This is a genomic window from Neobacillus sp. Fa239 (genome assembly GCF_055395235.1).
This window is the reverse complement of record NZ_AP041611.1, coordinates 3,012,504-3,127,846: the sequence shown is the minus strand read 5'-3', so window position 1 is coordinate 3,127,846 and position 115,343 is coordinate 3,012,504. Positions and strand designations below refer to the sequence as shown.

At 37.7% G+C, this 115,343-nt stretch carries 115 protein-coding genes, 1 tRNA gene, 5 pseudogenes and 1 riboswitch (2 of these 122 cut by a window edge); of the genes and pseudogenes, 90 read left to right on the top strand and 31 right to left on the bottom strand.

The features are described 5' to 3' along the window. Both pdxR and ACZ5XR_RS15160 read left to right on the top strand, forming a co-directional pair. Positions 1-593 carry the end of a MocR-like pyridoxine biosynthesis transcription factor PdxR gene (gene pdxR, locus ACZ5XR_RS15165; protein WP_464497119.1) on the top strand. 823 nt of this gene lie to the left of the window's left edge, so 593 of the gene's 1,416 nt are visible here — the last part of the coding sequence; its start codon lies off the left edge, out of view; its stop codon occupies positions 591-593. An 82-nt stretch (positions 594-675) separates the two neighbouring features. Then, positions 676-894, top strand: a complete 219-nt coding sequence (locus ACZ5XR_RS15160; protein ID WP_464497118.1) for a spore germination protein — start codon at positions 676-678, stop codon at positions 892-894. A gap of 61 nt (positions 895-955) precedes the next feature. Here the strand turns inward: ACZ5XR_RS15160 and ACZ5XR_RS15155 are convergent, their stop codons facing one another. The 3 genes from ACZ5XR_RS15155 to ACZ5XR_RS15145 form a co-directional block, all read right to left on the bottom strand. After that, positions 956-1,234, bottom strand: coding sequence for a hydrolase (locus ACZ5XR_RS15155; protein WP_464497117.1), 279 nt, complete (start codon positions 1,232-1,234; stop codon positions 956-958). Positions 1,235-1,444: 210 nt separating this feature from the next. Further along, on the bottom strand, positions 1,445-2,755 hold the full coding sequence (locus ACZ5XR_RS15150) for a nucleobase:cation symporter-2 family protein (RefSeq protein WP_464497116.1): 1,311 nt from the start codon (positions 2,753-2,755) through the stop codon (positions 1,445-1,447). Further along, positions 2,755-3,348 carry a xanthine phosphoribosyltransferase gene (locus ACZ5XR_RS15145; protein WP_464497115.1) on the bottom strand — a complete coding sequence of 198 codons (594 nt, stop codon included), beginning with the start codon at positions 3,346-3,348 and terminating at the stop codon, positions 2,755-2,757. The genes ACZ5XR_RS15150 and ACZ5XR_RS15145 overlap by 1 nt, the downstream gene beginning before the upstream one ends. A gap of 128 nt (positions 3,349-3,476) precedes the next feature. Next, positions 3,477-3,578: riboswitch (purine riboswitch) on the bottom strand. 212 nt (positions 3,579-3,790) lie between these two features. Here ACZ5XR_RS15145 and ACZ5XR_RS15140 point away from each other — a divergent pair. Further along, positions 3,791-4,786 carry an NAD(P)H-dependent flavin oxidoreductase gene (locus tag ACZ5XR_RS15140; protein ID WP_464497113.1) on the top strand — a complete coding sequence of 332 codons (996 nt, stop codon included), beginning with the start codon at positions 3,791-3,793 and terminating at the stop codon, positions 4,784-4,786. A 25-nt stretch (positions 4,787-4,811) separates the two neighbouring features. On the opposite strand, the gene ACZ5XR_RS15135 is transcribed toward ACZ5XR_RS15140, so the two are convergent. Then, positions 4,812-5,099 (bottom strand): hypothetical protein, encoded by a 288-nt coding sequence (locus ACZ5XR_RS15135; RefSeq protein ID WP_464497112.1) that lies wholly within the window; start codon positions 5,097-5,099, stop codon positions 4,812-4,814. A 306-nt stretch (positions 5,100-5,405) separates the two neighbouring features. Between ACZ5XR_RS15135 and ACZ5XR_RS15130 the strand changes: the two genes are divergently transcribed. Further along, positions 5,406-6,599, top strand: a complete 1,194-nt coding sequence (locus ACZ5XR_RS15130) for a glycine C-acetyltransferase (protein WP_464497111.1) — start codon at positions 5,406-5,408, stop codon at positions 6,597-6,599. Between the two features lie 38 nt (positions 6,600-6,637). Next, positions 6,638-7,594 carry an L-threonine 3-dehydrogenase gene (locus ACZ5XR_RS15125; RefSeq protein WP_464497109.1) on the top strand — a complete coding sequence of 319 codons (957 nt, stop codon included), beginning with the start codon at positions 6,638-6,640 and terminating at the stop codon, positions 7,592-7,594. 34 nt (positions 7,595-7,628) lie between these two features. Here the strand turns inward: ACZ5XR_RS15125 and selD are convergent, their stop codons facing one another. After that, positions 7,629-8,681: a selenide, water dikinase SelD gene (selD, locus tag ACZ5XR_RS15120; protein WP_464502333.1), complete on the bottom strand. Its 1,053-nt coding sequence runs from the start codon at positions 8,679-8,681 to the stop codon at positions 7,629-7,631. Between the two features lie 188 nt (positions 8,682-8,869). Here selD and ACZ5XR_RS15115 point away from each other — a divergent pair. Next, a pseudogene (locus tag ACZ5XR_RS15115) lies at positions 8,870-9,055 on the top strand (Rdx family protein); the annotation flags it as partial. 231 nt (positions 9,056-9,286) lie between these two features. On the opposite strand, the gene ACZ5XR_RS15110 reads toward ACZ5XR_RS15115, so the two are convergent. Further along, positions 9,287-9,682 carry an Hsp20/alpha crystallin family protein gene (locus ACZ5XR_RS15110; RefSeq protein WP_464497108.1) on the bottom strand — a complete coding sequence of 132 codons (396 nt, stop codon included), beginning with the start codon at positions 9,680-9,682 and terminating at the stop codon, positions 9,287-9,289. A gap of 99 nt (positions 9,683-9,781) precedes the next feature. Between ACZ5XR_RS15110 and selA the strand changes: the two genes are divergently transcribed. Next, a complete protein-coding gene (gene selA / locus ACZ5XR_RS15105) occupies positions 9,782-11,197 on the top strand; it encodes an L-seryl-tRNA(Sec) selenium transferase (protein WP_464497106.1) in 1,416 nt (471 codons plus the stop codon). 188 nt (positions 11,198-11,385) lie between these two features. Here selA and ACZ5XR_RS15100 read toward each other — a convergent pair whose 3' ends face one another. Beyond that, positions 11,386-11,526 (bottom strand): small acid-soluble spore protein P, encoded by a 141-nt coding sequence (locus tag ACZ5XR_RS15100; protein ID WP_198313209.1) that lies wholly within the window; start codon positions 11,524-11,526, stop codon positions 11,386-11,388. 111 nt (positions 11,527-11,637) lie between these two features. Between ACZ5XR_RS15100 and ACZ5XR_RS15095 the strand changes: the two genes are divergently transcribed. Further along, positions 11,638-11,907: a hypothetical protein gene (locus ACZ5XR_RS15095; protein ID WP_464497105.1), complete on the top strand. Its 270-nt coding sequence runs from the start codon at positions 11,638-11,640 to the stop codon at positions 11,905-11,907. Between the two features lie 26 nt (positions 11,908-11,933). On the opposite strand, the gene sspO is transcribed toward ACZ5XR_RS15095, so the two are convergent. Continuing rightward, positions 11,934-12,083 carry a small acid-soluble spore protein O gene (sspO, locus tag ACZ5XR_RS15090; RefSeq protein ID WP_464497104.1) on the bottom strand — a complete coding sequence of 50 codons (150 nt, stop codon included), beginning with the start codon at positions 12,081-12,083 and terminating at the stop codon, positions 11,934-11,936. A gap of 325 nt (positions 12,084-12,408) precedes the next feature. Here sspO and acnA point away from each other — a divergent pair, with 325 nt between their 5' ends. The 11 genes from acnA (at position 12,409) to ACZ5XR_RS15035 (ending at position 24,563) form a co-directional block, all read left to right on the top strand. Further along, on the top strand, positions 12,409-15,120 hold the full coding sequence (acnA, locus tag ACZ5XR_RS15085; protein ID WP_464497102.1) for an aconitate hydratase AcnA: 2,712 nt from the start codon (positions 12,409-12,411) through the stop codon (positions 15,118-15,120). Between the two features lie 738 nt (positions 15,121-15,858). Then, the gene (gene abc-f, locus ACZ5XR_RS15080) at positions 15,859-17,565 is read left to right on the top strand and encodes a ribosomal protection-like ABC-F family protein (RefSeq protein WP_464497101.1); all 1,707 of its coding nucleotides are present in this window, start codon (positions 15,859-15,861) and stop codon (positions 17,563-17,565) included. Between the two features lie 393 nt (positions 17,566-17,958). Continuing rightward, positions 17,959-19,005 (top strand): S-methyl-5-thioribose-1-phosphate isomerase, encoded by a 1,047-nt coding sequence (gene mtnA / locus ACZ5XR_RS15075; RefSeq protein WP_464497100.1) that lies wholly within the window; start codon positions 17,959-17,961, stop codon positions 19,003-19,005. 21 nt (positions 19,006-19,026) lie between these two features. Continuing rightward, positions 19,027-19,803: a class II aldolase/adducin family protein gene (locus tag ACZ5XR_RS15070; RefSeq protein WP_464497099.1), complete on the top strand. Its 777-nt coding sequence runs from the start codon at positions 19,027-19,029 to the stop codon at positions 19,801-19,803. 147 nt (positions 19,804-19,950) lie between these two features. Next, positions 19,951-20,493, top strand: a complete 543-nt coding sequence (locus ACZ5XR_RS15065; RefSeq protein WP_464497098.1) for a redoxin domain-containing protein — start codon at positions 19,951-19,953, stop codon at positions 20,491-20,493. Between the two features lie 149 nt (positions 20,494-20,642). Beyond that, a complete protein-coding gene (locus tag ACZ5XR_RS15060) occupies positions 20,643-20,774 on the top strand; it encodes an FbpB family small basic protein (protein WP_464497097.1) in 132 nt (43 codons plus the stop codon). 68 nt (positions 20,775-20,842) lie between these two features. Then, a complete protein-coding gene (locus ACZ5XR_RS15055) occupies positions 20,843-20,986 on the top strand; it encodes an acid-soluble spore protein N (RefSeq protein WP_464497096.1) in 144 nt (47 codons plus the stop codon). 129 nt (positions 20,987-21,115) lie between these two features. Further along, positions 21,116-21,331: a small acid-soluble spore protein Tlp gene (tlp, locus tag ACZ5XR_RS15050; RefSeq protein ID WP_464497095.1), complete on the top strand. Its 216-nt coding sequence runs from the start codon at positions 21,116-21,118 to the stop codon at positions 21,329-21,331. Positions 21,332-21,445: 114 nt separating this feature from the next. Then, on the top strand, positions 21,446-23,755 hold the full coding sequence (locus ACZ5XR_RS15045; protein WP_464497094.1) for an AAA family ATPase: 2,310 nt from the start codon (positions 21,446-21,448) through the stop codon (positions 23,753-23,755). Between the two features lie 18 nt (positions 23,756-23,773). Beyond that, positions 23,774-24,202 carry an acyl-CoA thioesterase gene (locus ACZ5XR_RS15040; RefSeq protein WP_464497093.1) on the top strand — a complete coding sequence of 143 codons (429 nt, stop codon included), beginning with the start codon at positions 23,774-23,776 and terminating at the stop codon, positions 24,200-24,202. Between the two features lie 25 nt (positions 24,203-24,227). Beyond that, a complete protein-coding gene (locus ACZ5XR_RS15035) occupies positions 24,228-24,563 on the top strand; it encodes a hypothetical protein (RefSeq protein WP_464497092.1) in 336 nt (111 codons plus the stop codon). A gap of 49 nt (positions 24,564-24,612) precedes the next feature. Here ACZ5XR_RS15035 and ACZ5XR_RS15030 read toward each other — a convergent pair whose 3' ends face one another. From ACZ5XR_RS15030 to plsY, 5 genes are all read right to left on the bottom strand, one after another. Continuing rightward, entirely contained in the window at positions 24,613-25,674 is a 1,062-nt protein-coding gene (locus ACZ5XR_RS15030; RefSeq protein WP_464497091.1) for a GGDEF domain-containing protein, read from the bottom strand. Positions 25,675-25,752: 78 nt separating this feature from the next. Then, a complete protein-coding gene (locus ACZ5XR_RS15025) occupies positions 25,753-26,046 on the bottom strand; it encodes a HesB/YadR/YfhF family protein (protein ID WP_464497090.1) in 294 nt (97 codons plus the stop codon). Between the two features lie 107 nt (positions 26,047-26,153). Continuing rightward, complete coding sequence (locus ACZ5XR_RS15020) at positions 26,154-27,329, bottom strand: CapA family protein (RefSeq protein ID WP_464497089.1); 1,176 nt, start codon at positions 27,327-27,329, stop codon at positions 26,154-26,156. Between the two features lie 453 nt (positions 27,330-27,782). Then, positions 27,783-27,953: a hypothetical protein gene (locus ACZ5XR_RS15015; protein ID WP_464497088.1), complete on the bottom strand. Its 171-nt coding sequence runs from the start codon at positions 27,951-27,953 to the stop codon at positions 27,783-27,785. A gap of 266 nt (positions 27,954-28,219) precedes the next feature. Then, positions 28,220-28,810 (bottom strand): glycerol-3-phosphate 1-O-acyltransferase PlsY, encoded by a 591-nt coding sequence (gene plsY, locus ACZ5XR_RS15010; protein ID WP_464497087.1) that lies wholly within the window; start codon positions 28,808-28,810, stop codon positions 28,220-28,222. A 128-nt stretch (positions 28,811-28,938) separates the two neighbouring features. Between plsY and ACZ5XR_RS15005 the strand changes: the two genes are divergently transcribed. The 11 genes and pseudogenes from ACZ5XR_RS15005 to ACZ5XR_RS14955 all read left to right on the top strand — a co-directional run bounded on the left by ACZ5XR_RS15005 (position 28,939) and on the right by ACZ5XR_RS14955 (position 42,896). Then, entirely contained in the window at positions 28,939-30,678 is a 1,740-nt protein-coding gene (locus tag ACZ5XR_RS15005; protein ID WP_464497086.1) for a glycosyl hydrolase family 18 protein, read from the top strand. Between the two features lie 296 nt (positions 30,679-30,974). Then, positions 30,975-31,796 (top strand): sensor histidine kinase, encoded by an 822-nt coding sequence (locus ACZ5XR_RS15000; protein WP_464497085.1) that lies wholly within the window; start codon positions 30,975-30,977, stop codon positions 31,794-31,796. Between the two features lie 76 nt (positions 31,797-31,872). Beyond that, on the top strand, positions 31,873-32,286 hold the full coding sequence (locus tag ACZ5XR_RS14995) for a CoA-binding protein (protein ID WP_464497084.1): 414 nt from the start codon (positions 31,873-31,875) through the stop codon (positions 32,284-32,286). Between the two features lie 298 nt (positions 32,287-32,584). Further along, positions 32,585-34,564 carry a DNA topoisomerase IV subunit B gene (gene parE, locus ACZ5XR_RS14990; RefSeq protein ID WP_464497082.1) on the top strand — a complete coding sequence of 660 codons (1,980 nt, stop codon included), beginning with the start codon at positions 32,585-32,587 and terminating at the stop codon, positions 34,562-34,564. Beyond that, on the top strand, positions 34,561-36,999 hold the full coding sequence (gene parC / locus ACZ5XR_RS14985) for a DNA topoisomerase IV subunit A (protein WP_464497081.1): 2,439 nt from the start codon (positions 34,561-34,563) through the stop codon (positions 36,997-36,999). The genes parE and parC overlap by 4 nt, the downstream gene beginning before the upstream one ends. Positions 37,000-37,202: 203 nt before the next feature. Next, positions 37,203-37,655, top strand: a complete 453-nt coding sequence (locus ACZ5XR_RS14980) for a MarR family winged helix-turn-helix transcriptional regulator (protein WP_464497080.1) — start codon at positions 37,203-37,205, stop codon at positions 37,653-37,655. 17 nt (positions 37,656-37,672) lie between these two features. Further along, the gene (locus ACZ5XR_RS14975; RefSeq protein ID WP_464497079.1) at positions 37,673-39,400 is read left to right on the top strand and encodes an ABC transporter ATP-binding protein; all 1,728 of its coding nucleotides are present in this window, start codon (positions 37,673-37,675) and stop codon (positions 39,398-39,400) included. Further along, positions 39,397-41,268: an ABC transporter ATP-binding protein gene (locus tag ACZ5XR_RS14970; protein ID WP_464497078.1), complete on the top strand. Its 1,872-nt coding sequence runs from the start codon at positions 39,397-39,399 to the stop codon at positions 41,266-41,268. The genes ACZ5XR_RS14975 and ACZ5XR_RS14970 overlap by 4 nt, the downstream gene beginning before the upstream one ends. Before the next feature lie 16 nt (positions 41,269-41,284). Then, a pseudogene (locus tag ACZ5XR_RS14965) lies at positions 41,285-41,411 on the top strand (cold-shock protein); the annotation flags it as partial. 217 nt (positions 41,412-41,628) lie between these two features. After that, positions 41,629-42,048, top strand: a complete 420-nt coding sequence (locus ACZ5XR_RS14960; RefSeq protein ID WP_464497077.1) for a BlaI/MecI/CopY family transcriptional regulator — start codon at positions 41,629-41,631, stop codon at positions 42,046-42,048. Beyond that, a complete protein-coding gene (locus tag ACZ5XR_RS14955; protein WP_464497076.1) occupies positions 42,045-42,896 on the top strand; it encodes a M56 family metallopeptidase in 852 nt (283 codons plus the stop codon). The genes ACZ5XR_RS14960 and ACZ5XR_RS14955 overlap by 4 nt, the downstream gene beginning before the upstream one ends. A 54-nt stretch (positions 42,897-42,950) precedes the next feature. Here ACZ5XR_RS14955 and lspA read toward each other — a convergent pair whose 3' ends face one another. Next, positions 42,951-43,415: a signal peptidase II gene (gene lspA / locus ACZ5XR_RS14950; RefSeq protein ID WP_464502332.1), complete on the bottom strand. Its 465-nt coding sequence runs from the start codon at positions 43,413-43,415 to the stop codon at positions 42,951-42,953. A 209-nt stretch (positions 43,416-43,624) separates the two neighbouring features. Here lspA and ACZ5XR_RS14945 point away from each other — a divergent pair, with 209 nt between their 5' ends. From ACZ5XR_RS14945 to ACZ5XR_RS14835, 23 genes and pseudogenes are all read left to right on the top strand, one after another. Beyond that, the gene (locus ACZ5XR_RS14945) at positions 43,625-44,050 is read left to right on the top strand and encodes a DoxX family protein (RefSeq protein WP_464497075.1); all 426 of its coding nucleotides are present in this window, start codon (positions 43,625-43,627) and stop codon (positions 44,048-44,050) included. Positions 44,051-44,074: 24 nt separating this feature from the next. Next, complete coding sequence (locus ACZ5XR_RS14940) at positions 44,075-44,782, top strand: DsbA family protein (protein ID WP_464497074.1); 708 nt, start codon at positions 44,075-44,077, stop codon at positions 44,780-44,782. 153 nt (positions 44,783-44,935) lie between these two features. Next, positions 44,936-45,253, top strand: coding sequence for an ArsR/SmtB family transcription factor (locus ACZ5XR_RS14935; protein ID WP_464497073.1), 318 nt, complete (start codon positions 44,936-44,938; stop codon positions 45,251-45,253). A gap of 26 nt (positions 45,254-45,279) precedes the next feature. After that, positions 45,280-46,233, top strand: coding sequence for a cation diffusion facilitator family transporter (locus tag ACZ5XR_RS14930; RefSeq protein ID WP_464497072.1), 954 nt, complete (start codon positions 45,280-45,282; stop codon positions 46,231-46,233). Between the two features lie 20 nt (positions 46,234-46,253). Next, the gene (locus ACZ5XR_RS14925) at positions 46,254-47,129 is read left to right on the top strand and encodes an MATE family efflux transporter (protein ID WP_464497071.1); all 876 of its coding nucleotides are present in this window, start codon (positions 46,254-46,256) and stop codon (positions 47,127-47,129) included. A 22-nt stretch (positions 47,130-47,151) separates the two neighbouring features. Continuing rightward, positions 47,152-47,520 carry an alpha/beta hydrolase family protein gene (locus ACZ5XR_RS14920; protein ID WP_464497070.1) on the top strand — a complete coding sequence of 123 codons (369 nt, stop codon included), beginning with the start codon at positions 47,152-47,154 and terminating at the stop codon, positions 47,518-47,520. A 451-nt stretch (positions 47,521-47,971) separates the two neighbouring features. After that, complete coding sequence (locus tag ACZ5XR_RS14915) at positions 47,972-49,903, top strand: fructose-1,6-bisphosphatase (protein WP_464497069.1); 1,932 nt, start codon at positions 47,972-47,974, stop codon at positions 49,901-49,903. 817 nt (positions 49,904-50,720) lie between these two features. Further along, complete coding sequence (trhA, locus tag ACZ5XR_RS14910) at positions 50,721-51,362, top strand: PAQR family membrane homeostasis protein TrhA (RefSeq protein ID WP_464497067.1); 642 nt, start codon at positions 50,721-50,723, stop codon at positions 51,360-51,362. Between the two features lie 79 nt (positions 51,363-51,441). After that, complete coding sequence (locus ACZ5XR_RS14905) at positions 51,442-51,711, top strand: HU family DNA-binding protein (protein ID WP_464497066.1); 270 nt, start codon at positions 51,442-51,444, stop codon at positions 51,709-51,711. Positions 51,712-52,345: 634 nt separating this feature from the next. Continuing rightward, positions 52,346-52,438, top strand: a tRNA-Sec gene (locus ACZ5XR_RS14900). Positions 52,439-52,939: 501 nt separating this feature from the next. Beyond that, positions 52,940-53,854: a ketose-bisphosphate aldolase gene (locus tag ACZ5XR_RS14895; protein ID WP_464497065.1), complete on the top strand. Its 915-nt coding sequence runs from the start codon at positions 52,940-52,942 to the stop codon at positions 53,852-53,854. Positions 53,855-54,001: 147 nt separating this feature from the next. After that, positions 54,002-54,523 carry a D-lyxose/D-mannose family sugar isomerase gene (locus ACZ5XR_RS14890; protein ID WP_464502331.1) on the top strand — a complete coding sequence of 174 codons (522 nt, stop codon included), beginning with the start codon at positions 54,002-54,004 and terminating at the stop codon, positions 54,521-54,523. A gap of 225 nt (positions 54,524-54,748) precedes the next feature. Next, complete coding sequence (locus ACZ5XR_RS14885; RefSeq protein WP_464497064.1) at positions 54,749-56,041, top strand: ABC transporter substrate-binding protein; 1,293 nt, start codon at positions 54,749-54,751, stop codon at positions 56,039-56,041. Between the two features lie 61 nt (positions 56,042-56,102). Further along, positions 56,103-57,071 carry a carbohydrate ABC transporter permease gene (locus ACZ5XR_RS14880; protein WP_464497062.1) on the top strand — a complete coding sequence of 323 codons (969 nt, stop codon included), beginning with the start codon at positions 56,103-56,105 and terminating at the stop codon, positions 57,069-57,071. 1 nt (position 57,072) lies between these two features. Then, complete coding sequence (locus ACZ5XR_RS14875) at positions 57,073-57,897, top strand: carbohydrate ABC transporter permease (RefSeq protein WP_464497061.1); 825 nt, start codon at positions 57,073-57,075, stop codon at positions 57,895-57,897. Further along, complete coding sequence (locus ACZ5XR_RS14870; RefSeq protein WP_464497060.1) at positions 57,894-59,072, top strand: ADP-dependent glucokinase/phosphofructokinase; 1,179 nt, start codon at positions 57,894-57,896, stop codon at positions 59,070-59,072. Before ACZ5XR_RS14875 ends, ACZ5XR_RS14870 begins: the two co-directional genes overlap by 4 nt. Positions 59,073-59,365: 293 nt before the next feature. Then, on the top strand, positions 59,366-60,907 hold the full coding sequence (locus ACZ5XR_RS14865) for a BglG family transcription antiterminator (protein WP_464497059.1): 1,542 nt from the start codon (positions 59,366-59,368) through the stop codon (positions 60,905-60,907). Next, positions 60,903-61,376, top strand: a complete 474-nt coding sequence (locus ACZ5XR_RS14860) for a PTS sugar transporter subunit IIA (protein ID WP_464502330.1) — start codon at positions 60,903-60,905, stop codon at positions 61,374-61,376. The genes ACZ5XR_RS14865 and ACZ5XR_RS14860 overlap by 5 nt, the downstream gene beginning before the upstream one ends. A 12-nt stretch (positions 61,377-61,388) precedes the next feature. Continuing rightward, entirely contained in the window at positions 61,389-61,706 is a 318-nt protein-coding gene (locus ACZ5XR_RS14855; RefSeq protein WP_464497058.1) for a PTS fructose transporter subunit IIB, read from the top strand. A gap of 11 nt (positions 61,707-61,717) precedes the next feature. Next, positions 61,718-62,809, top strand: coding sequence for a PTS fructose transporter subunit IIC (locus tag ACZ5XR_RS14850; protein ID WP_464497057.1), 1,092 nt, complete (start codon positions 61,718-61,720; stop codon positions 62,807-62,809). A gap of 49 nt (positions 62,810-62,858) precedes the next feature. Continuing rightward, positions 62,859-63,080: pseudogene (locus tag ACZ5XR_RS14845) on the top strand (ROK family protein); the annotation flags it as partial. A 267-nt stretch (positions 63,081-63,347) separates the two neighbouring features. Continuing rightward, entirely contained in the window at positions 63,348-63,872 is a 525-nt protein-coding gene (locus ACZ5XR_RS14840; protein ID WP_464497056.1) for a type 1 glutamine amidotransferase domain-containing protein, read from the top strand. 614 nt (positions 63,873-64,486) lie between these two features. Further along, positions 64,487-64,711, top strand: coding sequence for a hypothetical protein (locus tag ACZ5XR_RS14835; RefSeq protein WP_464497055.1), 225 nt, complete (start codon positions 64,487-64,489; stop codon positions 64,709-64,711). Positions 64,712-64,745: 34 nt separating this feature from the next. Here ACZ5XR_RS14835 and ACZ5XR_RS14830 read toward each other — a convergent pair whose 3' ends face one another. Beyond that, positions 64,746-65,933: an aminotransferase-like domain-containing protein gene (locus ACZ5XR_RS14830; protein ID WP_464497054.1), complete on the bottom strand. Its 1,188-nt coding sequence runs from the start codon at positions 65,931-65,933 to the stop codon at positions 64,746-64,748. 242 nt (positions 65,934-66,175) lie between these two features. Beyond that, positions 66,176-67,189 carry a phosphotransferase gene (locus tag ACZ5XR_RS14825; protein ID WP_464497053.1) on the bottom strand — a complete coding sequence of 338 codons (1,014 nt, stop codon included), beginning with the start codon at positions 67,187-67,189 and terminating at the stop codon, positions 66,176-66,178. Between the two features lie 144 nt (positions 67,190-67,333). Between ACZ5XR_RS14825 and ACZ5XR_RS14820 the strand changes: the two genes are divergently transcribed. Further along, entirely contained in the window at positions 67,334-68,089 is a 756-nt protein-coding gene (locus ACZ5XR_RS14820; protein ID WP_464497052.1) for a class I SAM-dependent methyltransferase, read from the top strand. A 149-nt stretch (positions 68,090-68,238) separates the two neighbouring features. On the opposite strand, the gene ACZ5XR_RS14815 is transcribed toward ACZ5XR_RS14820, so the two are convergent. Further along, positions 68,239-70,290 carry a S9 family peptidase gene (locus ACZ5XR_RS14815; RefSeq protein ID WP_464497051.1) on the bottom strand — a complete coding sequence of 684 codons (2,052 nt, stop codon included), beginning with the start codon at positions 70,288-70,290 and terminating at the stop codon, positions 68,239-68,241. A gap of 224 nt (positions 70,291-70,514) precedes the next feature. Here ACZ5XR_RS14815 and ACZ5XR_RS14810 point away from each other — a divergent pair, with 224 nt between their 5' ends. Continuing rightward, positions 70,515-70,838, top strand: a complete 324-nt coding sequence (locus ACZ5XR_RS14810; protein ID WP_464497050.1) for a hypothetical protein — start codon at positions 70,515-70,517, stop codon at positions 70,836-70,838. A 75-nt stretch (positions 70,839-70,913) separates the two neighbouring features. Here the strand turns inward: ACZ5XR_RS14810 and ACZ5XR_RS14805 are convergent, their stop codons facing one another. Beyond that, complete coding sequence (locus tag ACZ5XR_RS14805) at positions 70,914-71,513, bottom strand: Pycsar system effector family protein (RefSeq protein WP_464497049.1); 600 nt, start codon at positions 71,511-71,513, stop codon at positions 70,914-70,916. Positions 71,514-72,027: 514 nt separating this feature from the next. Here ACZ5XR_RS14805 and ACZ5XR_RS14800 point away from each other — a divergent pair. From ACZ5XR_RS14800 to ACZ5XR_RS14770, 7 genes are all read left to right on the top strand, one after another. Further along, positions 72,028-72,933, top strand: coding sequence for an NAD(P)/FAD-dependent oxidoreductase (locus ACZ5XR_RS14800; RefSeq protein ID WP_464497048.1), 906 nt, complete (start codon positions 72,028-72,030; stop codon positions 72,931-72,933). A gap of 473 nt (positions 72,934-73,406) precedes the next feature. Then, entirely contained in the window at positions 73,407-73,742 is a 336-nt protein-coding gene (locus ACZ5XR_RS14795; protein WP_464497047.1) for a hypothetical protein, read from the top strand. A gap of 312 nt (positions 73,743-74,054) precedes the next feature. Beyond that, positions 74,055-74,834, top strand: coding sequence for an aliphatic sulfonate ABC transporter permease SsuC (gene ssuC, locus ACZ5XR_RS14790; protein ID WP_464497046.1), 780 nt, complete (start codon positions 74,055-74,057; stop codon positions 74,832-74,834). Positions 74,835-74,867: 33 nt separating this feature from the next. After that, entirely contained in the window at positions 74,868-75,632 is a 765-nt protein-coding gene (locus tag ACZ5XR_RS14785) for an ATP-binding cassette domain-containing protein (protein WP_464497045.1), read from the top strand. Between the two features lie 30 nt (positions 75,633-75,662). Continuing rightward, positions 75,663-77,279 (top strand): FAD-dependent oxidoreductase, encoded by a 1,617-nt coding sequence (locus ACZ5XR_RS14780; RefSeq protein ID WP_464497044.1) that lies wholly within the window; start codon positions 75,663-75,665, stop codon positions 77,277-77,279. A 2-nt stretch (positions 77,280-77,281) separates the two neighbouring features. Then, complete coding sequence (locus ACZ5XR_RS14775; RefSeq protein ID WP_464497043.1) at positions 77,282-77,623, top strand: 4Fe-4S dicluster domain-containing protein; 342 nt, start codon at positions 77,282-77,284, stop codon at positions 77,621-77,623. Between the two features lie 21 nt (positions 77,624-77,644). After that, positions 77,645-78,658: an ABC transporter substrate-binding protein gene (locus ACZ5XR_RS14770; protein WP_464497042.1), complete on the top strand. Its 1,014-nt coding sequence runs from the start codon at positions 77,645-77,647 to the stop codon at positions 78,656-78,658. A gap of 408 nt (positions 78,659-79,066) precedes the next feature. Here the strand turns inward: ACZ5XR_RS14770 and ACZ5XR_RS14765 are convergent, their stop codons facing one another. Next, entirely contained in the window at positions 79,067-79,516 is a 450-nt protein-coding gene (locus ACZ5XR_RS14765) for a S1 domain-containing RNA-binding protein (RefSeq protein WP_464497041.1), read from the bottom strand. A 323-nt stretch (positions 79,517-79,839) separates the two neighbouring features. On the opposite strand from ACZ5XR_RS14765, the gene ACZ5XR_RS14760 reads away from it, so the two are divergent. From ACZ5XR_RS14760 to ACZ5XR_RS14745, 4 genes are all read left to right on the top strand, one after another. Further along, entirely contained in the window at positions 79,840-81,051 is a 1,212-nt protein-coding gene (locus ACZ5XR_RS14760; protein WP_464497040.1) for a class I SAM-dependent rRNA methyltransferase, read from the top strand. Between the two features lie 103 nt (positions 81,052-81,154). Further along, positions 81,155-81,427 (top strand): HU family DNA-binding protein, encoded by a 273-nt coding sequence (locus ACZ5XR_RS14755; RefSeq protein ID WP_464497039.1) that lies wholly within the window; start codon positions 81,155-81,157, stop codon positions 81,425-81,427. 598 nt (positions 81,428-82,025) lie between these two features. Continuing rightward, the gene (desA, locus tag ACZ5XR_RS14750; RefSeq protein WP_464502329.1) at positions 82,026-83,057 is read left to right on the top strand and encodes a Delta(5) desaturase DesA; all 1,032 of its coding nucleotides are present in this window, start codon (positions 82,026-82,028) and stop codon (positions 83,055-83,057) included. A gap of 81 nt (positions 83,058-83,138) precedes the next feature. Then, on the top strand, positions 83,139-83,684 hold the full coding sequence (locus tag ACZ5XR_RS14745; RefSeq protein WP_464497038.1) for a response regulator: 546 nt from the start codon (positions 83,139-83,141) through the stop codon (positions 83,682-83,684). 442 nt (positions 83,685-84,126) lie between these two features. Here ACZ5XR_RS14745 and ACZ5XR_RS14740 read toward each other — a convergent pair whose 3' ends face one another. Continuing rightward, positions 84,127-84,294, bottom strand: coding sequence for a hypothetical protein (locus ACZ5XR_RS14740; RefSeq protein ID WP_464497037.1), 168 nt, complete (start codon positions 84,292-84,294; stop codon positions 84,127-84,129). Between the two features lie 411 nt (positions 84,295-84,705). Here ACZ5XR_RS14740 and ACZ5XR_RS14735 point away from each other — a divergent pair, with 411 nt between their 5' ends. Next, positions 84,706-84,858, top strand: coding sequence for a hypothetical protein (locus ACZ5XR_RS14735; protein ID WP_464497036.1), 153 nt, complete (start codon positions 84,706-84,708; stop codon positions 84,856-84,858). A 307-nt stretch (positions 84,859-85,165) separates the two neighbouring features. Then, positions 85,166-86,197 (top strand): 3-deoxy-7-phosphoheptulonate synthase, encoded by a 1,032-nt coding sequence (locus ACZ5XR_RS14730; RefSeq protein WP_464497035.1) that lies wholly within the window; start codon positions 85,166-85,168, stop codon positions 86,195-86,197. Positions 86,198-86,583: 386 nt separating this feature from the next. Here ACZ5XR_RS14730 and ACZ5XR_RS14725 read toward each other — a convergent pair whose 3' ends face one another. Next, positions 86,584-87,792, bottom strand: a complete 1,209-nt coding sequence (locus ACZ5XR_RS14725) for a multidrug efflux MFS transporter (protein WP_464497034.1) — start codon at positions 87,790-87,792, stop codon at positions 86,584-86,586. A gap of 143 nt (positions 87,793-87,935) precedes the next feature. Here ACZ5XR_RS14725 and ACZ5XR_RS14720 point away from each other — a divergent pair, with 143 nt between their 5' ends. The 8 genes from ACZ5XR_RS14720 to ACZ5XR_RS14685 all read left to right on the top strand — a co-directional run bounded on the left by ACZ5XR_RS14720 (position 87,936) and on the right by ACZ5XR_RS14685 (position 94,412). After that, positions 87,936-88,820 carry a LysR family transcriptional regulator gene (locus ACZ5XR_RS14720; RefSeq protein ID WP_464497033.1) on the top strand — a complete coding sequence of 295 codons (885 nt, stop codon included), beginning with the start codon at positions 87,936-87,938 and terminating at the stop codon, positions 88,818-88,820. Between the two features lie 337 nt (positions 88,821-89,157). Continuing rightward, positions 89,158-89,661 (top strand): DinB family protein, encoded by a 504-nt coding sequence (locus ACZ5XR_RS14715; RefSeq protein WP_464497031.1) that lies wholly within the window; start codon positions 89,158-89,160, stop codon positions 89,659-89,661. A gap of 311 nt (positions 89,662-89,972) precedes the next feature. Continuing rightward, a complete protein-coding gene (locus tag ACZ5XR_RS14710) occupies positions 89,973-90,422 on the top strand; it encodes a DUF1835 domain-containing protein (RefSeq protein ID WP_464497030.1) in 450 nt (149 codons plus the stop codon). A 744-nt stretch (positions 90,423-91,166) separates the two neighbouring features. Continuing rightward, positions 91,167-91,388, top strand: a complete 222-nt coding sequence (locus ACZ5XR_RS14705; RefSeq protein WP_464497029.1) for a hypothetical protein — start codon at positions 91,167-91,169, stop codon at positions 91,386-91,388. 626 nt (positions 91,389-92,014) lie between these two features. Next, positions 92,015-92,257 carry a hypothetical protein gene (locus ACZ5XR_RS14700; RefSeq protein WP_464497028.1) on the top strand — a complete coding sequence of 81 codons (243 nt, stop codon included), beginning with the start codon at positions 92,015-92,017 and terminating at the stop codon, positions 92,255-92,257. 439 nt (positions 92,258-92,696) lie between these two features. Then, the gene (locus ACZ5XR_RS14695) at positions 92,697-92,972 is read left to right on the top strand and encodes a hypothetical protein (protein ID WP_464497027.1); all 276 of its coding nucleotides are present in this window, start codon (positions 92,697-92,699) and stop codon (positions 92,970-92,972) included. Between the two features lie 237 nt (positions 92,973-93,209). Then, positions 93,210-93,770: a CBO0543 family protein gene (locus ACZ5XR_RS14690; protein WP_464497026.1), complete on the top strand. Its 561-nt coding sequence runs from the start codon at positions 93,210-93,212 to the stop codon at positions 93,768-93,770. Positions 93,771-93,893: 123 nt separating this feature from the next. After that, entirely contained in the window at positions 93,894-94,412 is a 519-nt protein-coding gene (locus ACZ5XR_RS14685) for an N-acetyltransferase family protein (RefSeq protein ID WP_464497025.1), read from the top strand. A 428-nt stretch (positions 94,413-94,840) separates the two neighbouring features. Here ACZ5XR_RS14685 and ACZ5XR_RS14680 read toward each other — a convergent pair whose 3' ends face one another. Next, positions 94,841-95,470, bottom strand: a complete 630-nt coding sequence (locus tag ACZ5XR_RS14680; RefSeq protein ID WP_464497024.1) for a cysteine hydrolase family protein — start codon at positions 95,468-95,470, stop codon at positions 94,841-94,843. Between the two features lie 855 nt (positions 95,471-96,325). On the opposite strand from ACZ5XR_RS14680, the gene ACZ5XR_RS14675 reads away from it, so the two are divergent. The 7 genes and pseudogenes from ACZ5XR_RS14675 (at position 96,326) to ACZ5XR_RS14645 (ending at position 102,605) form a co-directional block, all read left to right on the top strand. Beyond that, positions 96,326-96,682: a hypothetical protein gene (locus tag ACZ5XR_RS14675; RefSeq protein WP_464497022.1), complete on the top strand. Its 357-nt coding sequence runs from the start codon at positions 96,326-96,328 to the stop codon at positions 96,680-96,682. Positions 96,683-97,495: 813 nt separating this feature from the next. Beyond that, complete coding sequence (locus tag ACZ5XR_RS14670) at positions 97,496-97,996, top strand: hypothetical protein (protein ID WP_464497021.1); 501 nt, start codon at positions 97,496-97,498, stop codon at positions 97,994-97,996. Between the two features lie 301 nt (positions 97,997-98,297). After that, positions 98,298-98,471 (top strand): hypothetical protein, encoded by a 174-nt coding sequence (locus ACZ5XR_RS14665; RefSeq protein WP_464497020.1) that lies wholly within the window; start codon positions 98,298-98,300, stop codon positions 98,469-98,471. A 212-nt stretch (positions 98,472-98,683) separates the two neighbouring features. Then, positions 98,684-99,968 (top strand): annotated as a pseudogene (locus ACZ5XR_RS14660) (IS110 family RNA-guided transposase). Positions 99,969-100,456: 488 nt separating this feature from the next. After that, entirely contained in the window at positions 100,457-101,050 is a 594-nt protein-coding gene (locus ACZ5XR_RS14655; RefSeq protein WP_464497019.1) for a dienelactone hydrolase family protein, read from the top strand. A 68-nt stretch (positions 101,051-101,118) separates the two neighbouring features. Further along, the gene (locus ACZ5XR_RS14650) at positions 101,119-101,817 is read left to right on the top strand and encodes a hypothetical protein (protein ID WP_464497017.1); all 699 of its coding nucleotides are present in this window, start codon (positions 101,119-101,121) and stop codon (positions 101,815-101,817) included. Positions 101,818-102,071: 254 nt separating this feature from the next. Further along, positions 102,072-102,605 carry a dihydrofolate reductase family protein gene (locus ACZ5XR_RS14645; protein ID WP_464497016.1) on the top strand — a complete coding sequence of 178 codons (534 nt, stop codon included), beginning with the start codon at positions 102,072-102,074 and terminating at the stop codon, positions 102,603-102,605. 212 nt (positions 102,606-102,817) lie between these two features. On the opposite strand, the gene ACZ5XR_RS14640 is transcribed toward ACZ5XR_RS14645, so the two are convergent. The 3 genes from ACZ5XR_RS14640 to ACZ5XR_RS14630 form a co-directional block, all read right to left on the bottom strand. After that, positions 102,818-103,306, bottom strand: coding sequence for a hypothetical protein (locus ACZ5XR_RS14640; protein ID WP_464497015.1), 489 nt, complete (start codon positions 103,304-103,306; stop codon positions 102,818-102,820). Positions 103,307-104,111: 805 nt separating this feature from the next. Beyond that, positions 104,112-104,576 (bottom strand): hypothetical protein, encoded by a 465-nt coding sequence (locus ACZ5XR_RS14635; protein ID WP_464497014.1) that lies wholly within the window; start codon positions 104,574-104,576, stop codon positions 104,112-104,114. A 16-nt stretch (positions 104,577-104,592) separates the two neighbouring features. Next, positions 104,593-105,303 carry a S8/S53 family peptidase gene (locus ACZ5XR_RS14630; RefSeq protein ID WP_464497013.1) on the bottom strand — a complete coding sequence of 237 codons (711 nt, stop codon included), beginning with the start codon at positions 105,301-105,303 and terminating at the stop codon, positions 104,593-104,595. A 376-nt stretch (positions 105,304-105,679) separates the two neighbouring features. Here ACZ5XR_RS14630 and ACZ5XR_RS14625 point away from each other — a divergent pair, with 376 nt between their 5' ends. The 4 genes from ACZ5XR_RS14625 (at position 105,680) to ACZ5XR_RS14610 (ending at position 107,750) form a co-directional block, all read left to right on the top strand. Continuing rightward, positions 105,680-106,216 (top strand): hypothetical protein, encoded by a 537-nt coding sequence (locus tag ACZ5XR_RS14625; protein ID WP_464497012.1) that lies wholly within the window; start codon positions 105,680-105,682, stop codon positions 106,214-106,216. A gap of 280 nt (positions 106,217-106,496) precedes the next feature. Beyond that, positions 106,497-106,691, top strand: a complete 195-nt coding sequence (locus tag ACZ5XR_RS14620) for a DUF6980 family protein (RefSeq protein WP_464497011.1) — start codon at positions 106,497-106,499, stop codon at positions 106,689-106,691. 198 nt (positions 106,692-106,889) lie between these two features. After that, a complete protein-coding gene (locus ACZ5XR_RS14615; RefSeq protein ID WP_464497009.1) occupies positions 106,890-107,228 on the top strand; it encodes a hypothetical protein in 339 nt (112 codons plus the stop codon). A 108-nt stretch (positions 107,229-107,336) separates the two neighbouring features. Beyond that, positions 107,337-107,750 carry a hypothetical protein gene (locus ACZ5XR_RS14610; RefSeq protein WP_464497008.1) on the top strand — a complete coding sequence of 138 codons (414 nt, stop codon included), beginning with the start codon at positions 107,337-107,339 and terminating at the stop codon, positions 107,748-107,750. A gap of 518 nt (positions 107,751-108,268) precedes the next feature. Here ACZ5XR_RS14610 and ACZ5XR_RS14605 read toward each other — a convergent pair. From ACZ5XR_RS14605 to ACZ5XR_RS14580, 6 genes are all read right to left on the bottom strand, one after another. After that, positions 108,269-109,546 (bottom strand): ATP-binding protein, encoded by a 1,278-nt coding sequence (locus ACZ5XR_RS14605; protein ID WP_464497007.1) that lies wholly within the window; start codon positions 109,544-109,546, stop codon positions 108,269-108,271. 682 nt (positions 109,547-110,228) lie between these two features. Then, complete coding sequence (locus ACZ5XR_RS14600) at positions 110,229-110,420, bottom strand: MerR family transcriptional regulator (RefSeq protein WP_464497005.1); 192 nt, start codon at positions 110,418-110,420, stop codon at positions 110,229-110,231. A 108-nt stretch (positions 110,421-110,528) separates the two neighbouring features. Beyond that, on the bottom strand, positions 110,529-111,047 hold the full coding sequence (locus ACZ5XR_RS14595; protein ID WP_464497004.1) for an NAD(P)H-dependent oxidoreductase: 519 nt from the start codon (positions 111,045-111,047) through the stop codon (positions 110,529-110,531). A gap of 143 nt (positions 111,048-111,190) precedes the next feature. Further along, a complete protein-coding gene (locus ACZ5XR_RS14590; RefSeq protein WP_464497003.1) occupies positions 111,191-111,727 on the bottom strand; it encodes an NAD(P)H-dependent oxidoreductase in 537 nt (178 codons plus the stop codon). A gap of 105 nt (positions 111,728-111,832) precedes the next feature. After that, positions 111,833-112,483 carry an SDR family NAD(P)-dependent oxidoreductase gene (locus tag ACZ5XR_RS14585; protein ID WP_464497002.1) on the bottom strand — a complete coding sequence of 217 codons (651 nt, stop codon included), beginning with the start codon at positions 112,481-112,483 and terminating at the stop codon, positions 111,833-111,835. Positions 112,484-112,530: 47 nt separating this feature from the next. Further along, positions 112,531-112,965, bottom strand: coding sequence for a MarR family winged helix-turn-helix transcriptional regulator (locus ACZ5XR_RS14580; protein WP_464497000.1), 435 nt, complete (start codon positions 112,963-112,965; stop codon positions 112,531-112,533). Between the two features lie 299 nt (positions 112,966-113,264). Between ACZ5XR_RS14580 and ACZ5XR_RS14575 the strand changes: the two are divergent. From ACZ5XR_RS14575 to ACZ5XR_RS14565, 3 genes and pseudogenes are all read left to right on the top strand, one after another. Further along, positions 113,265-113,573: pseudogene (locus ACZ5XR_RS14575) on the top strand (alcohol dehydrogenase catalytic domain-containing protein); the annotation flags it as partial. 548 nt (positions 113,574-114,121) lie between these two features. After that, positions 114,122-114,280 (top strand): sporulation histidine kinase inhibitor Sda, encoded by a 159-nt coding sequence (gene sda / locus ACZ5XR_RS14570; protein ID WP_464496999.1) that lies wholly within the window; start codon positions 114,122-114,124, stop codon positions 114,278-114,280. A 231-nt stretch (positions 114,281-114,511) separates the two neighbouring features. Further along, positions 114,512-115,343 carry the 5' portion of a DUF3231 family protein gene (locus ACZ5XR_RS14565; RefSeq protein ID WP_464496997.1) on the top strand. Its footprint extends 209 nt past the window's final position, so 832 of the gene's 1,041 nt are visible here — the first part of the coding sequence; its start codon is at positions 114,512-114,514; its stop codon lies beyond the right edge, outside the window.

Here is a 115,343-nt window from a genome sequence, read left to right as displayed (position 1 = left end):
ACATTATTGAAGATGATTATGATGGGGAATTTCGTTATCAAGGTCAGCCGATTCCGTCTTTAAAATCATTAGACACCAATGGAAAAGTCATTTATTTAGGCACGTTTTCAAAAGCATTTCTTCCAGCTGCAAGAGTCAGTTACCTTGTCCTGCCGATGGAGCTTATGGAACGATTTCAAACAAAATTATTTTTTTATAATCAAACCGTTTCTCCTCTCATTCAGGAAGCGCTTTATCAGTTTATGAAGAATGGACATTTCAGCAGGCATATTCGAAAAATGAGAAAGATTTATCAATCCAAACAAAAAGCGCTTTTAGAAGCCATTGAAAATTATTTAGGTAACCGGGTAAAGGTAATTGGGCAAAAGGCCGGACTCCATCTCCTCCTGGAATGGACCGGGGGCGATTCAAGAGAATTAGTAAAAAAAGGGGAAGAAGCAGGAGTTAAAATCTATCTGACAGAAAAGTATTGGTTCAACGATTCTCCAAAGGGCAAACAGCCTATTATAATTGGATATGGCGGATTAACAGAGGAGCAAATACATTTAGGGATCCAAAGATTGGCAAATGTTTTAAATGCTTGTCATAAATAAAGTTATAACCTCTAAGTTAATAGTTTAAACAAGAAAAATGCTTGTACATATACTATTCAAAACTAGTTGAGGAGGTGTTTGTTTGTCTCATAAACAGGAATGTGTTAATATTGGTACCATTTCTGGCGGAATTGTAAACTTTGGTGGCGCTAAAATTATTTCACCCATAACCATATCAAAAACCACAACTGGATCCGGATCAGAAAATACAGGAGAGAATATTATCACCAAATCAGGTCGAAGCACTACAGATCAAGCGATCGTTTCTGATATTTTAAACAAAATAAAAACGATGCTTTAATTAGCATCGTTTTTTTCTATGAAAAAAGGACTCTACTTATAGTAGAATCCCCCGTAATATTTTAGTTATTTGCTGCTTCAAAGCGGATAGCTTGGATGTTTTTGCAACTTACAACAATTACGGATCCTGGTTCAGTTTCTGAATCACAGAAGTAAGCACAGCAAGTTTTTTTGTTGAAGTTAACGAATGTTACATCTTCAAGAACTGTGCCACCTTTTAGAAATACATCTAGAACTGTACCTGTTTGAATTTTTTTGAGTTGTCTGCAAGAACACCCGCTGCATCTATTGCTGCAAGAGCTGCTAGATTTATTATTGTTGTTATTATTATTGTTTGCCATTAACCGACACTCCTTTGAGTTGTTTAATTATTATTTACAATTACAAGATATGTCGGTAATAAAAAAGTGTTTGGACAATCAGTCTATTTTTAAAAAATTTTTAAAAAATCTTCTTTTCCTTTGGAAAAAAGAAATAGACCGCTGTTTAATAAGCGGTCTAAAGGGTATTCGCTGTGTAGCGTAAATTCATGATATTAATCTAGTAATTCTCTATACTGCACTTTGCCTATTACTCTTTGAAACTTGATTTTGTTTCGTAGGCGTTAATATATTAAGGACAATATTTAGGATAATCGCCGTTAGACTTCCGGAGACAATTCCGCTGTTGGTAAGAATTTTAATGCTTTCGGGCAGATGGGCAAAAAGGTTAGGCACAGTGGTTACACCTAATCCCATCGCGATAGAACAGGCAATGATTAATAAATTTTCCTGAGAGGCAAAATCAACTTTACTTAGCATTTTAATCCCAGCTGAAATAACCATTCCAAACATGGCAATCATCGCTCCGCCAAGAACAGATGTTGGGATTACCGTTGTCATAGCGGCAATTTTCGGTACAAAACCAAGGAAAATAAGGATCCCGCCCATTGTATAGATTACATTTTTACTTTTCACACCGGAGAAATGTACAAGTCCAACATTTTGAGAGTAGGTTGTATAGGGAAAAGAATTAAACAACGCTCCAAGAATGCTGGCTAAGCCTTCTGCACGATATCCTTTTACTAAATCATCTTGTGTCAGTTTTCTTCCTGTGATATCACTAAGAGCAAAATAGACTCCCGTTGATTCAACAAGGCTGACAATGGCGACAAGCGTCATCGTAATGATTGGAGCAAGCTCAAATGACGGTGTGGCAAAATGTAAGGGGTTGACCATATGAAACCAGGAAGCTTGACCAACTGCGGAAAAATTCACTTTTCCCATCAAAGCTGCTGCAATTGTTCCAGCTATTAAACCAAGTAAAATAGAAATGGAGCGTACAAATCCTTTTGAGAACCGGTAAAGGATAATAATAAAAAGCAAGGTTCCAAAGGCAAGCGAGATATTGGATACGGATCCAAAGTCAGGACTTCCTTGTCCACCAGCGACATTGTTCATGGCAACGGGAATGAGGGTTAATCCAATAATCGTCACAACGGATCCAGTGACTACTGGGGGAAAGAATTGAATAAGTTTACCGAAAAATTTTGCAATTAGAATAACGATAAGTCCGGAAATCAGAATGGACCCATAGATCGTAGAAAGTCCATACTGGCCGCCAATGGCAATGATGGGGCCGACGGCTGTAAAGGTACATCCAAGGACGATCGGAAGGCCGATTCCAAAATAGCGATTTTGCCAGACTTGCAAGAGTGTCGCAATTCCACTCGTAAGAATATCGAGGGATACTAAATAGGTTAATTGCTGACCGGAAAAGTGAAGAGCCCCGCCAATGATGAGAGGGACAATCACAGCTCCCGCATACATGGCTAGCACATGCTGAATACCAAGAGAAGCAATTTTAAAAGGATTTTGTTTCATTAGACTAACTCCTCCGTTTTTTCATTGATAAATGACACCATTCCATTTGACAGTGAAGCAATCCTTGCCAGTGACTCCACTCTGTATCCAAGATTTCTCAATTGCTTGCCTCCAGGCTGAAACGACTTTTCGATGACGATGCCAATACCAGCAACCTCCGCATTAGCTTGATGTACCAATTCTACTAACGCAATTGCCGCTTGACCGTTAGCAAGAAAGTCGTCAATGATTAAAACACGATCATGTTCGTTTACATATTTATTAGAAATGGAAATTTCATTTGTTTCTTTTTTTGTAAAGGAATGAACACTTGCCGTTAATAAATCATCAACCAATGTTAATGATTTTCGCTTTCTAGCAAAAATGACTGGGACATTCATTTGTAAACCAGCCATAACAGCAGGAGCAATTCCTGAGGATTCGATGGTTACGATTTTGGTAATTCCAGCTTCCGCAAAACGGGCGGCAAATTCTTTCCCGATTTCAAGCATTAAGGCCGGGTCCACTTGATGGTTCAAAAAAGAATCCACTTTTAAAATTTGGTCTGAAATGACTTTTCCGTCAGCGATAATCTTTTCTTGTAGTAATTTCATTTCAATATTCCCCCTTGAAAAAAATAAAAGCCCAAACGCCATAGCCCACATCAAACTTTTGAGTGAGGTAATGGCCTTTGGGCTTTTTGTCCGAAAGGAATAAGAAGAATTAACTTAAATATATAGAGTCATTCTTATTACCCACTCATAGTCAGATTGTTAACGGCAATCTGGTAGAAACTTGCAGGCCATATTCCTGCGATTATATGAGTGAAACCTTATTAATTTATTCACATTATAACGACTGAATTGGAGGAAAATCAATTCTTTTTTTGTTAAAAACGAATATTTAATTAATTTTGACTTTCATTGTTCGTTTCTTGAAAGCGATTTAAAGATTGTCATGGCACGATGAAACCATGATTGAATAATCATTCAGTTTCTTGTACGATATTATAAAGTGATTTTATTCTGAAAATTCCAAATTTGGGAGTGAAGAAAAATGATGAATTCAATTCCTGAAGCCTGGTGGAGTCAACTACGATTACCCGTCATCTCAGCACCAATGTTTTTAGTCTCTGGTCCGGAATTAGTGAAAAATTGCTGTTTAAACGGGGTCATCGGATCTTTTCCTGCGCCAAATGCTAGACCCATCGAAGTGCTCGATCAATGGATGGGAGAGCTGAACAAAGAATTGGCGGCCGAAAAAGGAAAGAATCCAAATCGAAAAATTGCTCCTTGGGCGATGAATATGGTGGTGCATAGCTCCTACAGCCGTCTGCAGGATGAACTTCAATTAATTACCAAGCACAAACCTCAGCTCGTGATCACGTCATTAGGCAGTCCAAAACGAGTCGTGGAGATTGTTCATGAATACGGCGGGCTGGTTTTCTCGGATGTTAGTGATGTAAAATTTGCGCGAAAAGCTGTGGAAGCAGGTGTCGATGGACTTATTTTAGTGGCCAGTGGGGCAGGCGGTCATGCAGGACAAATCAATGGCTTTGCGTTTATTGATATGGTGCGGTCATTTTGGGATGGAATTGTGGTCCTCGCTGGTGCCATTTCAACAGGAAAAGGAATCCTGGCCGCACAGGCTGCAGGCGCAGATCTTGCTTATATCGGCACAAGGTTTATTGTGGCGACTGAAAGTATGGCTCAAGATGAGTACAGGCAAATGCTTGTTGAATCCACACAGGAGGATATCATTTTAACGGATGCCTTTTCTGGGGTAAAAGCCAATATGCTGATTCCGAGCATAAAGAAAGCGGGTCTTGACCCGGACCTATTGGCGAAAAAAACTCAAGTGGACTTCAATGATCTGCAACAAGAAACAAATACAAAAGTTTGGCGGGATATCTGGTCCGCCGGTCATGGCGTCGGAGCCATCGACCGAATTGAATCCGCGTCGGAAATTATTGACCGTTTAGAGACAGAATACAAGCACTCGCTTAACATACTTAATAACAATGCAGCGAGATTAAGGAAAGTAAATATATAAACAAGAAAGGATGACCCTTAGGGAGTCATCCTTTTTGGTTCTTCTTATTCACCATTCTTACCACTTTGTAGCCAGGCTTTAATTTAATTTTTTGCGTTCCTTTATCGGTTACCACTTGGTACATGGTAAATTTCCTCGGTACATGCTCCAAGAGATCAATTTTTTTAATAGGATCATGACGAAAATATTTGTGAATCTTTCTTGTTTGTTTTTCATGTTTTTCACCAAAAAGCAAATCATATACAAATATAAACAGGTAGACAAACACACCGCCAATAAGGACTGTATAAATTAAGGAATAGACAAAAGACATGTAAGACATCCTTTCGAAAGGGACTGGGATTATTTATTCATTATACCTTTTTTCTATCCGGAAGAAAGTTAATCCATTTTTTGAAAAATTAACATTAAAAGATCCTATAAGGCATTGGACATTCTAAAAAATAAGTATAAAAATATTTTTAAAATTTGTCCTCTAGATATGAACAAATCCAAAAAAATATGTTAAAGTATTAAACGGGAATGCTTTTATATCAGCGTTAATCAGCTGAAATAATGTCCATATACGACGGACAGTTGTATTCCGGATAACGACATGATGAATGAAGGGGGACTCGAAATGTCCAGTCATATTTTGGAGCAATTTTTACATGAAAACCTTGAAGATTTAAAAGGAAAAGGCCTTTATAATGTGATAGATCCGTTAGAAAGCCCGAATGGTCCAATGATTACGATCAACGGCAAGCAATTAGTGAACCTTTCTTCAAACAATTATTTGGGTCTCGCAACCGATGAACGCTTGAAAAAAGCAGCAAGCGAAGCGATTGAACAATATGGCGTGGGGGCAGGGGCAGTTCGGACCATTAACGGTACTTTAAAGCTCCATGTCGAATTAGAAGAAAAGCTGGCAGAATTTAAACATACTGAAGCGGCCATTGCCTACCAATCCGGTTTCAATTGTAACATGGCGGCGATTTCAGCTGTTATGGATAAAAACGATGCGATCTTATCGGATGAATTAAACCATGCTTCTATTATTGATGGCTGCCGTTTATCAAAAGCAAAAATTATCCGTGTCAACCATTCTGATATGGAAGATTTACGGGCAAAAGCAAAGGAAGCAAAGGAATCAGGACTTTACAATAAAATCATGGTTATTACAGACGGTGTATTTTCCATGGATGGAGACGTTGCGCTGTTACCTGAAATCGTCAAAATCGCCGAAGAATTTGATTTGATTACATATGTCGACGATGCGCATGGCTCAGGCGTTCTAGGTGATGGTGCCGGAACCGTTAAACATTTCGGACTTTCCGATAAAATTGATTTCCAAATTGGAACACTTTCAAAGGCAATCGGCGTTGTCGGCGGCTATGTTGCAGGAAGGAAAAATCTGATTGATTGGTTGAAGGTCCGCAGCCGTCCGTTCTTATTTTCAACATCCTTAACTCCTGCTGATGTGGCGGCAAGTAAGAAGTCCATTGAAATTTTGATGGAAAGCACAGAACTTAACCAAAAGCTTTGGGAAAACGGCAACTATTTGAAAAAAGGATTAAAGGAATTAGGTTTCAATATTGGAAACAGTGAAACACCGATTACGCCTTGTATCATTGGGGAAGAAACGACCGCTCAACAATTTAGTAAACGCTTAAATGAAGAGGGAGTTTATGCGAAAGCAATTGTATTCCCAACCGTTCCAAAAGGTACTGGCCGAGTACGGAATATGCCAACAGCTGCCCATACAAAGGAAATGCTTGATCAAGCCATTGCCATTTATGAAAAAGTCGGTAAGGAAATGGGAATTATTTCATAACATATAAAATCTACAAACATGAAGAGGACGGAGAAGAAATGAAACGCATTTTAATCACAGGTGCCTTAGGGCAAATTGGTTCAGAGCTTACGATGAAGTTAAGAGAAACTTATGGTACTGATAATGTCATCGCAACCGATATTAAAAAGACATCAGGTGCTGCGGTCGAAAGCGGACCATTTGAACTATTGGATGTAACCGATGGCAAAAGAATGGTTGAAATCGCCAAAAAATATAAAGTAGATACCGTGATGCATTTAGCTGCTCTGTTATCCGCTACAGCTGAAGCAAAACCTGTTTTTGCCTGGAATTTAAATATGGGCGGTCTATTAAATGCGCTGGAAACGGCTAGAGAAGTCAATGGCCAATTTTTCACGCCTAGCTCGATTGGTGCCTTTGGACCAACTACACCAAAGGATCAAACACCACAGGATACGATTATGCGCCCAACAACCATGTACGGGGTAAACAAAGTAGCCGGGGAATTATTAGCTGATTACTATTTCCACAAGTTTGGTGTTGATACACGCGGAGTAAGATTCCCAGGGTTAATTTCCTATGTGACCTTACCAGGCGGCGGAACCACAGACTATGCCGTTGAAATTTACTATGAAGCCGTTAAAAATGGCCGATATACTTCTTATATTGGTAAAGGCACTTACATGGATATGATGTATATGCCGGATGCTCTTAATGCCATCATCGATTTAATGGAAGCAGACGCAAGCAAATTGATTCACCGGAATGCTTTCAACATTACGGCAATGAGCTTTGAGCCTGATCAAATTGCTCGAGAAATTGCCAAACATATCCCGAATTTTAAAATGAGCTATGATGTGGACCCTGTTCGCCAAGAAATTGCTGAAAGCTGGCCAAACTCCATAGATGCAACAGCGGCAAAAGAAGAATGGGGCTTTAAATACGATTACGATTTAGCAAAAATGACGACAGATATGTTAGAAAAATTACGTCAGCAAATTTTAAAAATTTCATAAGCAAAAAACAGCGAAGCATTACGATGCTTCGCTGTTATTTTTTCACATAAATTAGTTTCTCTTTTTTCTCTTTGACACGGCCGATGATGGAAGCAATGGATAACCCCTGTGCATGAAGTTTTTCTATGTAGGTTATGGCTTCTTCCTCGCTCATGGATACGAAAAGCCCGCCGGAAGTAATGGCATCACATAGGACGAGCTGTTCTTCAGGCAGAATCTCCTGATATTCAACATCATCACTCAACCATTTATGATTCGATTTCGAACCACCTGGAACGATTCCATCTCTGGCTAATTCCACTGCTCCTTCCAAAATCGGGACTTGAGAGAAGGAAATTTCGAAACTAACCTCGCTGCCGCGAGCCATTTCACTGCCATGGCCCAGCAAGCCAAATCCGGTTATATCTGTGACAGCATGAGGATGAAACTCTGTTAAAACTTTAGCCGCTGTTTTATTCAGCATGGCCATCGTTTCGGTCACAGTTTGCTCTTGCAGAGGGGATACGGCACTTCTTTTGATCCCGGTAGTTAGAATTCCGACACCAATCGGTTTTGTTATGACAAGTACATCACCAGGTTCGGCTCCAACATTTCTCCACACTTTATCCGGATGAACGATTCCTGTAACGGAAAGACCAAATTTTGGCTCTTGATCATCTATGGAATGTCCTCCTACTGTTAAGGCACCTGCTTCTTTAACCTTATCTGCAGCGCCGCGTAAAATATCAGAGAGCATATCAGGTCCCAGCTTCTTGATCGGGTAGCCGACAATATTCAGAGCAGTTTTTGGCTCACCACCCATGGCATAAACATCGCTAAGGGCATTGGCCGCAGCAATTTGTCCAAACATATACGGGTCATCCACGATCGGCGTAAAATAATCTATTGTTTGAATAAGGGCAATACTATCTGTTAAGCGATACACGCCCGCATCATCTGATGTTTCATGTCCCACCAGCAATTCGGGAACAGGGTCTTGTTTTGGTAAATGACGCAAAACTTGCGCCAGGTCCTCAGGACCGATTTTACAGCCTCAACCAGCTTTTGTTGATAAAGAAGTCAGGCGAATTTTCTCTTGATCACTCATCATGTCCACCTCCACTTTTATAGTATAACTCTTTTAAAAAAAATGCACATGAATCGAGCTAAATATTTGCGGTAGTTTATATGATGGGGTAGAATATTTTTACTATCTTGATGTAACAAAATAGGAGGGTCAAAATGAAAAATTACCAGGTAATCGTTGAATTTTGCATGCAATGAAACTATGCACCAAAAGCCGCGAGTTTCGCGGAAGAGCTATTTACACATTTTAATCGCTATATAACCAAAATGGAGCTAATCCCTGCATCCGGCGGTGTTTTTGAAGTAACCGTAAATGGGCAAAAAATCTACTCCAAAGATGAAACCGGTCTTTTTCCAGATACAGATGAAGTAATCAAACAAATGGAAGCGCTTTAAAAAAGAGGATTGAAAACCCTCTTTTTTTATTTACCGTATTAATATTATGTAAACTGATATTAAAAAAGAAGGCGAATGCTGATTTTTCACAACTGTTGATAGGAGCGGAGGGCGCTCGACTCCTGCGGGATGAAGAGGTCACGGGAGACCCCGCAGGCGCCTAAAGCGCTGAGGAGGCTCCCGGACCTCCCCGCGGAAAGCGAGCGCCCGGAGCGGAAATCAACCACTCTTCTAGGGCAGAGTAATAAAGCGATTTTTACCTAAGCCTTTATCTGTTTTAGAAATAAATACCTCTACAATTCCATTTGAAAAAAAAGCTGTTATTTTTTGTCTAATAATTGAAAAGGGGAAGTCAATCGTTCGAACTCTTTTTTGGCAGGGTACATTCCTCAGCTGTTTTTGGGCAGTAATAATCAGCTTTTTGTCCTCAGCTTTCACGGTAATATCCGCTGAATGGTAATCTTCTAGCACGGCTTCAACAATCCAGTCCTTTTCCGTTTCATATAGATCTATTCGAAATTGTGTTACATCGCAATACGATGTAAGCGGATCAAGGAAATAGTTCTCCAACCATTTATCCACTTGATTCACATCAACGGACGACTCCTCATCCTTTTTTCGGTTCATGTCAATTCCCCCTTGCACGGTTCATTTTATTCACCTCAACGTGAAATGTGAAACATGTTATAATAGGTATTAAGTAGTAAGAATGAAGGAGTTTTTTATGTGAAAGACAATTTGCGCGCCATTCCTGCTGTCCATGAGTTGCAAAAACATGAACAGTTTCTCACTCTGCTTGAAAAGAATCATATAGACTCTCTTCAAGTAACAAAATCATTAAAAGACGTCCTAGAACAGATTAGGGAGAAAATTAAACAAGACACCTGGCCAGGTGCCAGACCCGGCACAACAGAGTTTATTGAAGATATCTTTACGATGCTTTCAGGAAAAATTGAAAAGCAATTTTCATATACCTTAAAACAAGTCATCAACGCAACAGGTACCATTTTACATACAAATCTCGGAAGAGCAAGATTAAGTGACAGCGCGATAAAGCATGTGGTCGAAACGGTCCGGTACTACTCTAATTTAGAGTATAGACTGGAAGAAGGAGAACGGGGGTCCAGACACAGTCATGTTGAAGCCCTTTTACAGGAAATCACCGGTGCAGAAGCGGCGATGGTCGTCAATAATAATGCTGCGGCAGTCTATCTTGTTTTGCGAACGCTCGCTGAAAATAAAGAAGTCATTGTCTCACGAGGGCAGCTAGTTGAAATCGGTGGATCGTTTCGGATTTCATCGATAATGGAAGAGAGTGGAGCGAAACTTGTGGAGGTCGGCACAACGAACAAGACTCATCTTCATGATTATGAGAATGCCGTAACGCCCGAAACCGCCATTATGATGAAAGTTCACACAAGCAATTTTAAAGTGATAGGGTTTACTAAATCAGTCGAAACAGAGGACCTAGTTGCATTAACCAGAAAACTTGATCAAGTTATTTATTATGAAGACCTGGGAAGCGGAGCACTTTTCGATTTCCGGAGCCATGGAATTGGTGAAGAACCCGTTGTAAAAGAAGTCATCGAAAGGGGTGCTGATCTAGTTAGCTTTAGTGGAGACAAGCTTCTCGGCGGGCCGCAAGCCGGAATTATTGCCGGCAAAAAAGCGATCATTGACCAGTTGAAAAGGCACCAGCTAGCCAGGGTGGTGCGGGTCGATAAAATGACTCTTGCGGCACTGGAGGGTACGTTGATTGATTATGTTCGAGGAGAAAATGGACTTCAAGGTATTCCTGCCATTCGAGATCTTTTAGTTTCTGATACTCAATTAGACGAACGGGCAAAGAATTTTGTTTCCCGACTTCTTAGGGAGACAAGCAAATTTTCTGCAAAAATTTTTCCTGGAACCAGTCAGGTTGGCGGAGGAACGATGCCGGATGTGGAGCTCCCAACAATGGTCATTTCATTAAGGCACCGTTGTTTAACAGCTGAACAGCTTGCTAAAAAGCTGCGAATCGAAGCAAAGCCTGCAGTGGTCGGGCGGATTCAAAAGGACGAATTCATCCTTGACCTAAGGACGGTCACTCCCGAAGAAGAAGTTCAGTTAATGGAGGCATTGATAAAAGTTGACCCCTCTTAATAGAAGAGGGGCTTTTTTTTATGTTTATATCCCTTAATCTGCGGAATTATTTGCGAAACCCGCGGAATTACTATCCAAATTTGCGGAATTATTTCAAAATCCTGCGGAATTATCATTATGATTCGAGGAATTATTTCAAAATCCCACTGAATCATCATCCAATCCGAAAGAATGACCCGAATTCCAGTTTACATATCATGATGCGAATTATGTTTTGCCCGGGTATGGTTGCGATTTTTTACTTTATGGGAGCCGCTCATCGGTTCCGGCTGACCAGATTGCTTCGTGGCATTTTTACGCATATCTTTACCATCATTTTTGTTGACCATTTTCATCCCTCCTCATTAGTTAGGATGCAGTGCCGGCGACTTTTTATGCTGAATATTTTTTCGTGTTCTGTGCAATTTAACGGTATACAAAATGAAGGAGTGAGACTATTCATGCAAAAAAATCCTTACCATAAGAATAAACAGCAAGCATTCCAAGCAGCACAGCAAGGATATGAAAATGCCCAAGGGCTTTTTTATGATATTGTAAATGATAGCGCCAGTTACGGCCATCAGCTTAAACATTTAAAAGATGAGGTCAACGAAGCGTATCAGCAAATCGAAAACGCCTTAGAAGTCGCTTCAGAGCATCAGCGCACGCAACTGGAACGATTCCAGCAGGATCTTCAAAATATGGTGACAGAAGTAAATCAAACGGAATAGAAAAAGCAGGGGTAAATCTCCTGCTTTTACTGATTTTTCTTCCGTTTCTTATTATTCATTCTTTCTTTTTCTGTCATTGGTTCATTTGCAATTTCTTCACTAAATCCGCCGCCGAGGCCCTGGGATTTAGCAGCATTGGCGCCAGGTATGACATGAGTTGATTTTCGTTTGGCCATTCCATTCACCTCCTAATAAAGTTAATATTTCCTGTAAGCCGGAAAACATGACAACGAAAAGTTTTTTTGACATAATAATAGTGGTTATAAAATAAAACTCCCCAAAAAACGCAGTGGAGTTTTATCAAGATTTTCAAAATATTTTGAACTTAAATAGTAAAAAATATAAGAAAAACTTATCAACCGCAATAACTTTCTTGTTATTTACTTATGAAAATGGTTGTATTAAAATTGAAATTGTGAGAAAAGTAGGGTTGGATGGGAAAATTCAAACTTTTGGACTTTTCGCTGAATTTGGGATTTCGATTAAGGGGGTATTTTACACATGGTAAAAAATGACGTATTTAACGCACATGCTTCTTTTGAAGCAAACGGTAAAAGCTACCAGTATTTTCGTTTAAGTGCACTTGAAGAGGCAGGCATTGGGAAAGTATCCAAATTGCCTTATTCCGTGAAAGTTTTACTTGAATCTGTACTTCGCCAATACGATGGCCGTGTTATTACGAAAGAGCATGTTGAAAACTTAGCAAAATGGGGAACAGATGAACTGAAGGAAGTGGATGTTCCATTTAAGCCAGCTCGTGTTATCCTTCAAGACTTCACGGGGGTCCCAGCAGTCGTAGACCTTGCTTCCTTAAGAAAAGCAATGGCAGACCTTGGCGGCGACCCAGACAAAATCAATCCTGAAAAAACAGTGGATCTTGTTATCGACCACTCCGTACAGGTTGATGCCTATGGCAGTGATGACGCATTAAAGATTAACATGGATTTTGAATTTGAACGTAATGCTGAGCGCTATCAGTTCCTTAGCTGGGCTCAAAAATCATTTAACAACTATCGTGCGGTTCCACCAGCAACTGGTATCGTTCACCAAGTTAACCTTGAATATTTGGCCGATGTTGTTCATGTTGGGAAAAATGCGGACGGTGAATTAGAAGCATACCCTGATACATTAGTAGGAACTGACTCTCACACTACGATGATTAATGGACTTGGCGTTCTTGGATGGGGCGTTGGCGGTATTGAAGCGGAAGCTGGAATGCTTGGTCAGCCTTCATACTTCCCAGTTCCAGAGGTAGTGGGGGTTAAATTAGTTGGCGAGCTTCCAAACGGTGCTACAGCGACAGACCTTGCGTTAAAAGTTACACAAGTACTTCGTAAACACGGTGTAGTTGGAAAATTTGTTGAATATTTCGGACCTGGTGTTTCAACTCTTCCACTTGCAGACCGTGCAACCATTGCAAACATGGCTCCTGAATATGGTGCGACTTGCGGTTTCTTCCCAATCGATGGGGAATCACTTGACTACATGCGCCTAACTGGCCGCGAAGAAGAACAAGTGAACGTCGTTGAACAATACTGCAAGGCAAACGGACTTTTCTTTGATCCATCTGTTGAGCCTGTTTATACAGATGTAATTGAAATTGACCTTACTGCGATTGAAGCAAATCTTTCTGGTCCTAAGCGTCCACAGGATTTGATTCCACTTTCAAAAATGAAACAGGAATTTGTCAAAGCAGTATCTGCACCACAAGGAAACCAAGGGTTCGGCTTACAGGCTGATGAACTTGAAAAATCCGCTCCAGTTAAATTTAATAATGGTGACGAAACAACTATTAAAACAGGTGCTGTTGCTATTGCTTCTATCACTAGCTGTACCAACACTTCTAACCCATATGTTTTAGTTGGCGCAGGTTTAGTAGCGAAAAAAGCAGTGGAATTAGGAATGGAAGTACCTAAGTTTGTTAAAACTTCTTTGGCACCAGGATCTAAAGTTGTTACTGGATACCTTCGTGATTCCGGCTTGCTTCCATACTTAGAACAAATCGGCTTCAACCTTGTTGGTTACGGCTGTACGACTTGTATCGGAAACTCCGGTCCATTAAAAGAAGAAATCGAAAAAACAATCGCAGAAAACGACCTATTAGTTACATCAGTACTTTCTGGTAACCGTAACTTTGAAGGACGTATCCATCCGCTTGTCAAAGCAAACTATCTTGCTTCACCACCACTTGTCGTGGCTTATGCCCTTGCAGGTACTGTGAACATTGATTTTGCTAATGAAGCAATCGGAAAAGATAAAGATGGCAATGATGTATTCTTTAAGGATATCTGGCCATCCACTGCAGAAGTAAATGATGTTGTGAAACGTACGGTTACACCAGAATTATTCCGCAGTGAATATGCTAATGTGTTCGGCGACAACGAGCGTTGGAACGCAATCAAAACAAGCAATGAGCCGCTATATACTTGGGATGAAGAATCCACTTACATTGCGAACCCGCCATTCTTTGAAGGTTTATCAAAAGAACCAGGCAAGGTTGAGCCATTATCTGGACTTCGCATCGTTGGTAAATTCGGTGACTCTGTGACTACTGACCATATTTCACCTGCAGGAGCCATTGGTAAAAATACTCCAGCTGGTAAGTATCTATTAGAAAAAGGCGTTCAGCCTCGTGACTTTAACTCTTACGGCTCCCGCCGCGGTAACCACGAAGTCATGATGCGTGGAACATTCGCAAACATCCGGATCCGTAACCAAATCGCACCTGGCACAGAAGGTGGCTTCACTACTTACTGGCCAACAGGCGAAGTTACTTCTATTTATGATGCTTGCATGAAGTACAAAGAAAACGGCACAGGCTTGATGGTTCTTGCCGGTAAGGATTACGGAATGGGCTCTTCACGTGACTGGGCTGCGAAAGGTACAAACCTTTTAGGCATCAAAACCGTACTTGCCGAAAGCTTTGAGCGTATTCACCGTTCAAACCTTGTGTTAATGGGTGTTCTTCCACTTCAATTTAAAGATGGCGAAAACTCTGAAACACTTGGCTTAACTGGTAAAGAAACATTCGAAGTTCAAGTAGACGAAAACGTAAAACCACGTGATCTTCTAAAAGTTACAGCTACAGACGAAGCTGGAAACAAAAAAGAATTCGAAGTCGTTGTTCGTTTCGACTCTGAAGTTGAAATCGACTACTACCGTCACGGCGGAATCCTGCAAATGGTTCTTCGTGAAAAATTACAAGAAGCTTAATCCAGAGAAAGACACCATGCATTATTTGCATGGTGTTTTTGTTATATAAAGTGCACATCCGGTTAAAATAATGAAGTCGCATTGCCCGGCGGCCAGTTGAAAGAGCTTCCACAGGTATTAGAGGAGGGCTGCTTTGACCGTAAGCCTGTAAAATGAGCTTCAACGGGTAATGCAACGTGGCTGCTTTGACCGTAAGCCTGTAAAAAGAGTTTAAACGGGCAATGCAACGTGGCTGCTTTGACCGTAAGCCTGTAAAAAGAGTTTAAACGGGCAATGCAACGTGGCTGCTTTGACCGTAAGCCTGTAAAATGAGCTTCAACGGGTAATGCAACGTGGCTGCTTTGACCATAAGCCTGTAAAATGAGCTTCAACGGGCAATGCAACGTGGCTGCTTTGACCGAATACGAGCAAAAAGATTTAGTACGGGAAATGGAAGAGCTCTGCATAGTCTGAAGCATATCCAAAATGTGATTTATAGGAAATCATTGACAAAGTTAAATTTAATCCCATAAAATAGAAGCATCAAACGAAAAGGAATGGTAAAAGAGGAATGAAGTTTTAATCTTATTTTTCAGCGCATTGATTCGAATAACGAAAAAATGTTGAACCTGAAGAATGGGATTAGTCTGTCCTTTTTTATGTCCTAATCGTTTTTTACCATAAGGTTTATTTGCTGACCTTTTTTGGCACGATTATGATGACATAACTCTCTTCAGGTTCATTGAAGGGAGTTTTTTTATGTTCATTTTAAAAGTTACTGGCTTGGAAAAAAGCTTTGAATTAAGAAAAATATTCGAAAATGTTAACTTTGATATAAAAAATGGTGAACGGATTGGTTTAGTTGGTTATAACGGTACAGGTAAGACAACGCTTGCGAATATTCTTTTTGGAAAAATAAAACCTGATAAAGGAGTAATCGAAAAGTCAAAAGACTTGAAAATTGGTTATTTGACGCAATCGATTGATTACCAGGTAGGTCAAATAAAAGTTCACGAGAAAGAAATTTTACAATATACGAGTGAGCTTGGTTTAAAAAAGGTAAATGAATGGGAAGATGAGCGTTTGAGGCATTTAAGCGGAGGTGAAAAGCTGAAGCTGGCGCTTTCGATGGTTTGGTCGACAAAGCCTGATTTCTTAATCCTTGATGAACCGACCAATCATTTGGATTTTCAAGGAATCAACTGGCTAATTGCTGAACTGAAAAATTTTCATGGACCAGTGCTGATCATCTCACATGACCGATATTTCTTAGATCAAACGGCTACCCGAATATTTGAATTGGAGAATGGCAAAATTCATTTTTATCACGGTAATTATAGTGAGTATCAGAAAGAAAAGCAGCTTCGTGTGGAGAATCAGCTTCATCAATATACGGTTCAACAGCGAAAAAAGGAAAGAATCGAGCAGCAAGTCGAACAGCTTAAAAATTGGTCCGAAAAGGCACATCGGGATTCAACCAAAGGTGGATCTCCATCGGAAAGAAGGCAAATTGGCTTTAAAGAATTTCACAGAGTGAAAGCGAAAAAGGTTGATAAACAAGTGAAGTCAAAAATGAAACGGCTCCATGCCGAGTTAGACAAACATCAGGTCGAGAAACCATTAGAGGATGTGCAGATAAATTTTCAATTTGATTCTTCGGGGAAAAGAGGAAAACGTTTAATCGAAGCGAAAAATCTTACTAAATCATTCGAGAGCAGGAGCCTTCTTAAGGATTCTCATTTCTATATTAATCATGGTGAACGAATCGGTTTGCTTGGAGAAAATGGCTGCGGTAAAACGACGTTAATTCGAATGATTCTTGGAGAAGAGGCTCAATCAAATGGAGAGTTGTGGAAAAGTGATTCATTAAAGATTGCCTACCTCAGTCAGGATGTTCATGATCTGCCAGAGGAAAAATCTGCGATTGATGCGTTAGGATTAAGTGAGAGGACTGACCTTTTCCGTGCGCGAACCTTGTTAGCCAATCTTGGCTTGAAGGAGGATAAGATTTCAATGCCGATTGGGTTCCTTAGCTTAGGTGAAAGGACAAGAGTAAAGCTAGTTGACATGTTAATGAAGGATTATGAAGTTCTTATTTTAGATGAACCGACCAATCACCTTGATTTGCCGAGCAGAGAGCAATTAGAAAAAACATTGAGCGAGTTTACTGGAACCATTATAACGGTTTCCCATGACTTTTATTTCTTAAATAAACTTTGTGACCGGTTACTAGTTTTTAAAAATCAAACCATAAAACGAGTGGAAATGAGTCCGGAGGAATATGTCAATCAGAGCAGGGATAAAACCGATAAAACGAGCAAGAAAGAGGCCCTAATGGTTCTTGAAAATAGACTTGCAATGGTACTTGGCGAATTATCTCTACTTGACCAAAAAGATGCGAAATATGCGGAATTGGATCAGGAATTTAAGGAGCTATTGAGGCAAAAAAAGGAGTTAATAAGTTAAGTTTATATGTGAGAAGTGAATTTGTTCAAATAGGAGATTTATACGTGCCCGATTTCTAGGTTGGCGAGCCGTTGCGGTCACGTAGACCCGTTCTACGTGGCCGTTTTCTTGTTCGGCAAGGCATTATGGTCACGTAGACCCTTTCTACGTGACTGCTTTCTTGGTCAGCCAAACATTTCGGGAACGTAGACTCTTTCTATGTAACCGTTTCTTTGGTCGGAGAGACGATTCGGTCACGTAGACCCGTTCTACGCGCCCTTTTTCCTTATAGGCAAGACGGTTCGGGCACGTAGAACTTTATTCCATAGATAAATACCCTAAAATTATTGCATATATCCTGCCAATTGTTAAAATAACTATGGTAGACCATACATAGCTAGAGGAGATGACAGCGTGTCAAATGACTTTTTACAATCCGTTTCCTATGATAACGGAGTTTTAAAAATATTAGATCAAACCAAGATACCTAATATAACCGAATTTCTTGAAATCACAAAAATCGAGGATGCCTGGGATGCGATCAAACAATTAAAGGTTCGCGGGGCTCCTGCCATAGGAATTGCTGCAGCATATGGCTTATTACTTGGAATAAAGGACGCGCCTGAACAATCATTCGAAGATTTTTATGTTGCTTTTAAAAAGCAATCCAACTACCTTGCCACCTCAAGACCGACCGCCGTTAACCTATTTTGGGCGCTAAAGCGGATGAATGAACGAGTTCAAAAAGAAAAAAACCAGCAGGTAGCTGAAATTAAAAAAGCCCTTGAACAAGAAGCCCACCAAATTCGTCATGAAGATGAAGAAGTTTGCCGCACCATTGGTGAGCATTCTTTAACACTTTTAAAAGATGGGATGGGAATCTTAACCCATTGTAATGCTGGCGGAATTGCAACAGCACGATATGGAACTGCCTTAGCACCGCTTTATTTGGCGAAAGAAAAAGGATGGGATATTAAAGTATTTGCCGATGAAACGCGGCCGCTCCTGCAGGGTGCTCGTTTGACGGCATGGGAGCTTATGCAGGCGGGAATTGATGTTACACTTATCACCGATAATATGGCAGCAATGGTCATGCAAAAAGGATGGGTTCAAGCTGTCATCGTGGGATGTGACCGAGTGGCCGCCAATGGCGACGTAGCGAATAAAATCGGTACCTACGGTGTTGCGCTCCTCGCAAAAGCACATAATATACCTTTTTATGTTGCTGCTCCAATATCCACGATTGATTTAGAAACAAAAACAGGGGCAGACATTCCTATTGAAGAGCGAGAGGCTGCAGAGATCACCGAAGGGTTTGGAAAAAGGACAGCACCTGAAGGCGTAAAAGTATTCAATCCGGCCTTTGATGTTACACCGAATGAACTTATTACAGCGATCATTACCGAAAAGGGCATACTAACTGGAAACTATCAAGAACAGCTGCCAAAACTTTTTCAATGATCGTATGAAAGTAGGTTGTGTATGGTAACGGATTTAAAAAAGCAAATTTGTGAAATTGGCAAACGAACTTACGATAAAGGCTTTGTCGCCGCCAATGATGGCAATATTTCAGTTCGAATCAATAAAAACGAATTTCTTATTACCCCGACTGGTGTGAGCAAAGGGTTTATGACCCCAGAAATGATTTTGAAAGTAGATGGGCAAGGAAATGTCATGGAAGGTAATTACAAACCAACCTCGGAAATGAAAATGCACCTTCTCGTTTACCAGGAGCGGCCGGATGTTCAAGCGGTTGTCCATGTTCATCCACCCTATGCAACGGCGTTTGCGATTGCCGGTATCCCATTGGATCAAGCAATCATGCCCGAATCCGTCGTTTTCCTTGGGACGATACCTGTTGCTGAATACGGGACACCTTCGACAGAGGAAGTACCGAACGCCGTTAAAAATTATGTCCATAACCATCAAGGTGTATTATTAGAAAATCATGGTGCATTGACCTGGGGAAACAGCCTTGAACATGCCTATTATTTAATGGAATCGTTGGAATTTACTGCTAAAATCAACTGGATTGCCAAACAAATCAATGGGGATCGCGAGCTTTCCACCCGAAATGTTGAACGGCTGGTTGAGATCAAAACCAAAATGGGGATCAAAGGAAATTCTCCTCGTGGAATTGAAACGCCTGATGGCATTCATGCCATGAGAAAAGGCACAGTCAGTCAAGGGGCGATAACAGATCAAGATATAAATCGTATCGTCGAAAAAGTGATCGAAGCAATCAAACAACAACGTTAAAGCAAGCAGTTATGCTTGCTTTTTTTCAATTTTCAGAAAAAATGTTATTAAAATGTTCACAAGTTTGGCATAGGCAAGCTTTATTTCAACTTCGTTAATAGTGTAAAATCTAAATAGCATAACATTCATGAAGGAGGGTTCGGGAATATGGTAAAAAAGGTGATTGCGGCAGTCGTACTTATAACCTTGCTTACAGTTGCGATTGTTCAGGCAATGGATAAAAAAACAGAACCCGGAATCACAAATACAGATGCAAGTCAGGCAGTTACTTCGGAAGGATTAAAAGTTGGTGAGAAGGCTCCTGATTTTGAATTAAAAACACTAACAGGTGAAACAGTTAAACTGTCAGACTTAAAAGGAAAAAAGGTCATGTTAAACTTTTGGGCAACCTGGTGCCCGCCATGTAAAGCGGAAATGCCTGAAATGGAAAAATTTTATAAGCAGAAAGATAAAAACCTGACCCTGCTTGCCGTCAATATTGATCCGCAATTAGATGTCAAAGGCTTTGTGAATAAAAATGGAATCACTTTTCCAATCCTGCTCGATACGAATGACAAGGTAAATGAAACCTACCAAATCTTATCTATTCCAACGACTTATTTCATCAATAGTCAGGGAATCATTGAAAATAAATTTACTGGTGCAATGAATCTAGACTCAATGAGACAATTTACAAAGGGCCTTAAGTAATCAAAAAGCCATTGGAAGAAATCCAATGGCTTTAATTATTTTGCGCTTTAAATCAATAAAAAAGAATATAATTTTCAAAAAGTTGTAATAATTGAAATCGTTTCAGGACATAATAACTGTTAGAATTGGTTGTAAGGAAGGTGATTGTAATGAGAAAACCACGAAAACGTTCTTTTGCAGAACTTGTTTCTGAAAATAAAAATCAATTAATGAAAGATCATGCTGCAATGGAGAAAATCGAACAACGATTAGAACAAAAACGCTTAGGAAAAGCTGAGTAATCTCTCATTGATTACCATTCATTGAAATCCTCCTATCTGGTTAAAATGTAACAGAGGAGGGATATAAAATGACGAATGGAAATGGAAAACCTGAACACTTTAATCCGAATCATATTGGCACGCAACCTCGTGCCTTTGGAGGAAACAAAGGGAAAAAAATGCAGGATACATCAGGTAAACATGCACAAGTAATCCAAACTAAAGGTGAATAAACTTGAATTTAGAGGATGGCTAAGAATCATCCTCTTTTTGTTTTTATTAAAAATTTTTTTGTGATATTTTTTTCGGTTCGTTACAAACTATATCTGTACCATGAACAATTTCAAGGAGGAATTTGCAAGATGGACTATAATACTAAACCGAATCCAGATGATCGTAGTGATAATGTAGAAAAATTGCAAGAAATGATCTCTAATACCGAAGAAAATATTCATCAAGCAAAAGCATCACTCGAATTTACTGACAGCGAAACACAGCGCCAGCAAATTGAAGCGAAAAATCAACGTCGTGAAGAAAGCATTCAATCCTTTAAATCCGAAATTCAAGACGAACTTTAAATAATACGGGGCCTGTCTAAATTGACAGGTCCTTTATTTTTGCAGGGTTAATTTTAGTGTCTGGCAGGAAGGTATGATAAGATAGAAGGGAAATTTTTATGAAGAAGTGATATTATGTACAAGCATCAGCCGGCCCAGCTAAAAAAATGGGAAGATGAATTTAAGGAAAAAGGCTTTATAACCGATGAAAGTCAATTAATTGATGATATTCGACATGAACCAAATATTCTCATCCAATCAAAGCTGTTATCCATTGCAGCTCTTTCACGCGTACAGCAAAATAGCCATGATTCTCTTGCCGCTGTTTGGATGGAGAATGCGCTTAAATTGGATCCAGGCAATGTCAGGGCGAAAGAATTTTTCATTCAATCTGAATGGAAGAAGAATGAAAATTTACTTGACCGGCTTACGTTTCCTTCCATTCGTGAAACGGATAACCGTACGGCTAAAAAGAAAATTGCCGAAGAATACATACAAATTTGCCAGGAATTTTTAACCGAGACGGAAGAAGAATTTTTTCGTCTAAAAGAAAACGTGGATCTATCCTCCCGTTTGAACAACACGGAGATTCAGCAAAAATATAGCACACTTTACCATTTGCTGGCTGAGGTGATCGAGGAATCCCGAAATCTATTAAAAGCAGCCATCGAGTATGATCAATCGATTACGGGTGTTTTTCATACTTCTACCTATTTTGATGACTTAAAAATCCATCTTTCTCGTATAGGAGAAATGAAACAAGCGTGGGCAGCTCTGTTTAAAGTGGAAGATACCGCAGCAAAATCCGACCAAAATGCCTTGGAGCAGCTTCATGATATGATTGGCTTGGAAATGGTGAAAAATCGGGTGAATCTTTTTTACCGATTTTTAAAATATCAAAAACACCGAAAGGAATTGGGCTTTCAGATTAAAGACGAGCTAAGTCTGAATATGGTTTTAACAGGAAATCCGGGAACTGGAAAAACCACTTTAGCTCGACTTTTGGCTAAAATCTATTTCGAACTTGGTGTGCTTCCAAGGGAGGATGTCATTGAGGCAGACAGGTCACAATTAGTAGGGGCATTTGTTGGGCAAACCGAAGAAAATGTCCGGGCTGTAGTCGAACGCTCCATCGGCGGTGTCTTGTTTATTGATGAGGCCTACAGTCTGAAGCGAGAAGGGCAGACTGGGAACGATTATGGGCAGACCGTGATTGATACGCTGGTTTCACTCATGACGGGAAAGGAATACGGTGGAAAATTCGCTGTTATTTTAGCTGGATATCCTGAGGAAATGCGCTCCTTTTTAGATGCCAATCCGGGATTACGGAGCCGTTTTCCCCAGTCTAACTTGATTCACTTGCCGAATTATTCTAATGAGGAATTAATCGAAATAGCAGAACAAATTGCGGCTGACAATGATTACATCGTAACGGATCAAGCGAAAATCGAATTGACACACCGCCTTGAGAAGGAACGGGTGGATGATACATTCGGGAATGCTAGAACGGTAAGGAATATCGTTTTAGATGCCATTTTTAAAAAAGGATCGGTGCTGCCGATAGAGGAGCAGGATCTTTTTCAATTAACATTATTAAATAAGGAAGACTTTATTTTAGAAAAAACAGAAGTAAGTGAATCCGCTTCGGAAAAATTAGAACGCTTAATTGGGCTCGATTCTATAAAAAAAGAAGTCAATATGCTTATTTCCTTTGTGAAAATGCAGCAATTTCGCCGAGAAAAAGAGCTGCCGGTCGTCCCGATTCAACTTCATTCGGTGTTTACGGGGAACCCTGGAACCGGGAAAACAACGGTGGCAAAAATATATGCCGAGCTGCTAAGGGAATGCGGCATTTTAAAACGAGGGCATTTAATCGTGGCAAGCCGGGCTGATTTTGTGGCAGGCTATGTAGGGCAAACAGCTTCTAAGACGAAGAAAAAGATTCGCGAAGCACTTGGCGGAGTTTTATTCATTGATGAAGCCTATTCCTTGCTAAGTAAAACGAGCGCTGATTATGGAAAAGAAGTCATCGATACACTTGTGGAGGAAATGACCATTCAAAACGAAAATCTTGTCATCATTCTCGCAGGGTACCCAAATGAAATGGACCATCTGCTCGAGAGCAATCCGGGACTGCGTTCACGATTTAAGAAATTTTTTCCGTTTCCGGATTATTCAGTAGAGGAGCTCCTTGCGATTATGGAAGCATATGCCGAACACTTCCTATATGAAATGACTCAAGACGCAAAAGCTTTAGTAAAGAAAACGATTGAATCAAATCCGGTAAATGGAAATGGGCGATTTGCTACAAATTTAGTTGATGAAATGATACAAGCCCAAGCGATGAGACTGATGAATCATGTATCTGATGAAGAATTAACGGAAAAAGCGGTTTATATTGAGGCTGAGGACGTCAAAAGGGCCTTGGAGAAGCTTTCTATCTAGAAAAAAAGGATGGTTATTGTGGATAATTATTTTGTTTCAACAAGGGAGATTCAGCTTTATTATGCCGATACAGATATGATGGGGGTTATTTACCACGCCAATTATTTAAAGTTTTTTGAATTGGGGCGGACAGGTCTGATTGAGGACATCGGTTATAGTTATGTATCAATGGAGGAGGCTGGTTATTTTGCCCCTGTATACGATGTTCAAGCCACCTATAAAAAACCATTAAGGTATGGAGATAAAGGATTCGTTAAAACGTGGGTTGAATACAATGATGGTATCAAATCCATTTATGGTTATACCGTAATCAACGGAAATGATGAAATTTGTGTTGAAGGAAAAACGACTCATATCATTGTAAGGAAAGATGATTTTAAACCGGCAGCATTTCGGAAGGCTTTCCCGGATTGGCATTTAAAATATGAGGAAATCAAGAAGAAATAACTCTTTACACTCGAGGTGACCTACGTTGGCGTTTGGACTTAAAAGGCAGGAAGTGAAAGAATGGAAAAGAAAAATTGATGAGGGCGAAATTGCCTTTTTGACCCATTATTGGCTTGATGACCGTTTTCCGGATTCGAAAACGGTCACCAAGGTTGGCTGTCATGACCTGAATAAATTGGCGGAATGGGGAAAGAAATACGGTTTAAAACGAGACTGGATTCATCATCGCCGGGATGGATATTCCCATTTTGACCTTATAGGCGGCAGGCAGAAGGAAATTTTACGGAAGGAAGGCCTTCTTGAACATATTTGGGACGACCAAAATAGGTCTCATAACAAAGGGTCAGACCCCACAGCATAAATTGGCTATAGATTGAGTGGGGGTCTGACCCAATTGAAACAGTCGCTTGCTATTCTGCAGCTTGAACCAGATTTCTGCCTTTTTCCTTGGCTCGATATAAGGCGATATCGGCGCGTTTTAATAGTTCTTCTTTTGATTCTCCAGGCTGCCATTCCGCTACGCCAAAGCTTGCGGTCACTGTGGTAACTTCAAAAAAGGTATGGGTTGAAAATACACTCTTTAACCTTTCGGCCAAAGCCATAGCTTGTTCGAGGGTCTGATGAGTGGCAATAATTAAAAACTCTTCTCCGCCCCAGCGGCCAAACAAATCTGTTTCCCTCGTATTTTTTCTTACTAGATCGGTAAATTCCTTTAGAACAAAATCACCAATATCATGACCAAATGTATCATTGATTTCTTTAAACAAATCGATATCAAACAGGATCACAGAAAAGGTTGGGAGAGGTGCCAAACGGTTGTCATCGACCATTTTTTCAAGCATTCTTCGATTTGGCAAGCCTGTTAAAAAGTCTGTATTGGCCGCCTGATTCATGGTTTCCTGTTGAATATAGGCTTCCTTTAAATGTTGCAGAAAATATAAGGCTAAAATATAGGCAGCTGTTGATGCATAAAACTGTGCGAGCGTATTTAGAGCTTGGAGTTTATCCACGTTATTTCCAGGATAAGCTGCGATTCCAATGATAACAGAAAGAAGATACAAAGATATGGAAATAATAAGCGCTTTTTTTCGATTAAAAATTAAAAAAAGATAAATAAAAAATAAAGGGGTCCAATTTGAAAAATTTCCCAATCCCCCGCCACTCATAAAGGTTGTGCTCGAATTCAGCCATACCAGGTCGGCAAACCAGCTTAATAAAATGATCGATAAGAGGACAAAGGAAATCAATTCAATAGCTCGTAATAAGTCCTCTTTAATGATAAGCAAAATCAATACAATCAAAAACCAGATATTTAACAGCGGGAAAATGGTATGAACAACAAAATCATGTTTTTCATGCATCCCATCCAAAAACCAGCTTAGCATTAAGGCAATAATGACTAATGGCAAAATAAAAATATATATGCGTTTTTTTAAACGCTGCAAATAAGATGATTGAAAATCTACTTCCATAAGGAAATCACCTAAGCTTATATTAATATGATTGGATTGAAAAAAAAAGACGCGAGAAGCGTCAAAATCAAAATAATGCTATTGTTTTTTATAATGAAAGGCTGGTTCACCGTGTTCGGCTTGAAAGTCAATTACTAGATCATGATCATCAAAATACCAAACATCTTTTTCTTCAATATAAAAGGTAATACCGTCATTTTCCGTTTTAACGGCCATATCTACTGGCTCCTCATTGGAAACGCCCAGGGAAAAACCACTTTGGACGGTACTGCATCCACCATAGCGGACATAAAAGCGAACAAAATCACCAGTTGATAAATCGAGTTCCCGCTTATACCATGCAGCAGCCTCGCTATTAATTTGAATGTTCATATGTAACACCTTTCTAATACTTGATAATATTATTATACTACATAAATTGAGAAAATTCGTCAAAAGTCAGTTGATTCCACCGAATAGACCCTCTTGGGGCATCCATATTAATGGAGCCATTGCTTCATATGCTTTTGAATTTCTTGATATTTCACTTTTGCATTAGCTAAGCCGAATGTTCCAGCTTTTTCTAAAGGGACAACCCTGAAATGTTTAGAATCATGACTAGACACAAAGGTAGGATAAAATACCGGATTCGATAGGATAATGTTATTTCCGTTTTCGGAAACATTTTTGGTGATATCAATGGTTGCCATTCCGCCGATCGTCTTATATTCACCGTCTTGGCCAGAAAGAAAATTTCCTAACGAGTAAATCACAAAGGTTTTTTTACCGTCCTTTCGGGTAATCCAGTCCATTGGCTGCAATACATGCGGGTGTGAACCAAAAATCACATCTACCCCTTCATTCGCAAGAAAGCTGGCTAACTCTTTTTGCTCCTCGTTCGGGACCCTCTGGTATTCAATGCCCCAGTGGATGCTCATCACGACCACATCTGCTGCTTTTTTAGCCCGCTGGATTTCTTTATGCATAATATTGCGATTAATTAGATTGACCAAGAAATCCTTGTGATCTGGAATTGGGATTCCATTTGTTCCATAGGAATAGGCAAGAAAGGCAATTTTAATCCCATTTTTGTCGAGGATTCGTAATTTTTCGCGATCCTGTTCATTCATGAAGCTGCCGACATGCGGCAAACCAATGCTATTCAAATAATGCATTTCGGAATCGATTCCTTTTTCACCCTTGTCTAATGAATGGTTATTAGCCGTTGACACAATATCAACACCTGTATGTACCAGAGCATTAGCCACCTCATGGGGGCTATTGAAGGTCGGATAAGTGGAAAGTCCCAGCTCGATTCCGCCTAACGTGCTTTCTTGATTGGCTGTTAATACATCTGGTTTTTGCAAGAGACTTTTTACATTTGCAAACATCGGGTCAAAATTATAGTGATGTCCATCGAACGCGTCCTTATAAACCGCTTCATGCACGAGGATATCCCCAATTGCTCCAATCGTTATTTTCTCCTGGAGTTTTTTATTAATTACAGTCTCCTTTCGCAAACTAAGAGGTTTCGGTTCCACGACTTTTACTTGTGCTTTTGGTTGGACCTTTGAGCTTGCAACTTGATTTTTCTGCTGTTGCATAAAAAGGGCGATAGCAAGAAAACTACAAACAATGATGATAAAAATGGATGTTATGATGGCTTTTTTCTTCATAATTTCTCCTCAATTATTAAGTGATAAGCAAAATCGTTTACAAACTAAACCAATGCTATATGATATTTATGTATATTTTACGATTATTTCTAAATTATTGATATAAAAAATTAGGAGCTGGGGAAATGTTTGCCATATCAGAAAGTGCAAAACAATATTTATTAAAAACCATTGAAGCGGAAAGACAAGTACCTGATGAGGTGCTTTATCTGCGGTTAAGTATGGGAATCGGCTGAGGGGAACCCACGTTAAATCTGTCTCTGGAAGAGCGGAAAATACAAGGGGACCTCACCTTCGAGTTTGATGGAGTCATCATCATTATCCATGAAAAGGATTTTCATTATTTCGATCACACAAAGCTTGATTATGCGAGAGATGAACGCGGGAACAATCGTTTCCGATTAATCCAAATAGAAAAGCGGAGCAGCTTGTAGGCTGCCCCGCTTTTCTTTGTTAATCTTCGATTTGCTCAAGAAAATCAAGAAATTCATCAAAATTCTTTGTTATGATCACCGGATTGTTTTTCACGCAGTCATCGCTGGAAAATTCGATAATAAATTCATTCACATCTGTGCTATCAGAAACAGTGGTAGAAAAATGATAGAGAGCCTTGAGACTTTGCATAAAATCTCCTCCATTTAAAACTTGTTGTCTTTGCTTCTATTTTACTCCTATAATTACTATTCTCTTGATGGCTATATGAAGGTTTTATGAAGATTTTATGCCATCATCTGTCACAGAATTGAAAGAAAAACGTAATATTCCATCCGAAACGTTAAGTTGATGGGCAAAAAAAATATTGGGAGATTTTCCTTTCCAACATAGTCACTTATTTATGGTACAATCTCCATGTGTTTAAATAAAAAAACGAGAGTATTTCACTCTCGCTTTTATAACCATTTAATTTTCGGTTCAGTTTTGTTGATAATTCGTTTAATATTCGCTCGATGTCTGTATATAACAAAGGAAGCTATTAATGCGACAACAATGATTAACGGAATGTCACTACCTCTTAAAATGATTGCATAAAGGATGGCACAAATGCCAGCAATCATGGAGGAGAGGGAGACATATTTCGTAATGTACAGACTGATAAAAAAGATAACCAAGACAGTTAAAAACAGGATTGGTGCATAGGCCAATAATACGCCTCCAGAGGTAGCAACCGCTTTTCCACCGCGGAATCCGGCAAAGATGGGATAGGTATGTCCAAGAATGGCGAAAACCCCAACCAATAATGGATGTAAATCGAGATGAATAAGATGTGGCAAAGAAGCAGCTAATGTACCTTTAAGAATATCCATAAGTGTAACGGTTAATCCGGCTTTGACGCCCAAGGTCCGAAAGGTATTGGTTCCGCCTAAATTTCCGCTCCCATGCTGGCGGATATCCGTTTTATAAAATAATTTACCGATGATGAGTCCAGATGGGATTGAGCCAAGCAAGTAGGCGGCAATCACACAAAAAATAATTTGAATCATTACAATATCTCCTTCTAATTAAAGATCCAGTTCTTATATTTTATCACGGATTTTAGAAAACACCATCATTGCTTTTGTTTAATAGAAAAAAGAGAGACCTTTCCAGACGTAAGGGGGAAAACAGAAACATGGCACGAATTGAATACCAAAATAATCAAAAACTATCAACTAAGTGGATCGTTGGCGGGATAGCAGGAGCTGTCATCTTGATTGTTTCTTCGATTCTCATATTTTTATATCCATTTGCATCCAACGAGCAAAAAAACTATTTTCAAGGGAAAAATCCAATCCTTTTTAACGGACATCAGGCGGGTAACGCGATATTCGAAGGTAATACCTTGTTTGTTCCGGTATCCTTTTTACAAAAAAATATCGACAAAGGCATTATTTACGATGAAAAATCACACTCGATTATCATCACTACAGCCGATAAAGTCGTACAAATGCCAACCGATTCGTTAACCTATTTTGTGAACCAAAAACCAGTAAATCTGCATATCACACCATTTAAATCAGAAAATGGAGAAATGTATGTCGCACTTGACCCTATTCTTTCCTATTATCCGATCCAATATAAAAGGTTAGCACAAAGCGGCGCCATCTGGATTCAAAAGAACGGCGAAAAGCTTGTGGCCGGTAAACTAACCTCAAATGATGTTAATCAGGAAAAGCTGAGATTGCGTACAAAACCATCATGGCAATCACCATATACAGCAGAAATGAAGAAAAGCGAGCCTGTATGGATTGAAGGAGAGAAAGCAGAATTTTACCTTGTTCGTAAAATGAACGGGATTAGCGGTTATATCAAAAAAGAATATGTTCAAAAACAAGAGACCGAAACGATCAAGATTAGCCATGTGAGCAAACCAGCTCCTATAAAAAAATTAAACGGACCCATCCAGTTAACATGGGAAACCGTATATAACCATAATCCAGACACTTCAAAAATAAAAAAAATGGCCGGTATTAATGTTGTTTCACCTACATGGTTTACCCTTGCAGGGAATGATGGAACCATCAGCAACCTGGCTTCATTAGATTATAGTAAATGGGCTAAATCAAAAGGCTATCAGGTTTGGGGATTGTTTTCTAACGCCTTTAACCCTGAACTAACCCATGAAGCATTAAAAGACTATCAATCTCGTCAAAAAATCATTCGTCAATTATTACTTTATAGTAAAATGTATCAATTACAGGGGATTAATTTTGATATCGAAAATGTAGAACCTGGGGATGGCGCGCTTGTGACTCAATTATTAAGGGAAGCGACTCCTTACTTCCATCAGGCGGGGTTAGTGGTTTCCATGGACATCACGTTCTCATTCGGTGAAGGCAACAATTGGTCATCCTTTTATCAAAGAAATGATCTGGCTAAGATTACCGACTACCTGATGGTCATGGCCTATGATGAACATTGGGGCCCTGATTCTGGGTCTGGCAGTGTAGCCAGTTTGCCGTGGGTGGAGACCAATCTTCAAAAATTACTGAAGGAAGTTCCACATAATCATCTCATCCTGGGCGTGCCATTGTATTCTAGGCTCTGGAAGGAGCAAGTAAATAAGGCTGGTTCATTAGAGGTTTCGGCGAAGGCACTTTCCATGGACAAAGTGAATGAATGGTTGAAAGAGAAAAAAGTAAAACCAGTCTATGATCCAAAAACCGGTCAGCATTTTGCCCAATACGTTGATAAAAAGCAAAAGGCCACGTATAAAATCTGGATAGAAGACCAACTGTCATTAACCAAACGGAAAAACCTGGCAGAAACCTATCAATTAGCAGGGGTAGGCACGTGGGCGAGATTATTTGGAGATCAGAAAGCATTTGCTGCCTTAGACTTAAATTCCAATAAAGCTTTGACAAAAAAATAAGGAAATGCGAAACCGGCCTTGCCGGTTTTTTTTAGTCAAAAGTAAGAACAATTAAAGGCTAATTTATTACAAAAATATGGAGAATTTTCAAATCATTTGTTAATCGATTGATACGATTGTTATAGCCAAATATAATTTAATTAAACAAATATATACGAATGTGAGCCGGCCGATTCGACAATAACGAGTGGTCGGTTTTATTGCATATTTCCATGAAGCAAAAGAAAGTGGCTAAGTTACATCTGATATTTAGGAATTTTTTAAACTTAAAATATATTTTTAAGGGTTGAGAGCGAATGACAAATCAAAGAGTAAGCGAAGAAGGATACCGGAACCTCACGGAAAAGCTTGAAAAACGAATTCAAGAGGAAGTAGCTAAAAATCGGCAAAAAGATCATATTTTGATCCAGCAATCAAGAATGGCAGCTATGGGGGAGATGATGGCAAGTATCGGTCATCAATGGCGGTCGCCGCTGAATAGCCTTTCGCTTTTAATTCAGGATGTAAGTGAAGCCATGGAATTTGGGGAAATCGATGCCCAATATATTGACCGCTTTACAAAAGAAAGCATGAATCAAATAAAACATATGTCACGGACGATTAATGATTTCCGAAAATTTTATCGGCCTAATAAAGTAAAGAGCTCTTTTTCCGTTGCAGAAGCCATTGAGGACGCCTTGTCCATTTTCTCTTATAGTCTAAAAAACCATGATATTCATGTGGAATTTGAATACAGAGGGCAACAAAAAGCCTACGGGTTCCAAAATGAATACAGTCAGGCTGCCCTTAATATTCTTACCAATTCTCGAGATGCCTTTGTATCAAATGATATAAAAAATCGAACGATTCTAGTTAAAATAAAGGAAACAGAAGAATATTTAGCGGCTGAATTCACCGATAATGCCGGTGAAATCGAGCCGGCTATTCTCCCTAAGGTGTTTGACCCTTATTTCACAACGAAGCCTCATGGTACAGGTCTAGGCCTTTATATGGCCAGAATGATTCTTGAGAATATGAATGGAACGGTAGAGGTTGAAAATACGGGAGAGGGGGCACGTTTCCGGCTTTTTGTGCCAAAGGTGACGGCCGATGTCATATCACGCTCCGTTGTAGTGTAAAAGAGTAGCAGCCGCTTATTTTGTATTCCATGGAAAAACAGGTAAAATATAAATATAAGCAAAAGGGAGTGATTTTATGACATTTGAAAATCCAAGCCTCGCTGAAATAGGGGCTATTTTAAAAAAGGCAAAAAGAATTGCCGTTGTCGGTTTAAGCAATAAACCGGACCGGACCTCTTACATGGTTTCTGAGGCGATGAAAAAGGCAGGTTATGAAATTATTCCGGTAAATCCAACCATTGAGGAAGCTTTAGGTGTCAAGGCAGTCGCCTCCCTCAAAGACATTGAAGGACATGTTGACATCGTGAACGTCTTTCGGCGCTCAGAGGAATTATTTGATGTAGCCAGGGAATTTGTTGAAATCGATGCAGATATCTTTTGGGCACAACAGGGCCTTTATAATGAAGAAGCCTATGAATATCTAAAAAATAAGGGTTATACGGTAATTATGGACCGTTGTATCAAAGTCGACCATGCCCTGACAAAATAAAAAAGGAGAAAAAACTGCTAAATATTGGCAGTTTTTTTATTTTCCTATCCCGAAGAAATGAGGGAATTTTATATTACAAAATGATGATGTTTCAATAAACGTATTTGCCAAATCGAAATAAATCGCTACAATTAAGCATAGACGCCGCAAGAACATGTGTTAAAATAAAAGACGGCAAACATAGGTTCTAAATATTTTTTAGAGGATTATCGAATCTCTTAACAAATGATGTAATAACCAATTATAGAATCAATCAAAAGAATGTTTTCTTTTTGTAAGGGATGAAAGGGGTATTTTAGTGGCAAGAAATCAGCAAGCAATTGAATACAACGATGATGCCATACAGGTGCTCGAAGGCCTTGAAGCTGTTAGGAAACGGCCAGGCATGTACATTGGCAGCACTGATGCACGCGGTCTTCACCATCTGGTGTATGAAATAGTGGATAATTCCGTCGATGAAGCACTCGGCGGTTTTGGTGACCATATCATTGTTAAAATACACAAAGACAACTCAATCAGCGTTGTTGATAAAGGACGCGGGATGCCCACCGGCATGCACAAAATGGGGAAGCCAACACCTGAAATCATTCTCACTGTCCTACATGCAGGAGGAAAATTTGGCCAGGGTGGTTATAAAACAAGCGGTGGTTTACATGGAGTCGGCGCCTCAGTTGTAAATGCGCTCTCGGAATGGCTGATTGTTACGATTAAACGTGATGGGTTTGTTTACGAACAGCGTTTTGAAAATGGCGGCAAGCCTGTGACAACTCTTGAAAAAATCGGTAAAACCAACCAGACAGGAACCACAATCCACTTTAAACCGGATCCTGTCATTTTTTCTACCACCACTTATAATTTTGAAACCTTATGTGAAAGGTTACGAGAATCAGCCTTTCTCTTAAAAGGGCTTAAAATTGAAATCTACGATGACCGTCATGATCTTAATGAAGTCTTTCATTATGAAAATGGAATTGAAGCCTTTGTTGAATATTTAAACGAAGAGAAGGATGTTCTCCATCCGGTTGTCAGCTTTGATGGTTCTCAAAATGGGATTGAAGTAGAATTTGCCTTTCAATTTAACGATGGCTATTCCGAAAATGTCCTTTCTTTCGTAAATAACGTGAGGACAAAAGACGGCGGTACCCATGAAGCCGGATCGAAAACGGCGATGACAAGAGTCTTTAACGACTATGCGCGAAAAATCTCGCTATTAAAAGAAAAAGATAAAAATCTTGATGGATCGGATATCCGTGAAGGACTATCAGCGATTATATCCGTAAGAATTCCTGAAGAGCTGCTGCAATTTGAAGGACAGACAAAAGGAAAATTAGGTACAAGTGAAGCAAGGTCGGCCGTAGACAGTGTAGTCTCTGAGCACCTTTCGTATTTCCTCGAAGAGAACCCTGACATCAGCTCATTGCTAATTAAGAAATCAATTAAAGCCTATCAAGCTCGGGAAGCGGCACGAAAAGCCCGTGAAGACGCAAGAAGCGGGAAAAAGAAAAAGCGCTCAGAGGCCGTTCTTTCCGGAAAACTGACACCTGCCCAATCACGGAACCCGCAAAAAAATGAACTTTATCTTGTTGAGGGTGATTCTGCAGGCGGCTCTGCCAAACAAGGTCGTGACCGCCGCTTCCAAGCGGTCCTGCCGCTTAGAGGTAAAGTCATCAATACCGAAAAGGCAAAGCTGGCTGATATTTTTAAAAACGAAGAAATCAACACGATCATCCATGCGATTGGCGGCGGGGTTGGGGCTGATTTTAATGTGGAAGATATTAACTATGATAAAATTGTGATTATGACGGATGCGGATACAGATGGTGCCCATATCCAAGTATTGCTGCTAACCTTCTTTTACCGCTATATGAAGCCGCTGCTTGAAGCGGGTAAGGTGTTTATTGCCCTTCCGCCTTTATATAAAGTAAGTAGAGGGACGGGGAAAAAAGAGGTCATTGAATATGCGTGGAATGAGGATGAGCTTCAAACGGCAATAAAAAAAGTCGGCCGGGGCTATATGATTCAGCGCTATAAAGGTCTTGGTGAAATGAATGCCGACCAGCTCTGGGAGACAACGATGGATCCAGAGACAAGAACATTGATCCGCGTGAAGATCGATGACGCGGCCCGGGCCGAGCGACGTGTGACCACGCTTATGGGCGACAAAGTGGAACCGCGCCGAAAATGGATTGAAAGCAATGTCGCCTTTACTCTGGATGAGCAGGACACAATCCTGGAAAATGAAAATATCATGGTCACGGAGGAGGATTCTGAAGAATGAGCACTAATGAAAAATTCCGTGACTTACCTTTAGAGGATGTACTTGGTGACCGTTTTGGCCGCTATAGTAAGTACATTATTCAAGAACGTGCCCTGCCGGATGCACGAGATGGTTTAAAACCGGTACAGCGAAGAATTCTTTATGCGATGCATGTGGAAGGCAACACCCATGATAAAGGATTCCGTAAATCTGCGAAAACCGTCGGGAATGTAATCGGTAACTACCATCCACACGGTGATACATCTGTTTATGAAGCGATGGTACGGATGAGCCAGGATTGGAAGGTCAGAAATGTCCTGGTTGAAATGCATGGAAATAATGGGAGTGTCGACGGTGACCCTCCTGCCGCGATGCGTTATACAGAAGCACGATTGTCAGCCATTTCGGCAGAACTTTTGCGCGATATTGAAAAACAAACCGTTGAATTTATCCCAAACTTTGATGACACTTCAAAAGAACCAACTGTTTTACCGGCGATGTTTCCGAACCTGCTGGTCAATGGCTCAACCGGTATTTCTGCGGGTTATGCAACAGAAATTCCCCCGCACCATCTAGGTGAGGTCATTGATGGCGTCATCATGAGAATGGATCAGCCGGATGCTTCTGTTGATGAATTAATGAACGTCGTCAAAGGACCTGATTTCCCTACCGGCGGGATCATTCAAGGGCTTGACGGCATTAAAAAAGCCTATGAAACTGGTAAAGGAAAAATCATTATCCGCGGAAAAGCAGAAATTGAAGAGATCCGCGGCGGCAAGCAGCAAATTGTTGTGACGGAGATTCCCTTTGAAGTCAATAAAGCGAACCTTGTTAAAAAAATCGATGAGCTAAGGCTTGACCGTAAAGTGGAAGGTATTTCAGAGGTTCGTGACGAAACCGACCGCACTGGCCTTCGCATTGTCATTGAATTAAAGAAAGAAGCAGATGCAGAAGGCGTATTAACATTTTTATATAAAAATAGTGACCTTCAAGTTCCCTATAATTTTAATATGGTCGCCATTCACAATAAGCGGCCAAAATTAATGGGACTTCGTGATTTATTAGATGCTTATATCGGGCATCAAAAGGAAGTCGTCACAAGACGAACGCAATTTGAGCTCAATAAAGCGAAGGAACGCCAGCATATTGTCGAAGGATTAATGAAAGCACTATCCATCCTCGACGAGGTCATTGCGACGATCCGCGCTTCCAAAGATAAACGCGATGCCAAGGATAATTTAATCGCAAAATATGGGTTTACGGAAGCACAGTCTGAAGCGATTGTTTCCTTACAGCTCTACCGTTTAACGAATACAGACATTACTGCCCTTCAAATCGAGGCACAAGAATTAGCGGCCAAGATTGAAGAATGGACTGCGATTTTAGCGAGTGAGAAAAAACTCTTATCGGTTATTAAGAAAGAACTGAGAGACGTGAAAAAACGCTTTGCAGATGAGCGCCGCTCCAAAATCGAGGCCGAAATTGAAGAATTAAAAATTAATCTTGAAGTCGTAGTGGCTAGTGAAGATGTCATTGTGACCGTAACCAAACAAGGCTATATCAAACGGACAAGCCAGCGCTCTTTTGCTGCATCAAACGGTCAGGATTTGGCAATGAAGGATTCAGACCGCTTACTTGCACAATTTGATATGAACACAAAAGATGTATTATTGTTATTCACCAACAAAGGGAATTACTTGTTCTGCCCTGTTCACGAGCTGCCGGATATCAGGTGGAAGGATCTTGGCCAGCATGTGGCGAATATCATCCCGATCGAGCGGGATGAGGAAATCATTCAAGCCATTCCAATTAAGGATTTTGAAGCGAATGCCTTCTTAGTCTTTATCACCAAAAACGGCCTGGTAAAGAAAACGGAACTGAAAGCCTACAAGGCGCAGCGTTACTCGAAGCCATTGGTAGGCATTAATCTGAAGGATGATGATCAAGTCATTGATGTTCATTTAACGGACGGCACAAAGGATGTATTCCTCATTACGCAATTTGGATATGCCCTTTGGTTCGCAGAAGAAGAGATTAGCATTGTTGGTGTGCGGGCTGCCGGTGTCAAAGGAATCAATTTAAAAGACGGCGACCATGTCGTCGGCGGAAAAATTCTGATGCAGGATAGCGTTGAAACCATCGTGGTAGTGACGCAGCGCGGTTCGATCAAAAGGATGAAACTAAAAGAATTTGATAAAGCCACCCGGGCGAAACGCGGTGTGGTGATTTTACGAGAATTAAAATCAAATCCACACCGTGTGGTTGGCTTTGTAAACGCCAATGAGCAAGACACTATTTTCCTGCAGACGGAAAAAGGCTTCACTGAAACGTGCAAAGTGGAGGATCTTCGCTTTAGTGACCGTTATTCAAATGGCTCCTTTATCTTAGATGAAGGGGAAAATGGCAAAGTCACAACGATTTGGAAAGTGGATGCTCCAGACGCTTCAAATGTATAATAGTTAACAGGTCTCCTAGAAATAGGGGCCTTTTTTTCTTAAAAGGAATCGTTTTCATATTTATATCTTAAAGCACAGGAGGTTCTGTGTTTTTTTCTATTGAAAAAAATTGACGTCGGACTTCTAACGGAATATACTTAGGTATACAAATAGATTAGTTACCTAACTATTAGTATTAGAAACAAATATAGGAGGTGTAAAGGATGGCGGATCTACAAAGCCCCACAGCTCAAAAATTATTAAAAGCCTTTATGCAATTTAGAAAAAAAGGATGGCATGAGAAAAAGATTGCTGGACATAATCCAAGTGAATTCAAGGTTCTTGCGGCTATTGAGCAGGGATTAAAAGAAAACAAGGATGATATGAAGGTATCTGAAATAAGTCAGAAATTACAGGTTACCCCTCCAACTGTCACCCAAATCATCAATACTCTTGAAAAGGAGGGATTGGTCGAGCGAACCTTCGATCCAGAGGATCGGCGGGCCGTAAAAATTAAACTTACCCAAAAAGGAATGGAAGCAACCACACAAGCAAGAAACGCATTTTACAAAAGATTTAACGGGCTCATTGACTTTCTTGGAGAGGAAGAAAGTGAGCAGCTCGCTGAATTATTAATGAAGGTCAGTGATTACTTCAATCACCAAAGTCGCCCATAGAATGGAGATGAACCTGTTTGCTCAAATTAACTAAATTTTTAAAACCATTTGGTCTATTCATATTCTTAGTTTTAGGCCTTATTCTTTTGCAGTCATTATCAGAGCTTTATTTACCAACATTAATGTCCGATATTGTCGATAAAGGAGTTGTAACCGGCGATACTCATTATATCTGGAAAATTGGCGGATATATGCTGCTTGTTGCCGCTAGCGGCATGGTTTGTTCAGTTTCAGCCAGCTTTTTCGCAGCCAAAGCGGCATCAGGCTTTGGAAAAAATCTACGCAGAAGATTATTTTCCCATGTAGGCGATTTTTCGCTGCAGGAGTTTGATAAAATCGGAACAGCATCGCTCATAACACGTACGACAAATGATATCACCCAGGTACAGCAGGTATTGGTCATGATGCTGCGGATGATGGTAATGGCACCGATGATGTGTATCGGCGGAATCATCATGGCGTTATCAAAGGATGCAAAATTAACGCTGGTCCTTGCTGTTTCACTGCCGATACTCGTTCTGGCGATCGTGATTATTGCCAGAAAGGGAATTCCGTTATTTAAAGCCATGCAGGTAAAACTCGATACGCTGAACCGGGTTTTACGTGAAAATTTAACGGGTATTCGGGTAATTCGTTCATTTAACCGGGTGGAGCATGAGAAAAAACGCTTTGATACGGCGAATCTAGATTTAACCGAAACCGCCATTAAAGTCAATAAAATCATGGCGTGGATGATGCCGATCATGATGGTCGTCTTAAACCTCACAAGTGTTGCAATCGTTTGGTTCGGAGGGATCCGTATCAGCAATGGTCATATGCAAGTCGGAGATATGATGGCCTTTATCCAATACGCCATGCAAATTATGTTCTCTTTCATCATGCTATCGATGATGTTTGTCATGGTCCCAAGAGCGTCCGTATCTGCGGTTAGAATTAACGAAGTTTTAGAAATATCAGCAGATATTAAAGACCCGGCAAATATCAAGACAACTGAAGCAAAACGAGGGTTGGTTGAATTTCAGCATGTTTCATTTAGCTATCCTGGAGCGGAAATGCCTGCGATTTCGAATATTTCTTTTTCGGCAAAGCCGGGAGAAGTGACGGCTATTATTGGCGGTACCGGTTCTGGAAAATCAACACTGATCAATTTAATCCCGCGTTTTTATGATGTAAACGACGGAAGCATCCTCGTAGACGGTGTCGATGTTCGGGAGATGACACAGGAAAATTTACGAGAAAAAATAGGCTTTGTCCCACAAATGGCTGTACTGTTTACCGGAACCATTTCTGAAAATATCCGTTTTGGAAAAGAAAATGCAACAGATGAAGAAGTCTCGCATGCAGCCGAAATTGCTCAGGCTTCGGAGTTTATTACCAACATGCCGGATGGATACAATGCGGTTATTGCCCAGGGGGGAACGAACGTTTCAGGTGGTCAAAAGCAGCGGTTATCGATCGCGAGAGCCCTTGTAAGAAAACCAGAGATTTATATATTTGATGACAGCTTTTCCGCTTTGGATTTTAAAACAGATGCAAAGCTACGGGCAGCATTAAAGAATGAAACCGTTGAATCGACTGTCCTAATCGTTGCCCAGCGGGTAAGTACGATTATGGATGCCGATCAGATTATCGTCTTAGACAACGGAGAAATTGCTGGAATCGGAAAGCATCGGGAGCTTTTAGAAACTAGTGCGGTTTACCGCGAAATTGTCATGTCACAGCTTTCTGAGGAGGAAATTGCATGAGCAAAGAGACCAGCAACCAAAGGCCAAGTGGACCAGTCGGCGGGGGATTCGGTTTTCGCGGAGGTATGATGCCTGTCCAAAAAGCGAAGGATTTTAAAGGGACCTTAAAAAGATTGATCAGTTATTTAAAACCTCATAAATTCAACCTTTTAGCGGTTTTGATAACGGCGATCATCAGTACAATCTTTTCGATTGTCAGCCCGAAAATCATGGGGAAAGCCACAACAAAGCTTTTTGAAGGAATAATATTGAAGCTGCGCGGGGTGCCGGGGGCAAAAATTGATTTTCATTACATCGGTAACATCATTCTGCTTTTAATCGGATTATATATTTTGAGTGCTGTTTTTGCTTATCTCCAGCAATATATCATGGCGGGGGTCGCACAAAAAACCGTTTATAATCTTCGCAAAGAAGTAGAAGAAAAGCTTAATCGGTTACCGCTGAAGTATTTTGATTCCAGGACACATGGTGAAATCCTTAGCCGGGCCGTCAATGACGTCGATAACATATCCTCAACCCTGCAGCAAAGTTTAACACAGCTGATTACATCGGTGGTTACCATTATTGGAATCATTGTTATGATGCTGTCAATCAGCCCATTAATGACCTTGATTGTGGTCGTGACACTGCCAGTAAGCTTTGCGGCTACTGCCGGCATTGCAAAAAAATCACAAAAGTTTTTTAAAGGACAACAAGCTGCATTGGGCAGACTGAATGGGCATGTGGAAGAAATGTATACAGGACATAAGGTCGTGAAAGTGTTTGGCCGTGAGAAAGAATCACTTGAGAAATTTGATGAAATCAATGAAACGCTTTATCAATCAGGCTGGAAAGCTCAATTCGTTTCCGGGATGATTATGCCATTAATGTCTTTTGTGAGTAATATTGGCTATGTCCTCGTATCCGTTGCTGGAGGTATATTGGTCACGAAGAAGGCCATAGAAATTGGCGATATCCAAGCCTTTATTCAATATTCAAGACAATTTTCCCAGCCGATCACGCAAACTGCGATGATCGCAAACGTTATTCAGTCTACAATCGCCAGTGCCGAACGGGTATTTGAGATTTTAGATGAATTAGAGGAAGTACCGGAAGCGATTCATCCAAAAGAGCTTAAGGCGCCAAAAGGTGAAGTATGCTTTGATCATGTTTCGTTTGGCTATAAGGAAAATGAACTGTTAATGGAAGATCTGAACATCGATGTAAAACCGGGTCAGACCGTTGCTATTGTCGGACCTACCGGCGCTGGGAAAACCACGTTAATTAATTTATTAATGCGTTTTTATGAAATTAACGCCGGCCGTATTTTAATCGATGGAATTGATATTCGTGATTTAAAACGAGACCAATTGCGAGGTATGTTCGGTATGGTGCTTCAGGATACGTGGCTTTTTAACAGTACCATACGTGATAATATTGCCTATGGGAGAGAAGGGGCAACGGAAGCAGAAATCATTGCTGCGTCCGAGGCTGCCTTTGCGGACCATTTTATCCGGACGCTGCCGGAAGGCTATAATACGATTCTAAATGAAGAAGCCTCCAATATTTCTCAGGGACAAAAGCAATTATTAACGATTGCTCGTGCGATATTGGCGGATCCGGCCATTCTGATTCTTGATGAGGCAACGAGCAGTGTTGATACAAGGACCGAGGTCCATATTCAGCAAGCTATGAACCATTTGATGCAGGGACGCACAAGCTTTATCATTGCCCACCGTTTATCCACGATTCGGGATGCGGACATTATCTTGGTTATGAATAATGGCAGCGTAATAGAAAAAGGAAATCATCTGGAATTGCTTGAAAAAGGCGGATTTTATGCAGACTTGTATAACAGTCAGTTTTCGGGAATGAAGACTGCAGGATAAATGTTGTTTGATAAAAAACGTATTCGTTCATTTCTAAGCTTTCCATGGCGAAGGGGACAAAACATTAGAAGAAGATCAAGACGTGACTTTTGATGTTGAGCAAGGTCAACGTGGAGGCACAAGCAGTTAACGTACGTATGGCAAAATTATATTGCCAAACATGGACAGACTCTTTTTTAGAGTCTGTTATTTTTTTATAAGAAAAACAATTAAACCCTAATCAAAAATGAGCAGGGTACTTAGCATAAAAAACTTATAAAAGTCTTATACCAAAATGTGTTTAAAAATATAATAAATTTGTTATACACCTATTTTAAGTCATTACATTTTGCACTACAATATGTAATGGAGGCGAAAAATATGAGTGTAAATAACTTCCGTTACGATAAAGTTGGTTTGGACCGCTTTTTTGGTCCGTTAGAAGCAAAAATTATGGAAATTTTGTGGAATGGGAAGGAAAAAAGTATCAAAGAGGTTCAACAGTTCATCGAAAAAGAAAGAACAATTAATTTTAATACGGTTATGACTGTAATGAATCGATTGGTAGAAAAAAATATCCTTGAAAAGAGAATAGAAGGAAGAACATCACTGTACAAGCCAATTAAGACAAAATTGGAATTTATTGATGAACAATCAAAGAAACTTACTGAAAACCTTTTAGATGAGTTTGGAGGGATGGTCGTCAATCACATGCTTGATTCATTGGAAGAGGTGGATCAAAATTTACTTAATAAACTTGAGCAAAAACTTAAACAATTAAAAAAGGGCAGTAAGCAATGATGTGGAGAGATAAATCGTTCTTTGTCTTTGGTATTGGTCTTTGTTGTGGTGTGATTATATGTGTACAGATGGGGTTATATCTGGCAAATGTTTTTTTGGGTCCATCATTTTATGATAATATCTTTCAGTTTTGTATTAGGATCTTTCAACAGGGTACAGTTGAATATTACGGTGTTTTATTAGCTGTAAATACCTATGTGGTCTTCACAATCTTCGTTTTGGGTAAAAAAATCGTACAGCAAGTATCAAACAACATCAGATTGAAGAAAAAAATTGTACGCTTAACCAATTGGGAAAAAACCAATGAACTAAATCAAAGATACAAGAAGAACAGAAAGGAAATTGTCGTCATTAATAGTAATGAACTGGTAGCTCTTACTTTTGGGCTCCGAAATCCATGCATCCTTCTATCTACCACTTTAATAGAGATGTTAGACAGAGTGGAGCTAGAGGCTGTCATACAGCATGAATCCGCCCACCAAAAATTTCATCATACCTTAAAAATCTTTCTTTTAAAGACAATCTCTGAAGTCATGTGGTATATCCCGCTTACCAAATGGGCGTATAAAAACTATAAAATTATGATTGAATTAGTTGCGGATGAGTATGCAATTAAGCTTATGGGCACTGAACTGGGCTTAGGCAGTGCCTTATTAAAGTTAGTAAAGACTCACTTAGAAACTAAAACTCATTCACTAATGGTTCCTTTTGCTGATGGAACAATTGATTACAGGCTTAAGCATCTGATTGAACCATATTATACTTTACCATTTCAATTAAAAACAAAATCGATTATTATTTCAGTTAATGTCATGATTCTGTTGATCATTTTAATGATGATTGTGTAACGAATAGATGAAGGTGAATATAGAAAGGCGGGATGTCGAATAAAAGACAACCCGCTAAGATTTCTTATAAGCTTTTCTGTTTAATAAATGGTTAAATATCAAGTCAATTAATAAAATAATCATCCCATATTGAATGAAATAATCTGCGAAGTTTAGGACCCCATGATTGGAATGAAAGGATATGAAATCCGTAACCTGATTATATAATATGCGATCTAAAGCATTTCCGATTCCGCCTCCAATTAAAAAACCAGTACCTAAATCCACTAAAAGTCTCCTATTTTTAACCTCGCTGCGATATTTAAGCATTATTATAACAATTAATAGTGCAACAGGAACAAAGAAGCGTCCATACCCCTGAAAGGAACTAAATGCTGCTCCACTATTTTCAATGTGGCTAAGATTTAAAACACCTTTCCAGATTTCAATAGAACTTCCTACTTTTAAATGAGTACGAATCCAATATTTTGATAGTTGATCAATAAAAATTACTATAGTTATAAAAAAATAATACAAGATTAGGACTTCCTTCCCGAGTTTTAGTGTTTTACTTGACGGATAAAAAACTAGTCACTACAATGTGTAGTGTAATTGAATAATTAGTCCAAGTCAAAATCTAATGCTCTATATTAAATTAATAAAAAATACTAGAAATCCCATATCTAGATTTTTTTTATTAATTTTTACACTACAGTTAGTAGTGTTTTGGTGATGAAAGGAGAATGAATATGAGAAACAGCCAAGAAATTGGTTCATTATTATTGAGGGTAGTGTTAGGTATTACATTCTTTGTTCATGGTTTATCGAAATTCCAAGGGGGTATTGATAATATTGGAGTTTGGTTCCATAGTATGGGGATTCCTAGTTTCATGGCTTATGTAGTTGCAACCATTGAATTAGTGGGGGGGATCTCGATTATTTTAGGACTGGGTACCAGAATCATTGCAGCCTTTAATGTATTCATAATGGCTGGAGCTATTTTATTTGTAAAATTACCAGCTGGTCTTACAGGGAACGGGAAGATGCCTGGTTATGAACTAGAACTGTCATTAATGATGATCGCCCTTTACCTTGTTTTGAATGGAAGCCGTTTGATCTCAATCGATTCGCTATTATCAAAGACCAAGGGAACTGTAAAGGCATTACATAATTAAAGTAAAGTTGAATGAGGTGAATAGATGGCTAAAAAGAAAAAATCCAAAACGGGCAATTCATCTGCCCGGCTGTTCTTTTTCGGAGTTTTCGGACTAACGATTATTTGTTTCATATCGATTATCATGTTTAGCAATTTCCAAAAAACAAATGCTTCAAGCACTTCTGATGCTACGTTCGATTTTCAAAATCAGCCATACTTGGGCCAAAAAAATGCCCCCGTAAAAATGGTAGAGTTTGGTGATTACAAATGCCCAATCTGCAAAAATTTTAATGATACTGTATTTCCAGCTATTAATAAGGATCTTATCAAGACTGGAAAGGTCATCTATTATTTCATGAATGACCCATTTATTAATACTGATTCAACAAGGTCTGCTCTTTTTGCAGAGACGGTATATCATGAATTAGGTAATAACGTATTTTGGAAGTTTCATGACCAATTGTATTCTGAACAACCAGCAGATTCTAAATATGAAAAAAAAGATTTTTATTCGGCAAGTTTTCTGGAAAAGACATTAAACAAAGTAGTTAGCCAAACAGATAGTAAGAAAGTGGCCCAAGCATTTAAAACAAAAAAATATCAAAGTGCTTTAGATAAGGACACTTCTTACGTTAATCAATTAGGAATCACAGGGACACCGACATTCTTTGTAAATGGTAAACCATTTAAGGGAAGTACTTATCAGGACCTTATTGATATGGTGAATAAAGAAGCTCAAAAGAAACAATAAGTTTTACTAAATGTAATTTTATTTACCACCCCCTTATCAAACAAATGTGTTTAGGGGGTTTTTTAATGGCCATTTATTGACAATATGCGCATATGGTCATATATTAAAATTAACATATTCGTTAATAGTATTTTTCTTAAGGAAGGGAATTAAATGAAGCAGGAAGAAGAGGGAAAAATTAAATCTTTAAACGAAGAAACACTATTTATTGTATCTCAAACCTTTAAAGCATTATCAGATAACACAAGAATTAAAATTTTAAATTTACTTTCTCAAAAGGAATGCTCAGTAAATGAAATTGCTGAGGTTTTGGAACTTCATCAATCAACCGTTTCCCATCAACTAAGCTTTTTAAAGAATCTTCGCCTTGTAAAGTTTAGAAGGGAAGGAACAACAGTTTTTTATTCAAATGACGACCAGCATATCATTAACCTTTTACAACAAGCAATTGATCATGCTTGTCACGATTAAGGTTTTTGTTAAAAGGAGAGTTTAACATGTCACATAATCATAATCACAGTCATGGTCATGATCACGACCATGGGGATGTTTTTCATTCTCATGCTCCCATTGGAAAAATGAAATTAGCTTTTTTTCTAACTTTAATCATTCTTGTAGTTGAATTAATTGGCGGATTTATTTCGCACAGTTTAGCACTACTTTCAGATGCAGGGCACGTTCTTACAGACATCGCAGCCATAGGATTATCTTGGTTTGCCATGCATCAATCCCAAAAACCAGCATCCGAGAAATACACTTTCGGGTATCATCGTTCAGGAATATTGGCTGCGTTTATTAATGCGATGACGTTAATCGTTATTGCTGTGGTAATTCTTTACGAAGCAATCGACCGTCTTAAAAATCCACAACCAGTAGGAAGTACATGGATGTTCATTAGTGCCTCTGTTGGCTTAATCATGAACCTCTATTTAGGTCTTGGATTAAGTAAGGAAGACAATATTAACGTTAAAAGTGCTGTACTTCATATGATTGGGGACGCTATAGCTTCTGCTGGAGTTATTGTCGGCGGAATCATCATTTTATTTACTGGTTGGGATATTGTTGACCCTATCCTTAGTGTACTCATCGCTTTCTTAATTGCTTTTGGTGCATGGAAAATTGTAAAGCAAACGGTTGGCATTTTAATGGAAGGAACACCAAATGGAGTCTCTTTGGAAGAAGTTATTGAAAAAATACGTTCCGTTAAAGGGGTCTTAAATGTTCACGATCTACATGTTTGGAGCATTACCAGCGGTAAAAATGCCTTATCATGCCACGTTGTGTTAAATAACCAAATCACGTTCCAAGATAGCCAAGTCATCTTAAGGGAAGTTGAACATAAATTACAGCATATAGGAATTGGTCACGCTACAATCCAAATGGAAAACGAGGAACATCCTCATGATGAATCAGTAGTTTGTTCAACAACCGAGCATGTACACAACCATTAACATGGACAAGGAGATTTACCGTGCAATTTCCAAGCAAAGCCAAAAAGGTTTTTGATATTGCTCTACCAGCTATTGGGGAATCATATCTTCAAAGTATACTCGGAGTTATTGACTCCTTTTTCATAGCAAAGTTAGGTCTTTTGGCCATTAATTCAGTAGGTGTAACCAATATCTACAGTATGACGTATATTGGGGTTTTTACTACCGTTTCTGCCTCACTATCCGTATTTTTATCAAGGGCTTTTGGTGGAAAGGATCAGGAGAGAAGCAAGTCCGTTATTTTTCATGGCCTTTTTATTTCAGTTCTTATTGGATTGCTTTTCTCCGTAATTTCTGTAGTTTTTGCTCAAACTTTGTTAGATTGGACTGGTGCAAATGAAAAATTAAAAGAGACAGCTGCCATCTATTTTAAAGTTATTCTAGGTCTAACACCATTCATCGCCTTATTTACAGCTCAATCGGCCTCTTTCCGTGCAATAGGGGATACCAGGACACCTTTAAAGGTTGGAATGGAAATGAATGTTGTCCATGTAATCCTAGATTACATTTTAATTTTTGGGATTGGCTCATTTTCTGGATTAGGATTAACTGGGGCGGCCATAGCCATGATTTTAGCAAGAATATATGGTTTTATTAGATTAGTAATAAAATCACAACGAATCCCGTCGATCGCTTTAAAATCAAGTGATTTCACACTCGTATGGAGTTTAGCTGGGAGCATGATAAAGTTTGCTCTACCTGCTTCTTTAGAAAGGCTAATGGGGATTTGGCCAGTCATAAGAAAGTTAATTTCATATAAATTTATATCCACAGTCTTCAAAACTGATAGTGACCTGCGTGCCAGGATAGGTGGGTTCAATTCCCACGCGAGAACGTTTCTTTTAACCTCCAAATAATTATTTATTGGAGGTTAATTTTATGCAAACAAAAGTTATGCCAAAAAAGGTTAAGCCGAAACCAGGAAAGATTAGAGAGGGCAGCAAAAAGAAACCCAGAACTGATTCAAATATCCTAACACCTGTATATTTTTTCAATAGTCTAGTTAAGTATTCTTCATTTGTATGGACAACTGCGACCGATGAACTTGTCCCAGCTTCAAGTTCAATGAAATATGTTCAAGCTATGCTTGAACATGGTAGAAATGTTAAATTTCATTTGTTCGCAAAAGGATCGCATGGACTTTCACTCGCAACAGATTTAACAGCGGGCTCTTCAGAATTTATTAATAAAGAGGTTTCAGCATGGTTTGATATGGCTCATGCTTGGCTTGCAAAAACTTTTGGTTGATTTTAAAACCGTCATTTTAAATCCATTTTCCGTTGGAATCTTAAAGTGTTCTGCATCTAACTTATAACAAACTGCAGTAGGTAATTATTTTTAGAAAATGGAGAGGAAAGCATGGCGGAAACCCAACTGGCTCCGCCCTATTCTTTTTAACAATCAATAAGTTTGTGAAATGTTTAACTTAAAGTAAACAGGTGCTTTAGTGCAAAATGCATCAATTATAAATAAGGAGATTATATACAATATTTTATACATTAATTAAGCTCACTAACATCTCATGTGTTGCCACATACACTCTGCGCACGTGGAGTGTGTGTCACAGATAGTTTAACTAGTTGACAGAGGGATTCTAAATAGTAAAATAACTTTTAATTAAGTTTTTAGATAATATAAAATTATACTCAATCTACAAGGTAGTAAATAAATGGTGAATTTTGAAAGGGGATACATAAATTTGAACTCAACATATTTAGATTTACTTTTCCAAAAATATGATTGTGAAGAAAAAGTGATAACTGAAATTATTAATCTGGAAGCGATTCTTAATCTACCAAAGGGAACAGAACATTTTGTCAGTGATTTACATGGGGAGTATCAAGCTTTTCAACATGTGTTAAGAAATGGTTCAGGGAATGTAAAAAAGAGAATCAGAGACTTGTTTCAAGATGTTTTATTTGAAAAAGAAATAAATGATTTTTCGACATTAGTTTATTATCCTGAAGAAAAATTAAAATTAATGAAAAGTCATTTTAGCAATGAACAAGAATTAAACCAATGGTATATCGTAATCATCGAGCGGATGATTAGGCTTATTTCTCATGCATCCTCGAAATATACTCGTTCGAAATTACGAAAAGCATTACCTAGTCAATTTGTGTTTATTATAGAGGAGTTGCTATATAAAACGAATCAATCTGCAAATAAGGAGCAATATTATAAAGAAATTGTCGAGCAAATCATCTCCTTAGGTCAGGCTGATAAACTTATTACAGGGCTTGCCTATACCACTCAAAGATTGGTTGTTGATCATCTTCATGTAGTGGGGGATATTTATGATCGTGGACCGGAACCTGATAAAATCATCGATACTCTGATCAATTATCATTCCGTTGATATTCAGTGGGGAAACCATGATGTACTATGGATAGGTGCTTTTGCTGGTTCAATGGTTTGTCTCGCTAATATCATTCGTATCTGCGCAAGATATGACAATCTGGATATCATTGAAGATGTTTATGGAATCAATCTTAGACCTTTGCTGAATCTTGCGGAGAAATACTATGAAGACAATCCAGCATTCAGACCTAAGGTACATTCAGATAAGAAACTATCTGATCATGAAACATTACAAATAACAAAAATTCATCAAGCCATTGCGATTATTCAGTTCAAACTCGAAATTCCTATTATAAAGAGACGCCCGTATTTTAATATGTCAGAGAGGCTTTTGCTGGAGAAAATCGATTATGACGAAAACGAAATAACGATTTGTGGGAAAACCTATCCACTAGAAAATCCCTGCTTTGCAACGGTAAATCCTGAGCAGCCTGAACAATTATTAAAAGAAGAAAAGCAGGTAATGGAAAGATTATTATTTTCAGTCCAGCATTCAGAAAAACTGGCCAGACATATGAATTTCCTTATGAAGAAAGGGAGTCTTTATTTAAAATATAATGGGAACCTATTAATACATGGTTGTATTCCTTTAGATGAAGAAGGGAATATGGAAAAAATGGTTATTGAAAATAATACCTATTCAGGTCGTGAATTACTTGATGTTTTTGAACGGTATTTACTGCATGCTTTTGCACACCCTGATGTGACAGATGATCTTGCTACTGATATGGTCTGGTATTTATGGACAGGAGAATATTCATCACTCTTTGGAAAAAGAGAAATGACCACTTTTGAGAGGTACTTTATTAAGGACAAGGCATCCCATAAGGAGAGAAAGAACCCATACTACTATCTACGGGAGAATGAAGAAATTTGCAGGAAAATCCTAACAGAATTTGATCTAAATCCTGATAACGGACACATTATCAATGGGCATACACCAGTTAAAGAAATAGAGGGAGAAAATCCAATTAAAGCAAATGGTAAGATGATCGTAATCGATGGAGGTTTCTCCAAAGCTTACCAATCAACAACAGGTATAGCAGGATATACGTTACTATATAATTCCTTTGGTATGCAACTGGTCGCACATAAGCATTTTAATTCAAAAGAAGATGTTTTACTTAAAGGGACAGACGTTTTATCAATTAAAAGAGTGGTGGATGAAGAGTTAAAGAGAAAAAAGGTTAGAGAAACGAATGTTGGAGAGAAATTATTACAGGAAATCTCTATTTTGAATAGTCTGAGAGAATATCGCTATATGAATTGATACCAATTAGGACATAGTAGCTGGGTTCGATTCCCAGACAGTCCCGCCAAATTACCTTATTTAATTAGAACCTAATAATGTTTGTACTTATTAAGGATTTCGATCATTCTGACGAAAGACGGTGTTAGGCTGTTAAAGAAAACCGTTTTAGACTGATACATAAAACAGTTCAACCTCCTTCGTAATGATTATTATGGAAGAGGTTTTTTATTTTACTTCAAGGGCAATTGAGATTGAAATTTCAAACCATGAAGCGAAATCAGTCAGTGTTGAAGGTTATGTTTATTCAAAAATTCAGAGATTTTTGTGCAACTTATGTTAATCAAAAAAGGTGAGTGAAGCATATTGGGAAAAAATCATTGACATAAAACAAAGACTAATGATATTATAATTATTTTGATAAATAAGACAGAGTGTGGTATCCTTAAAAAGGTAAAGAATATTGAATGATTATTTTCTTAAGTTTTTCCATCATTATCCGGTTCTTTCAACTCATATTTTTAATGCACCTCTTTATCTCCTCATAATCGATTGTTTCTTATTTTCTCCGCACAAATCGATATTTTTCGAATGAGTTTATTAAAGTAATTTTTTGAGTTTACAATCCTGATTCACACTGGCAAGGTCAAGGAGCCGTAAGGATGAAAGAGAGGCAGGGCTTTCATTGTTTTAGGCATATAATGGTTAATTTATAATGGAAAAACTTCTGGTTAATCCTATGGTTGATTTTTCAAAACGATTTTAAACAACAGGTGGAGGTGTTTGCTTATGATCTTAAAATCGTCAAAAGCTTGATTTTGTTGGGAGGACTGAGCATTTGGCAAACACTCATGTATTTTCTAAGGGAGAAGAAATCGCTAATTCCATCACCCATGGGATAGCAGCCTTGTTGAGTATTGGGGCATTGGTACTTTTAATTACCTTTTCATCTATTCACGGAAACATATGGCAAGTAATTAGTTTTACGACTTTTGGAACAACCATGCTACTTCTATATATTTGTTCTACATTTGTCCATGCACTCCCACCTGGTAAAGCAAAAGATATTTTTGAGATTCTTGATCATTCAGCTATATACTTTTTTATAGCAGGAACGTATACGCCATATTTGCTCATTGTCGTAAAAGGATGGGAAGGATGGACATTATTTGGGGTTATTTGGGGAATAGCGGTAATTGGTACAGTTTTTAAGTGCTTTTTTGTAAAGAAGTATTTGTTAACTTCCACCTTGCTATATGTAATCATGGGATGGCTAATTGTAGGAGTCTGGGATCAAATTACACAGGCTGTAAACATAAATGGAATAATCCTTTTAGTAGTAGGTGGTGTATTTTATACGTTAGGATCCATTTTTTATGTTTGGAGAGGTTTTAAATATCACCATGCTATATGGCACGTTTTTGTGATTGCCGGATCTGCGTCTCACTTTTTTTCAATATATTGGTTCTTGATTAAGTAAGGGGTGTATTGCTCTTTATTTTAAGCATTTAATACTTTTGTCAGGAAAGCAAGTTTTTGACAAATTGGAGGGGTAATTTTTGAACAAAACAAAATTAATAAATGCAGTATCAACGAAGTCAGATCTATCTAGGAAAGATGCAGAATCAGCTGTAGAGGCTGTATTCGATATAATTACACAATCACTTGTTAGCGGAGATTCTTTTGCACTTTTAGGGTTTGGTAAATTTGAAGTCTGTCAACGTGAAGCTCGAACTCGTATTGACCCAAAAACGGGGGAAGAATTAATCATTCAAGCCGGCAAAGTTCCTGTTTTCCGGGCAAGTAAGTCATTAATACAGCAAATATAGGTTTAAGGGTTATCCCAATTTAGGATGTGCCATGTGTTCGAAAATCAGCATCTCCTTAAACATCCCTTCTTGGATGGCTTTGTATTAAATAATATACTGAATAAACTTTCATCTATACTTTTGACGTAGAGAAAGGTCAACGTGGACCACAAGCTTCAAACGTTCACAAAGCTTAATGATAAGAAGATCGAATAAATAACAGACCCTTTATTAAGAGTCTGTTATTTATTTTTTAAAGTAAAAACCCCACTCACGAATGAGCAGGGTACATGTAACGATAAATCAAATGGTAAACTCAGTGTAGCATACTATTATGAGATTACCTAATTTGAAATAGGATGATGAAAAGTTGGCTCTTTTTTATTTACCTTTTATCGAACCAAGCAAATGTCATTTGATAAAGGGAACCTTACAAAATCAGGATACCTCAATTTCCCGTACACCCGAGGGAGCATTCCTTAACCTTCCTAATTAGCTTGTAAAAATCCAACACGCCGTGAAAGTGGATACGAACAAAAAATATGTTCAGGCGATTGCAATCGCACCGACAAGGGAATTGGCTATTCAGGTGACACTTTCTTAATAGTACTAATTCGAATTCGAGTTTGAAAGGGATTAAACTGTTCTAGCAAAAGGGAATAAAATCGTAAAGGTACGTCCAGTTTTCAAAACTGCTTGAGAGGCGCGTGTCGTCTCTGGTAGATTCGATTCCTTGGCAGTCCCGCCAAATTAATAACGTAAAGGATTACTTATACAAAATGGCCAAGCAAATGCTTGGTCTTTTTACATTGTAGGAATAATGTTACTGCATATCGATACAACAAAGACTTATAAAACAAATAGCAGTATAGTACTGACCATGGAATCCTAACTCGACAACATAGAAGGGAATACTTTATTTGTGGCCCCCTTTAATAAGGACATGGAAATTAAATGAAAATTGTAATGGTGTAGGCGTTTTCATGTCGCTATTATTAAGTTATAGAAAAGAGGTGAATAGTAAAAATGCCAAAAACACTGATATCGAAAAATGACCGGAATGGGCGCCAAAACAAGATTCTTAAAATATTCTAAATAATAGAGTTTATGTTATGGCTTCTGAATACCCTTTCACGAAAACAATTTATCGGGAATTATAAACAATATGACTATTATTCTTTGACTATTAGGAAAGCGTATACTCCATAGAATTAACATTTTTATTTTAATTAAAAAGGAGCGTATTCTCATGTTACTGACTATGAAAGAATTACTGACTGTTGCGAAGAAAAATGATTTTGCGGTAGGAGCATTTAATGTTGCTGATAGTTCATTTTTACGGGCAGTGGTCGAAGAGGCAGAAAATGCTAATTCTCCCGCAATTATTGCAATCCATCCTTCAGAATTGGAGTTCTTAACTGACGAATTTTTCTCTTATGTAAAGCATCGTGTATATGAGAGTCCTGTACCTTTTGTGATTCATTTGGATCATGGTGGCTCAATTGAGGAAATTCTAAGGGCCATCCGCTGCGGTTTTACTTCAGTAATGATTGACGGTTCGTTGCTCCCTTATGAAGAAAATGTAGCAGTGACGAAGAAGGCAGCTGAAATAGCCCATGCAGTAGGCATTTCGATAGAAGGCGAGTTAGGAACGATTGGGAGTACTGGAAACTCGGTCGAAGGAGGAGTGACAAAGGTTACATATACCAACCCTGATGAAGCAAAGGATTTTGTTGAACGAACAGGTGTTGATACATTGGCGGTGGCAATTGGTACAGCTCACGGAATTTATCCAAAAAATATAAAACCGCAGTTGCAAATGGACATTCTGAAGGAGATCAATGAGCTTGTCAACATACCATTAGTTCTACATGGCGGCTCTTCAAACCCGGATAGTGAAATTACTCAATCGGTAAAGTTGGGCGTTTGTAAAATAAACATATCAAGTGATATGAAATATGCCTATTTTAATAAAGCCCGTGAAATTCTAAGTACTACCGAATATTGGGATCCAAATGTCATTTATCCTGATTGTATTGAGGAAGCTCGAAAAGTGATAAACAATAAAATGAACCTTTTTAATTCGGTAGGAAAAGCAAGTTTATATAAACAAACAACTACTAGTAAACAAACAGAGAAAGTCACTGCAAACAGTTTATATTAATTAAACTTCTAATATTCCTTTTTATCATCACACGACCTACTTACAATATGTTAAGTTACCTCTAAAAAAAACACACCTATAGAAATCCATCAATAAGCAAAAATGTTAATAATCAATTGTAAAGGAAAGGAATTACTTTATATGCCTATGCCTCAATTGAAAAATTATCAGTCTATCGTTGCAAACATACTTTCAGATGCCGGTATAGTTTTGAGAGAAGCAGAAAAGAAAATGGTTGAAATCGCAGATTTTGGTCTAAATGATTTGGAAACCATTGGCTTACAACTGTTCACCTACGTAAATAATGAACGATATTGTTCAAAGGAATTGGTCCTGTTCCCTCATCAAACATGTCCGGAGCATCGGCATCCACCTCGGGATGACGGAAGTCAGGGGAAGCTGGAAACGTTCCGCTGCCGGAAAGGGACTGTTTATTTATACGTTGAAGGAGAAGCCAAAAGAAATCCCCAAGTTTCTCCTCCGGCAAAGGATCAAAACTATTATACTGCTTTTCATGAAGTGATTCTGCGTGAAGGCGAACAATACACCATACCTGAAAATACAAAGCATTGGTTTCAGGCCGGTGAAGAAGGAGCGATTGTTTCAGAGTTTTCTTCGAACAGTGATGATGCATCAGATATCTTTACAGACCCTAGAATTGTTCGTTAACAAAACAAGTAAGGTTTTGCTAAAGAGGAGGGAGAACTACTCTTTAATTCTTCCATTGATAAGATGGTTCATTTCTCCTCTTTATAAAAAGGATGGGTATAACTTGAAGCTATAAATCAGTATATTACTTTGGTAATAAAAGTAATGAGAAGAACATTTCAACGATATGAAAGCGTATTCAATGGAGTAATGAAAACTTATTTTAATTTTGATGGAGGGGGAAATATGAAAAAGTATTACATTCTTTTCATAGTATGTATGATGGTGATGCTAACTGCATGTTCATCCAATCAATCATCCACTAGTAGCACGAAAGATAGTAAGAGTAGTAGTAATGTAACAACAATAAATTTTGCTGCTATTAAGACATTTGGTGTTGATTCATGGACACCCTTGATTAAAAAGTTTGAGGCACAGAACCCTAATATTAAAGTTAATTTAACACAGATGCCGGCACCAGCAAAAAGTACGGAAATACACCAATATCTTGTTACATCTTTCCAATCAGGACAAAGTAATATCGATGTATTTACAGGTGATGTCGTTTGGGTTCCTGAATTCGCAGCAGCGGGATGGACAGAACCGATGGACAATTATGTAAATAAAAACGAATATTATTCAGGTGTAATTAAAGCGCTTACTTATAACGGACATTTAGCAGCTATGCCATGGTATGTAGATGGTGGGATGCTCTATTTCCGAAAAGATTTATTAGACAAATACAATCTCCCTGTGCCAAAAACATGGGATGAGTTAAAAAAAGAAGCAGCAGAAATCAAAAGCAAAGAAAACAACCCTCAACTTCAAGATTTTGTTTGGCAGGGCAAACAGGCAGAAGTCCTTGTATGTGACTTTGTTGAATTTTTGGGAAGTGCAGGCGGATCTATTTTAGATAAAAATGGAAACTCAAATGTAAATACTCCACAATTTGAGAAGACTTTAAATTTTATGAAGAGTCTAACAGCTGAGAAAGTCTCACCAACTTCTGTATTAACTTTTGACGAAGAACCGAGCCGAACTGTCTTTACGGATGGAAATGCTATTTTTCTTCGAAATTGGTCATATGTTTGGAATGTTGCACAAGACCCAAGCCAATCAAAAGTTGCCGGTAAGGTAGGAGTTGCTCCGCTTCCTTCATTTGATGGTAAAAGTAGCTCTTCTACAATGGGCGGCTATCAATTCATGGTTTCAAAACAGTCCAAAAACAAAGCAGCAGCAACTAAATTTGCACAGTTTTTATCAAGTGAAGAAAGCCAGCTATACTTTGCCGAACAGCTTGGCTTCAGTCCGACAAGACCTAGTGTACTAAAAAATACTGATCTTCAAAAGAAAGATCCATTCTTAACAAGTTTGGATCAAGTATTCCAGGGGACTATAGCGCGTCCTGTCAGTCCAGATTATCCAAAACTATCACTTGTTCTTCAATCAAATATTTCTGGTGTGCTTTCCGGTAGTATTTCACCTCAAGATGCGACTAAACAGATAGATACCCAAGTGAAACAGATTACTAAACAATAAATTTAACTGGAGGCACAAACAATGTATCGTTTGTGTCTCCACATATAAGAGGTGAACAAGTTTGGAAAAAGTAGAGGAGCAAATCATTAGTAGCAATGATGCGAACCTTTTTCTAGCTAAGCAAACGAATGTAAAGAAATTACACCATAAACCCATGATTATCGGTTATTTATTTTTATTACCATCTCTATTAATTCTAGGAATAGTCGGGTTATATCCCTTGATTAAAACTATTTATCTAAGCTTTTTTGATGTCTCCTTAACAAAGCCTGGGGCGAACTTTATTGGATTGGCAAATTACAAAAATCTATTAAGTGATATCTGGTTTAGAGTTGCTTATAAAAATACGTGGGAGTTTACAGTCATTTCTGTTTTGGCGGAGACACTCGTAGGTCTCTTCATTGCTTTAGTGCTTAATAAGAAGTTCATCGGAAGAGGTTGGGTAAGAGCATGTGTCTTAATTCCTTGGGCAATTCCCACAGTAATATCGGCACAGATGTGGGAGTGGATTTTTAATGCAGATTATGGGATTTTGAATTTTCTGCTAGTGAAATTGGGAATTGTTCAAACAAATATCAATTGGCTTGGGCAAACTAAAACCGCCATGTTTGCGGCAATTTTTTCAGATGTTTGGAAAACAACGCCATTTATGGCATTAATTATACTTGCCGGCTTACAGGGGATTCCGTCAAGCCTATATGAAGCAGCAAACATTGATGGGGCAAATAAATGGAAGCAATTCTTGTATATTACCTTTCCACTATCAATTCCTTCTATTATGATTGCGATATTGTTAAGGGCATTGGATGCATTCCGTGTCTTTGACCTAATATATGTATTAACCGGAGGGGGGCCAGCTAATTCAACGGAAGTTCTTTCTTCTTATGCTTATAAGACTACCTTCTCAGCCGGTTCAGTAAGCAATGGAGCTGCAATGTCAACCTTGATGGCCGTTTCTGTACTAATTTTAGCACTGGTGCTTTTGATTGCGATGAATAAATCTTCAGAAAAAATTCAAGGAGGAAAATAAAATGATAAGGGCAATCAAAAGATCTCCTGTTTATATATTTGCCTTACTTATTGTCATGCTTCAAATTGCTCCTTTTATATGGCAAATTCTTACTTCACTAAAGTTAGATAGGGATTTATCATCATTACCTCCAATTTTGCCAAGTAAAGTAACCTGGATACATTATCAAAATATTTTTCAAAATACTCAATTTTATCGTTATATTTTGAATAGCACTGTCATTGCCATTTGTGTGACTTTACTTTGTTTGTTTCTTGGAAGTTTGGCTGCCTACTCTCTAGCTAGACTTCCGGTAAAAGGTAAAGGGATTATATTATTATTGTTTCTCTCGACCTCAATGTTTCCGCAAATTTCCGTAATTACGCCTCTTTATAATCTGATAAAACAATTAGGATTATATAACACCTATATGGGATTAATTTTGTCATATATGTTATTTGGTCTTCCATTAAGTGTTTTGTTACTATTCGGATTCTTTCGAAATATACCTACTGAAATAGAAGAAGCTGCCTATATGGATGGTTGTGGGTACTTCCGTACATATTGGCAGGTATGTCTGCCTTTAATGGCACCCGGGCTGGTTACTGCAGGATTATTAGTGTTTATTTCATCTTGGAATGAATTTTTATTTGCCATTACATTTACAAATAGTATTAGTGCTCAAACCATCCCAGTAGGAATTGCAATGATGCCGCAAATGTTTTTTGTTCCTTGGGGAGATACAGCTGCTACCTCCATCCTTGTTACACTTCCTTTAATATTGCTTGTTTTGATTTTTGAGAAGAGACTTACAAAAGGAATCATGGGAGGAGCAATCAAAGGATGACAACCATTGCATGTGGATTTACAGCCAATATTGACTTAATGTCAAGACTGAATCAGGAGTTTTATCAAGAGATAAAGAAGAATACAGGAGGTGCGCCAAAGTCTGTCATACATACTTGGGAAGAATTTTGCACAGCCGTAGACTTAAATGTCCAAAAAGGCAGCGGGGCTGAGTATATCGTTGCAAATCTTGACATTCTAAAACGCTTGGAAAAAATGCTAAAGTGGAAAAAAGCTATAGGTGGAACAGGCCTGCAAGCTGGTTGTGCTGCAAGTTGTGCGGGATATCATGCCTTAGTCAATATTCCGATACTATCTGAGGAGCTAGAAACTGTTGTTTCAAAACATGTAGGGCTGGTCCTTCTTTCAGATAAGGAGGGTGAGGTTCCAAAACATTATATTTTAGAATATGATGTAGGTTATTCAACCAATCGAATTATTTTTCGAAAAAGTGATGAATTCTCTTCCGATATGATTGCAACAAGGTTTGTTGAAGAAATTAGCAGGAATCGGGTTGGATGGCTTCTGATATCAGGATTTAATGCTTTTGATCGAAGTGAAGAAATTGACCTTTTTTTAAGGGATTCTATTAAAATTCTTGAATCCTTAGGGAGAGAAAAACCAAAAGTCCACCTCGAACTAGCCTCAATCTGGTCTCTTGATGAACAGTGGAAAATTATTCACAAACTTGGAAGATATGTGGATAGTTTAGGGCTAAATGAAGATGAATTTCAAGAATTAATGGGATTAGAGGAATCTCTATTGAGTTGTAAAGATAGTGATTTATTGAAATTTATGGAGGGGGCTTGTCAAAATTTTGGTGTGGCTCATTTCATTCTGCATACAAAGCAATTTTCATTAATCCAATCGAACCAATATGATACAACTTTTTGGAATAATTCGCTCGAAAATGGTAATAAATTTGCATTTGCCCGTGCAGTAAAGGGGGAAGTTTGTAATCAGGAGATGATTCATCAATTATCTTCTAATTCTAGTTTTCATCCAAGGGGTGAAAAGCTTCGTGAATTAACTAAGGAGCGGAAGGATATAACCATTGTCCCAGCCTATAATGGAGAAACCTCAAGTGCTATCGGATTAGGTGATACCTTTACAGCTGGATTATTAGTAGAAGCACCAGTAGAATTTCTTCAGTTGGGAAAAATTTCATCCAAGTAATTTGGTGTAAGATCAGGAAAATGGGATAGCGTTGAAAATCAGGCTTTTCCCGACGCTACTTCATTGTTTGGCCTGTTCCATTTTAGATGAGAGTGAATTAGGAAAAGCTTTTGAAATTGATCCATAACAAGAAGCAATTGATAGGTTACCATTAGAAGACTTTTAAAACAGGGGGTAGCTACCAGGATGGGCCCCCCTTTAATAAGGACAAGGAAATAAATTGAAAATTGTAATTGTTTATACACTTTCATATCGATATTATTAGTATATATAGAAAAGAGGTGATTGGTAGAATGCCAATGACTAATGACTTGAGCGAGCGCCAAAACAAAATTCTTAAAATATTGCTAGAAAACAGTGATTATGTTACGGCTTCAGATTTATCTGCCCAATTGTCTGTTTCCACGAAGACGATTTATCGGGATATGCAAACAATAACTTATAATTTGAAACACTACACACTCACAAAGAAAGAAAACTTAGGATACTTACTTATACAAAATGAGGACTTTGGAAATGAAGAAGAGTCAATTATTAGCAGTCCTAAAGAAAGGCGTCTGAATTTATTACTGTTTCTTCTAGCTATTGCTCCTAAGAAGACTTCTATCCAGAAGTTATCAGAAAGATATTTTGTAAGCCAAAGTTCTATCATTAACGATTTCAAATTTATTGAGGAAAAAATAAGACCATATAAACTAAGATTATTAAGATTTAATGATGGGACGTTTATTGATGGACATCAGCTTTCAATAAATAGGTTAATGTCAGTTATCATAGAAAGTTTTCTGAAACAATCAGGCGATTCATTTAGCCAATATCATATCCCAAAATTTATTGAAGAAGTAAGAAATAATTATAAAAGGCAATATGAAATCAAAAAGTTTCTTCATGAAATACAGGAAGAACATGAAATCCTTTTAGACCAGCCCTTCTATTTAACTTTATTTTGCAGCCTTCTTTCGATTATTGAGAAACACATTAATTATTCTCAAAATAATTATAGAGAAGAGTCATTTGAATCCTGGGATAAGGAATCTAATACATATCTAATTACATTTGATTTGGTAAGAAAAGTGGAGTTATTTTACTCAGTTAGATTGGAAGATTATGAATTTAATAAGCTGTACTATATTTTAAACGCTTATAAGCTAAATTCTAGATTTCTGCTAGATCATGTTACAGAAGATATTTTGAACAAGAAAGTGAAATTACTCTCAAATCATTTGGTAAAGAAAGTATCTGAAAAAATCGGGTATAATCTAGAAGAAGAAGAATTATTAAAGGATCAATTAACAATACATCTATACTCTATGGTTTACCGCTTGGACCACGATATTTATATGGTGAATCCTATTTTAGAATCTATACAAACTAATTTTCGTGATACTTTTAACATGGTTAAACAATGTATCTATGAGGTAAATAATAAGTGGGAATTTGTAAAAAGTTTAACTGATGAAGAAATTGGATATATCACCTTGTACTTCCAAATTTCAATTGAAGATCGACTTTCAAATAAGATTCCTATTTTAATTGAGTGCACAAGCGGAATAGGAACTTCCCATTTATTGAGCGAAAAAATCAAAAAAATGTACCCAAACATTGAAATAAAAAGAATTGTTGCTCAGCATCGAATCAAAAAAAGTGATTATGATGATATTGAACTTATAATATCAACTGTGAAGACCCATAGCTTAATTGATAAACCAACGATTTTAGTTAGTCCCATTTTAAATGATGAAGATAAGCAGAAAATTGATAGGTTTATTGGTGAGTTCTATAAGAAACAAAAAACAGAAACGATTTTGAAAGTGAGATTTGACAATGGATATTAAATTGAAGGAATTAGACATTAACAAAATAATTACTGTGGATTTAATTGATTTAAACTTGCAGTCCACTACCAAATTGGGAGTAATTAAGGAATTAACGCATTTATTATATATGCATCATTGTATTGATAATGAAGAACGCTTTATTAAGGACGTCCTGTACCGTGAGGATGAAGGGGTGACAGGGCTTGAAAAAGGAATAGCCATTCCACACGGAAAATCAGAAAGCGTTACCAAAACTTCTTTGGCCTTTGGTCGAACGAAACAACCTGTGGAATGGGAATCCATGGATGGTAATCCGATTGAATTTATTTTCTTATTTGCTGTGAAAACTTCTGATTCAACTACGGTGCATATTAGATTACTGCAAAAGGTAGCCACTTTATTAGCGGATGATGAAATCCTTCAGAGCTTTCAAACGGTCAAAACGAGACAAGAAGTTATTGATCTATTGTCAAAAAATAATGATTAGGAGGAATTTATTATGAATATTGTTGGAATTGCAGCTTGTACGTCAGGTATTGCCCATACTTATATTGCAAAAGAAAAGTTAATCAGGGCAGGGCGAGAACTAGGACATACCGTGCGTATTGAAACACAAGGAACAGTTGGAATAGATAATAAACTAAAGAAGCAAGAAATTGACGAAGCAGATTTAGTTATTATTGCTGCAGATATTAAGGTAAGCGGTATGGATAGATTTAAAGGAAAAAGAATTGTGGAAATCCCAACCAATATTGCCATTAAAGCACCGAAACAGTTATTTAAGAAAATTGAAATGGAGCTAAATGATAACAAGTAGAGGAGGCTATTATGTTAAAACAGTTGCAAGTTAAAAAACATGCATTAACTGCTATTTCATATATGTTACCTTTAGTTGTTGCTTCAGGACTGTTGATTGCAATCGGAAATTTAACAGGCGGATCGATTATTCAAAACTATCAACAAAGTTTTTCAATACCGTCTGCAATCCTTTCCCTTGGCGTTTTAGGAATGGGCTTGTTAGCACCTGTCATTTCTGCAGCGATTGCTTACTCAATTGCTGACCGTCCAGGTATCGCACCGGGCCTTTTAATGGGTTTAATTGCAAATGCTATAGGCGCAGGTTTTCTTGGCGGTATGTTGGGTGGTTTTGTAGTAGGATACTGTGTTGCATTTCTCAAAAATAATTTGAAGGTGTCAAAATGGGCTCAAGGTTTAATGCCCATGATGATAATCCCGTTAATTTCTAGTTTGGTTGTTGGTTTGTTAATGTTTTTTGTCATAGGACGTCCGATTGTTTGGGCAACTGATTGGTTGACTTCTTTCTTAAAAAGTATGCAAGGATCTATGAGATTCATCTTTGGAGCAATTTTAGGTGGAATGGCTGCTTTTGACTTCGGTGGGCCAGTAAACAAAGTGGCGTCAATATTTGCAGATGGTTTATTACTTCAAGGAATTAAAGAACCAGAAGCAGTAAAAATACTAGCATCCATGGTTCCTCCGTTCGGTGTTACAATCTCGTGGATTTTGTCTAAAGCTTTTCGAATGAAGAAATATACGAAAAAAGAAGAGGATAATATTAAAATTGCATTTCCTATGGGCATCTGCATGATCACGGAAGGTGTCATTCCAATTGCTGCTGTTGATTTATTACGTGTTGTTGCTTCGTGTACATTAGGTGCAGCTGTTGGCGGAGGATTTTCGATGATGTGGGGGGTTGGTTCGCCGGTGCCGTCAGGAGGAATGTTTATCGTTCCTGCAATGAATCATCCATTACTATTTATTATTGCTTTATTAATTGGTTCTCTTTTTACGGGAGTAATGTTGTTTTTGTGGAAAAAGGAACCCATAGATGACGAAGAAGAAAATTCAAATGAGGAAGAAGAAGAAGAAATTGACTTATCTGATATAAGGATTTCATAATTTTTAATTCAATTGGAAAGTTTGCGTCCTATAAAAAGATATATTCCTGGTTGGAGCAGGTGCGGTTGTTCAGGGAAAACAGCTGCAAGGATGGTCACATCCTGAAATGGGTCATATACTTGTGAAACGCCATCCTGATGACGATTATGAAGGAAGATGTCCGTATCATTCTGATTGCTTGGAAGGTTTGGCGGCAGGTCCAGCAATCGAGGAACGTTGGAATGAAAAGGGGATCAACTTAATAGAGCACAAGGAAATATGGGATTTAGAGAATTTGCCATTGATGTGGGTTGTGAATTGATAGTTTTACATACTTGATTCGTTCGATCACCGCTTTTACCGTTACCGGATATATAGGGTTAACATGTATTGCCAATAAGAAAATATTCTTCAAAAAATTTAGTTTTACAGAGTATCTGCTATATTTTTTCTACTATTACGGGAAGAAATGTAAATAATACATTACAATCCATAATTTATAGTGAGTAAGCATTATCAGATTATTAATTCTAATTAATTCAGAAGGGAAATTGATTACATGCGATTACAAGGAAAGAAAGTTATCGGCCTCGTGCATCAAGATTTTGAAGACTTAGAGTTTTGGTATCCGTTTCACAGACTTCGTGAGGAAGGAGCTATCGTTCATATTGCAGGAGAAAAGGCCGGCGAAGTATATAAGGGGAAATATGGAGTACCTGCCCAATCAGAATACGCTTATGGCGATGTTAAAGCTGACGAGTATGATGCTATTTTAGTACCAGGAGGATGGGCTCCGGATAAAATCCGCCGTTTTCAAGAAGTACTTTCCTTGATTCAAGAAATGAATGCAAGGGAAAAAGTAATTGGCCAAATTTGTCATGCTGGTTGGGTGCTCATTTCTGCAAAGATTCTTAATGGAAAAAAGGTCACAAGTACACCTGGAATACGCGATGATATGGAAAATGCAGGAGCAATTTGGTTTGATGAGCCTGTAGTCACAGATGGTCACCTCGTATCTAGCCGCCGTCCGCCGGATCTTCCTGATTATATGAGGGAATTTATCCGTATTTTAGAACAGAAGTAATATATTTTCTTGAAGATAAAGTGTAAGATATAATTTTACTAATGGATATGACATTAAAACTAATGATTTATTTAGAAAATGCTAGTGTCCCATACCTTCCTAAAACTCATTTTAAGTTGATTTGACGGTGATTAACCTGTCTAAAAAACTCGAATAAATTCATCATAGACAAGTCCAGTCTTAAAAAACTTGCTTGAGAGGCGAGTGTCGTCTCTGCTAGGTTCGATTCCTAGGCAGTCCCGTCAAAATAGGATTTTCAATCATTTACATAATTTCTTACCTCCACAGTCTTTTGTTCATTTTAACGATACTATGTGAGTACGGAAGTATGAAACTGTGTGTGTTCAGAGCCTTCAAATTATTATATTTGGAGGTTTTTTATATGCGTAAAAGTGCAAGAAAACATATCAGAGTTGAACAACTAGAACGGTGACTGAAAGCTCTACAATGTGTGAGATGTTTAAGCGGTTTATGTGGTCTAAACAGTCAGATGGTTTAGCACCCCGTATTATTGAAGAATATGAGATACACTCTAAATAGCTACTGGATTATCTAGAAAAGGACTTATCAAGGGAGCAAATGACACTTGGGGTGTTTCTTCGGTGGCTGATTTTATGTTGAATGAAAAGGGTCTTCATCCAACAACAGTAAAAGGTAGGGGAATGGTTTCTAGTACTTGGAGGCCTAGATTTCATGAAGTGGCTAATCTTCCTGGGATAAAAAAAACTGTTCGACACATGCTTCCGAGGAGGTATACTATTAGGTTTCCTTCAATTTTAACCCAATTATCAACATTAAAATTTAACAAAGCCTCAAGAAAAAGAAAAACAACAAAATAAAAGGCGTATGAAGTGCTCATACGCCTTGATTGATTTATACAATTACTGGATTTAACAGAACATCAACTAAGCGATCCATGCCAAGCTTTAACTTATCAGGTGCAGAGTGGCTAAAGTTTAAACGGAACGTGTTATGTTTTGGCTGATTGACATAGAAAGGTGCTCCAGGAACAAAGGCAACACCTTTTTCTACTGCTTTATGAAGTAATTCAGTTGTGTTCAACTGGTGAGCTCCCTCTAACCACATGAACATACCGCCTTTCGGCTCCCTCCACGTAAACAATCCAGGCTCTAGTTTGTTCAGATAATCCCGCATAATTGACATTCGTAAATAATATTCACTTCTGATTTTTTCGATATGGGCATTTAGATTAAAATCCCGGAGCAAATAGTAAAGCGCCTGCTGATCGATGCTGCTTGAATGTAAATCATTCATTTGCTTTACTTTACCCATCATTTGAATAACTTCAAGAGGTCCTGTGACCCAACCGGTTCTTAAAGCTGGAACCACTGACTTTGAAAAAGTACTTGTATAAATGACATGGCTATTTTGCTTATCTAAGGAAGCAATGGGTTGGTAATGCTCCTCCGGGTGAAATTGGATATCTCCGTATGGGTCATCCTCTAGCACCAGGACATGATGTTCATAACACAAATCCAACAATGCTTGCCGTCTTTCATAACTCCACACCTTTCCATCAGGATTGGCAAAAGTCGGAATAACATAAATGAATTTCGGCTTGAAGTTAACAATCTTTTGTTTTAAATCCTCTGGGTCCATCCCATGTTCATCACTGCTAACTGCCACTACCTTTGCCCCATAGGAACGGAAAACCTGTAAGGCTGCCAGATAGGTTGGATCTTCTGTTAACACTACATCTCCTGTTGAAAGCATGATCCGTGAAAACAGATCAATCACCTGTTGCGATCCAGTTGTCAATAATATGTTATCAAGATTGGATGAAATCCCCTTCAGACTCATTCTAGCCTGAATGGCTTCACGCAGTGGGATAAACCCTTCAGTTAAGCCGTATTGCAATGATGAATTTCCTGATGCAAAAACCTTTTCATAGGCAATTTTTACATCCTCAATCGGGAAAATATCTTCTGCAGGTAATCCTCCTGCAAATGAAATAACATGCCCCTGCTGTGTTACCTTAAGAATATCTCTGACAGCAGAAGATTCAAAGTTTTCGGTGTGAGATGCAAATGAGTAATTCAATGATATTCGCTTCCTTTTTTTAAAGTTCGTAAACCTTCTTATATTAAAATAATTAAATTTATAATCTTAATAGTAAAGGAAACTATCGTGTTACGCAAGAATTTCGTCCTAATGTTTTGAAAAATCAGAAAAAGATACATCCCTTTTGGGGGCGTCGACAGTCCTTTAGCAGGTTGATTATGGATAATAAAACTAAGGATTTTCAATGTGTGGCAGAAAAGAAGACCCATTTGGTTAAAATCTTAACTATTTTCACAGAATTTGATGAACTGATCTTGATGTATAAAAATCCATAATATTCTTTGTACAGCCTTACGTATATACTTCTTAGCCGTTTCAATAGCGTCAACCCCATCCCAATAACGGCCGAGAAAATGGATAAACACATCTAAACTTCGTAGCTGGATCAGAAGAGGAAGGGCATGAATTTCTCCTTCTGTCAGCTGAATCCTGCTGGCATATCCCGTTAGGAACGCAGTAATTTTTTTTAAAATAATGGACTCATTCTCTTCATCAACAATAAAATCGGAAACAGCAACCGCAACCTCCATCACTCTTAAATCATGTGTAACAAATTCAAAATCAAGTATGGCGGAAATCTTACCGTCCTGACTCGTAAGAATGTTGGAAGCATTTAAATCTCCATGTACGAGCTGGTGAGGAAGCCTTTTTAATAAGGGAACACTGTCTTGAAATGAAACTAGTTGTTTGTAGATAATGGATAATTCTTGAGTTAACTCCACAAAATCCTCTGGTGGATGGAGGGAAAAATCTTTCATTTGATTCAAAGAACATTTTGGATGTGTATGATCCATATCATAATAGGGACTATATACGGGCAGTTGATTTACACGGACCTCGGCAAGTTCTGCAGTAAGTTGCCCTACCGCCTGACCAAAGGAATAGATTTGATTGAAGTCCGCTAGGGCAGGATTCCTCCCATCGATAAATCGAAACAAACCTGCAAGAAATCCTGATTGAGTTTTGACAATGGTTAGCCCATCTTTTGTACTCATTGGTACTGGAGTGGAAAAGGAAAGGGGCCGTTCGATTAAAGCTAGTAAGACAGCATGTTCATAGTTTACCTTGTCTTCATCTTGATGGGTTTCGTAAATTCTCAGAACGTATTTCTCATTGTTTGCATGAATAAATAGGGTTGTATTGTTTTCTCCACTTGGTCCGGGGACCATCTCCCAGTTCTCCATTGGGAAGTATAAAGGTACAATTTCTTCACTATATGAAATATGTTTTTTCATTTATCAAAAAATCCTTTTTTTTAAAAGAAGTCTATCACGGATAGGAATAAGAAGAAAGTATTTTTAAATCATTAATAAGCTCTGAGAATAGATGGTAAAATAGGGTAAGTAATCCATTTGGAAACAGGGAGAGAAGGTGGCTTGATGAAATCAACAGATAAATTCACAGACAAGGCTGAGATATATGAAAAATATCGTCCCAGCTACCCCCTTGAATATATTGAATATTTAATTTCTGAAGCTGATTTAAATAAGGATTGTATGATTGCGGATATTGGCTCGGGAACTGGAATATTAAGCAGGCAGCTTCTTGAAAGGGGTTTTACTCTAATCGGAGTGGAGCCAAATGATGATATGAGAGCAGTAGCGGAACAAACTTTGAAGCATGATTCTCGATTTATTTCGGTTAAGGCCACGGCTGAAAACACAACGATACAGGATCATAGTCTAGATTTGATAACAGTCGCACAAGCATTTCATTGGTTTGACATGGAGCAGTTTAGATTGGAATGTCAACGGATTTTGAAAAAGGATGCTAAAGTTGCCCTTATATGGAATAGCCGGGATGGGTCAAGCGATTTAAACAAGGAAAGTGCTGATGTTTGCCAAAAGTATTGCCTCAATTTTAAAGGTTTTAGCGGCGGGATAGAGGAAACTCCGATTGCATTTCAGCAATTTTTTAAAGATGGAAAGTATGATCTTAAGTACTTTCGCAATGACTTGCCATATAATTTAACTGGATTCTTGGGTAGATACTTATCCGCTTCCTATTCCCCTAAAAAGACTGATAAGGAGTATAATCCCTTTATTACAGCATTATCGAATTTATTTGAAAAATATAGCCATAATGGGAAAATAGTGATTCCCAATATTACAAGAAGCTATTTGGGTAAAGTGTAATCGGCCTTTTGAGGAGGAAGTTAAGGCAAGAACAAGATTTTAGGGGAGGGGAGTACAGACGTTATTGAATTTTTACACACCGTACGATTTGGATGTTAGCGGGTTTCTCGACAACCTAAAAACCCCCGATTACCGGGGGTTTGAATTTTTTATTCTGTAGTGATACCTAGCTTATCAAGAATGAATGCATAGCAGGCAGCGGCTTCCTTTAAGTGGTTGAAACGGCCCGATGCGCCGAAGTGGCCGGCACCCATGTTCGTTTTAAGCACAAGGATGTGGTCATCGGTTTTTACGGCTCTTAAGTTCGCAACCCACTTGGCCGGTTCCCAATAAGCAACCCGCGGATCGTTCAGACCGGTTGTGACATACAGATGCGGATAGTCTTTCGTTTCTACATTGTCGTATGGGCTATATGACTTCATATAGAAATAGTCTTCTCGATCTTGAGGATTTCCCCATTCGTCCCATTCGAGGGTGGTAAGGGGAATCGTGGCATCGAGCATCGTCGTGACTACATCGACGAACGGTACTGCCGGAACGATGACCTGAAATAGCTCACCGGCCATGTTGGCTACTGCGCCCACGAGCAAGCCTCCCGCACTTCCTCCGCGGGCCGCCATTTTACTTGAGGTAGTGTAGACTTGCTCAATAAGATATTTCGCTGCAGCTATAAAATCTGTGAATGTGTTTCGTTTATTCCGCATTTTTCCGTCTTCATACCAACTCCGTCCCATTTCGGAACCGCCACGCACTTGCGCCGTGACAAATACAATTCCTTTCTCCAAGAGCGGCAGACGATACGGGTCAAAATGAGGATCGCTGTTTGCTCCATACGATCCATACCCATGCAGAATCAACGGCGCAGGCCCATTCTTGAGCGCTCCTTCCCGATAGACGACGGTCATTGGCACTTTGACTCCATCCTCAGCTACTGCCCACAATTGCTCTTGACGAAAGAGGGAAGGGTCATATTCCCCGCTGACTGGAGCAATTTGCAAACGATGCTTCTCGAAGGAATGCGGATTCAGCGTGTAAGTTGTTTTGGGAGTGAGCAAGGATTCATATTGAATTAAAACCTCCGCTGACTCATAGCTTTGATCGGATAAAATCGCCACTGAATAGAGGGGCTCATCCCATTCAATTCGCTCCAACTTACCGCCTTGCAATACCCAGATTTGCGTCAACCCGTTCTCCCTGCCAAAGATAAGTAACGTATCTCGAAACGGGTACATGGCTTGAAGATAGCGATTCTCCCTATATTCAACGACTTTCACACGCGAATTAAGGTTATCGAGAGGACAACGGAGCAACTGAAAGTTGGGTGCCCCTTCATTTGTCAGGATGAGCAGGTCATCTCCCCAATGCTCGACATCATATTCTATCCCGTCACGCCGTACATCCAGTAGCTGCAAAGGGGATAACGGGGAATCTGCATCTAGCAGGCGAATCTCACTCGTCGTTTTCGACTCTGACTGTACAAAAATAAATTTCCCGCTTTGCGATTTCTCTACACCTAATGTAAACGTAATGTCTTTTTCTTCAAAGATCAGTTCATCACGACCCACGTCACTGCCCAAACGGTGTCTCCACAATCGGTATGGACGTTGATTCTCATCAACGGTAATGTAAAAAATATATTCACCGCACCGGCTCCATTCCATACTGCCATATAAAAAGACATCCGGAATTTGGTCGGGCAGCAGTTCACCCGTCTTCAGGTCCTTTACATAAATGGTATATCGGTCCGTGCCATCCCGATTCTCCAAATAAGCGAGACGGTTATGATCGGTACTTATACGCTGCTCTGTTACGCTTAAATATTCACCCTCTACGGCCAAATTGTTCAGATCAAGTACCACTTCCTCCGTCGCTTTTGGCAGAAGCTCGCGGTTTGAAGCCTGCTTACGTGCATAGATTGGATATTGCTTGTTTTTGTCCAAAAGGGAATAGTAGAAAAATGGTCCATGCTGCACCGGCACTTTCACCTCAGAATCGGGAACACGGTCAACCATGCTCTGATAAATTAGTTCGGTTTGTTCCTCCAATGGGCGCATGACTTCATCGTAATAACGATTTTCTTCCTCTAGATAATGAATGACCTCCGGATTGGTGCGATCCTTCAGCCAATAATAGTCGTCTTTGCGGACATCACCATGCAATTTATGGGGATGGGGGATTCGTTTTGCTACAGGTGGTTTCATAAGATCCTCCTTTCGTTATAGGTATTAGTTTCGTGAGATGATCAGTGAATTCCTTTTTTTATTTCGACAGCTTTAAGACAATAAAAATGCCCCTCCAAGAAAACAGATTTTTGCTTTTAAAAGAGGAAAATTTTTTATTAGACAATAAAAGACAATTTAAATCAAAGGATTTATCTTTATAAATATAGAATAATCTCATTATCATGATTAGTGGGGTGATGAGTATGAGTATTGTTATTAATCGGTTAGAACATATCATTAATTGTATGGATGAAAGGATCCATTTTGTAAAACAAAGAGGAGTAGAAAATATAAATGACATGCATGAATTTTATTTTTTAAAAGGTATGCTTGAAGAGTTAAATGTAGTAAAGGAATCTATAAGCAACGATAATTTGGACGCAGCAAAATTAAATGAACAGGGGAAACTTGAAGAATCTTATAATAATGTAGAATTTGAAATAGTGGATGTGAACAAGCCTGTAAACCTTAAGGATAAGAAAGGATTCATGGGAGGTTTGTTAAAATTAAATAAAAAAGCATTCTAAGGAGAGCAGCCGAAAACGGCTGCTTTTATTGTTGATATTTCCTTTTTGCCTTTAGAATCGTAAAACAGCGCAAGCTTATTTGATAAACAAAAAAAGGATATTTAATAATACAAATAAGCCGATTGAGGAAATTAAATATTTAACCCCTTTATTTAAAAAAAGAAATTTTTTCTTACAAAGCTTTGAATTTATATAAACTTGTGATAAATAATCATTGTATATTTGACCACCCGTATTTGTAATTGCCTTATGTTTATATGATTGAAATGTTTGATTTGCTATTGAGCCATAATATAATAATGAATCGGTTGATAGCTCCTTTTCCTTATAAAGAGAAGTATCTATTGAACCCTTTAGTCCCATAAAAAGATATACTATTGCAGTAATCATACAAATTAAAAAAATGATTAGGACTAATATTGAAGTAAGTAACCCTGTAATTTCCCACCACCTGGTTAGGGTATGAATTTTTATTGTATTTTTCACTAATTTGGTAAGTGAATTAGTAATTATACTACTCGAGAAAAATCCTGCTACTATAACCCCTGCAAAAGCTAAAGCAAAAGATATTTTGGTATCACAATTATGTATCCAAAAATTGATTCTTTCTAATGTCTGTAAGACTTCTTCATTATCAAGTCCATTGTAATTTTTTCCTTCGTTATTGGTTGTCATAAATCCCTCTTAAAAATCTTGTCAAAGTTTGTCAAGATAGATGTTGTTTTTTTATTTTTGGAAGAGTTCCTACTATCAACAAATAAGGCACAGCATTTTACAAAATTTCCATTGTTAAAGGTAAGATCCCTGGCTGGTATGCTGTCTATTTCTTGGTAAGCAAAACTTCCATTTAAAATGCGATCAAGCCTATTCCGGCTTTTTTGGAATTCATATGGTTAATAATTTGATTGAATACAATTACCTCCATTTCTATTTAAAGTTCGACAAAATCCTACCAATATTATACATCGCGGTACTGTAATATTGGAAGAAAAAACACATACTCTAAATGCAGGCTTTATTTCATATTTTAAACATTGTCATTGTTAGTTGTATTTTTAAATCATTCAGGACACTTTATAGAAAGAAAGATAGCGAAAAAATAGGCAATGCACTTTACTATAAGATAAAAAGTGGAAATTAAGGTTGAAAATCCTTTCAATGTAAAGGGTCAAAGAAAGGGGATCTACCTGTGAATTATGATTGTATTATTGTAGGTGGCGGTATTGCTGGTCTTCAAGCAGCTATCCAATTGGGCAGATATAAACATAAAGTTCTTGTCATGGATTCAAATCATGGGCGATCTACATTATGTAAGAGTTATCATAATATATTAGGTTGGCCAAATGGTATTAGTGGGGAAGAACTTCGTCAGATTGGAAAAAGGCAAGCAGAAAAGCTTGGAGTAGAGTTTAAATCCGAAGTTGTTGACAGTGCTGAAAAGATTGGAAAGGGATTTCAGCTCACGGTAAAAAACAGTTCCCAATATGTATCAAAGCGTTTGTTATTGGCTACCGGTGTAATGGACAGGATACCTGCATTTCCTGAGCTTCTACAATGTCTAGGTATGAGCGTTTATGTTTGTCCAGATTGTGATGGCTATGAAGTGAAGAATAAAAGGACGATTGTGATTGGCGCGGGAAATGTAGGAGCTAAGATGGCCCTAACCCTTTCTTACTGGACACAAGATCTTATCTATATCAATCATGAACAGAAGGAGATATCAGAAAACCTATTAAACGAACTTAAGGTTCATCGGATTCATTATGTTGAAGAGACCATCCAAAAGGTCATGGCAGAAAATTCTTATCTACAAGGGTTTATCCTGCAAAGTGGAAAGAAAATTATGGGTGAACGCGGCTTTATTGCATTCGGAGGGAATGATGTGAAGTCGAACCTTGCGAAGCAATTAGGGGTAGAACTTCTTGAAAATCAGCATATTGTAGTCAACTCGCGAACCAAAATGACCAATATACCTAACGTATGGGCAGCAGGTGATGTGGTTGCTCATTCTGAACAAGTGACAATAGCGATGGGAGACGGTTCTGCGGCAGCTATTTGGATACATAAGAGTTTAATGGATGAAAGAGAAGTTTGAGGATTTAATTTTTTATACAAAAAAAGCACCTATCCCTTAAAAATAATAAAAATTAGAGGTTAGGTGCTTTTGGTTGACCAATCAGCAATTATGACTAATGTAATCATATACTTAACTATTCCAATGTTTCAAGTTGGTTTTTTTAAAAAAACTATTTTTTTAAAAAATTGCATTGACAACATCTTCCACAGAATTTATATTGTAGTTAATAAGTTTAATTCCAAGTAAACAAGTTGGATAAGTTTGAATATAAAGTATCGCATGCTTGTCTTAAATGAACTAAAAAATCTGGCTGATTGGACTACCGAAGGCTCCTGACTCTCACTATGTGAGGTTCTAGGAGTCTTTTTTGTTGACAATACTCAGAGTCAATAGAAGAGATCCATGATTTGGCTTAGATTGATTGATGTGTTTAGATTTTACACTAAATCAAAAAAGAGATTGGTACCAAAAATAAGGAGAGGGGATTATTTATGGCACGAATCGAATTCTGCCCAAAGAATATAAATGGGGAAAAAAGAGATTCTTTAATGCGGAATACTTATCTAAATTTGCCTGATTTGCATTTTTTTTACTGGTGCAATGAGCAATTTAGTGTAAATCGGGGTGTTTATAATACGATTGATCAATGGTTTTATGAATATGGAATAAACGAAGTAATCTTTCGAAGAATGTATATTTTATCATTTTTAAAGTTTGTTAGAGAAGCAGGCTTAAAGGCTGAAGAACAAAAATTTATTCGCTTTGGAAATGGGGGGTTAATCAATCAACTTACTAAATTTATCAAATTTATAGAAGCTAAAAGCTGATGCTTCAAAATTTTAATTGTTCCCTTGAACGCAACTATATGAGGAGTGTTCTAAAATTTCAAAAAATATTACTTGACTAATTTGTCTTAGGTAGGTAAAATCCTATTAAGTAATCACATAAGTTTAGTTGGAATTAAAAAATACAATCAAATAAATGGTTAACCAGACAACTGGAAACACAGATAAATTTGTGTTTCCTTTTTTATTGCAATAAAAGTCGTCTATACGAATAGAGACTTCTCTCGCCTTTTTGGCTCCATCGAGAAGTCTCTTTTTTCTTTAATTCAAATTACAAAAAAGGAGCTGATTTTGTTGAAGCGATTCGTTGGTCAAAGGTGGTTATCTTGGTGTGCCCCCATTATCATCCTTGTGTTGTGGCAAGCATTTGGGCAGAATGGTTTAATTGGCCAAAATATTTTACCTACTCCCCTTCAGGTATTGAAGTCATTTTATCAATTAAGCAAAGAAGGTGTTTTATGGGAAAACATTGGGATCAGTGCAAAAAGGGCCATTATTGGATTTGCCATTGGCGGTAGCATCGGTTTTGCCGTTGGAATGATGAACGGATTATCAAAAACTTCAGAGATCCTGTTGGATAGTTCAATCCAAATGGTAAGGACGATTCCTCACCTTGCCCTGATTCCCATCGTGATTTTGTGGTTTGGAATCGGGGAAGCTTCCAAATTGTTTTTAGTTGCACTTGGTGTTGCTTTTCCGATTTATTTAAATACTTTTCATGGAATACGATCGGTGGATAAGGGACTAATCGAAATGGCGAAAGTATATGGGCTCAATCGATTCAACGTCGTTAAGCAGGTTATTCTTCCTGGTGCGTTACCGTCCATATTAGTGGGCCTTCGGTATGCATTAGGAATTATGTGGTTATCTCTGATTGTGGCCGAAACAATATCAGCAGATTCTGGTATTGGCTACATGGCAATGAATGCAAGGGAGTTCATGCATATGGATGTGGTGGTCGTTAGCATTTTACTCTATGCACTACTTGGAAAACTATCCGATTTGATTGCCAAGTTCTTGGAGAAGCAATGGCTCCAGTGGCATCCCAATTATAGCAATGTACAAAAGAGCTAACATTTCAATTTTTATGAATGGGAGTGAACAAGAATGGCAGGCAATCAGGCTGGGTTAAAACTGGAGCTGACACGGGTGGAGAAGTCATTTGGCGAAAAAAAGGTATTGAAGGAGGTGAATCTTTCGATTCAACCAGGTGAGTTTATCGCTATTGTGGGTAGGAGCGGATGCGGGAAAAGCACATTGCTTCGGTTGATTTCAGGGCTTGAAACGGTTAGTAATGGCGTCGTTCTGGCGGATCAAGAACCCGTGAAACGGAATCGTACGGATTCCAGAGTGATGTTCCAGGATGCCCGCTTACTCCCTTGGAAAAAGGTGCTTAATAATGTTCAAATTGGTACTAAAAACCGATCTATAGAAGAAGCCCGATCCGCTTTGGCATTAGTTGGCCTGGGAGACCGCGCCGGCGATTGGCCAATTGTTCTTTCTGGCGGCCAACGGCAGCGCGTCGCATTGGCCCGTGCCCTAGCAGGGGAACCACGCCTGCTGCTATTGGATGAACCACTCGGCGCCTTAGATGCACTCACAAGAATTGAAATGCAACAATTGATGGAAAAATTGTGGCTGGAGCAAAAATTCACGACGATCCTGGTTACACATGATGTTAGTGAGGCCGTTTCGTTAGCAGACAGGGTCATTTTGATAGAAGAGGGAAGGGTATCCATGGATGTTGCCATTACCCTGGATCGTCCCCGGATAAAGGATAGCAAGTTTGTTCATTTTGAGAGGTTGATCCTGGATCGTGTTATGGGGGTGCAAGAGTTGCATGAGTCACTTCCTAAAGTTCGTACGATCTAATTTTTTCAGAGGTAGAAGGAGGGAGTAGTAATGAACCAATTTTTAAATAAGCACCAGCAGGATGTACGGGAAGCGGAGACCGATGTATTAGTGATTGGGGGAGGCCCAGCAGGGACTTGGGCAGCTATAATTGCAGCTTCAAAGGGCGCAAAAGTCATTCTTGTTGATAAGGGATATTGTGGAACAAGTGGCGCGACAGCCCCGTCAGGAACAGGAGTTTGGTATGTCAATCCAACCCCGGAGGAGCAAGAGGCTGCGATGAAAAGCAGGGAAGCACTGGGAGGGTATTTAGCTGATCGGAAATGGATGAAAAATGTGTTGAATAGGACCTATAACAACATGAATCAACTGGATGCATGGGGGTATCCGTTTCCTATCGGCGATAACGGAAATAAGCATCGCAGGAGTTTGCAGGGACCTGAATATATGCGGTTAATGCGAAAACAAGTGAAGAAAGCAGGCGTGACGATTTGGGACCATAGCCCGGCGCTCGAGCTCCTTGTCGATGCAAATGGCGTTGGTGGGGCATCAGGAGTTTTTAGTACAACGGGAGAACGTTGGTCAGTCAGGTCCGGAGCCGTCGTAATTGCTTCAGGGGGATGTGCCTTCCTAAGCAAAGCATTGGGTACCAACGTCCTAACGGGTGATGGCTATTTACTGGCCGCTGAAGCGGGTGCTCATTTGTCCGGCATGGAATTTTCAAACGCTTATGCCATTGCGCCTGCATTTTCATCGGTCACTAAAACGGCCTTTTACACATGGGCTTCCTTTTATTATGAAGACGGTTCGATTATTGAAGGGGCAGGCTCACAAAGAGGCCGATCGGTGATAGCCAAGACCCTGCAGTCCCAGCCGGTTTATGCAAGACTGGATAAAGCGGATGAGGACATGCAGAAATGGATGCGCAAAGCACAGCCGAACTTTTTCCTTCCCTTTGACCGGTTGGGGATCAATCCCTTTACCGAGCGATTCCCGGTTACCTTGAGATTGGAAGGAACGGTTCGCGGAACAGGTGGTATTCATCTTATTAATGAGAATTGCGAAACGCGTGTGCCAGGCCTTTATGCAGCAGGCGATGCGGCAACAAGGGAATTTATTTGTGGCGGATTTACCGGTGGTGGCAGTCATAATGCGGCCTGGGCTATGTCTTCAGGTTCTTGGGCTGGCGAGGCAGCTGGGGAATATGCACTTCAACTTGGAGCACATTCAACAAAACGTAATGTAAAAGGGATTTCCAGCACGGCGATCGATCCCCGGTTAAACAAAAATGATAAAAAACAATCCGTTTTGCAGGAGATTACAGAAAGCGTGCTTTCAGAAGTGACGCCGACTGAAATTAATCTTTTTAGACACGAAAAAATATTACAATCATCACTAAAGCGTCTTGATGAAATCTGGGAGGAAATTAGGCTGGGAGTTTTGGCAACTGAAGCCAACATCGTTAGGGCAAGGGAAACTGCTGCAATGACTGCCACGGCACGTTGGATGTATTCTTCTGCTCTAGAGAGGAAAGAGACACGAGGGATGCATAAACGCTTAGATTATATGGAACAAAATCCTGATTATCACTACAGAATTTTAACAGGTGGACTAGATGATATCTGGGTCAATCCGGACAAACACTTGCATCAAGCGAAAGGAGTATAAAGATGATTGAATTGATTAGTGAGTCGAAATGTATAAGTTGTGGTTTATGTGTGTCAGTGTGCCCAACTGGAGTATTTGACGGAGAGAAGGGGAAAGTCCCTGTTATTGCTCGGAAGGATGACTGCCAAACCTGTTTTATGTGTGAAGTCTACTGCCCGGTAGATGCGATGTATGTATCTCCTCATGTGGAGGAAGTAACCATAAATGAGGATGAGATAGTTCAAAGAGGGCTTCTGGGCAGTTATCGTAGAGAGCTTGGCTGGGGGAAAGGAAGGGTTTCAAGTGCTTCATCCGATGCTTCATATAAAATGTTTCATTTAATGAGTAAAATGCCAGGACATTAAAGTAAAGCAGGAGGATTATTCATGAATTTGCGGAAAAAATTAATCTTAAAAGGAATGGCTGTATTCCTAACATCTATCTTTTTGATCATCACTGCGGGGTGCTCTAGCAATACCAACTCAAACGCAGCAACAGCAGGCAAACAAAGTGCAAGCTCTCCGCCCAAAACATTAAGGATTGGCTACGTTGGAGCATCTAAAGATAATATTCCCACCGGTGTGGAAGGATGGATGATTCACAATAAAATTATCCAGGAAAAATTGAAAAAGATCGGGATAGAAAATTATGAGTTTCATGCCTTTCCAAATGGACCTCCATTAAATGAGGCCATTGCGGCAGGAGATTTAGATATTGGTATTTTAGGAGATACTCCAGCCATAGTAGGAAAAGCAAATGGACTGAAAACAAAGCTAATTAGTCAAACGTCCATTAACAATAACGTCTGGTTAATTACTCCAAAAAATGGAGTAAAATCAATTGAACAATTAAAGGGAAAGACAGTAGCCACACAGTTGGGATCCTATATGTATCGGTTCCTTGTCGGTTTACTTAAAGAAAAAGGCTTAGATAAGGACGTAAAGATTGTCAATATGGCCTCTAGTGATGCAGAAGCTGCATTAGACAGGAATGATATTGCCGCCTATGCATTTCCGACAAACTCCGGGCCACTGATGAAGTCAAAAGGATATCCTGTGATCGATGAGGCTAAAGATCATCCAAACTTACTCGGAAGCAGTGTTACCGTCATATCGGTAGATTTTTTAGCTAAGTATCTAGACTTACCAAAAATATGGAATGAAGCCCGCCAACAATCATTACAGGATATTTTAAAAAGGCCCGACAGTTTTTATCAATTTCAATCTCAAGAGGTGGGTTACCCAATCGATGTCATGAAAGATTCGTTACCGCTTAGTAATTTAAAATCTGAAGGGTTATCTAATGAAGGACTAAAACTATTAAATAGTACAAAAAAGTTTTTAGTTGAAGGTGGATTTGCTAAACAGGACTTTAATCTCGACGATTGGATTGCCAAATAGTTTTCATCTTCACTATTCCTCGCAAACTAAAATGGGAGGCTGGTTGTTTGAGTAAAATACTTCGGAACGCTGTGGAACAGAGACGGAAAGCATTAATCAATATCCTGCTAACCTTTGGCGTATTTACGAGATAAGAGGAGCTTTTGAAATTTTCATTAACAGAATTGGAAGAGGAATATAAAAAGTTCTCTTCCAATTGTCATCCTCACAGTGAAGCAGGCTCGCTACACTGGGCTAATAAAAAGATTGTAAGGAAAGATCAACAATTATAACAGATAGAACAGAAAAACCCTTGCTGTGCAAGTTTTTGGATTCTTTCTCAAACTCAGATTGAGTTTCAAATAAGAAGGCAAGCCAATTACAGGCTTGCCTTTATCTATATAATGAAGCATTAAAAATCGCAACAAGTTATCCTCGTCTTCCGCCTCTACCGCCCTGTTTTGCTCCAGTGTGCTTTTTTAGGGTAGATAAATTCTCTTCACTCGTCTTTAAAAAACGAGCCATTTTATCTTCAAAACTTTCCTTTGGCTTAAAATTGCCTTTTGGACGAAAATCTTTGGAACGATTATCAGATCTTCCTGGGCGCGGTGGGCGTTTTGTATAAGAAGGATTTTGTCCTTCGGGTTTATCTATCGCTTTTTTGATGGACAAAGAAGTTTTTCCGTCTTTCGTACTAATCACTTTTACTTCAACCTGGTCGCCCACTTTGAGATGGTCATTCACATCTTTTACATAGCTATCTGCAACCTCACTGATATGAACAAGACCTGTTGATCCATCCGGTAATTCTACGAATGCTCCAAAATTAGTGATGCCTGTTACTTTACCTTGTACCTTGCTGCCAACTTCTACTGACATAAAAATAACGTTCCTCCTCAATAATGGTAATAACACTTCATTATAACAAATTTTCGAAGAAAATAATATCCACTGGAGCATTTCAGTTTGAATGTTGGGTAAAAGGCCAGTTATTGACTATGACTGTTTAAAATTCACTTAGTTCATTTCGGTTCTAGATAAATTTTTAAGAAGTGTAATTTATTGGATAAATGATCCGAAAATTGTCTATACCATTAAAAAAGGGATAAATATAAACTAAATGTGGCCTTACTCAATTCGCAATTTTAGCTATATTAGCAGCTGTTAAAAGGCGATAAAATAATTTTTGATAGGATAACAAGATGAAAAAAGAAGTCACTTTTGAGGTAAAGGGCAAGTTTGTAAATAAATATAAAAGCGGTTATCCGCTCATATCAAAGGAAGCAATACTTAACTTGAACGAAGCTGCCGAAGAAGGAACCATAATCCGGCTTGTTGATGAAAAAAATAAATTCATAGCAAAAGGCTATTTTGGCAAACAAAATAAAGGTTATGGATGGGTTCTTAGCAGAAGCGAGAATGAACAAATCGACCAAAGGTTTTTTCGGAACAAAATAAGGGATGCAATCAAGTATAGAAAGCCGTTTTATAATAGCACAGATACTAATGCCTTCAGAATAGTGAATGGCGAAGGCGATGGTTTGGGCGGATTGACCATTGAATATTTTGATGGCTACTATTTAATCAACTGGTACAGCAAAGGAATTTACCACTTTCGGGATTATATAATAAATGCGCTAAAAGAATTGACTAAGTATAAAGCCATTTATCATAAGAAAAGATTTGATGTCAGCGGAAAATATATTGAAGAGGATGATTTTGTAACAGGAGAAAGAGGAACATTTCCGATTATCGTGAAAGAAAATGGAGTAAACTTTGCTGTTTACTTAAATGAAAGTGCAATGGTGGGTGTATTTTTAGATCAAAGAGATGTAAGAAGAAAAATTCGGGATGCTTATGCGGACGGAATGAATGTACTGAACACCTTTTCCTACACAGGAGCTTTTTCAGTGGTTGCTGCCTTAGGAGGCTCAATTAAAACGACAAGTGTGGATGTAGCAAATAGAAGTTTAAGCAAGACCATTGAGCAGTTTCGTTTGAACGGTATAGATATTGAATCACAGGATATCATTGTTGAAGATGTATTCAATTACTTTAAATATGCGGTAAAAAAACAACTAAGGTTTGATATGATCATCCTCGATCCCCCAAGCTTCGCAAGGTCAAAAAAGATGGTATTTAGTGTGGAAAAGGACTACAAAAATCTTTTAAAGGAAGCCATTGCTATTACAAAAGATCAGGGAATCCTTGTAGCGTCCACTAATTCAAGCTCTTTTAATATGATTAAATTTAAAAGTTTTATTGATCAGGCATTTAAAGAAATAAACAGAACATATCAACTAGTTGATGAATTCTCCCTTCCAAATGATTTTAAATCATTAAAAGAATTCCCAGAAGGTAACTATCTTAAGGTTGTGTTTATAAAAATTTTGCCATTAGAAAAAGGCAAATGAAATCAATTTTTATTATGAGAAAGATTTTTAGGAAATTTATAACATATATGATATGCTTTAATCTCTACATAATAGCCATTAAAAAAAGACGAGGTGTTTGAATATGAATAAAACAGAATTAGTAAATACGGTTGCGACTCAAGCGGAGTTAACCAAGAATGATGCCGCAAAAGCTGTGGATGCGTTGATTGAAACCATCTCTAGTGCACTTGCTAAGGAAGAGAAAATCCAGTTAATTGGATTCGGGACATTCGAAGTACGTGAGCGCGCTGCTCGCACAGGCCGTAACCCACAAACAGGGGAAGAAATTCAGATTCCTGCTTCTAAGGTTCCAGCTTTTAAACCTGGCAAGGAATTAAAAGAAGCAGTTAAATAAGTTCGTCTGTATTGTCTACAGGGAAATTCTTTCGAGTCTTTTTCTGAGGTATATTAAGGGTACCACTCTATTCAGTAAATTGGGGTGATGATTTCCCATGAAAAACCGTGATAATAAAAGAAAAAAACGTATTTTTTTAGAGGATTACTTGAAAAACAAGTTGAAGGATTGGTTTAACCCAAGGAAGAGACCAACAACTAACTAGATCATTAGCATAAAGAATAAGGAACCCTGATAGAAGAGTAGTTAGTAGTTATTAACTGCTCTTTTTTTCGTCCATTTATTACCACACAAGTCTTTTGAGAAAAATTGAAGTTCTATACTTCACCATAAGCTAAATTGGAAAGTCTCTCCAAGAAAAATCATATGCATGATCTGAATATGGTTCATAGTAATTGAATAGTGCCAGACAAATTTTCTTTTTTTCAAATTTTAAAAAGTAACATATAGAATTGGCTTGAAGTTTACGGATTATTTCTTTGGACCAACTTGTATATGACATTTATCATACTCTAACCCTGACACCTGTTACTTACAAGGTGATTTTTATTCCACTATAATAAAATTCAACAATATACAGGAAGGGAATTTGAATAAAATGACCTTAAAAAATACAACGAATTTAAAAAAACAAGTTGCTCCTTATGAAAAATCAACGACGAAGGAAAGCGTGTGGCAGCTCATCAACACGGTCGTGCCATTTTTACTCTTATGGTATCTTGCTTACAAAAGTTTATCTGTTTCTTATTGGCTATCATTCGTTCCTTCTGTGATAGCAGCTGGGTTTTTGACTAGGATCTTCATTATTTTTCATGATTGTACCCACCATTCCTTCTTTAAAAGCCGCCGTGCCAATCGAATAGTTGGGACCGTTATGGGGGTTTTAACCATTTTCCCGTTTGATCAATGGGGATATGAGCATGCTGTACATCACGCTACAAGTGGTAACTTAGATAAGCGGGGAACAGGAGATATTTGGACACTTACAGTGGATGAATATGTGACAGCACCACTTAGACTACGTATAGCCTATCGTTTCTATCGCAATCCTTTTGTTATGTTTGGATTAGGTCCAATTTATGTTTTCCTGCTTAAAAATAGATTTAACCGAAAAGGTGCAAGAAAAAAGGAACGTATGAACACCTATTTGACGAATATATTGATTGTTGCTTTAGCAGGATTCCTCTGCTGGGCAGTCGGATGGCAGGCGTTTCTTTTAGTACAAGGAACGATTTTTATGCTATCAGGTTCAGCGGGCATTTGGTTGTTTTATGTACAGCACACTTTTGAAGATTCTTATTTTGAAGGAAATCATGACTGGGAATATGTAAAAGCAGCAGTGGAGGGAAGTTCTTTTTATAAGCTTCCTAAATTTATTCAATTTCTTACCGGGAATATTGGCTACCATCATGTTCACCATTTAAGTCCAAGGGTTCCAAACTATAAATTGGAGGAGGCACACAATCATACACTTCCTTTACAAAACGTACCAACAATCACCCTTTCTACAAGTTTGAAATCACTCCGCTTCCGCCTTTGGGATGAGGAAAGCAAGAACTTTGTGAGCTTTAAAGCGATCAAAGGTTTAGCAAAAAGCAGTGTTTCTGTTCAAGTAAAACCGGAACTATAACCTACCATTTATGGATGACTCCTCTTATTTTAAGGGGAGTTTCTGCTTGAAAAACAGCTGACAGATAAGGAGACAAATAGGATGATTCGAATTGTCATTGCCGAGGATCAGGGAATGTTGTTAGAGGCAATTGGTTCCCTCCTTAATTTGGAAGAGGATATGGAAGTGGTCGGGAAAGCCAGTAATGGAGAGGAGGCCCTTACTCTTGTTCGTCGATTGAAGCCCGATATTTGTATTATGGATATAGAGATGCCTGAAAAGAGCGGACTTGAGGTGGCTGAAGCTTTACATCTATTTGAAGGCAAAGTAATCATTTTAACAACCTTCGCAAGGGCAGGTTATTTTGAGCGTGCACTAAAAGCAGATGTAAGAGGTTTTTTATTAAAGGACAGCCCAAGCGATGAGTTGGCCTGCTCGATTCGCAGCATTATGGATGGAAACAGAATTTACGCGAACGAACTAATGGACCCTGAATCCAGTAATTACGAACGGGAAACGGAAGGATTAAAGCAGTTTGCAGGTAGGATAATCAAAAATAAAATCTCTTACCAGCAAAGAAACACCTATGGAGTAGTCAGACATTATATTTCAACCATCATGGATAAAATAAAGCTCCCGACCGGATAAAAATAGTTTTGATGTTTTCATGAAGAAGTAAACCCTATCTAACGAACTTACTTAAGAAGATAGAAATCTAAGCTGTAATAAAATATATGTTTTTTTGAACTCTTTTTCTATTGTAGGAAGGAGTTTTTGTTTTATTACGAAAGGGATGGGGATCACTGTTTGTTTGGAATGTTTGGAAATAGAAAAACCATAGAGTACTTGGCATTTGTTATGACTAGAGTAACTCTATAAATAGTAAAATTAGTGCAACATACAATTACGAAATTTCCTAATTATAATATATCTAGTAGGAGGATCCCTCTTTTTAAATTTTATTTGTTTAAATCGAGGGATAACTTCTCATTATTTTTTTTATATGTATTTTTGAGACTAATTGGAGTCAATTTAAAGGCGGTAAATAGGAAATTTATCTTTACTGTAAGTTAATGACGATTAATTGTTATTATTCTTTAATTAATTCTTCTTCAAAGAAAAAGGTATTTAGATATTCATTAACAATGTAAGAGTACCTTTTCATGTTTTTAACATACTGACATTTATAGATTGTTACTGATTCACCGGAGGCTTTAATTTTTACTTTTTCCCCAATAGTAAAAAGACTTTCCCTCATACTTCTCACCCTTTCTAGAATCCAAAATAATTAAATAATAAACGATTACTTATTTTCTTTAATGTATACATATTATATAAGCTTGGCAGAACTTCTTAATAATATCTAGCTTTTAGCTTAAAAAAGATTTTTCTATTCTGCTGATATGATCGTATTTATGTGTGATCAGGAAGAAACGTTGTGTTTTACTAAGGAAGATGGTTACTAAAATTAGTTTAGTTATATTTACATTACGTGTGCAACTGATATAGGAAAAACGATAGAAAAGAGAATAAGAGAAAAAGAGAAAAAGAGAACAGAAGAAAACGAGGAAATACTTGTTGTTCCAATCACAAAAGGACTTCCAAAAATTACACATAATAAGTTTGTGCTTAAATGGTAAATAATATGCTGTAAATGGGAGGTGGGAATATGGCAAAAAATGATTTTAAAGTGGCTAATTTATCAGATGAACAGATGCAGCAGCTCAAACAGTTTGAAAATCAATTGGGTGTAACATTGATTGCTTATGAGGATACCCTTTCACAAATAGGGGATCCAGCTGCTTCACCTGAGCATGATTAATCGGGTTAAATGCATCTGGCACCATTTTATAATATACAATTATCCATTCTAACTCATAGGTTTCAATCACTTCTTTGCAAAGCGCTCCTGGTTCCCCCGTGAGCGTTTTTCTATGCTGTTATATAATGGAGGAAACTGGGAATTCAGGAGAATGATGGAGTCGGGAGGAAATTAGTTTTTTGCGGCAATAAAATTAAGGGGTGAAGAAGTTTAAAAATTGTCAAGGTCGTAGATACCCTGTATAATGTCTAGTTAAATATTATAAAAACTTTTTGAGGCGTATAAATAAAAAAGGAGTTTTACCATTATGACATTTAGAGAAATAAGCCCTAAAATCAATATTAATGAAATTAAAGAGCTTTGCAAATTATCAGGAGAAGCGTTAAAACTTAAAGAAGAACGTGATTATGAACTTAAAGCAATTATTAATGGGGAAGATGATCGCTTGCTTTTGGTAATTGGTCCTTGTTCATCTGATAATGAGGAAGCTGTTCTTGAATATGCTCGTCGCTTAGCAAAATTACAAGAGGAAGTTAAGGATAAGATTTTTATTGTAATGAGGGTATATACGGCTAAACCTCGTACCAATGGTGATGGATATAAAGGCTTAATTCATCAGCCAGATTCACAAGGTAAACCTAACTTGATTAACGGTATCAAGGCAGTTCGTGAATTACATTATAAAGTGATTACTGAGACTGGTTTGACAACAGCAGATGAAATGCTATATCCGGAAAATCTTCCTTTGATTGATGATTTTGTAAGCTACATCGCAGTTGGGGCACGAAGTGTAGAAGATCAACAACATCGATTTGTTGCAAGTGGTATTGATGTACCAACAGGCATGAAAAATCCAACTTCAGGTAATTTGAACGTAATGTTTAATGGTATCTATGCTGCACAAAATGCACAAAATTTTCTATTTAATCACGCTGAAGTAGAAACTGATGGTAACCCTCTAGCTCATGCAATTTTACGTGGAGGGTTAAATGAAAACGGAAAAAATATACCGAATTACTATACAGATAATTTACTAGACGCAATTAAAATCTACGAAAAAATGCATCTTAAAAATCCTTTTATCTTAATTGATACGAATCATGATAACTCTGGTAAACAATATTTAGAACAAATTCGAATCGTTCGTCAAACTTTGATTAATCGTGAATGGAATGAAAAAATTAAGCAATATGTTCGTGGATTTATGATTGAATCTTATCTTGAAGAAGGACGTCAAGACGAACCAGTAGTATTTGGTAAATCAATTACAGATCCTTGTCTTGGATGGGAAAGGACAAAAGAACTTATTCATGAAATTTATAATACAGAAACTAAATAACAAATAATTCCATATAAATCTCACTAAATCAAAGGAGAAAAAAAGCAATAGCTTTTTATGCAAGTGAGGATAGTGCCTACATTACAGGAAGCTATTTACCTGTAAGCGGTGGTGGAGAAATGAAGTGAATATTTCGAATTATTATACTAAATAATAAATCCCGCTAAAAACCAGCGGGGTTTTTTTTCGTTTTTAAACGTATTAAAAAACGAGCCAAATTGAGTTGCCCTTCTTGGGCAATAATACTAATATTTGGTCCGATTTTGATCGTTGGAGGCACAATTTCTTATGAATTGTATATTAAAGAAAGAACATTAGAAATCAGTAATTCTCCAATTTTAAAAAAGAACAAAAAGAAGAAACACACTGAAATCTCAGTGTGCTTCTTAATGACTATGTGACATGGTCCTTCTTCTAATTCCTATATGATTAATGCTGTAAACCCATAATGCATTTAGCAGTAATAAAGCACTTGTAGTGAAGAACACATAATGAATGCCAAAGAATGCTGCCATTTGTCCGCCTAATACAGATCCTCCAAGAGTACCAATGTACTGTGCAGATTGATTATACCCGAAAATACGACCAACAATTTCATCTGGTGCACTTTTTCGGACAAGGTTGTTAATTGATGGCAATAATCCAGCTGTCGCAAGTCCAAGACAGAAGCGCAGTCCCATGAGTTCCCATGGTGTTTTTACAAATGCTTGTGGAATAAAGATAATTCCTGCAGCAATAAGTGCTCCGATCAAAATTTTTCTTGAACCAATCCGGTCAGCAAGCTTACCTAATCGTGGAGCAGCGATTACATTCGCTAAACCGGCAGCAGCCACTACCATTCCCGCTATCATCGATAAATGGGTTGCATGTGGTGATAATTCTTTTACATAAACAGTAATTAATGGCTGAATGGACATATTGGCAATTTGCAAAATAAATGTGCTAGCAAACAATGAAAGTAGCAATCTCGTATCAGGAACGAGCTTCCAAACTTGGCTAAAGGCTAACGGTGTTTTATGAACAGGTGTAAATTCTTCTTTTATCAAAAATAGAACGGCAAAGAAGGCGATTAACAATAACACACTTGTTACAACAAAACAGCTTCGAATTCCTGAGAATTCTGTAATAAACCCTCCCATTAAAGGACCTAGAAGTCCGCCACTGACGGAGCCTGTTGAAAGTGTACCGAGTGCCCAGCCTGAATTTTTCCTCGGTGTTTGTGTAGCAACTAATGTAACCGAAGCAGAAATGTAACCGGAAACGGCACCCATTAACATCCGTAATGCGAGCAATTCATAAACGTTTTGTACAAATGCCATCATAAAAACGACAATGGCCATTCCAAGGCTTGCACGGAGTAACATGAGTTTTCTGCCCTTTTTATCTGCAAGTCTTCCCCATATAGGCGAAACAATGGCTGAGATTAAAAAGGTGGAACCAAAAATCAATCCAGACCATTTTTCAATATCTGAAGTTGCGTGTAATCCTAGCTGATCAATATACAAAGGAAGCATGGGGGATATTTGACTCATCCCAGCGGCCGTCACAAATGAACCGAACCAACAAACAAATAAATTTCTTTTCCAATTCTCCATATAAACACCTTTCATTTTATTTAGAATTTATTTCGACTTCCAAAATAATTTATATCCATAATCATACTCCAAATAATTGATAACGACTAATATATATATTACTATTTGCTTATAGGTTAAGGACTATCAATAGAGGTGGACAAATGGATTTCTTACAATTAAAGTATTTTCAAACCGTTGCCAATCTTGAACATATGACAAGGGCTGCCAAAGAGCTTACGATTGCACAACCATCACTGAGCCAAACCATTTCTCGTTTAGAGGAAGAGCTGGGTTTTTCTCTTTTTGATCGAGAGGGAAGGAATATTAAACTAAATCAATTTGGGAAAATTTTATTAAAAGGAGTGGATCGGGCTTTTTCTGAATTAGAATCTGCCAAGCTTGAGATGGCGGAACTCGCAGGAGAGAGCAGGAATCAAATTTCACTTTCGGTCATGCATATACCATTATTGCCGAATATTTTTAGTCAATTTCGTAAGACCTATCCATCCGTCAATTTTCAAGTAAGTATGCATTCTTCTCCTTTGCGACTTGTGGAACAATTGGAAAAAGGGGAAATCGATTTATGTGTTACTTACTTTCCTATTGAGAAAGAAGGAATCAGTTGGATTAATCTTATGGAGGATGAAGTATTCATCGTAGTCCCAGATACCCATCATTTGGCTAGGAGAGATAGCATTCAGTTAAAGGAAGTGGCAGATGAACAATTTATTAACAGAGAGCCGACAAATCCTTTCAGAATGCTAACAGATGGTTTTTGTGAACAAGCAGGATTCACACCGAAAATCGCTTTTGAACTCGAAGAACCGGGATCCATTCATAACTATGTAGAGGAGGGATTGGGTATATCCTTTTTAACCGAGCATACCCTCCGTTATTCACACTATGAAAAAATTGTTCCCTTGCACATTGAACAGCCTGTCTGTACAAGAACGATAGGGATGGCATGGAAAACGGAGAGGTTTACTTCAAAGGTCGTTCGAGATTTTCGGGAATTTATGATTGGGTATTTTAAGGAATTAAGCTAAATGAATGGCAGAAGGGGGAGCTAATTAAATCCTAATATAAGGAATTCGAGAAAGTTTTTTATGAACGACTTTCTGGAATTCCTTTTTAAATACCCATCAGCAAGGGACGCTTCCGGCAATTTATTTTTTCCTTACATAAGAAGGTGATTTTCAAGATATAGTAACCTTTCTTTTTTCAAAAGAAGTTTATGATATTTTATACTTAAACTTTCGGGGCAGGTTTATTCAATAAGAGGTATGTAGTTAGCTAGAATTAAATTATTATTTTTTTTACAATGGGGCAAATTTCGGGATTTGTGGAATATATTTGAGAAGTATTTAAGTGAGGAGGCTAAATATGTTTCAAACATTAGATGGTTTCTTTAAATTATGGAAGTATGAAGCAAACGCTACTCAGAAAATCCTTAATCAACTTACTGATGAATCATTACGTCAAGAAGTAACACCTCAAAATTGGACGTTAGGTCGAATCGCTTGGCATACGGTAACAGCAATTGGCGTTTTGATATCTCGAACAGACATTTCTTTTGATTCTCCTAATCAAGATTACCCAGTTCCAACTTCAGCAAAGTTCATCTCTGACAGCTATCAACAAGCTAGTAATGGTTTGGTTAAAGCATTAAAAAATCAATGGACTGACAACAGTCTTAGAGAAGTACAGGATATGTTTGGGCATAAAATGTCAAAGGGAGAGATTTTATTTTTTTTAATTCAACATCAAATTCACCATCGAGGACAAATGACAATTCTTATGCGTCAAGCGGGTTTAACAGTCCCTGGTCTTTATGGTCCATCTAAAGAGGAATGGGCTATAATAGGAATGGAAGCCCCTAAAATGTAATGACAATTATTGAACATTGAATAGGCTTTTATCCAGTCCTGTCCTAATTCAACTAAAGTAGTTAATTTTAGTTGTTGTTATGGCATCCATTTTTTTATAAAAGCAAGATTGTGAATACTTACGCTACAGGGGGATTTTGTTAAAAATGGGATTGCTGAGGCATTCCCATTTTCTTTTTATACCAACGTTAGTTTAGGAGATGGTTTTTTTTACTCAACAAACGGAAATTTTTGTAGAATAAAGGAGCCATTCGAGAATTCTACTGAAATTCAAGGTAAGGAAATTATTTTGTTCCATTAACTGGGGCAAGAGTGAAAGGTCGTTTTCAGGCAATGATCGCTGCGGGATGTTTTAGACAAGTATTAAAGCAACTTGGAGTGTATAAAGACGAAAGGGTAATAAGTGTTCGAGAAATGTTCTCTACCGGTCCTATCTGGAGATTTAATGAAGAAGTTGGAAAACAGGCCAGGTATCAATGGATGCAAGATAACTTGTCTGATGAATATGGAGAGTTCGATGAATACAAGGAAAACTTCAATAGAGCTGTTAATCAAATTATGTTTATTAAAGAAGATATTCCTATTTATATGTGGGCTGCTGAAAATGCTGAAGAGCAGACGGGACTTCGATTTGTTGTGGACCTTTTAAAAGATAAAAAAAATGACATTTTCTTTATGAATACAGCAAAAGCATTTAACACCCTGTTTAATAAGGGTAAATGGAAAGGGGGGCTTGAGTTACATATTGGATTCCGGCAATGATCGCTGCGGCGGTCATTTTCTTATGGCATAAACGGAGCAGTTTACTTTAAGAAGGATTACTTTAACTACCCCTAGAATAATAACAAAATTGAATTTTTAATTTTGGAATTTATTTTAATTTCAGTATAAAGAACGCTAACCGATATGATTAGTTCAATACATGATGGAAGGGAACACGCAGGTAGCGTATTGAACACAGTATTAGATTCAAAAAAAACGATCTCTGATTATGCGAAAGCCCATACGATTTAAAGTAAGACTGAACGATACGATTACGAAGGTCAGGAGCAGTGTTTTAATATAGAGTTGGAGTTGGAGGAGAACAATGGAAGTTAACAATATCTCTTAAAGCAACCGAATATTGATTCCATCTTCCGCCGAAAAGCCTATAGCCATAAGCTCTTTGATGCCCGACAGTCGTCAAAAAAACCGGAAATTGTCTCCGTTTCTAAGCCACAAATACGTGAAACGAAAGATACAAATTTCAAGACCCCAGGGACTCTGGGCATAGTTTGGATTTTGTCGTATATATACCATAATTTGAGGTTCACTCCTTATTAAAATTAGACATATAACCAGTTTATGCTCAGGGTCAAAGCTTGGATTGGTTGAATGCCTAGTAGCCCACCTACAGTTTATCTGTTGGATAAGGCATTTGCCCCTTTAATTCTAAAATTCAAGACAAATACCCAAGAGCTTTTACCCAAATATGCATATGCTCTAATGTAAAATGAAATGAGGAGGATGACTGCTTGTATGATTTATGCATATAATGAGAGGGTTGGTTTAGGTGGACCAGGATCAGGTTTTGGTGTTGCACCAGGACTTGGTTTTGGAGCTCCAGGCTATCCGCACCCACACTACCCATACTACCATCATCACCACTACCCGTACTACCATCACCACCACTACCCGTACTACCATCACCACCACTATCCGTACCATCACTATCCGTACCACCACTAACCTTATTAAAATCTGCTAATAAACTTGCCGTTTAAATAAAAAGGAACAGAAATTTCTGTGAAACAGGTTTGTTTCTGCAATTGTAGAAACGCCTGTTTCCTTAAGGAACCTTGTTGGTTTTCACGAATGAAGGAAGTTTTTTGCAAGTTTGTGAATAATTGTACTTAAAGTAATGTGGGCAAGAGTTGTAGATTAAGCTGTCATTGTGGCAGCTTTTCTTATTGTACCAAATGGGTAGTTTAGTTCAACAAAGAGAATGAAATAATTTCCGTATTATAAAATTGATGGGTATTTTACAATACTCTTGTTCATAACAAAGAAAAAGTTAGCTTTGACAAATATTTAAAAAAAATGGAGTAAAACTTTATGACCACAAGAAAATTAGCCATTTCTTTATTTATTACTGTAATTCTTACCGTTGTTATTCGTGCTATACTTCGTGCAAATGGCATTCACAATTTTTTTAGCGACAATTCAATAGGTGGATTCTTAATATATTTGGTAATTTATTCATTGTGTTATTTATTCTTTAAAAGGCAGTCTGATAAATAATACTTATATATTAGATAAATCATTTAATTGATAGCTTTCCCTTCACAAGAAAAGTCAACTAAGGAGAAAATATTATGGTAATGTTCGGTGGGGCCATTCTCTTTTTAATAGGTATTGTTTCTTTTATATTACTATTGGTTTATGGATATAAGGAATTTAAGGCAGTTGAATCTAAAACATCGAAAAAAGTGCTTTTTGGAGTATTAGGGATACTTGATATATTTTTTGGCTCTGGTGGTGAATTAGTTGGCTTTGCCTTATTATTATCACTTGCAGCTATCCTTATTGGTCTTGTGATTATGGGGGCATTTCATTAATACTTAATGTGAAAGTTTGTTGAAATATTGTACTTAAAGTAATGGGGGCTTTAGTTTAATAAGAGGGTAATAAGTGCCTCCAACTAAACGATCTACCCGCGGTCATCTTATCTTTGAAATCAACCCTCATGCTATATCGCCTATTGCCAGGAGATGGACGAACATGGAAACAAAATCAACGTACCCTGATGAGTTGGAACCCTCATTTAATACATAATCATAACTAATTAAGAGATTATAGTCGTTATCATTAACAAATAAAGATCCTACTCTCAATAAAAAAAACGAAAAGGGAAACCATGTTAGTCTTTTTACCAACTTTATTGAAATGTAAACGGCATCTTCCTATAATCAAGACACAGTAATCTGATTGAATGAAGTGAATTAGAGACACAATCGACAGCTAAATCTTACACATAAAAGGAAGGGGGAAACGACCTTGATTACAAATGAATGGGAGGCAGTAGAACTTCTGGTGAACTTTGAAAAGTTCGCCAAGTGGGATGGAGAAAAGTTTTATCTTACCATAGGAACCGAATATCCGAAAGGGACACTAACGATCATGAAATTTCAAAATGGAAAGTTTTATTACCATAGAAAAAATGAAAGATATTGGGATATGAAAGAAATCGCTGTAAATTTTGAAATGTTGATTGATATTTTTTGGGGATTTAGAAAGGCTATAAATCAATGTATTAAAGAAAAAGTTTGTTAACAAGGGTGGGTTATTCAGGTTATGGCGGGATATTAGAAGAGGGAAACCAAATCGAAAGTTATACTTTGGCATTTTACCGAATTTTATCTAAAAGGAGCATGACGGTCTAAGTAGCGGGCAAGAGTTGAACAAAGGGTTGCTGCGGCAGCTCCTTTTTTATTGAGCTAAAGGGAGCAGGTTAGTTGAACAAGGATGGGGAATACTGGAGTTATATATTTTTGTAAGGTGATTTTAAAAATGAAACCATTGATTAGAAAAGAAGAAATCATAAATTCTGATAAGTTTTTTCAAAGAATTCATCAAGTAGAAATTGATTATGTAAACTATTGGAAAGAACATACGTTATGGCACTGGGAATTTTGGCTCTCAATAGCATTATCAATCATTCCTTGGCTCGTATGGATAATACTGCGAAAACGCGGAAGTGAGGCAAGATTGCTTCTAGCAGGAAGTTTTGGACTAAATGTAGCTTCTTGGCTTGATTTTTTGGGACTTATTTTTGGGTTCTGGCATTATTCTGGGAGAGTATTGCCTACCATTCCAACGTTTTTTCCTTGGGATTTTACTTTAATTCCTGTAACTCTTATGCTTTGGCTACAATTTAAACCAACTCTAAATCCCTTTTTTAAAGCTGTAATTTATTCCGCATTGACTTCATTCATAGGTGAACCTTTATTTGAATGGATTGGATTTTATACAACTGTAAAATGGAGTGTTTTATATTCCTTTCCAATTTATGTTATTATCTATTTAATAGCTTATAGAATTAGTAAGTCAAAATCATTTGAACCTTTGTAAAAACTAAACAATATTTCAATAAATGCGATTGTTCAATAAGGACATTCGCTTTTCTTGTTCAGCTAACGGTAGCAGTTTAGTTCAATAAGAATGTTAAAATAATCTCATTATGTATTATTAGAGGTGATTAGTTTGAAGATTAGAAAAGCAAGTGAAGAAGATATAAAAGCCGTAGCAAGAGTTTATGTTGATGCTTGGAGGACTACTTATCACGGTTTAGTACCAGACGATTATTTGGACAGATTATCGTATAAAGAGGCAGAACAAAGGTGGCTTCACTTTTTAAATAATGAAAATGAACCCTTTATCTATATTGCAATTAATGATACAGGAAAAATTATAGGTTTTGCATCAGGCAAAAGCATTGATGACGAAAATTTTAATGGAGAATTATACTCCCTTTATCTATTGCAGGAATGTAGGGGATTAGGTGTAGGAAGACAACTGGTTTCAGCTATTGCTAAGCATTTTAAAGAAAAGGGCATTGCTTCTATGATGGTATGGGTAATGGAACAAAATAAAACTGGGCTTGGTTTCTATGAACGTATGGGTGGAAAGGAATATCTTCGTAGGAAGAGTGAGTTTGGAGGAATGGTAGTAGATGATGTTGCTTATGGCTGGAAAGATGTCTCAGCATTATGAATGGAGGAAGAATAAAACTATACCTTGTTGAACTACCATGAAAATAAGTTTGTACAAGAATACAAAAATGACAATACTTAAGAAGACCCTCCTCAATCGTTTTTAAAAAAAGGGGCTTAATGAAAAAGGCTATGAATACGGGTTGACTGGATTAAGGTCAGTATCAGTATTGACACTTCTTAACTATTTTCATTCTTTGTGGTGCAGCGCTGATTTTTGCGCTTCATGAGTGACTAACGGGGAAGTTTAGTTGAAGAATGGAAATGGCTCTTTTATGTTTGTGCCAAGCAAGAATAGCCCCCTCCGAACAGATTGGAGGGGGGTGTGCTATCTAAATTCATCCGTTATTCCAAGCTCTTATTCTGACCAAGTAACCACTTGGGGACAGTTCAGACAAGTTGTATAGGAAATTACCATTGGGGAATGATTTATAAGTTTGAAATAGCCTCCTGTGTCGTCCAAGTAGCACTGGCAAATGCTTTATAATTGGTAACGGCAGCTTGAAAATCCTCTTCACTAATTGTTGCGGTGGCATCGTATACAACAGCTGTTTCAAAACCAGTTTCGATTAGATGCCTCATATGGGACTCTACACAAACGTTGGAAAGCACCCCTGCAATAATTATCTTCTCTTTTCTATGTTGTCGTAACTGATATTCCAAGTCATTTGTTTGTGGGCTGGCAACCTTGTGAGGAGTTGCAATGACGGTTCTTCTATCAAAAATATAAGGTTTGAAAGAATGAACAAAATCAGCTCCAAATGACGGTGGTGTGTACGCATTTGCCACTTGATACATTCTAAGACCTAATAGCATCTTTTGTTCATTTCCTTTAAATTGCCAGCCATAATCATGAGGGTATAAATAATGGGGCGATATGAAAAGTTGGTATCCCTTATTGATGGCAGTTCTCATTAATAGTTCAAGTTTTTGTATGGTATTGTTTCGTTCAATAGTTCCTTTAGTCAGATGATAGCCTCTTCCCCCAGGACTCATAAAATCATTTTGTGGGTCTGTGATTACAATAGCAGTATTATTGGGATGTGGTTTAAACGACAAATTACTTACCTCCCTCGCAGCATAAGCTTGCGGAAATGTTTGTTACCTGTTCAGGAAAGATAGAGAAGTTGTTTTTTTTAAAAGTTCAGCATTGACACGACCGCCGCATCGAACAAGTACATAGTCATTAAAAACTCTATAGGCATCTATATGTATTTGTAGTTTGTTTAGTTCACTTTGTTATAGAAAATAGTGTGCAACTTTGACGAATGTTTCCAGAAGGTACTTGTTAAGCTAACGGATGCTTATGTTCATTAACGGGGTTTCTGCGGCGAACGAATTAGTATTTATATAAATACACAGGGAATGATTTTAATGATGAAAAAGAATAGGACATATTCGCCTAAAGTGTTTGAAGAAAAACCGACCAAGGGTGAAAAATTTCGTTGGTTTATTTATAACTTGCTTTCCAGTTGTTTAGGAGTTGGTTGTGCAATCCCGTTACTTTTCTCTTTAACAGTAATAGGACTTGTGTTTTGGCTACTATAAAGGGATGGTGAAGGGAAGTTTGTGAAATATTGTTCTTAAACTAATGGGGTGCTTGAGTGTAATAAGGGGATCGCTGCGGCAGCCCCTATTCTTCTTGTGCTAACGAAGGAGGTTAGTTTAATAAGGAATATTGCAAAGTAAAAAATTTGTATATCTTAATAAAGCGAGTAGAAACTAATTCAAATACAAGATATTAGAAATTATTTCAGAGGAAAATTAATGAATTCTATCTTGGCTATAATTTATATATACATAGGTTGGAAATTCGGTAATTGAAAAGACTTTAATAAGTATTACCCGACACTTTTGTATTTTATTATTGGCGATTTTCTTTCTCAGTTTTTGTTATTTAACCATTCAATGTGGATGTTTCATCCTGTTGGAAAAATCGATGAATGGCTCGGAATGAAAAATCATACGATCATTATATTATTAAAAATGGTGGTACAGTATCCTACGACCATTGCCGTATTTCTTGGAAACATGACATCCAAAAAAAGCCAGCAAATATTTTCTTTTGTTTTATGGTCAGGAATATATGCTATTTCAGAATTAGTTGCCATTTTCACAGGTGTTATGACTCATCATAATGGTTGGAACTTCTGGTGGGATTGTGCTTTTAAATGTAATGATGCTTTCCATGTTATTGATACATTACAAAAAACCAATTTTAGCGTGGATACTTACCGTCCCTATAGTTGTGGGTTTGTTTTTAATTTTTGACATTCCTTTTTCGGTTCTTAAATAAGTCAGTTCTATAAAATCTTACTTTGGGTACTTTGCTAAAATAACGAGAAAAGTAATTTTTATTCTTCAAGTAACGGAGAAGAATAGTGGAAGAATGTTTGTTGACTCTAGTTACACATAGTTCCTACGGTATTATTCTCCAATGACCAGTTAAACCCAGTCCGCACTTTCATCAGTAAGTCTTTGTAAGTCATTTATAAAAACACTAGCATGATAACCATAGCAAACAGATGAATTTACAACAGAATACAAATAAGTTAGATGAAGTAAAAAAATTTAATTGCAAGGGCAATTTTGGGGTGATCGATAGAATATGCAATTGCTCATATGTGCTTTTATTGCTTGGGTAACAATCATTTTATTTTCGATTATACCAAAAAGACTGTCAATACTCGATTTTGTCTTTTTATACGGTGTTCTCCTATGCCTTACATCAACTTCATTTACAACTTTAAAGTTGAATTTTAACATTATCACCTTTCCAAAGCTCGGTGTAAACTTATGGGCATACACGATATATCATTTGGTTACGGCTCCACTTCTTATCTTAATGATTTTTAATGCTTTACAGCCTTCAGAAGAAAAAAAACCAAGGTGGACCTTATCCATTGCCATTTGGATTGGGCTCACTACATACGATTGGGCACTCGACCATTTTAAAATTATCAAGTATCAACTTTTGTACGTATGGATCTCAATTGGAATGGCATATCTGTGTTTAATCTTAATTTCATGGGGGTTGTTGAAGTGGTACAAAAGGTTTGATTATAACCAGGAAGAGGAACATACATGATGGCTACAATCGTTTACGATAATCGATTCAACGCTAATGAATGGTTTGGTATTATTGGATTGTTCCTAGGAATCTTTTTTATGATTAAACTTCCTTCCCGTTTCCCAAGAAAAATCACGATTCTATTCTTTTTATGTGGTTTAACCTTCGGCACATTAGCCGACCATTACATAGGCACAATCCCCAAGAGCTTATATGATACTGGAAATACATCTGATTTTGACCTTACAGATGTTCCCACTTTATTGATGTACGGTCCATTTAGTTATTTATTTTTTTACATTTATGATTTCATTAAAATCAAAACAAATTTTATTCCCACATATATTTTATTCTGGTCGTTGGCTTCATCGTTTTTCGAATGGCTGGGGGTTTTAGCAGGGCTATTTCACTACAATAATGGCTATTGGATTGGAATTTCATTTATGATTTACCTTTTGGTTCACTCAATTTGGATTATTTTTTATCACATTATTTATAAGCACTTACGTAAATGAGTAGTTTTGCAGTTGTGTGACTAGAATAGTTAATTTGTGAATAATTTAACTTAAACTAAATGGGTGCAAGAGTTAAAGATTCGGATGGCTACGGCGATCCCTTTTTTATTGTACTAACGTAAGCATTTACTTGAATAAGCACCATAGAAATGTAAGATGACATTATCTCCAATGCCCATTTTGGATTAATAATTTTCTCCATCAATTTGATTTCTTAATGTCAAAACTTGTGGGATAAAAATACTTTGTAACTAAAACTCCTAGTGATATGATTTTGTTATTAATTAAAGGAGGAATAAAAATGAAACATGCAGCTCTCCATCAATGGCATAAAGAGCATAATAAACGAATAGCAGAATTTCATAAAAACTACGAAATCGAAATTCAACGTGGTGAAAATGGGAACGGTTTGTTAGCTAAATGGGAAAGATTTTTTTATAATAATGTCATTTCTCCTCTAAAGAAAGTGAAGTAATAGCTCTTAAATGAACTGTCCTCTTGGTACGGTTCATTTTTTAATTTAGAAAAATTCATCTATAATGTAAAATTTCTTATTAAAGTAACTGGCAGCATTCCTGTAATGAAGAAATATGAGGTTTGAAAATAAAAAAGCCCCTTGGTAAGATATGATTGTCCAAAGCTTGGCGGCAAAAAGGACACAAACATAAATACCAGGAGGCTATTTAAATGAATTATAACCAAAATGAAAAGATTGCTCAAATTACTTCTCAAACATTAATTATAGGTGTTGATATTGCTAAATACAAGCATGTGGCAAGAGCACAAGACTTTAGAGGTATAGAATTTTCGGCACCCTTTTATTTTGAAAATACAAATTCTAGCTTTAACTGTTTCATAGAGTGGCTTAAAAAGTTGATGGATCAAAACAAAATGGAAAAAGTGATCGTAGGAATGGAGCCGACGGGTCATTATTGGCTTAATTTAGCTCACTTCCTAAAGGAACAAAAGATTAAGTTTGTAGTTGTAAATCCTATGCATGTAAAGAAAAGTAAAGAGTTAGATGATAATTCTCCAACTAAAAATGATGTAAAGGATGCAAGAGTTATCGCACAGTTGGTCAAAGACGGGAGATATGCTGAACCGAACATACCGCAAGGAGTTTATGGAGAACTTCGTGTGGCTAGAAAAATACGTGATCTCCTATCTGTTGATCTTCAAGCAGTTCAAGGGCAAGTCCATAAATGGATAGACCTATACTTTCCAGAGTTCCTTACGGTCTTTAAAGATTGGGAGGGTAAATCTGCTATACAATTATTAAAACTAATTTATTGCCACATGAATTAGTAGATCTCTCAGAACAAGAGATACTAGTGCATCTTAGAAAAGCTGTTAAACGTGCAGTTGGACTCAGTAAAATAAAAGAACTAAAGAAAGTTGCAGTTGCCTCAATTGGCATTCGGGAAGGTTCTGATTTGGCTAAGTTAGAGCTTCGCACTTTAATAGACAAATATGAACTAATAAATCAAAAGTTCGAAGAACTAGAATCTAACATAGATCAACTTCTTGAACAGATTCCAGGTGTTGAACAAATGTTGGCTATAAGGGAATAGGGAAAGACACGGTTGCAGGTTTTTTTTTCAGAGGTAGGAGATCTAAGTTTCTATTCCCACCCAAGACAGATTATCAAACTAGCTGGGCTTAGTCTTAAGAAAATACATCAGGAAAGCACAAAGGACAAACCAAAATTACCAAGAGAGGAAGGAAGACTTTAAGAGCACTCCTCTTTCGAGTGGCAATGCCTTTGGTCGCTAAAAATAAGGCTTTTAAAGCATTACATGAGTATTTTACAAAACGCCCAAATAATCCATTAAAAAAGATGCAATCCCTGATTGCAGTATGTAACAAGCTTATACGAATTCTGTTAACCATCGGTAAAAAGCAGTGTGAATTTAGTGAAGAACGTATGTTAAGGGACATTCCTCATATGGCGGAATTACAGATAGCAGCTTAAATTTCTTTTAGTGAAATTCATTAGGTAGTAGTTTTATTTTTTTAGACATTTGAAGCACTTATTAGTCAGTAAATCAACTAAAATACGGGCAAGGACCCTGTCGGGCAGCATGACTGACATCCACCTCATGGAAAGGTTGGACGAAGGAATTTTGGAGCAAAGACTCTGTGAGATATGGGGGGGTTGACCTCCATGAGAAATGTGGAGATCTACCAGTGCGACCATACTTTAGCTAGTTATCCAACTTTTGGATAAGGTTGGTTTGGTTAACTATAAGTTTCTTTTTCACTTTGCCCCCAAAATTATCCTTTAGAACACTTTAATTCCATTATTCAAATGGATTTTAAAACAAACTACTACGAAATATGGAGAAAACAAGAGAAATCGTGAGATTTTCCTTTCTATATAGAGGGAGTATAGTTTAATAAGAAATGATATAATTTCTATTATTTATATAGTTGTAGAATCACTTTTAAGGGGAGGATAAAATGCTTCAGATACTGAAAAAATCAGGTAATTTGATTATTGTGATACACGAAGTCTATGGTATTAATCAACATATAAAGAGTTTTTGTGATTTATTATCAAAACAGGATTTTGATGTTATCTGTCCGAACTTATTAGAACGAGAACAACTATTTGATTATTCTGAAGAGGAGATTGCCTATCTTAATTTTATGGAGAATGTAGGGTTCTCTGATGCTGTACATAAAATAAAGAATTTATTATTAGGTGTTAAAAATAAATACCAAAAAATATATATTATTGGATTTAGTGTTGGGGCAACTGTTGCTTGGTTGTGTAGTGAGGAAGAGTGCCTTGATGGGATTGTGGGATACTATGGTTCGAGAATTAGGAATTTCACGCAAATAGTACCACTATGTCATACAATTTTATTCTTTCCTCAAGAGGAACAATCCTTTAGTGTGGATGAGTTAATTTCAAATTTAGATAAAAAGAATATAGAGATATATAAATGTTTTGGACAACACGGATTTAGTGACCCATACTCTACAAAATTTAATGAAAAATCATCCCAAAACGCTTTCAATGAAATGCTAAACTTCTTAAAGAAACATTGATTAATAAACAAGGTTTATTTAGACAAACGCACTTTTTAGGATGCAAGTGAAGAAAGAAGGGGAAGTGAATGTTTAATCGAAAAGAAATCAATGCTGATGAGAATGAACGTTTTCCGATTGAACGAAACAAACGGCTGACGGCAACTTCAGCTACTGTGCTTTTTGTTCTCATCATAGCGGAGCTTGTCATTACGGCGAACCTAGTTGAACTGATTTCTTACCATATTTTTGTCGGTATCCTAATAGCTGGACCCCTTGTTGTCAAAATGTGTAGTACCGGTTACCGATTTTTTCGTTACTATACAAAATCCCCTGATTTTGTAAAAGCAGGTCCACCAAATATATTACTTCGACTTTTAGCCCCGTTCCTTGTTTTCATTACCGTTTTGGTAATGATTAGCGGGTTTGGACTTTTAGTAGGTGGACATGCCCATGAGGGATTGTTTCTTAAAATCCATGCTGTTAGTGTAGCTTTATGGTTGCCGTTATTGACTGTCCATATTTACGCCTATATTCGTAAGGCTTCTGGTCTAATTGCAAATGATTGGATCGGAAAATCTAAATACCGAGTACCAGGTCGCCAAGGGCGATTTAGTATTAACGTTGCAGCATTAATAGTGAGTGGGATTGTCGCTAACATCCTGACTCCGTTGTATCGAGGGGAGCCAGAACATGGAATACCTCCTCTTGTTTTAGGAATTATGGCTGCCGTAATTGCGGTCATCGTCGCTAGACCACTCTTACGTATAACTAATAAAAGAAAATGATATGTAGAAGAAACACGATAAAGTCCACCTCTTATTCAACTACCATGGAAGAACGATTAAAATTCCATTTTCTGTGGTGAAGCTCTGCTTCATGGATGGCTAACGGGGTGCTTGAGTGAAAGATGTTTTACGGCAATGATCGCTGCGGCGGTCATTTTTGCTTGTTGAACTAAAGTGGCAGTTCAATAAGTGTATTTTTGTTAAAATAAAAAGGGATGTATATTTTATAAGAATCGTAAATAGGGAGGCGTGTTATGAAGAATCAACGAAATATAGTATTGTTTATTGCACAAAGTCTGGATGGGTATATTGCAACAAAAGAAGACTCATTAGATTGGTTATTTAAGGTTGAGGGTGAAGGGGATAATGGCTACTCGGAATTTTTTGAAACGATTGACACAATCCTAATTGGCAAAAGAACATATGATTGGATAATGAAACACGAAAAAGGTCAATTCCCATATAAAAATAAAGATTGTTTCGTTTTTTCTAGGTCTCAATTAGAAGATACAAATGATGTTAAATTTGTGAATGAAGACATTCTTAACTTTACTAATAACTTAAAAAAAGAAGAAGGAAAAAATATTTGGATAGTTGGTGGTGGAGACTTATTACATACGTTTTTAAAAGAAAAATTAGTCGATGAACTGATTTTGACAATTGCTCCATCAATCATCGGAGAAGGAATCCCTTTATTTAAAGTTGGTGATTATCAGCTAGACCTACATCTAAAAGGAACTAGAACCTTGAATCAATTTGTTGAATTACATTACATAGTAAAAAAATGAACACAAATACTCTAAATCTATAATGGTGCGATGCTTAAAATAGGCTCGCCGTTTTTGTTTGGATTAACTAAGTAGATTGTGAAGAATTGTACTTAAACTATCGTGGGCATTTACTTTATTAAGCACAATATAATCGAGAGACGTTCCTTTTATTCCAATTTCATATGTACTAGACTTTGAAACGGCGGCATCTTTTGCCGCCGTTTGGATTGTTAGACCGAAATGATACCCCCTGTTGGGACTGGGACTGCTGGACCGGTTACTTCAATGTCTGCATCAACAAACAACGCATGAGGGAAAGTCGCCCCTGCATCGTCAAAAGCCAAATCTGGTCCAGAACCAAATATTGTCCCAGCAATTACTTCAACGCTAAGTTTGTTTTTCATTTCGTTGCGGTCAATATCGCCCCAAAATGAAAAACGCCATGTTCCGAAAGCGGCAGGAGAAGCGGGACCGGTGACTACGATGACGAGGGTATGGTGTGGGAGAATTGTTACTGTCCAGAAACCATTAGGTGGAGACGAAATTTCCGGGTTTTGAACGCCAGGAGCTACCCCAGGAGAGGAAAATTCCACTAGGAAATTCGCAGTAAGCGATTTTGAACTCGGATTTTTGAAATAGATGTTGATCATAGTGTTGTTATCTGGCACTTGGTTATCAACGGGCACATGAAATACACCAGTTGTAATTGCTTTAACCATTCTATCACCTCCTTTTTAAGATGTAATATATATTATTCAAGAATAATACTTTTGCATCCGCTAATGCTATTAATATTTTATATAAAAGTGTTTTTTACTAGTAAAATTATTTTCTAAATGTTCTTAACCCATAACGGTTATATACAACACTTGCATCATCGATAAAACATCATTAATTAAAAAGGATGATAAAAATAAGTCCTACAAGTGAGGGCTTTTAAGATCTATCTTTTTTATCAGATTTTAATTCCTCTATCTTTTTTCTTGTTCATTCATTATACGTCTTAAATCATCTAATTCTTCACTCATATTTCGAATAAACCTTAGTTTCGACGAATTATATTTAAATCCTATTCCAACAACAACCACTCCTAAACTCTTAAAGTAACTATATCTCCAATTGGTTTAATTTTTTCATAAAACAAGGGACTTGACATAGTTTATCGATTTAATAATGGCTTTATCAAGACCAAAATCTAAAGCAACTTTTTCATCCATTTTATTATTCCACTTTATTGCTTCTTATGGTTCTATTGTGTAACTTCTCTTATTAAATTAACGGGGCAATAGTAAAACAAAGGACTGCTGCGGCAGATGGAATACTAAAATAAATACTTGTGAAATATTTCTCTTAAAGTAAACGGGGGCTTGAGTGAAAGAGCGATTTCCGGTAATGGTCGCTACGGCGGTCCTTTTTCTTGTTGAGCTAACGTGGCAGTTTACTTGAAGAAGGCATTTAACAATTCTAATAAGAAAAAAGACTAGCTTGTGGTATTTTAAGCTAGTCTTTTATATTACCCTGAACCTAATCAGAACTTAACTCATCGGGACCATGATGATGGTGAAGTGGATGGGGAAGGTGATGTCCATGATCAGGACTTGATTTATCATCATCTGGACCAGGATCTTTTCCCAATGCCCTTACAAGCAGATTCGCCCTAGGAGTTCCCAGTCCTGTCACAAAGTCATATCCAGGTGTACAACAAAAAGAACTGGCGCAGCCAACGGTGATGTCGTTGTAATTTCTGGCGTACTGCGAGCCCTTTGCTAGATTGTAGAGCTCTTGGTGTCCATCTGTCAGGGGCACCTTACGAATCTGATCGGCTAGACCAATAATCGCTGCCCAGCAAGGAGTTCCCACGCTAGTACCGCCAACAATAATCCATCCGGTAGATCCATCAGGTATAGGAGTACTACTGAAAACGGATAAACCTGTTGCAATGTCTGCAACAAAGGAAACATCAGGAGTGCCTCTTTTCCCGCCGCTCACAAACCCACTCTGGTAGTTAGGTATAGGTACGAAGAGACTTGGACCGCCCCCCCGAGCCATTCCAGCCCGTTTCTGCGATTCGGCTGCCATTCTGGCGTAGCTGTAGAGTCGTTCCACCAACGGATACGACGAACGGGGAAACCGACGGATAGAAAGTCTGACCTCCAGTGTCCCCAGATGCGGCTAAATAGACCGTACCGGGGTGTTGGAAAAAGTGGTCAAACGCTTGCTCGAAAGAGGCTTCAGGTAAAGACCAGCTCATCGAGACCACTTGGACGCCCAAAGTATTCGCGAATTCAACAGCATTAAACAGGTCTCCAGGAGCCGCAGATACGGCGACAACGAGGTGGATGGTGGCATCCGGCGCAAGTGCGTGGACCCACTGCGTGTCAATGGCGGTCTCAAGTGTCCATTCTGGAACCACTTGACCTGACTGTCCATCTGGAAAATAGATGTTCAGTTTCGCTGGGGGCAAGCCAAACTGTTGGCTGAAGACTTGCAAATCATGTTCAACCGTGGGGCTGCCGTGTGCAACCACAATTGCGATGTTCTGATTCTTCCCGGTGATGCCTGACCTAATCAACGGCTCAATCTCATAAGCGCGCCGAATCTGCTGAGGGGAATAACCGATAGGCGATGAGGATGTTGACCCCGGTTTAATCCTATTAGGGGGTTTAGCGACTCCAGGAAACTGATTCGGTATATTCTGTGGATCAAAACTACTCAAAAATAACATTCCTCATTTCAATAGAATAGATTTTATAGTATAAAATACTATCTTAAAAGAAGAATGAAACGGCTTGTACACAGGGTGGAACAAAATGTGCTAGAGCTTATTTGAAAATGGAATTGAATTACGTCCTTATTGCACTAACGGGGGGGGGCAAGAGCTGAAGAACAACTGCCAATTCAAGCGACTTTTTCTTATTCGACTAACGAGTGTAGTTTAGTTAAAGAAAATTCAGAAAATGATAGGTTATATAAACCTCGCAAGTATAGGATATACATTATTAAATTTTATTAGACAAGCATACAAACCAAAAAACATTTATTTACATAGAATGTACTCTATTATCTATTAAATGAGAGGAGGGAAAATTAGAATGGAACCAAATGAACTAATCAATATAACAACTCACATTGTAAAAGGGAGCGTCTGGGAGAGTAAAACAGGCCAAGAAATTATCACGAAACAGCTAGAAGAGGCCGATAAAATCTGGATTGAAAAAGTTGGACTCTCACTCGCACTTTTCAAACCCGATGTTATTGAAGGACCTAAAGTACGATTCGGCCTCCGCGGAGTTGATCCGGCTGTAGCAACCGATTTTGCAAAAAAACTCCAGGCAGGGGCGCAAAACATCGTTGTAGTATTCTTGAACCCATCAGTCGGAGTCTCCCGTGCTGACACTCCTCCTTCTCTGGTGAAGGCAGACACACCGGTGATCTTTGTGGGGAAGCAAGTTTTCGACAATCCGGATCTTTCTCACAACTTAGATCTTGCCCATGAATTGGCGCGTGTTTTTTTTCGGGATCAAACAATCGGAAAACCAGGCAACATACTGGCTCAAGATAAAGCACTGGGCAACCAGGTAACAAAGGAGCAAATAGAAAAAGCCAGACAGTATCCAAACAATAAATAAAAAGGCTTTCGCCTCGGGAGTAAAGATAATTATGTATGGACTGAAACGGTAAAAACCGATCAGTCTATTTTTTTCTCAATAGGGTACATCCTATTGAGAAGGTAGCGAATTTATTGATTTTCAAGGCATTAAAGCGTCTCGAATACTTATCAAAATTGTTTAAAAGATAGTTCCATAGTGGCCCCTCATTCCCAGAATCGTTTCCGTACCCCAAAATTAGATTGTGAAGAAATATACTTAAGCTAACGGGTGCTTGAACTAAATAAGGAGAAATGAAATTATGAAAAAACATTGTTGTGAGGTTATGGCTTATCATGCCAATTTCGAGTGTGATATACATAAGAATCCCTTTAAATGTCCAGACAAGATAATCATTTTTGATGAAAAGGATAATGAATACGGTTTGATAATTCATGATGGTGGCACTTCAAGTATCGGCATTTCTTATTGCCCTTGGTGTGGTTCAAATATTTGAAACAATAACTCATCCTTGTTGAAGTAACGGGTGCGATTGTCAAATACGGGCAGGCGCTTTCCTTGTTCCGCTAACGGGAAGTTTAATTTAAGTATAACTCAGGTTAAAGTTACCTAATGACATTTATATTTTGAATCATTATTATTAAGCTATTAGGAATACTTGTCTCGATGAAAATGGTCCGTATCAGGAGGATTTATGAATTGGCTTAAACTTATTAAGAATCATGTAATTCCAGTATGGATTGCCCTGGGTATTATAGCATTAGGTTTCTTAATGGCTTATCGCCCCTGGGGAATGAAAATTGGGCTCATTATAATAGGATTACTTCTAATCTTAAAGGGAATATACACAAAAGAAAAAAACAAGGAAGACTTAGCCATGGCTACTCCTCTGGGTGATACACCTTTAGGATGTATCATTGGACTTATTGTTGCCCTTCTTTTTGCGGGTTTTTTAAGATTTATGCCGACTTGGTTTGTAAGGTTACTATGGCTTTTGCTTGGAATCGGACTAATACTGCTCAGCTTAAATTAAATTTTTAGGATTTACCTATTATATTAAAGGAGTGCTTATGTTTAATAAAGAAGTTGCTGACCTAGAAAATAGATATTGACCTCATTGAAATACAGAAAGGAGAAATCCGTGGGAATTTTTTCGATGTTCAGAAGAGAAATAAAGTATGAAGACTTTGTTTATAAAGCTAGTAAATATGACAATTGGTTTCAAAGAAATAAAGCGATACAGATAATGAATATGGCTGTTAACCAACCATTCAATAACAGAGAAATATCAAGTGGTTTGATTTATTTAGGTATTCTATATTCAAAAATAAAAGATTATGGAATGGCTTCGGATTGTTATAACAAGGCGTTTGAATTAGTTGTAAAAGAAAATTTTAATTATCATCCCAATTTCAAGAAAGCGATAGAAACCTTTATAAAAAGTGGGGATCAGGATCGAGCGGAATATTGGCTGGATAATCTTTTGCAACGACAAATTTATGATAAAAAATATAAAAAACTAAATGATTTTAAAAGTAAAATAAATAATGGGTAAGGTTACCGTTTTGCAGTAAACCAACTGTAAATAAGGTAGCTTTTTTTATTAAAATAAAGGGGCAGGTGGAAAGAAATACATAGTAAATAACATCCCTTATTAAAGTAACTGGGTGCTTTAGTGAAAGAAGCGTAAATAAAAAAGTCGATTTCTAATTGGAAATCGGCTTTTTTTAGGTTGAAACTTCCTTAGCGTTGTAAATCCGCATTTTCCTGACTCTACCCCAATCTGAAAAACGAGATTGAAAACTTGTTTCATACTTTGAAAGACAAGGGATTGGAATGCCTCGCATGTTTGGATATGACACGCTAAATAGATGGTTAGAATTTGTATTATAGAATTATGTTCTTTAAATCGATGATAAAGTCTTCAAAAATACTTACTTCTATTAGATCTTTCCCTTTACATATAACTCTTGAAGTTGATAATTTCCACTTTCAAGCACTTCAACTGTCTCAGTACGGTTATCTACTTTCCAATACCCTTAAACACCTTTCGGTTCATATACTTTTTTTTAGCTAACGCTCATGTTTGTCAATTAATGGCGTATTTTTACAATTATGGAGAGGGAACCGAATGGTAAACGTGGTTCCTTTTCCTTTTTGGCTTTGGACGATGATTTTTCCATGAAGCGAGTCGATAATGCGATAGCTCACCATGAGTCCTATGCCAGTTCCTTTTTCTTTCAGAGAATAAAATGGTTGTCCAAGACGTTTCACTTCGTCTTCATTCATCCCCACTCCGTCATCTTGGATTTGGATCACCAAATGCTGTGATTCCTGTTTCAGAAGAATGGTAACCGCACCACCTTGATGTATCGCTTCGATGCCATTTTTGATGATATTGAGGAAGGCTTGTTTCACTTTTTGGGGATGACCCAATATCACACACTCTTGCTCCGGAAATCGGACGTCTATTCTTACTTTTCGTTCTAAAGCATAGGAGTAGAGAATATTGACGACCGTTTGTATTGTTTCGCAAACATCGACGGACTCTTTCATATCCGCTTCTGGCTTGGCTAGCGAAAGATATTCGGTAATGACGTCATTCGCCCGATCCACTTCTTCTATACAAATTTGAACATACCCTTTATACGTCTCTGAAATTGGCGATTGTAGAAGTAACTGGAGAAATCCTCGATTGGTCTGCATAGGATTTCGAATTTCATGAGCAAAGGAACTCGCCAATTCTCCGAGTATCTTATATTTTTCCGCCTGTTGAGCTTCCATGTGTAACTTGGAATTTTCCCTTAAGGTTTCAATCAAAAAGATCGTTACAATGGTGGCGACACATATCATTATATCTTCCTGAAGTGCGCTAAAAAATTCCTTCTCTTGCAAATCTTCGGGGATGAAGATCAAGGAAATTCCCAATGTTATCTTCCAAGTTAGTTTCATTCGACCTGCTCGATCCTGCTGGACGAAACGTGGATATGCTAAAAAAAACATGGGTAAGAGGAACAAGATTTCGTATACCGTTGAATAAAAACCAGTCCCTCCAAAGTACCAACGATACAACAATAAAATGATCGTGAGAACAATACCTGTTGCGTATCCACTTCCATAAAATATACCTATCATGAGAGCTACAAACCGTAGATCATTTCGGTCGTTTACATCCGAATAGATTGGGAAGGACATGCACAATACTAACGTAATCATTGATAAGAAACTGAAAATTAATTTTTGACGCTTCGTTTCGATGAATTGATGACGATTGGTTAAATACATTGAATAAAAAAAGACAGGAATCAAAATAATCATTACTTGTAAGAGCAAATTTTTAGTATATTCCATACAGTTTACCTCATTGTTAAGCTCATTCTAGTATAAAAGGAAACTGAATATAAAAACAGGGGAAAAAAATGGCTACTAATACAAAAAAATCAAAACAATCGCAATTAAACTCTAAAGCTTGAAGATACTGATACTATTACTCTAAAAAAGGGGTATGATCAGTATGGGGTCCTGATACGATTTGATTTAGTCTAACGATGTGGAATGAAAATTGTAAAGTAGAAGCACTTAAGGTATTGGTTAAACCGTAATTTATTCTAATAGTGCTAAACTTTTAAAAGAAGCTACTCTTTTCGGAGTAGCTTCTTTTTATGTAACGAACAGCAAACTGACTTTCCTTTAAATTATGGAAAGCTCTTTTCTATGGGTGGAAATGGCAAAACTGCGTTAAAAAAGAACTGTTTGAAAGAAGGATAGTTTGTGAATAAACACACTTAAACTAAAGGGTGCATTTCTGGAACAACGGTAATGCCTTTTCTTATTGAATTAACTGGGAGGGAGGTTAATTGAACAGCGTGGGTTGTTGTGGCATATCCTTATCCACAAACGGTTCAGATGGATTAAGTAGGATGTTTTTATAGGCCTACCGTTACTTGTTTTTACTTTTTAAAAATTAGTTGTATTAAAAGAGAGATCTACAAAATATTGAAAAAAGACCAAACGTGTTGACGTTGGTCTTTTTTCAATATTTTTTCATCTCACGTTCAAGTCTTGCAATTTTTTGTTGAATTTTTATTAAGTTTTCTTCAGTATCACGAATGTGTTGTAGAACATTGATTTCTTGGTGTTTCATCATTTTTAGTCGTTGTGGGATGGTACCATCCCCATCCATTGATTCCCTTAAAATAAGGATTCTAGGCTTGATTAAGCTCATACTGATATCCCATAATTTTCGGGCAGAATCCTGGTCATTTGCAGCTTCAGTAGGTTTTGTTTCTTTGCAGTTAACAAAAAATTTACCGCTTCAAGACCTCTTTTCTAGTTATTTTTTTAGATGATGTACCAGCTCTTCCGCACTTTCGAGGACTTGTTCGTTCGTTAAAAGGCGTACTCCCTGCTTCGTAAAAGTAGGCAAGAACCTCATGCCGGTCAAGTTAGCGGTTGCTTGGAATGGTTTGGTTAATTCGCTCATGCTGAAGTGATTGTATCCTCCAGCTTGATAGGCTTCTTCTGGTCCGCCTGTTGAAATGGCTAACATAAAGTCTTTTCCACTCAATTTCGTTCCTTCGGACCCATATGCCCAACCGTAAGTAAGAACCAAATCCTGCCATTGTTTTAATAAAGCGGGTGAACTGTACCAGTAGAATGGGAATTGCAAAACGATACGATCATGCTCCATTAGAAGCTGCTGCTCTTTTTCCACATCAATCTCAAATGTTGGGTAATGTGCATATAGATTGTGGACCGTAACATTTTCTTCTTGTTGAAGACGGTTCATCCATGTTCTATTTACCTTCGATTGTTCCAAGTTTGGATGGGCTACAATAACTAATGTTTTCATTTTGATCACCTTTCAATTGTTTGTACACGCAAATAAAAAACATCGAAAGGTATTTCTGTGGAAGAAATACCTTTATTCATTTCAACTTGCGATTAACGTCCGACAGTTGGGGATAAAGCGTTATTCCGTGGTGTGTGTTTAAATCATGCTTCTACCTTTGATGGCTGAAAAACGTAATTAACATATGCTTTTGCATTTTCTTCAAGTTGTTTATCTGTAACATGCATAACACCATTCAGCACAAACAAGGGTAAAAACTTCGTGCCAATGAGGTTGCTAGTTTGCTGTAAAGGAGTTGTTAAGGTCTCCATGGTAAAATGATTATAGCCAGTAGACTGATAAGAATCTTCCGGTCCAAAGGTTGAAATTGCAAGACCTAGTTCTTTCCCGTGAAGCTTATTGCCGCCTTCACCATATGCCCAGCCGTAAGAAAGCACTTCATCCTGCCATTGTTTTAACAAAGAAGGCGTACTGTACCAGTAAAATGGAAATTGAAGAATAATACGGTCATGTGATTCTAATAGGCTTTGTTCGTGTGCTACGTTTATTTTCCCGTCCGGATACGCTTGATAAAGCGTATGAATCGTAATTTCTTCGTGTTTTTTCAATTCCTGCATCCAAGTGCGGTTAATCCGAGATTGTTCCAAATTAGGGTGGGTGATAATTACAAGAGTTTTCATTAGTAAGTCTCCTTTTGTAAATTTTCTTTTATAGTTTTGATTTCAATTATTGTAGCTTTCATTGAAAATAAATATTTGTACATACAAATGTAGTTTTAAAAAATTTTACTTTTCTTCAAAGATAATTTCTGTTTCCGTATGATTTTCATACATGCTATAAAATGTATTAGCAATATTTTCAGCTGAGAAATATGTTCCTTCTTGCACAAACCCTTTAATAGTTAATGTTCCAACATAAATTCCTTTAGGGCTCAATTCTTGATGCAAGCTGTATGCTAAATTGCGAATACCTGCTTTTCCAATTGCTAATGAAGCATAGTCAGCATATGGGTGAAGAGCTAATCCGCCACCTGTTAACAAAATGGTTCCATTTTGCATATAGGGAATTACTTCTTTTACACTAGTAAGAGCTCCAGCTACACTGATTTTAAAATCTTCTACTAATTGCTCAGCACTTAATGTTGTTGGTTTGCCTGGTCTTCCTGAAGCAGCATTGTATAAAAGTACATCAATTTTTCCAAAAGTCTTATTTACCGATTCAATGGCTGTTTCTAAAGTTGCTAATGAAGAGACATCCCCTGGAAATCCTTTTGCTTCGATCCCATCATTTTTAAGTTCATATTCATATTTCTTTAATGCCTCCATACTGCGGGAAATCAAGGCAACTTTAAAGCCTTCTTTTCCGAATTTTCTTGCTGTATTTAAGCTAATCCCTGGTCCTGCACCGATAATTAGCAAAATCTTTTCTGACATCATAACTGCCTCCTAATTTATTTGTATATGCAAATGAAATGGTAAAAAAATTATTGTTCTCTTTCTAGTTTATTGCTCGCTTCGTGAAGCATTTTACTTAAATCTTTACTGAAATCGTGTCCTAAGACACTGGAATAACTGGTAAACAATTCTTTTAAAGAAACCCGAAATTGATGGTACATTTTTTCTCCTTCTTCAGTTAGTGAGATAAACGTTTGTTTTCCATTCATTTTTCTTGTGACTAATTTTAATTTTTCAAGTTTATCAATAAACCTCGTACTGGTCGAAGGCGCAATGGATAACTTGTGACATAGTTCCTTCTGTGTGATTTCTGGATGGAACTTCACAATCATTATCATGTAAAGATATGAAGGAGCAAGGTCACCAAAATCAAATGTTTTTTCGGCTAATTTTGTAATGTTACGAGCAAACCGGCTGGCTGTAAAGTAAAGACAATGAATTAATACCTGTTCTTCTTCATTCATTTAATCAAATCCTTTTAATCATTTGCATATACAAATTAACACAAAATTATGTTAAGGTCAACTAATCAATTTTCTTGTTTCCATCAGAAGCTGTATATATTATAAACTTTGTTCTTAAACTTATTAAGATTATATGAAAAGGATGAAATAAATGAAAGCATTGCTATTGCGTGAAAAAGGTCAATGGAAAGACATGAAGGTAGAAGAAGTCGAAACACCAAATCCCGGTCTAGGAGAGATTAGTTGAGGTATATGCTGTTGGGGTAAATCCTGTTGATTATAAAACAGCCAATGGTGGAAAATCCCAATGGTCTTATCCTCATATTCTGGGTTTAGACCTAGCAGGTATAGTGTCGGAGATTGGTGAAGGGGTCACTCAGTGGAAAAAAGGAGATCGAGTAGTCTATCATGGAGACCTTACAAAGAAGGGTGGCTATGCAGAATATACTGTTACCACGGCACATACTTTTTCTCGAATTCCATACAACGTAACTTTTGAAGATGCAGCTGCTTTGCCGACAGCAGGGTACACAGCATACCTATCATTATTCCGTAAACTGCCAATTGATCAAGTTGAAACTATTTTAATACATGGCGGTCTTATTTGAAAATAGAACTTTTCCCCAACATCGTATTCAAGGCTTGTATATTGTAACTGAGAAGACTTGAAGTCTCGTTGTTAAGCTTCATTTTTATCACCTGAGATTTTTTACAACTGATTCCTTATTATCCCTTGGAAGGTTTGAATAGTCAAAAGGAATAGAAAAAAGGTAGCCACTATGTCACAAGATAAAGTGCATTATTATCGGCTGGGAATATTGTTAGAGAAGAATCCATAGCAATCTTCTTTATAGATTGTGAATCAATACACTTATGCTAAAGGGTAGCTTGAGTTAAAAATCGTGTTCGACGGGGAAGTAACCTAATGATCGCTGCGGCGATCATTTCTTTCTTTATTGAAGTAACGGAGCAGATTACTTGAAGAAGAGACAGGAAGAACATTTGGACACCTTAATTCAGTTTCTGAATAATGTTCCCTGGAAATAAGAAAAATATAAGGATGTAGTACCGTAATAAAGTCATCGAAAGACAGGAATCTTGCATGGTCAGATGTTAAAGAAAAAACGCACTTTTTTGTAGAAAGAAGTGAAGTGAAATGTATAATGCATGGTTTTATGTAGAAGATGAATTGTTATTGGCGATTTATCGAAAAGCTATTGAGCAGCAGCTAGGAAATGACTTCGTCGGATTTGTGAGTAATGAAATCACCAGGAGAAATCTTCCTCCTAAAGAATACTTAAGAAGGATTAAATAAAACATTTTGGAGGATCTTTATGGAGCGTTTGCATGATGAGCACTGAATGATGTGTATGTGAAAGTGCAGATTTAAAGAATATGGATAAAGCTTTTATGGATTTGTTAGTAGAGGATTGAAGAAAAGAGATTTGTTTTTTGAAGCATTGAATCGCCTTGGTAATCGGAATAAAAAGCCAAAAGAGGAAAAATACTAAGCTAAGCTGATTCCTAGATGGAAGGAGATCTAGTCATGGATACGACACTTAAACCAATCAAATTAAGCTCAGACAAACTTAGCTCCGGTGCACCATTATCATCTGTAGAAATGGCGAAACTTTGGGCTACTTATATGGGGAACAGCATGTCCAAACGGATTTTGAATTATTATCTGAAACATGTTGAGGATTCGGATATTAAAACGCTGCTTGAGAATGGATTGAAATTAGCGACCGAGTTTATGAAAGAGACGGAACGGATTTTCAATGCACAGAATTTCCCTATCCCTGTCGGTTTTACAGATAAGGACGTGAATCTGGAGTCCCCCCGTTTATATGAAGATGAATTTTATGTCCATTACTTGAAGTACGCTGCCAAGGCAGGACTGAGCCTATATGCCGTTGCTGTTCCATTGATTATGAAACAAGATGTCATGGAATTTTTTTATGAATGTACCACAGCTACCTCTAAATTTTTAGAGCAGCTTAATCTTGTTTTAATCAGCAAGGGCTTTATTTTAAAACCTCCCATCCTGCCCGTACCGGAAAAAGTGGATTTTATCGAAAAACAAACTTTTTTAAAGGGTTTCATGGGGGATGTCCGTCCGCTGCATGGATTGGAAGTCACCCATCTTTATGACAACGTTGAGAATAACACTACAAGCAAAGCTTTATTGATGGGCTTCCACCAAGTAGTAAGAAATAACAAGGTAAAGCAATTGTTTAATAGAGGATTGGATATCACTGAAAGATCCATTAAGCAATTCGGTGAGAAACTATCCGTTGATAATTTGCCGGCCCCAATACGTTTAGATCATTTGGTTACAGACTCGCTTATTTCACCCTTTTCTGACAAATTAATGTTAT

Coding starts and splice junctions, on each gene's coding strand:
- ACZ5XR_RS14690 (WP_464497026.1), top strand. CDS start 93,210: ATGAAACCATTGATTAGAAAAGAAGAAATCATAAATTCTGATAAGTTT.
- ACZ5XR_RS14755 (WP_464497039.1), top strand. CDS start 81,155: ATGAATAAAACAGAATTAGTAAATACGGTTGCGACTCAAGCGGAGTTA.
- ACZ5XR_RS14855 (WP_464497058.1), top strand. CDS start 61,389: ATGAATATTGTTGGAATTGCAGCTTGTACGTCAGGTATTGCCCATACT.
- ACZ5XR_RS14955 (WP_464497076.1), top strand. CDS start 42,045: ATGATGTGGAGAGATAAATCGTTCTTTGTCTTTGGTATTGGTCTTTGT.
- ACZ5XR_RS14760 (WP_464497040.1), top strand. CDS start 79,840: ATGAAAAAAGAAGTCACTTTTGAGGTAAAGGGCAAGTTTGTAAATAAA.
- parC (WP_464497081.1), top strand. CDS start 34,561: ATGAGCACTAATGAAAAATTCCGTGACTTACCTTTAGAGGATGTACTT.
- abc-f (WP_464497101.1), top strand. CDS start 15,859: ATGTTCATTTTAAAAGTTACTGGCTTGGAAAAAAGCTTTGAATTAAGA.
- ACZ5XR_RS14945 (WP_464497075.1), top strand. CDS start 43,625: ATGAGAAACAGCCAAGAAATTGGTTCATTATTATTGAGGGTAGTGTTA.
- ACZ5XR_RS14765 (WP_464497041.1), bottom strand. CDS start 79,516: ATGTCAGTAGAAGTTGGCAGCAAGGTACAAGGTAAAGTAACAGGCATC.
- ACZ5XR_RS15000 (WP_464497085.1), top strand. CDS start 30,975: ATGACAAATCAAAGAGTAAGCGAAGAAGGATACCGGAACCTCACGGAA.
- ACZ5XR_RS14970 (WP_464497078.1), top strand. CDS start 39,397: ATGAGCAAAGAGACCAGCAACCAAAGGCCAAGTGGACCAGTCGGCGGG.
- sda (WP_464496999.1), top strand. CDS start 114,122: ATGTATAATGCATGGTTTTATGTAGAAGATGAATTGTTATTGGCGATT.
- ACZ5XR_RS14590 (WP_464497003.1), bottom strand. CDS start 111,727: ATGAAAACTCTTGTAATTATCACCCACCCTAATTTGGAACAATCTCGG.
- ACZ5XR_RS15045 (WP_464497094.1), top strand. CDS start 21,446: ATGTACAAGCATCAGCCGGCCCAGCTAAAAAAATGGGAAGATGAATTT.
- ACZ5XR_RS14865 (WP_464497059.1), top strand. CDS start 59,366: ATGCCAATGACTAATGACTTGAGCGAGCGCCAAAACAAAATTCTTAAA.
- ACZ5XR_RS14740 (WP_464497037.1), bottom strand. CDS start 84,294: ATGAGGGAAAGTCTTTTTACTATTGGGGAAAAAGTAAAAATTAAAGCC.
- ACZ5XR_RS14770 (WP_464497042.1), top strand. CDS start 77,645: ATGAATTTGCGGAAAAAATTAATCTTAAAAGGAATGGCTGTATTCCTA.
- desA (WP_464502329.1), top strand. CDS start 82,026: ATGACCTTAAAAAATACAACGAATTTAAAAAAACAAGTTGCTCCTTAT.
- plsY (WP_464497087.1), bottom strand. CDS start 28,810: ATGATTCAAATTATTTTTTGTGTGATTGCCGCCTACTTGCTTGGCTCA.
- ACZ5XR_RS15110 (WP_464497108.1), bottom strand. CDS start 9,682: ATGAACCGAAAAAAGGATGAGGAGTCGTCCGTTGATGTGAATCAAGTG.
- ACZ5XR_RS15140 (WP_464497113.1), top strand. CDS start 3,791: ATGATGAATTCAATTCCTGAAGCCTGGTGGAGTCAACTACGATTACCC.
- ACZ5XR_RS14885 (WP_464497064.1), top strand. CDS start 54,749: ATGAAAAAGTATTACATTCTTTTCATAGTATGTATGATGGTGATGCTA.
- ACZ5XR_RS14890 (WP_464502331.1), top strand. CDS start 54,002: ATGCCTCAATTGAAAAATTATCAGTCTATCGTTGCAAACATACTTTCA.
- ACZ5XR_RS15100 (WP_198313209.1), bottom strand. CDS start 11,526: ATGGTCAACAAAAATGATGGTAAAGATATGCGTAAAAATGCCACGAAG.
- ACZ5XR_RS14960 (WP_464497077.1), top strand. CDS start 41,629: ATGAGTGTAAATAACTTCCGTTACGATAAAGTTGGTTTGGACCGCTTT.
- ACZ5XR_RS14940 (WP_464497074.1), top strand. CDS start 44,075: ATGGCTAAAAAGAAAAAATCCAAAACGGGCAATTCATCTGCCCGGCTG.
- ACZ5XR_RS15020 (WP_464497089.1), bottom strand. CDS start 27,329: ATGAAGAAAAAAGCCATCATAACATCCATTTTTATCATCATTGTTTGT.
- ACZ5XR_RS14805 (WP_464497049.1), bottom strand. CDS start 71,513: ATGACAACCAATAACGAAGGAAAAAATTACAATGGACTTGATAATGAA.
- ACZ5XR_RS14810 (WP_464497050.1), top strand. CDS start 70,515: ATGAGTATTGTTATTAATCGGTTAGAACATATCATTAATTGTATGGAT.
- ACZ5XR_RS14675 (WP_464497022.1), top strand. CDS start 96,326: ATGTTTCATCCTGTTGGAAAAATCGATGAATGGCTCGGAATGAAAAAT.
- tlp (WP_464497095.1), top strand. CDS start 21,116: ATGGACTATAATACTAAACCGAATCCAGATGATCGTAGTGATAATGTA.
- ACZ5XR_RS14655 (WP_464497019.1), top strand. CDS start 100,457: ATGCTTCAGATACTGAAAAAATCAGGTAATTTGATTATTGTGATACAC.
- ACZ5XR_RS15155 (WP_464497117.1), bottom strand. CDS start 1,234: ATGGCAAACAATAATAATAACAACAATAATAAATCTAGCAGCTCTTGC.
- ACZ5XR_RS14780 (WP_464497044.1), top strand. CDS start 75,663: ATGAACCAATTTTTAAATAAGCACCAGCAGGATGTACGGGAAGCGGAG.
- ACZ5XR_RS15060 (WP_464497097.1), top strand. CDS start 20,643: ATGAGAAAACCACGAAAACGTTCTTTTGCAGAACTTGTTTCTGAAAAT.
- ACZ5XR_RS14815 (WP_464497051.1), bottom strand. CDS start 70,290: ATGAAACCACCTGTAGCAAAACGAATCCCCCATCCCCATAAATTGCAT.
- ACZ5XR_RS14700 (WP_464497028.1), top strand. CDS start 92,015: ATGGTAATGTTCGGTGGGGCCATTCTCTTTTTAATAGGTATTGTTTCT.
- ACZ5XR_RS14785 (WP_464497045.1), top strand. CDS start 74,868: ATGGCAGGCAATCAGGCTGGGTTAAAACTGGAGCTGACACGGGTGGAG.
- ACZ5XR_RS14875 (WP_464497061.1), top strand. CDS start 57,073: ATGATAAGGGCAATCAAAAGATCTCCTGTTTATATATTTGCCTTACTT.
- ACZ5XR_RS14935 (WP_464497073.1), top strand. CDS start 44,936: ATGAAGCAGGAAGAAGAGGGAAAAATTAAATCTTTAAACGAAGAAACA.
- ACZ5XR_RS14980 (WP_464497080.1), top strand. CDS start 37,203: ATGGCGGATCTACAAAGCCCCACAGCTCAAAAATTATTAAAAGCCTTT.
- ACZ5XR_RS14645 (WP_464497016.1), top strand. CDS start 102,072: ATGAAGAATCAACGAAATATAGTATTGTTTATTGCACAAAGTCTGGAT.
- ACZ5XR_RS14730 (WP_464497035.1), top strand. CDS start 85,166: ATGACATTTAGAGAAATAAGCCCTAAAATCAATATTAATGAAATTAAA.
- ACZ5XR_RS14580 (WP_464497000.1), bottom strand. CDS start 112,965: ATGAATGAAGAAGAACAGGTATTAATTCATTGTCTTTACTTTACAGCC.
- ACZ5XR_RS14995 (WP_464497084.1), top strand. CDS start 31,873: ATGACATTTGAAAATCCAAGCCTCGCTGAAATAGGGGCTATTTTAAAA.
- ACZ5XR_RS14585 (WP_464497002.1), bottom strand. CDS start 112,483: ATGATGTCAGAAAAGATTTTGCTAATTATCGGTGCAGGACCAGGGATT.
- ACZ5XR_RS14670 (WP_464497021.1), top strand. CDS start 97,496: ATGATGGCTACAATCGTTTACGATAATCGATTCAACGCTAATGAATGG.
- ACZ5XR_RS14795 (WP_464497047.1), top strand. CDS start 73,407: ATGGCACGAATCGAATTCTGCCCAAAGAATATAAATGGGGAAAAAAGA.
- ACZ5XR_RS14600 (WP_464497005.1), bottom strand. CDS start 110,420: ATGAGCTTAATCAAGCCTAGAATCCTTATTTTAAGGGAATCAATGGAT.
- sspO (WP_464497104.1), bottom strand. CDS start 12,083: ATGGCCAAACGAAAATCAACTCATGTCATACCTGGCGCCAATGCTGCT.
- ACZ5XR_RS14895 (WP_464497065.1), top strand. CDS start 52,940: ATGTTACTGACTATGAAAGAATTACTGACTGTTGCGAAGAAAAATGAT.
- ACZ5XR_RS15015 (WP_464497088.1), bottom strand. CDS start 27,953: ATGCAAAGTCTCAAGGCTCTCTATCATTTTTCTACCACTGTTTCTGAT.
- ACZ5XR_RS15025 (WP_464497090.1), bottom strand. CDS start 26,046: ATGAACATTCAAATTAATAGCGAGGCTGCTGCATGGTATAAGCGGGAA.
- ACZ5XR_RS14705 (WP_464497029.1), top strand. CDS start 91,167: ATGACTGCTTGTATGATTTATGCATATAATGAGAGGGTTGGTTTAGGT.
- ACZ5XR_RS14620 (WP_464497011.1), top strand. CDS start 106,497: ATGAAAAAACATTGTTGTGAGGTTATGGCTTATCATGCCAATTTCGAG.
- ACZ5XR_RS14820 (WP_464497052.1), top strand. CDS start 67,334: ATGAAATCAACAGATAAATTCACAGACAAGGCTGAGATATATGAAAAA.
- ACZ5XR_RS14615 (WP_464497009.1), top strand. CDS start 106,890: ATGAATTGGCTTAAACTTATTAAGAATCATGTAATTCCAGTATGGATT.
- ACZ5XR_RS15065 (WP_464497098.1), top strand. CDS start 19,951: ATGGTAAAAAAGGTGATTGCGGCAGTCGTACTTATAACCTTGCTTACA.
- ACZ5XR_RS14775 (WP_464497043.1), top strand. CDS start 77,282: ATGATTGAATTGATTAGTGAGTCGAAATGTATAAGTTGTGGTTTATGT.
- ACZ5XR_RS14595 (WP_464497004.1), bottom strand. CDS start 111,047: ATGAAAACATTAGTTATTGTAGCCCATCCAAACTTGGAACAATCGAAG.
- ACZ5XR_RS14870 (WP_464497060.1), top strand. CDS start 57,894: ATGACAACCATTGCATGTGGATTTACAGCCAATATTGACTTAATGTCA.
- acnA (WP_464497102.1), top strand. CDS start 12,409: ATGGTAAAAAATGACGTATTTAACGCACATGCTTCTTTTGAAGCAAAC.
- ACZ5XR_RS15070 (WP_464497099.1), top strand. CDS start 19,027: ATGGTAACGGATTTAAAAAAGCAAATTTGTGAAATTGGCAAACGAACT.
- ACZ5XR_RS15095 (WP_464497105.1), top strand. CDS start 11,638: ATGCAAAAAAATCCTTACCATAAGAATAAACAGCAAGCATTCCAAGCA.
- ACZ5XR_RS15130 (WP_464497111.1), top strand. CDS start 5,406: ATGTCCAGTCATATTTTGGAGCAATTTTTACATGAAAACCTTGAAGAT.
- ACZ5XR_RS14625 (WP_464497012.1), top strand. CDS start 105,680: ATGGAACCAAATGAACTAATCAATATAACAACTCACATTGTAAAAGGG.
- ACZ5XR_RS14725 (WP_464497034.1), bottom strand. CDS start 87,792: ATGGAGAATTGGAAAAGAAATTTATTTGTTTGTTGGTTCGGTTCATTT.
- ACZ5XR_RS14640 (WP_464497015.1), bottom strand. CDS start 103,306: ATGGTTAAAGCAATTACAACTGGTGTATTTCATGTGCCCGTTGATAAC.
- ACZ5XR_RS15030 (WP_464497091.1), bottom strand. CDS start 25,674: ATGGAAGTAGATTTTCAATCATCTTATTTGCAGCGTTTAAAAAAACGC.
- ACZ5XR_RS15145 (WP_464497115.1), bottom strand. CDS start 3,348: ATGAAATTACTACAAGAAAAGATTATCGCTGACGGAAAAGTCATTTCA.
- ACZ5XR_RS15150 (WP_464497116.1), bottom strand. CDS start 2,755: ATGAAACAAAATCCTTTTAAAATTGCTTCTCTTGGTATTCAGCATGTG.
- ACZ5XR_RS14715 (WP_464497031.1), top strand. CDS start 89,158: ATGTTTCAAACATTAGATGGTTTCTTTAAATTATGGAAGTATGAAGCA.
- ACZ5XR_RS14605 (WP_464497007.1), bottom strand. CDS start 109,546: ATGGAATATACTAAAAATTTGCTCTTACAAGTAATGATTATTTTGATT.
- ACZ5XR_RS14745 (WP_464497038.1), top strand. CDS start 83,139: ATGATTCGAATTGTCATTGCCGAGGATCAGGGAATGTTGTTAGAGGCA.
- ACZ5XR_RS15005 (WP_464497086.1), top strand. CDS start 28,939: ATGGCACGAATTGAATACCAAAATAATCAAAAACTATCAACTAAGTGG.
- ACZ5XR_RS14840 (WP_464497056.1), top strand. CDS start 63,348: ATGCGATTACAAGGAAAGAAAGTTATCGGCCTCGTGCATCAAGATTTT.
- ACZ5XR_RS14720 (WP_464497033.1), top strand. CDS start 87,936: ATGGATTTCTTACAATTAAAGTATTTTCAAACCGTTGCCAATCTTGAA.
- ACZ5XR_RS14835 (WP_464497055.1), top strand. CDS start 64,487: ATGTTGAATGAAAAGGGTCTTCATCCAACAACAGTAAAAGGTAGGGGA.
- ACZ5XR_RS15125 (WP_464497109.1), top strand. CDS start 6,638: ATGAAACGCATTTTAATCACAGGTGCCTTAGGGCAAATTGGTTCAGAG.
- ACZ5XR_RS14665 (WP_464497020.1), top strand. CDS start 98,298: ATGAAACATGCAGCTCTCCATCAATGGCATAAAGAGCATAATAAACGA.
- ACZ5XR_RS14735 (WP_464497036.1), top strand. CDS start 84,706: ATGGCAAAAAATGATTTTAAAGTGGCTAATTTATCAGATGAACAGATG.
- ACZ5XR_RS14930 (WP_464497072.1), top strand. CDS start 45,280: ATGTCACATAATCATAATCACAGTCATGGTCATGATCACGACCATGGG.
- ACZ5XR_RS14850 (WP_464497057.1), top strand. CDS start 61,718: ATGTTAAAACAGTTGCAAGTTAAAAAACATGCATTAACTGCTATTTCA.
- ACZ5XR_RS14650 (WP_464497017.1), top strand. CDS start 101,119: ATGTTTAATCGAAAAGAAATCAATGCTGATGAGAATGAACGTTTTCCG.
- ACZ5XR_RS14825 (WP_464497053.1), bottom strand. CDS start 67,189: ATGAAAAAACATATTTCATATAGTGAAGAAATTGTACCTTTATACTTC.
- ACZ5XR_RS15135 (WP_464497112.1), bottom strand. CDS start 5,099: ATGTCTTTTGTCTATTCCTTAATTTATACAGTCCTTATTGGCGGTGTG.
- ACZ5XR_RS15055 (WP_464497096.1), top strand. CDS start 20,843: ATGACGAATGGAAATGGAAAACCTGAACACTTTAATCCGAATCATATT.
- ACZ5XR_RS14920 (WP_464497070.1), top strand. CDS start 47,152: ATGCAAACAAAAGTTATGCCAAAAAAGGTTAAGCCGAAACCAGGAAAG.